This is a genomic window from Nocardioides asiaticus, from assembly GCF_040049175.1.
Classification (GTDB): domain Bacteria; phylum Actinomycetota; class Actinomycetes; order Propionibacteriales; family Nocardioidaceae; genus Nocardioides; species Nocardioides cheoyonin.
This window is the reverse complement of record NZ_JBDZDM010000004.1, coordinates 167,710-283,052: the sequence shown is the minus strand read 5'-3', so window position 1 is coordinate 283,052 and position 115,343 is coordinate 167,710. Positions and strand designations below refer to the sequence as shown.

The following is a 115,343-nucleotide window of genomic DNA, read 5'->3' as shown; positions in this document are numbered from 1 at the left end:
CACTCGAGGGCCCGCGGGATGCCGACGATGCGGGGCAGGAACCAGCTCGAGCAGGCCTCGGGAACGATCCCGAGCCGGCCGAAGACGAAGCCGATCCGGGCCTTCGTCGATGCGAGCCGCAGGTCCATCGCGCAGGTCATCGTGGCGCCGATCCCGACCGCAGGGCCGTTGATCGCCGCGATGACGGGCTTGGGGAGCGCGTGGATCGCGAGGGTGACCTTGCCGCCGGTGTCGCGTACGCCGTCGGCGTACTCCGGATGGACCGACGGGTCCGCCAGGTGGGCGGCGAGTGCCTCCGGCGTCGGGTCGAGGGTCTCGTCGAGGCCGAAGACGTTGCCCTCGGCGGAGAGGTCCATGCCGGCGCAGAACGCGCGCCCGGCGCCCGTCACGACGACCGCCCGCACGTCGTCGTCGGCCGCGTCGGTCGTGAAGACCTCGAGCAGCTCGCGTGCCATGGTGAGGTCGAACGCGTTGAGCGCGTCGGGCCGGTCGAGGGTGAGGGTGGCGATGCCGTCGGCGTCGGTCGCGAAGGTGAGGGTCTCGTAGGTCACGAGGCCCCAGTGTGTCGGACCGCCGCGGCCGGCGGGCTAGCCGGTGATGCTCTTGGGCAGCCCGGACGGCGTGCAGAGCGACTTCGGCATGTCGTCGGTCTTGTCGTCGATGATGTAGCCGAAGAACTTCTTCGAGCGCGCCTCGTCCCAGTGGACGTACAGGTCCGAGATCGGGACGCCGCAGACCAGGGCCGAGCCGCCGGCCACCGACTTGAAGGCCAGGCCGAACTTCGCGACGTCGATCGTGCCCATGCCGTCGCCGACGCTGATGCCGCCGGCGGCGTCCTTCAGGCCGTGCAGCCGGAACGGGTTGAGCAGCGTGGCGGGCGTGGCGATCTTGCTGCCGATCTGACCGATGACCTCCGACTGCGCCTCGCCGCGGCCGAGGTCGCCGAGCTTCTGGGCATGGCGCGAGCGCGAGTAGGCGAGCGCCTTGACGCCGTCGGCGTCCTGGCAGCCCTTCTTGACATGCAGGCCGGCGAGCTTGTCGTCCATGTTGGTCTTCGGGCAGATCGTGATGCCGCCGACGGCGTCGACGAGGTTGACCAGTCCGCCCATCCCGATCTCGACGTACCCGTCGATGCGGATGCCGGTGTCCTGCTCGATCGTCCTGACCAGCAGCTTCGGACCGCCCCAGGCGAAGGCCGCGTTGATCTTCGAGCTGCCGTGACCGGGGATCGGGACGTAGGAGTCACGCGGGATGGTGACCAGCGTGTTGGGGCCGCTGCCGGTGTGGAGCAGCTTGATGGTGTCGGTGCGCTGGCCGCCGGCGTTGCCGGTCGAGAGCTTCTTGCGCTCCTCCTTCGTGAGTCCCTTCCGGGAGTCGGAGGCGACGACGAGGTAGGTCGTCCCGGGCTGGTCGTCGGGGCGTGCGCCCTTGGGCTCCCAGGCGACGTGGTTGAGCCCGTGCGGGATGGAGAGGCCCGTCCACACGATCGCGATGATCCAGATGAGCAGCAGGGCCAGCACGATCTGGACGATCCGCTTCGGGCGTCGCAGCCCACGGCCGATGCGGCCCCAGTCGGGTCCGCGGCCGCCGTACGTCGTGCCCTCGCGGGGGCCGCCCGGGCCGGACGGGCCGCCGGGCGTGGGGGCGATCTCGCCGGGGGAGGGCAGCGCGCGCTCCGGCGCCGCTGCTCGTCCGCGGGGCTCGGTCTGCATCACCCGGGTCGACTCCTCGCCCGCGGTCGGCGCGGGCCGGTCGGCGCGCGGGCGGCGTACCGGCCGGGTGGGGTCGGGCGCCTTCCCCGGGTCAGGGGAGGGGGCCCCCGACCGGCCACGGTTCTTGCCGTACAGCCAGTCGTACTCGGGGGCGTCATCCCCGCCTGGGGGAGTGCTGCCCGGGTTCCGGGGACGGTCTGCCATGCGCGGAACGGTACCGTGCGCGCCTGGCATCACCCGAGTTCCCGGCGCTCGACGCGCGGCCTCGGTGCGCGCGGCGCGTCGTGACCGCTGTGACGGCTGTGACTGGTGATACTGGCGGGGCAGTCCTGACCTTCCCCTCAGGAGATCTCTCGTATGTCTGCCCAGGCGGCCTCACCCGCGACCGTCGTCCGTCGTCCCCGCAGCGCGGCCGAGCGTGCCGCCCGGGTGCGCTTCCGCCGTGCGCTGGCACTGATGCTGATGACGCTCGTGCTCCCCGGCTCCGCCCAGCTCGTCGCCGGCAACCGCCGGCTGGGACGGTGGGCGCTGCGGACCACCGCCGTGATGGCGGTGGGGACGTTCCTCGTCGTGCTGATCTCGTACTTCTGGCACGGCCTGTTCTTCTTCCTGGGTACGACGCCGTGGGTGCTCACCTGGCTGCGGGTCGGTCTCATCGTGCTGGCGATCGCCTGGGCCGGGCTCTTCGTCGACGCCTGGCGCCTCGGCCAGCCGCTCACCCTCACGCTGTCGCAGCGGCGCTGGGCGATCCTCGCCAACGGCGCCCTGGCGATGACCGTGGCGAGCACGCTGCTCTACGGCTCGCACGAGGTCGGGGTGACCCGCAGCGTGCTGGTGTCCATGTTCGGCGGCGGCGCGTCGAGCGCCGCGGTCGACGGCCGCTACAACGTCCTGTTGCTCGGCGCCGACTCCGGCGTGAGCCGGTGGGGCCTGCGCACCGACTCGATGACGGTGGCCTCGATCGACGCCTACACCGGCAAGACAGTCCTGATCGGCCTCCCGCGCAACATGGAGAACTTCCCCTTCCCCGAGGGCTCGGTGATGGCGAAGCAGTTCCCGCACGGCTACGACTGCGAGGGCTGCGAGCTCAACAGCCTGACGACGTACGCCGACGACCACAAGGCGCTCTTCACGGGATACGACCAGCCGGGCGTCGAGGCCACGAAGGAGGGCATCGAGGGCATCACCGGTCTCAAGATCAACTACTGGGCGATGATCAACCTGCAGGGCTTCCGCGACCTCGCCGACGCGGTCGGGGGAGTGACCATCAACGTCCGCCAGCCGATCGCGATCGGGCCCACGGGCAACGTCACCGGCTACATCCAGCCCGGTGTGAAGAAGCTCTCCGGCGACACCCTGCTGTGGTACGCCCGCTCCCGCGCCACCTCGGACGACTACTCCCGGATGGCCCGGCAGAAGTGCGTCATGAACGCGATGCTGCAGCAGCTGAGCCCGGCCGACGTGGTCAAGCACTTCGACTCGATCGCCAGTGCCGGCCGGGCGATGTTCAAGACCTCGATCCCGACCAGCGAGGTGGGAACCTTCGTCGAGCTCGCGCTGAAGGCCCGCAAGCAGAAGGTCGCGACCGTCTCGCTGGTCCCGCCCGCGATCAACACGGGCAACCCTGACATCGACAAGGCCCGTCGGATGGTCTCCGACGCCATCGACAAGGCCGAGGGCGAGGGCGGAGGCGGCGGTGACAAGACCGGCGGTGGCAAGCACAAGCAGAAGAAGCACTCGTCGTCCTCCCAGATGACCGAGGGCTCGTACGGCTCCCTGTCGACCGGCTACACCGCCAACCAGACCAACGACCTCGCCGCCGCCTGCTGACGCCGGCGCGACCGGCACCTCTAGGGTTCTCCCCGTGATCGCCGCCGTCGTCGTTACCTACAACCGCCTGCCGCTGCTGCAGCGGCTGCTCGAGCGGCTCGACGGGGTCAAGGGGCTCGACGAGGTGATCGTCGTCGACAACGCCTCGACCGACGGGACCTCCGACTGGCTGTCCGGCCTCGACGGGGCGCCCTCGGGCGACGACCACCGGTCGGTGCCCGTCATCGCCCGCACGCTCGCCACCAACAGCGGGGGAGCGGGCGGCTTCCACGAGGGCCTGCGGCTCGCGGTCGAGCGCGGCTCCGACCTGGTCTGGCTGATGGACGACGACGGCCTGCCGGAGCCCGACTGCCTCGACCGCCTGCTGGCCCATCGGGACGGCCTCGACTTCTGGGGTCCGCTCGTGGTCGACGAGAGCGACCCCGGCCGGCTGGTCTTCCCGATCCGGCTGCCCGGCGGGACCCGCGTCGTCCACCGCCTCGCCGACGTGCAGGCGGCCGCGACCGGCGGGCTCATCCGCGACATCGTCATCCCGTTCAACGGCGTGCTGGTCACCCGCGAGCTGGTCGAGCGGATCGGCTACCCCCGGGCGGAGTACTTCATCTGGGGCGACGACCACGAGTACCGCCTCCGCGCCGAGGCGGCCGGCGCGCGGATCGCGACAGTCGTCGACGCGCAGGTGCGGCACCCCTCCGTCGGCAGCCTCGGGACCCCGATGCTGCACGGGCGTACGACCTACAACCACTCACCCGACGACCTCAAGCACTACTGCATGGCCCGCAACAACCTGCTCAACCTCCGGGACTACCGCGGGTGGCCGCACGCCCTGGCGTTCGTCGCGAAGACGCTGTGGTTCTACGCGTTCACCAGGCCGGCTCCGGGCCGGATCGCGCTCTCGGCGCGAGCGTGGTGGGCGGCGCTGCGCGGCGACTTCACCGGCCACGAGAGGTACCTGAAGTGACCGAGAGCGTCGCGATCGTCGTCGTCACCTACAACCGCGCGGACCTGCTCGAGAAGATGCTGGCCGGGCTCGGCAGGCTGGACCGCCCCGCCGACGCGGTGATCGTCGTCGACAACGCCAGCACCGACCACACCGCGCAGGTGCTGGCCGAGGCGGGCGTCCCGGGCCTGCAGGTGATCACCACCGAGAGCAACCTCGGCGGGGCCGGCGGCTTCCACCTCGGCCTTCGGGCGGCGTACGACGGCGGCTTCGACCGGATCTGGCTCATGGACGACGACGTGATCCCGGCGCCGGACTGCCTCACCGTGCTGCTCGCCCAGGACGAGGCCTGCCTGCTGACCGTCCGCGAGGACAGCGCGGGCCACCTGATGGAGCTCGCGGCGATCCGCTTCGACCTCCGCAACCCGCTCGCGATCAGGCCGAAGGCCGCCAGCGTGGCCTCGACGTACGGCACCCGGGACGCCATGCCCGGGCGGGTGCCGGTCGAGAACGTCGCCTTCGAGGGCTTCATGGTGCGCCGCGAGGTGGTCGAGCGGATCGGGCTGCCCGACCCGGCGTACTTCATCTTCTACGACGACGCCGACTACGCCTTGAGGGCCCGGCGTGCCGGCTACACAATCTGGGCGGTCCGGGACGCGGTGCTCGTGCGGCAGCTGGACTTCAGCCAGCAGCACGACCTCAGCAGCTGGAAGGGGTTCTACATGTACCGGAACCTCTTCGTCGTCCACTTCAGGTACGGCGAGAACGCCCTCGTCCGCGCCAAGCCGTGGCTCATCACGGCGGCGGTCGTCCTCCTCAGTCCGCTCCGCGGCGGCCGGCGCGAGGCGTCCAATGTGATCCGTGCCCTACGGTCGGCGCGGGGAATGCGGAGCCTTCCCCCTTCCTCCGTAGACTGATCTGCCGTGCCTCACCAAGATCTCCCCGACCTCGTCGTCGTCGGCTCCGGCTTCTTCGGGCTGACGATCGCCGAGCGCGTCGCCGCCGAGCAGGACAAGAGGGTGCTCGTCCTCGAGCGCCGGCCCCATATCGGTGGCAACGCCTACAGCGAGCGCGAGCCCGAGACCGGGGTCGAGGTGCACAAGTACGGCGCCCACCTCTTCCACACCTCCAACGAGAAGGTGTGGCAGTACGTCAACAGGTTCACCGACTTCACCGACTACAAGCACCGGGTCTTCGGGAAGTACCAGGGGCAGGTCTACTCCCTGCCGATGAACCTCGGTCTCATCAACCAGTTCTTCGGCAAGTCGCACAGCCCCGACGAGGCGCGCGCGCTGATCGCCGAGCAGGCCAGCGAGATCCGCACCGAGGACGCGACCAACCTCGAGGAGAAGGCGATCAGCCTGATCGGGCGTCCGCTCTACGAGGCGTTCATCAAGGGCTACACCGCCAAGCAGTGGCAGACCGACCCCACCAAGCTGAGCGCCGACATCATCACCCGGCTGCCGGTCCGCTACACCTTCGACAACCGCTGGTTCAACGACAAGTACGAGGGCCTGCCGGTCGACGGCTACACCGCCTGGCTGGAGCGGATGGCGGACCATCCCAACATCGAGGTGCGGCTGGAGACCGACTTCTTCGACGTCGCTGACGAGTTCAAGGGCCGGGTCCCGATCGTCTACACCGGCCCGGTCGACGAGTACTTCGGCAACTCCGAGGGCAGGCTCTCCTGGCGTACCGTCGACCTGGAGGAGTCGGTCGAGGGCGTCGACGACTTCCAGGGCACCGGCGTGGTCAACTACAACGACCAGGAGGTGCCGTTCACCCGGATCATCGAGTTCAAGCACTTCCACCCCGAGCGCACCCACCTGCCCGGGAAGACGGTCATCGTCCACGAGTACAGCCGCTTCGCCGAGGACGGCGACGAGCCGTACTACCCGATCAACACAGCCGAGGATCGCGAGAAGCTGTTGAAGTACCGTGATCTTGCCAAGAAGGAGCCGATGGTGCTGTTCGGCGGGCGGCTCGGCACGTACAAGTACCTCGACATGCACATGGCCATCGCGTCGGCGCTGTCCATGTACGAGAACAAGCTGCGGCCGCACTTCGACCAGGGCGCGCCGCTGACCAGCGGAGGCGTTGACGACTGATGGCGACCCGACTGCTCCAGCGCCAGATCCTGCCGACCGACGGCGACCTCGAGGTCTTCCCGCTCTACGTCGACCCCGAGCCCGCGATCCTCGACGCCGACAAGTACGAGGTGGGCGCCAACAAGCAGGCGCGTGACCTGAACGCCTTCCAGATGCGGCAGTCGATCGCGTCCGGCAAGACCATCCACCCCGACCAGATCGTGTCGCGGACCACGCTGCGGCTCGAGCCGGGCGGCTCGCTCTCCTTCGGAACCTACTTCAACGCGTTCCCGGCCAGCTACTGGCGTCGCTACACCGTCGTCACGGCGGTGACCCTCACCGTCACGGTCACGGGTCAGGATGCGCGCGTCGTGGTCTACAAGTCGCAGGCGAGCGGCCGCACCCAGCAGGTCGACTCGGCCTCGACCGGTGAGGAGTCGGGACCGACCACCTTCACCTTCGAGCTCACCCTGAAGCCGTTCGTCGACGGTGGCTGGTACTGGTACGACGTGATCGCCTCCGACCACGAGGTCGTGGTCGAGTCGGCGGAGTGGACCGCAGAGGTGCCTGACGACCGGGCCGAGCACGGCACCGTCGACCTGTGCATCACGACCATGAACCGGCCCGACTTCTGCGCGAAGCTCCTCGGCCAGCTCGGTGACGACGACGTGCTCGGTCCCTACCTCGACACCGTCTACGTGATGGAGCAGGGCACCGACCTGGTGAAGGACTCCGAGTACTTCCCGGCGGCCGAGAAGGCGCTGGGCGACGTCCTCCGGGTCGTGGAGCAGGGCAACCTGGGCGGCTCGGGCGGCTACGCCCGGGGTCAGCTGGAGTCCCTGCGCAAGGGCACGGCGACGTACGCCATGATGATGGACGACGACGTGGTCTGCGAGCCCGAGGGCGTCATCCGGGCGGTGACCTTCGGCGACCTGTGCAAGAAGCGGACGCTCGTGGGCGGCCACATGTTCAACATCTACGCCCGCGCGCAGCTCCACAGCTTCGGCGAGGTCGTCCAGCCCTACACGTTCTGGTGGGGCTCGGCCCCGGGCGTCTTCGGTGGCTGGGACTTCTCGGCCCGCAACCTCCGCTCGACGCGCTGGCTCCACAAGCGGGTCGACGTGGACTACAACGGCTGGTTCATGTGTCTGATCCCGCGCGAGGTGCTCGCCGAGATCGGGCTGTCGCTGCCGCTGTTCCTGAAGTGGGACGACTCCGAGTACGGCCTGCGCGCCAAGGAGGCGGGCTATCCGACCGTGTCGCTCCCCGGTGCCGCCGTCTGGCACGTGCCGTGGACGGACAAGAACGACGCGCTGGACTGGCAGTCCTACTTCCACCACCGCAACCGGTTCGTCGCGGCGCTGCTGCACTCGATCTACCCGCGCGGTGGCCGGATGGTCACCGAGAGCTTCAACCACCAGATCAAGCACCTGGTCTCGATGCAGTACTCCACCGTGGCCATCCGCCACCAGGCGCTCCTCGACGTGCTCGCCGGCCCGGAGGGGCTCCACGACCAGCTGCCGACGAAGCTCGCCGAGGTCCGGGAGCGCGTCAAGCAGTTCCAGGACGCGCGCCTCGAGGTCGACCGCGACGCCTTCCCGCCCGTACGCCGGCACAAGCCCCCGCGCAAGGGACGCGGTGACGACGACGTCCTCAAGGGCTGGCAGATCAGGCTGGCCGCCCTGAAGGCTCCGCTGCGGCAGATCCGCAAGCCGCGCGAGCTCTCCCGCACGTTCCCCGAGGCGGAGCTCCCCGCCATGGACTCGCAGTGGTACCGCATCACCAAGTACGACTCGGTCGTCGTCTCCATGAACGACGGCCAGAGCGCCGCGTTCTACCACCGCGACCCCGAGCTCTTCCGGGACCTGCTGAAGAAGACGGTCGAGATCCACACCCGGCTCCGCCGGGAGTGGCCGCGCCTGGCTGAGGAGTACCGCGCCAAACTGGAGGACGTGACCTCGCCCGAGGCGTGGGAGGAGACGTTCCGACCGTGGATGGAGCCCAGCGATGACTGAGACGCAGGCGCCGGCCGAGGCCGAGCACACCGTCCGCGTCGTCGACGCGCCGCTCGCGCCGCCCGCGGCCAACCTCGGCCTGCTCTCGGTCTTCCAGCGCCGCTACCTGCTGCGGCTGCTCGTACGCCGCGAGATCCAGGCGAGGTACGCCGGCTCCGTCATGGGGCTGCTGTGGTCCTACATCAACCCGCTCAGCCAGTTCTTCATCTACTGGTTCGTGATGGGCCGGATCATGGGCGCGCACCACAATGTCGAGAACTACCCGGTCCACGTCTTCTCGGCGATGATCGTCGTGCACTTCTTCACCGAGACGTTCGGCGCCGGCACCCGCTCGATCATGCGCAACAAGGGCCTGGTGCAGAAGATGGCGATGCCGCGGGAGATGTTCCCGGTGGCGGCCATGCTGGTCTCCCTCTACCACGTGCTGCCCGCGTCGCTGATCCTGCTGATCGCCTGTTTCGGCACCGGGTGGATGCCGGACCTCGGCACCCTCTTCGGCGTCCTCCTCGGGCTCGGGATCATCATGGTGCTCGGCACCGCCCTGGCCCTGCTGTTCAGCGTCGCCAACGTGTTCTGGCGCGACTTCGGCAGCGCCGTCCACATCCTCACGAACTTCGTCCGCTTCGGCGTCCCGATGATCTACTCCTACGAGATGATCTACTCGAAGTTCGGCGAGCTGGCGCAGTACTACATGCTCAACCCGATCGCCAACGCCGTGCTGCTGTTCCAGCGGGCGTTCTGGGTGCAGACGACGTCCGACCCCGACCGCACCCTCGCCCAGGGGATGCCGAGCCACCTGTGGCTGGACGGACTCGCCGCTCTCGGCGCCTCGTTCGTCGTCCTCGTGATCGCGCAGCTGGTGTTCAACAAGTTCGAGAACCGCATCCCGGAGTCGATGAATGGCTGAGTCGATCCGCGTGGAGCACGTCTCCAAGGAGTTCACCCTCCGCTACCACCGCACCTTCAAGCAGATGACGGTGGCCATGATGAAGGGCCAGGACGTCAGCGACCGCTTCATGGCCATCGACGACGTGTCCTTCTCGGTCGAGCAGGGCGAGTCCATCGGCCTGATGGGGCTCAACGGCTCCGGCAAGTCGACGCTGCTCAAGATGATCAGCGGCGTGATGCGGCCCGACCGCGGCCAGGTGCTGACCCGCGGCCGGATCGCCGGCCTGATCGCCACCGGCGCCGGGTTCCACCCGCAGCTGAGCGGCAAGGACAACATCTACCTCAACGCCGCGATCTACGGTCTCTCCGAGAAGGAGACCGACCGGATCTTCGACGACATCGTGGAGTTCGCCGACATCGGTCGCTTCCTCTACACCCCGGTCGGCAACTACTCCTCGGGGATGTACTCCCGGCTCGGCTTCTCCGTCGCCGTCCACGTCGACTCCGACATCTTCCTCGCCGACGAGGTGCTCGCCGTCGGGGACAAGCCGTTCAAGCGGAAGTGCCTCGCCCGCATGGAGGAGATCCGCAAGAGCGGCCGGACGATCTTCTACGTCAGCCACGCCGCCGCCTCCGTGAAGCGGATGTGCGACCGCGTCCTCGTCCTCGAGCAGGGCAAGCTCGGCTTCGACGGCGACGTCGACGCGGGCATCAAGTACCTCAAGTACGGCGACGACGACGAGAACGAGCCCGACGAGCTCGACAAGCTCGACCTCGACGACGCCGAGCTCGGCGCGGACATCTAGCCGCCCCGGGGCCTGTCACCTCCCGAGTGGCCTGCGATCGGCTGAGAGGTGTCGCGCGCAGTCGGCCCGGACCGTCGGCCGGGGCGCCGGAGGAGCGTGCGTCGATCCCGCGCCGTACCACAGCACCGTTCGAGTGACGTGACACGCGCGGGTCGTCGCCTGCGACGAGGCGCTCCGTCCGACGGGCCGGGCCGGCCGCCCACCAAGACCTCTCGACCAATCTCAGGTAATCGGCGTGTCGACTGGAAATTACACCTCTGTAGTTACTCACGAACCCTTTCCAACCGGTTGTGACAGGTGTGAAAGTTGAGCCCTCGTGTGACTCTTCCCCGCACACCCGGAGCAACCCATGCACCCCACGAAGGACGACCGGCGGCACGCCGGGCGGACCCGGTTCGTCGCGACCTGCCAGCAGCTGCTGGTGCTCGGCGCCGTCTTCGCCGCGCTGATCCCCGCGGCCAGCGTCGTCAGCCTCGACGTCGTCAAGCAGGCGCCGGGCGGCGCGAGCCAGACCCTCGTGGGACCGGCGGCCGCGATGGCGGCGTACATCAAGGCCTCTGACACTCCGTCCACGGTGCCGGCGGGGCCGGTCTCGGCCGACGTACGCGAGGTCGCGCTCACGCCGCGGACGCTGCCGAAGGCGACGTCGGGTACGACGGGCCGTGCGCTGCTCCCGCGCCTGACGACGGGCGAGGCGACGGCGGCCCGGCCGACCGCGAAGAGGACGGTGATCACGAGTGAGCCGCAGGCGGTGAGCGGCTTCGGCGTCGTCGGGGTGACGTGGTCGCACGGCGACCGGCTCGCGCCGTCGGCGGTGCGCGTGGCCGTCCGCACCGAGAAGGACGGCATCTGGGGCCGCTGGAAGAAGCTCGAGTACGACGACGACGGCCCGGACCCCTCGAGCGCCGAGGGCCGTGCCGCCCGCCCGGGCACCATCGAGGGGCTCGTGGGGCACGTCGACCGGGTCCAGGCGCGGCTGACCGTCACCGGCACCGACGTCCCCGCCGACCTGAAGCTGGCGATCATCGACCCGGGCACGCCGACCGCGACGAAGTCCGAGCGGCCCTCGATCGACACCGGTGACGCGAGCGAGCCTGCCGAGAGCGCAGGATCCGGGTCGACGCACACGACCTCGGCACCCGCGACAGGCGCCGACACCGGCGACGCGGCCGACTCGAGCAGCGAGGACGCGGTCCTCGCGGCCGCGGCGTACACCCCGAAGCCGCAGATCTACAGCCGCGCGCAGTGGGGCGCCAACGAGCGGCTCCGGGAGCAGATCCCGGCGAGCTACTACGAGATCCACGGCGGCTTCGTGCACCACACGGTGAACGCCAACGACTACACCCGCGCGGAGGTCCCCGGGATCATCCGGAGCATCTACGCCTACCACGTGCAGAGCCGCGGCTGGCGCGACATCGGCTACAACTTCCTGCTCGACAAGTTCGGCCGGATCTGGGAAGGCAGGTACGGCGGGGTCGCACGGCCGGTCGTCGGCGCCCACACCGAGAACTACAACGACTACGGGTTCGGCGCTGCGGCGATCGGCAACTTCGAGACCGCGAAGCCCAGCAGCGCCCTCATCCAGGCGTACGGCGCTCTGTTCGCCTGGAAGCTCGCGCTGCACGGCGTGAACGCGAACGCCACCAACGTCCGCATCGGCGGCCGCGTCTTCCCGCACGCCATCGAGGGCCACCGCGACACGAAGGCGACCGCCTGTCCGGGGCGCTACCTCTACGCCCGGATCCCCGACATCCGGCGGATCGCCGCGTCGCTGCAGAAGGGCTGGTCCGGCCGCGAGCTCGACTCCCAGCTGGCCGCCACGAAGTACCCCGACCTCGTCGCCCGCCGCGCGAGCGACAAGCGGATCTTCGTCATCCCGACCGGTGGCATGGCCGGGTACGCCGCGATGAAGGACACCACCACCGGGGTGTCGGACACCGCGCGGTTCGTCCTCTCGCCCGACCTGTCCGGTGACGGCAGGCCGGACCTGCTGGTGATCTACAAGAACGGCACCTCGCTGATCCGCAAGGGGCTCGGCGGCGGGAAGTTCGGCGAGGCGGTGTCCCACCTGCCCAAGGCCTTCGTCGGCCGCGACCTGGCGACCGCCGTCGGCGACCTCAACGGCGACGGCAAGAACGACCTCGTCGGCCGCACCACCACGACCGGCGCGCTGACGTACTTCCTGGGCAACGGCACGGGCGGCTTCCGGACCCACGTCCAGACCGGCCGCTCGCTGGCCGGCTTCGGCCTGCTCGCCGCGTCGGGCGACCTCGACGGCGACGGCAGGGCCGACCTGGTCGGCCGCAAGGACGGCCGGCTCTACCTCTTCCGGGGGGCCGGCAACGGGACCTTCGGCGCCCCGACGGCCATCGCAGCCACCACCAACAGCTGGTCGTCGTACGCCGGCATCACGGGGTACGGCGACATCGACAACGACGGCGACAACGACCTCTTCGCCCGCACGAAGGACGGCCGCGGCTGGACGCTGCCGGGCAACGGGAAGGGCGGGTTCGGCAAGCCGCTCGGCCCGTACGTGGCCATGCGGTCGGCAGGCTCGGTGATCGGCATGGCGCAGATGGCCGGCAACCTGATCCCGGACCTCCTGGTCCGCACCGGCACGAAGCTCGGCATCGTGCCGAGCAACGGCCGCCGCAACCTGGCGCCGCCGATCGACACCGGCCTGACGCTGCCGAACATCACCCGGATCATGGTCGCGGGGGACTGGGACCGCGACGGGCACGGCGACTTCATCACCCGCAACACATCCGGCGTGCTGTACCTCTACCGGGGGACGGGGAACGGCCGGTTCCGGCCCGCGGTGAAGCTCGCCACCGGGTTCGGCAACGTCCGCTGGCCGGTGGTCGCGGGAGACATCACCGGTGACGGCTACCCCGACATCCAGGGCCAGATGGTCAACGGCAAGCTGCGGATCTGGCCGGGCCGCGGGACCAAGGGGCTCGGGGCGTCGTACGTCTCCCACAGCGCGATCAGCGCCTCCGCGCAGATCCCGGCCGGGCGCTGGAACGGGGACGGGGCGCCGGACAGCCTCTTCCGTGCCGACGACAGGCTGACGCTCTACCCGGGCAACGGTCCGGGCGGGCTCATGAACCCGGTGAGCGTGGGGATCGGCGTCAGCCGCTACAACCTGGTCATCGGCGTACGCGACCTGAGGGGCGGCAGCGGGTCCGACCTCGTGGTCCGGGAGAAGAAGACCGGTGACCTCTACGCGCTGCAGCGCCGGTCGGATCTCAAGGTCTCGGACCGCGTCTACCTCGGCCCGGGAGGAAACAGCTACGACCTCATCGACTGACGCGTCGACCGAGGCCCTCTACCCCACAGATCCCTGGTCGCCCGCGCGCGGGAAGCGACCCGTGACCCGCTCGCTGGCGGCGATCGACTCCAGCCGGTCGGGCTCGACGGCGTCGGCGTGGGCGACCAGGACGAGCGAGCCGCCACCCAGGAGCGGCTCTGTGACGGACGCGGTGCCCCGCACCGATGCGGGATCTGCCTCCGTCAGAAGGCGGCTGTCGCCGGGCGCCCCCGAAGCACCGGCGGCAGCCGCCGCCCACAGCTCCGCCTGGGTCGTCTCGGCGTCGGCCCACCTCGTCGCCGGGTCCTCCGGTGCCGGCGGGTCCCAGGGCGTGAACGCGTCCGGCTGGCCCCAGATCTCGACGCCGACGTCGTGGGCGCCGTTGGGCAGCGGATCGGCGAACCGGACGCCGAGGGGGAGCAGCGAGCAGGCGAGGGTGAGGACGCCGGAGGCCGACCAGGAGGCGACGGTCTCGGGTCCGCAGACGACCGCGTCGGGCAGGTCGGCGTCGGTCACGACGAGGCCGGTGTTCCAGGCGGCGCCGAGGAACACCACCGACAGCCAGTGCGGCGGCAGGTCGATGCGCAGCGACTGCCCGCGCTCGAGGCCGTGCTCGTCGACGAGCAGGCCGGACGCCTTCGCCACCCAGTTGGCGTACGTCGTCACGGAGAGCTCGACCCGCTCGCCGGTGGCGAGGTCGTAGAAAGTGACGAACGGGCGTCCGGGGTCGGTGCGCAGGGCGCGGTCGAGGGCCTGGGGGAAGATCGTGGGGTCGCTCACAGACCCTCAGCATTCCTTATCGGCGGTCGCGGTCTTCTCCTAGGCTGAGGCACATGAGCGAGCGTCAGCGAGCGACCATCGGGCGGCTCATGGCGCCGCCCCCGTATCGTCTTTGTCTTCTCACGGAGGTGGCGGCATGAGCTTCTGGGCCGTGATCCCCGCCGGCGGCGCCGGCACCCGCCTGTGGCCGCTGTCGCGCTCGGCCGCCCCGAAGTTCCTCCGGGACCTGACCGGATCGGGACGCACCCTCCTCCAGGAGACCTACGACCGCCTGGTACCGCTCGCCGACCACCGCTTCCTCGTCGTCACCGGCGAGGTGCACCGCGAGGCCGTGGGCGAGCAGCTGCCCGAGCTGGCGCCCGACTGCATCCTGGCCGAGCCGTCCGGCCGTGACTCGATGGCCGCCATCGGCCTCGCCGCCGCGGTACTGGAGCAGCGCGACCCCGACGCGATCATGGGGTCCTTCGCGGCCGACCACGTCATCACCCAGACCGAGGTCTTCACCGCCGCGGTGCGCACCGCCGCCGAGATCGCCGCCGAGGACTGGCTGGTCACGCTCGGCATCCAGCCCACGTTCCCCTCGACCGCGTTCGGCTACATCCGCGAGGGCGAGCCGCTCGCCGGTCACGACGGCGCCTACGTCGTGCAGGAGTTCGTCGAGAAGCCCTCGGTCGAGATCGCGGAGCGGTACCTCGCGAAGGGCGGCTACCGGTGGAACGCCGGCATGTTCGTCGTACGCCCGCGGGTGCTGCTCGACCTGCTCGCCGACAACCACCCGGAGTTCGCCGCCGCGCTGCGCGCCATCGCCGCCGAGCCCGAGCGGCTGGGCGAGCTGTGGGAGACGCTGCCGAAGATCGCGCTCGACAACGCCGTGGCCGAGCCGGCGGCCGATGCCGGCCGTGTCGCGACCGTCCCGGCGGCGTTCGGGTGGGACGACGTCGGAGACTTCGACTCGCTGGCCGCGCTGCTCGAGCACGCCCGCACCGCGCCCGCCGACGGCCCGACCGTGCTCGGCGATCCCAGCCTGGTGAGCGCCATCGACTCCACGGGCCTCGTCGTCACCCGCAGCGGCCGCGCCGTCGCCCTCGTGGGCGTCGAGGACATCGTCGTCGTGGACACCCCCGACGCGGTGCTCGTCACCACCCGGGCGCGTGCGCAGCAGGTCAAGCAGATCGTCGCCGGCCTGCACGAGAAGAACCGCGGCGACCTGACCTGACGGGCCGGCCGGGTCACATCGCGCCGGGCTCGGGGGAGTCGGTGTAGGGGTACTTCTCCATGAAGGTCTTCAGCGCCTGGCCGGAGAGACCGGAGCAGTACTGGAAGACGCCGTACTGGTCGGACGCGTTCCCGCTGCTGTCGACCTTCGCCGTCCAGTGGGTGAAGGCGATGTGGGTGCCCTTCGGCCAGTCGATGGCGGGCTTGCGGTTCTTGGTCGTCTCGGTCTCGTCCGCCTTGGTCCACGGCACCGCGATGAACTTGTAGCGGAAGTCGTCGTCGCCCGGGAACTTCCGGCCGATCGCACGGATCTCGTTGAGCTCCGAGCCGCTGACGGTGTCGTCGTACCAGAGCAGGGTGTAGCCGTGCTCGAGGTTGTGGACCAGGGCCTCGAGCTCGGGGCGGTCGTCGCGGCTGTAGAACTTCCGCGACATGGCGACCGGGGCCACGTTGGCCTCGTTCCAGTGCGGACCGAAGGCGGCCGGCGCGGTCGTGTAGATCTGCTGCGTCCCGGTCGGGATGTGCTGCTGGTTGCCGTCCGCCTTCCTCTTGACGACCTTCTGGCAGCCGGCCGCCGACGGGCTCTCGCCGATCTCCTGCAGCGTCTTGCTGTCGTAGGAGCTGGTCTGGATCGAGTCCTTGATCGGCTTGAACGCCGCGGCGACCACGATGCCGACCGCGATGACGACGCAGACGGCGATGATCGCGAGGCCGCGGGCGCGCTCGGCGCCCTTCTGCTTCTTGCGGATGTCGTCGATCACCGCGCGGCGGTCGGACTTGGCGGACTTCTTGGCCACGGTTCGGCGTTCCTCAGCGTTCTCCGGCCAGGGGAGTGGCCCTGGCAGCGGTCGGGACGCGCAGAGTCTACGTAGTGACTGGTCGCAGCAGCGAAGCGGGAAGATCCCGGGAGCCGGATCGCGGGTCGGAGAGCGTCCATCCGTGTGCGAACGCCAGAGCGGCGAGCACCGCCGGATCGGCGCCGGCGACGCTCACCCCATCGTCTGTGACCTCGACCGGCAGCCCGGTCACGTCGGTGATCGCGGCGGCCATCTCCTCCGGGTCCGCGGGCGTGCCGAAGGGCGCGCGGTCGGCCGGGTCACCCTTGAGCGCGCGTACGACGGCCTCGCGGGCGCCGTACCCGAAGAAGTCCTGCCCCTCGCCGCGGATGAGGACGCCCGCGCCCGGTCCGTCATCGCCGGGCGAGAGGACGAGGTCGGGCCGGCCGCGGACGACGGCGAACGGCCGCGCCGCGAGCTTGCCCTGCGCGAGCTCCGCGACCCCGGCGAGCTCGTCGGCCACGGCCGGGGCCGTGACGACGAGCTCGTTGCCGTGGGCGTCGGCGCGGCCGGCGAAGCTCTCCAGCACGACGAGGCCGGCGGCGCCGACGGCCAGGTCGGTCTGGCCGTCGCGCCAGGCCCGCCCCGCGGTGTCGGTGACGACGACGCCGACGTTGGCGCCGGTCCGCTCGCGCAGGGCCGTCCGCAGCGCGCGGGCGGACGCGTCCGGGTCGAGCGGCAGCAGCACGACGTACCCACTCTCGACGTTGGACGCGTCGATCCCCGCGGCCGCCATCGTCAGCCCGAGCCGGTTGCGGACGATCGCGGTCCGGCCGCGGCGGGCGACCACCCGCCGCGTCTCGCCCGGGAGCTCGTCGTCGCGGGTGCCGGACCGCACCTGTCCCTCGGCCTTGCTCACCACCTTGCTCGTCACCGCGACGACGTCGCCGTCGGCCAGGTCCCAGCCGGCGCCGTCGAGGGCGTCGAGCAGCAGCGCGGCGAGGTCGTCGCCCTTCCTGACCTCGGGGACGCCGTCCGGCGCGACGACCCGGACATCGCCCGTCATCCGGTCACCAGGTCGATCGCCGCGGCCGCCATCGCGGCGGTGGCGGGCTCGTCCGACATCCACAGCGGTACGGCGGCGGCCCGGAGCCCGGCGGCGCGCAGCGCCTCCAGGGCGTCGGCGTCGGCGCTGTCGACGAGCCAGCCGTCGAGGACCCCGCCGTTGCTGCGGGCGCCGTAGTGCAGTCCGACCCCGGCCGCGGTGGCGTCGACCCCGATCGAGGCGAGCATCTGCTCGGCCATGCCGCGGACGTGGTGGCCGCCGATGATAGGGGAGACCCCGACCACCGCCGCCCGGGTGGCGCGGACACCCTCCCGGATGCCGGGGACGCCGAGGATCGTGCCGACCGAGACGACCGGGTTCGACGGGGGCAGCACCACCAGGTCCGCCGTGCTGATCGCGTCCATCACGCCGGGGCCGGGCGTCGCCTCGTCGAGGCCGACGAAGACGAGCTGCTCGGCCGGGACGCCGGCACGCAGGCGCACCCAGTACTCCTGGAAGTGCACCACCCGGAGGCCGCTCGGGGAGTCGGCGTCCTTCACCGCCACGTGGGTCTCGACCCGGTCGTCGGTCATCGGCAGCAGGCGTACGCCGTCGCCGTACACCGGCGTGAGCCAGCGCTTCGACAGCGCCTCGGTGACCTGCGAGAGGGGGAAGCCGGCCTCGAGCATCTGGGTCCGCACGATGTGGGTGGCCATGTCGCGGTCTCCCAGCCCGAACCAGGTGTTCGGGACGGCGTACGCCTCGAGCTCGTCCTTGATGCTCCAGGTCTCCTCGGTCCGCCCCCAGCCGCGCTCGTGGTCGAGGCCCCCACCCAGGGTGTACATGACCGTGTCGAGGTCGGGGCAGACCTTGAGCCCGTGGATCCACAGGTCGTCGGCGGTGTTGGCGACGATCGTCACCTCGGCGTCGGGGGAGACCCCCGGCAGGGAGCCGGCACGGATGCCGTGAAGAAGCCCGGCGAGGAACTTCGCGCCGCCGTGGCCTCCGGAGAGGACCGTGATGTCGTGCATGGGACAACCCTCTCAGGTCGCCCTGGGGTGGCTGTGCTACAGGTCGGCCATACCAGACGCGGGGGTTGACTTGCGGTTGCGACAGGCATGTAATTCCATCAGTGTCGTTTTCCCGAGGAGCTGACCGGTTACCTGCCCGACGATGCGTCAGGTGTTCAGCCGCTCGGACGCCTCACTTCACAACTGCAAGGGTCGAAAGGGCAAAGACGATGAGAGAGCTGTTTCTCCTCGAGCCCGGCACCGACGACGGGGGCTGGCAGGAGCGTGCGCTGTGCGCACAGACCGATCCGGAGGCGTTCTTCCCTGAGAAGGGCGGATCGACCCGGGAGGCGAAGAAGGTGTGTCAGACCTGCGAGGTGCGCGATGAGTGCCTCGAGTCGGCACTCATGAACGACGAACGCTTCGGCATCTGGGGCGGTCTCTCCGAGAGGGAGCGCCGCAAGCTGAAGAAGCGAGCGGTCTGACGCAGCAGGACCCCGGCCCCGGCCGGGGTCTGCTGCATCCGGAGCCGTTTCCGCGCTTTTAGGGGTTCGTTCGGCTCCCCGTTAGGGTTGCCGATCGTGCATTCCACGGTCGCTCTGGTCCTCGTCAGCCACGACGGCGCCCGCTGGCTGCCCACGGTGATCGACGGGATCAGGGCGCAGCAGGCTCCGATCGCGGCCGCTGTCGGCATCGACACCGGAAGCAAGGACGAGTCGCCGGAGCTGCTCGAGGCGGCCTTCGGCGTGGTGACCAGGACCTCGGGCCGGGTCTCCTTCCCGGAGGCCGTCGACCTGGCGCTCGACCAGCTCGGCGACGGCCCCGACGCCCCGGAGTGGGTCTGGCTCCTGCACGACGACTCGACGCCCGACCCGGGTGCGCTGGCCGCGCTGCTCGCCTGCGCCGAGGAGCACCCGGAGGCCGACGTGCTCGGCCCCAAGCTGCGGGAGTGGCCGAGCCTGCGCCGCCTGCTCGAGATGGGCGTGACCATCTCGGGGACCGGGCGCCGCGAGACCGGCCTGGAGCGCGCGGAGTACGACCAGGGCCAGCACGACGAGGTCCGGACCGTGCTCGCGGTGAACACCGCCGGGATGCTCGTACGCCGCCGGGTGCTGCGCGAGCTCGGCGGGTTCGACAAGAGCCTGCCCATGTTCGGCAACGACATCGACTTCGGCTGGCGCGCGGCGTACGCCGGCCACACGACGATCGTGGTGCCGCAGGCGGTCGTGTTCCACGCCGAGGCCGCCCACCGCGGCGTCCGCCGGACGCCGCTGACCGGCCGCCACACGCACTACCAGGAGCGCCGCTCGGCGCTCTACACGCTGCTCGCCAACAGCCGCGCCCGCAGCCTGCCGTTCATGCTGCTGCGGCTCGCGCTCGGGACGCTCTGGCGGATGCTCGGCTTCCTGGTCGTCCGCGAGGTCGGCGCCGCGCTCGACGAGCTCGCCGCCCTCGTCAACGTCTACGGCCGGCTCGGCGGCATCCTCGCCGCCCGCCGGTCCCGGCAGCGCCGCGCGGCCGTCGACCCGGCGAAGGTGAAGGCGCTGCTGCCGCCGCCCTGGCTGCCCTACCGGCACGGGCTGGACTTCGTCAGCGACGTCGCCAGTGCGCTGACCAACCAGGCGGCCGACGTCGCCGAGCGTCGCCGGGCCGCGAAGGCGGAGGCCGACCCGGCCTCGTTCGCCGCCCGCCGGCAGGCCGAGCGCGAGTCCCAGGACGAGGACGACATCCCGGTCGAGAACGGCTGGGTCGTGAGGTTCTTCACCAACCCGGTCGCCGTCCTGCTGACGCTCGTCGGGCTGCTCGGGATCATCGGCGCCCGGTCGGCGTTCGGCACGGTCGCCGGCGGCGGGCTCTCGCCCGTTCCCGCCGGCGCGACCGACTGGTGGGGTCTCCACCTCGAGTCGTGGCACGCGCTCGGCGGCGGGACGGCCGTGCCCGCGCCGCCGTACGTCCTTCCGCTGGCGGTCCTCGCCACCATCCTCGGCGGCCACACCGGGCTAGCCGTCACAGTCGTGATGATCCTCTCCTTCCCGCTCGCGCTCGGCGGCGCGTGGCGCCTGCTCCGCGTCGTCGGCCGGCTGATCAGCCACCGCGGTGCTCCGCGGTGGCTGCTGCTGTGGGGTGCGACCGCGTACGCGCTCGTCCCGGCGGTCAGCGGCGCCTGGGGCGACGGCCGGCTCGGCCCGGTCGTGGCCGGAGCGCTGCTGCCGTGGATGGTCCACGCCGCGCTCGGCTTCGCCGACCCCGAGCCGGACCGGCGCTGGCGTGCCGCCTGGCGGGCCGGGCTGCTGCTGAGCCTGGTCACCGCGTTCGCCCCGACCGGCTGGCTTGCCGCGCTGGTGCTCGGCGGGGTGGTCCTCGCGATCGCCTTCCGCCTGGTCCCGGGCTCGGTCAAGGACCGCGACGTGTGGGGCCCGCCGGCGACCGCGCTGGCGGTGCCGCCGGTGCTCCTGCTGCCGTGGTGGCTGCCCGCCGTCCTGCACGGTGCCTGGCGTGCGGTGCTGCTCGACCCGGGGCGGCTGCCGGCGCCGGTCGCCAGCGGCGGCCACCTGCTCGTCGGCCGCCTCGACGGCCTCGGTGCGCCCTGGTGGCTCGGACTCGCGCTGCCGCTGCTCGCCCTCGTGGCGCTGGTGCCGGTCCGGACCCGGATCCCGGTGCTGGTGTGCTGGATCGCCGGTGCGGTGATCGCCGTCGTCGCTGCGGTGCTGTCGTGGCTGCCGCTCCACCTCCCTGCGGGTACGGCGGCGGCCGGCCAGTCCTTCGCCCTCGTCGCGATCCAGGGAGCCGCCGTCGTGGCCGCCGTTCTCGGCGCGCAGGGGGCGCTCCTCGACGGGATCCGCGGCTGGCGGCGGATCGCCGCCGGTGTCGTCGCCACCGTCGGGATCGTCGCCGCGGTGGGCGGTCTCGGCTGGTTCGTGGTCTCCGGCCACGGCTCGCTCACCGACGACGCCGACCAGCTCGCCCACGAGGGCGTCCCGTCCTACATGCTCGACACCGCGACCCACGACCCGGTCGAGGGCGTGCTGGTGCTGCGCGGGAGCGTCGACGAGGGGCTCCGCTACACCGTGCTGCGGGGTGACGGCGTCACCCTCGGGACCGACGAGATCACCGCCGCCACGCCCGAGGACCAGGACCTCACGGCGCTCGTACGCCGGCTCGCCTCCTCGCCCGACTCCGACGTGATCGAGCAGGTGGCGCGGCAGGGCATCGAGTACGTCGTGATGCCGTCGCCGTCGGACCACTCAGTCGCCGAGGGCATCGACGCGAGCGGCGGCCTGACCCAGGCCAGCACGACCGACCGCTCCACCCGCGCGTGGCAGCTCGACGCCGCACCCACCGACCCCGCCCTCGACGGCCACCGCTCGTGGCTGCGGATCGGCCTGCTGGTGATCCAGCTGGTCGGCGTGGTGGTGGTCGTCGTGCTCTGCGTGCCGACCCTGGAGAGGAGGCGCCGCCGATGAGCGAGCCCGACCAGAACGAGCGGACCGCATCCGCCCAGCGCCACAGCCGGGTGCGCCGCGGCCGCCTCGGCCGCCGCCTCGACGCGACGCTGGTGCTGGCGATCGTGCTGCCGCTGGTGGCAGCGGCCGCGCTGCTGGCGACCAGGCCGGATGCCTGGTCGCAGGAGTCGCGGAGCCCCACGGACGCGCCGCTGCGCAGCCAGACGGTCGTCTGCCCGGCGCCGATGTCCGGCGACGACGGGATCGGCGTGACCTCGTCGTCGGAGCGCGAGTCCGGTCAGGTCGAGGTCGCCGGCTCCGGTGCCTCCGCCGGCACCGCCGACCTCAGCCCGGGCCGGGTCACCGACGTGTCGGCCGGCAAGGGCGAGGTCGTCCTCTCGGCGTCGGGCGCGGTCGCCCCGGGCCTGGTGGCCGGGCGGGCGTCGTCCCGGCCGCTGGCCGCCACCGACTGCACCCCGCCGGTCGCGGACCAGTGGTTCACCGGTGTCGCCGCCGGCCCCGCCCACAACTCCAGCATCGAGCTGACCAACCCCAACGCAGGCTCGGCCGTCATCGACGTGACCGTCCTCGCGCCCAACGGGGTCATGTCGGTGCCCGAGCTGCGCGGCGTCGCCGTACCCGGCCACTCCAGCCGCTCCTTCGAGCTCGGAAAGCTGATCCCGCGGCTCGGCTCGCTCGCGCTGCACACGACCGTCGTACGCGGGCAGGTCGCCGTCGCCGTCCGCGACCGATCCGGCCAGCTCGCCGGCTCCTCGGGCTCCGAGGAGTGGCTCCCCGGCCAGGCCGCGCCGTCGAAGCGGATCCTGCTGCTGGGCTTCCCCGACGAGGGCGAGGCCCACACGCTGACCCTCGCCAACGGCGGCGACAGCCAGGTGACCGCGACCGTCAAGCTCGTCACGCCGACGTCGGTGCTCTCGCCCGCCGACGCGCCCTCGGTCCAGGTGCCGCCCGAGACCGTCAAGAAGGTGGAGCTGCAGCAGCTGCTCGACGACAAGGTCGCCGACGACGCCTACGGGATCGAGGTCGACGCCACCGGTCCGATCACGGCCGGTCTGCGCACGGTCTCCGGCGGGGACCTCGCGGTCACCGCTCCGGGCGCGTCGCTCGCCACCCCCGCGGCCCTGGTGCTGCCGGAGGGGACCGACAAGCGGGTCGCCCTCGCCGGTGCCACCGGCGTCGGCGCGGTGACGGTCGTGAGCCGGTCGGCGGCGGGCCGCGAGCTCGCCTCGAAGCGGGTCGCGGTCAAGCCCCAGCAGGGCGCCGTCGTGGACGTGCCCGCCGGCGCCGCCCTCGTCGAGGTGCGCCCCGAGCGCACCGCGATCACCGCCTCCGTGCTGCTCACCGGCCACGGCGCCGCCGTCGTACCGTTCCGTCAGCTCGTCATGCGCGCGGAGGTGCCGGGCGTCGCTCCCGGTCTCCGGTGAGTCAGACGTCGCGCTGGTAGCGCGGGTCGACCTGCTCGGCGTCGATGCCGAGCAGCTCGGCGACCTGCTCGACCACGACGGTGAGCAGGAGCGTCTCGAGGTCCGTGCGCGTCTCGCAGCGGTTCTCGATCGGGCGCCGGAAGATGACCAGGCGGGTCGGCGTGGCGCCCGACCCGCGTACGAGCGACGCGAGCGGCACGTTGTCCGGCGACCAGTCGTCGGGCACCAGCGGCGTGTCCTCGACGGCGTACTCCACCAGGCCGAGGCGGTCCTGCCAGCGCTCGTCGATCTCCATCACGATCCCGAGCGCGAGGTCGTCGAACCGCTCCCTCCTCGTCCGAAGCACGGGGCGCCCCGGCACCGCCGGAACCACCCCCGGCCCGCGCATCCCCCGCCCGTGCCGATCGCGTCTCCGACTCATGACCGCGAGCCTAATCGGAGGTCGCGCGACGGGGGAGTAGCGTGACGGCGTGACCCCAGCTCGTCGTTGCTCGCGTACTGCCTGCGGCCGGCAGGCGGTCTGCACGCTGACCTACGTGTACGCCGACCAGACAGCCGTGCTGGGGCCGCTCTCGACCTACGCCGAGCCGCATGCGTACGACCTCTGCGAGGAGCACGCCGAGCGACTCTCGGCGCCGCGCGGCTGGGAGGTCGTGCGACTGGCCCGCGAGCCCGTCGAGCCCGGCCCGTCCAACGACGACCTGCTGGCGCTCGCCGACGCCGTGCGCGAAGCGGGGCGTCCAGGGCCGGCGCCGCGTCAGGTCCCGCCCGCCGAGCGCGGCGCGAAGGAGACGCTGCGTCGCGGACACCTTCGGGTCCTCACGACCGAGTAGGCCCTCGCGTGCTCTAAGGTTCGGGGCATGGCCGAACTCCGGATCGACCCTGCCACCGTCAACACGGTCTTCAAGGCGTACGACGTCCGGGGGACCGTCCCGGACCAGATCGACGAGGATCTCGCGCGTGCGACCGGGCGCGCCTTCGTCACCGTCCTGGGCGCCCCGAAGATCGTCATCGGGCACGACATGCGACCCAGCTCGCCCACTCTCGCCGGCGCCTACGCCGAGGGCGCGACCGAGGCCGGCGCCGACGTCGTGCTGATCGGGCTGTGCTCGACCGACGAGATGTACTTCGCGTCCGGCTACCTCGGGCTCCCCGGCGCGATGTTCACCGCGAGCCACAACCCGGCCCAGTACAACGGCATCAAGCAGTGCCGTGCCTACGCCGTCCCCGTGGGGATGGAGAGCGGCCTCGCCGAGATCCGCGACCTGGTCCTGTCCGGCGAGTTCACCCGCGCTCCGACGCCGGGGACGATCGAGCAGAACGACGTCCTGGAGGCGTACGCCGCCCACCTGCTCTCCCTCGCGCCGGTCTCCGGCAGGAAGCTGACGGTGGTCGCGGACGCCGGGAACGGCATGGCCGGCCACACGGCGCCGGGCGTCTTCAACCGGATCGGCGCCGACCAGGTCGAGCTGATCCCGATGTACTTCGAGCTCGACGGCAGCTTCCCCAACCACGAGGCCAACCCGCTCGACGAGTCGACGCTGACCGACCTGAAGGCCCGGGTGCTGGCCGAGGGTGCCGACTGCGGGCTCGCCTTCGACGGCGACGCCGACCGCTGCTTCCTCGTCGACGAGTTGGGGCGGGCCGTCAACAACTCCGCCGTGACCGCGCTCATCGCCGAACGCATGCTCGCCAAGGAGCCCGGCGCGACGATCATCCACAACCTGATCACCTCCCGGGCGGTGCCGGAGATCGTCACCGAGCTCGGCGGCAAGCCGGTCCGGACCCGGGTCGGGCACTCCTTCATCAAGGCCGTCATGGCGGAGACGAACGCGGCGTTCGGCGGGGAGCACAGCGGTCACTTCTACTTCCGCGACTTCTGGCGCGCCGACTCCGGCCTGCTCGCGGCGCTCAACGTGCTCGGGGCGCTCGCGGAGAGCGACGGCACCCTGAGCGAGCTGCTGGCGCCGTACGAGCGCTATCCGATGAGCGGCGAGATCAACTCGACCGTCGCCGACCAGGCCGCCGCGGTGGCCGAGGTCGAGGCGGCGTACGCCGGGGTCGACGGCGCCGAGGTCGACCACCTCGACGGGCTGACCGTGACCCACCCGGACTGGCGGTTCAACGTCCGGGCCTCCAACACCGAGCCCCTGCTGCGTCTCAACGCGGAGGGCAAGGACACCGCGACGATGGAGCGTGTGCGCGACGACGTGCTCGCCCTGATCCGGAAGGACGCGACGGAATGACGACTGGGAACCGTCCCACCCTCGGGCTCCACGAGAAGCTGCTCGAGATCATCGTCTGCCCGCAGTGCCGCGGCGACCTCCTGCCCGTCGAGGGCGGTCCGGGCGGCGAGGGCGAGCTGGTCTGCCAGGGCACGTGCGGGCTGGCCTACCCCGTACGCGGCGGCATCCCGGTGCTCCTCGTCGACGAGGCCCGGCCGGCCGGGGCGATCCCGCAACCGTGACCTGGTTCGACGAGTCCCGGCTCGACGACGAGCAGGCGCTCGCCACCGTCGACCTGCGGCTGCGAGCGCTCGCCGACTCCGGCGCGCGGGTACGCCGCGAGGCCGGCGGCGCGGCCGAGGCGATCGCCGAGGCGGTCGAGCGCGGGCGTGACAGCCGCCCGCGCGCGGTCGTCGCTGCCGGCCCCGACTCGCGGCTGCTGCGCGCCGTCCTCGAGCCGTTCTGTCCCGTGCCGTTCGTGGCCTGGCCCAACCCTGGTCTGCCGGGCTGGGCCGGAAGCCTCGACCTCGTCGTCGTGCTCGCCCCGGACGGCTCCGACCCCGGCGCCGCGAGCGCGGCCGCGGAGGCCGTGCGCCGTGGCTGCCAGCTCGTCGTGGCCTGCCCGCCCGTGTCGTTGGTCGCCGAGCATGCCGCCGGCCGGGACGCCACCGTGCTGCCGACGACGAGCGGCGACCAGCTCGCGGTCGCGGTCGTCATGCTGACCCTGCTCGACCGGCTCGACCTCGGCCCGGAGACCGACGCGGACCTGGTCGCCGAGGCCCTCGACAACGTCGCGATCTCGTGCTCGCCGCACCGCGACATCGCCGTCAACCCCGGCAAGATCCTCGCCATCGCACTCGCCGACGCCGCCCCGCTCGTGTGGGGTGGCTCGGTCCTCGCCGCCCGCGCCGCCCGCCGCGTCGCGGAGTCGCTGCGCCGCGCGAGCGGCCGGACGGCGCTCGCCGGCGACGCCGAGCACCTGCTCCCGGTCATCGAGGCGGCGCGGCCCCGCGACGTCTTCGACGACCCCTTCGCCGAGGGCGGGGGCGGCCCCCGGCCCACCCTCGTCGTGCTCGACGACGGCAACCAGGACCCGATCTGCGTCGAGCAGCGCCAGCGCCTCGTCGCGGCCGCCGACGAGCGCGGCGTACGCGTCGAGATCGTCAGCTCCGAGGCGCCCAGCGACGTCGCCCGCTACGCCTCGCTCCTGCTCCACGGGACGTACGCCGCGGAGTATCTCCGGCTGGGGCTCGTGGAAGACTGAGCGGTTCCCTGCACGGGTGCGGCCGGGCCGAACCTGAGAATCCCTCTCAGGTCGCCTGGGTACACAAGGGCCGATGAGCGCACGGACCCGGGCCGCCCACTCGCCGTCGACCGCACCGCCGGTGCGGAAGGCTCGCGACCCGCTGTTCGACAACGCCAAGATGGCGCTGGTCACGCTCGTGGTGGTGGGCCACAGCTTGGTGATGCTCAAGGACGCCACGACGTTCGGGTCTCACCTCTACGACTTCCTCTACGCCTGGCACATGCCGGCGTTCGTGCTCGTCACGGGCTACCTCTCGCGCACCTTCTCCTACAGCCGGGCGCGGCTGTGGTCGCTGGTGCGCAGCGTCGCGGTGCCCTACATCGTGATGGAGGCGGCGCTCGCGATCTTCCGCGAGCTCGTGGGTGGCGAGCACCTCCACACGCTGTGGATCGAGCCGCACTGGCCGATGTGGTTCCTCCCCGCCCTGTTCTTCTGGCGCCTGATGACGCCGCTGCTGCGTCGGATCGGGCCGGCCGTGATCGTGATCGCGATCGGGCTGAGCATCGTCGGAGGGTACGTCGACATCGACGTCCTCCAGCTCCGCCGGGTGCTGGGCTTCCTGCCGTTCTTCGCGATCGGGCTCTGCCTCACCCCGCAGCTGCTCGACCGGCTGCGCACGCTGCCGGTGCGGGTCGCCGCGGTGGCCTCGTTCGTGGGTCTGTGGATCCTGACCGGCTACACCGAGCAGTTCGCGCAGCCCCAGTGGTTCTTCTACTCCTACGCCTACGAGAACCTCACAGACACCGCGCTTCCGGCCCTCGTCGTACGCTCCGTCGTGCTGGTCATGGGCATCGTCGGCGCCTTCTCCGCGCTGGCCCTGATCCCACGCTCGCGCGGCTGGTTCACCCGGATGGGCGCCGCGAGCCTGGTGGTCTACCTGTGCCACGGCTTCGTCGTGAAGGCGGTCGAGTACTCGCCGTACGACATCTGGGGGCGGGCGCACATCGACGTCGCACTTCCGCTGACGATCGCGGGCGCCGTCGTCCTGGCGCTGCTGCTCGCCTCTCCGTGGGTCTCGCATCGCCTCGAGCGAGCCGTCGACCCGCTGTCGTACGCCGAGGTCCAGCTCCGCCAGGCCGTCGAGCTGCACGTCATCGCCGCCGACCTCGACCGCCAGCGGCGCGCCGAGCCCGAGCTCGCCGGCGCGACCACCTGAGCCGGTCGAGCGGGGCCGGGGGTCGGCTACTGTTCGGGCCATGACGAGCGCCCGCCCCGCCCGCCGTACGCCTGCCCGTCCGAGGGGCGCGCTGTGAGCGCGGGGCTGTTCGGCCTGCTCGACGACGTCGCCGCGATCGCGAAGATGGCGGCCGCCTCGGTCGACGACGTGAGCGCCGCGGCGAGCCGCGCGACCGTCAAGGCGGCCGGGGTGGTGGTGGACGACACCGCCGTCACGCCGCAGTACGTCACCGGGGTGACCCCCGACCGAGAGCTGCCGATCGTCCGGAAGATCGCCAGCGGCTCGGTGCGGAACAAGCTCTTCATCATCCTGCCGGTGGCACTGGTCCTCAGCCAGTTCCTGCCCTGGCTGCTCACCCCGATCCTCATGCTCGGCGGCTGCTACCTGTCGTACGAGGGCGCGGAGAAGGTCTGGCACCGGCTGCGCCACCAGGACGAGCACGACGTCCCGGTCGCCGAGGAGGGCGCGGGCGCCGAGAGGACGCTGGTCTCCGAGGCCATCCGCACCGACCTGATCCTCTCGGCGGAGATCATGGTGATCGCGCTCAACGAGGTGGCCGACCAGGGCTTCTGGGCCCGGTTGGCGATCCTCGTGGTGGTCGGGATCGTCATCACGATCCTGGTGTACGGCGTGGTCGGGCTGATCGTGAAGATGGATGACGTCGGCCTCCACCTGGCCGGCCGCTCCTCCAGGACTCTGCAGACCGTGGGCCGCGGGCTGGTCAAGGGCATGCCGATCCTGCTCGAGATCATCTCCGTGGTCGGCACCGCCGCCATGCTCTGGGTCGGTGGCCACATCCTGCTGGTCGGCGTCCACGACCTCAACGGCGCGGTCAGCTCCGGCGAGCCGGGCTGGCACTGGCTCTACGACCGGATCCACCACGCCGAGCACGACGTCAGCCATGGCGTCCCGGTCGTGGGCGGCATCCTCGGGTGGCTGGTCAACACCCTCGCCTCCGCCGTCATCGGGCTCGTGGTCGGCCTGCTGATCATGGGGCTCCTCCATCTGCTGCCCTTCGGCACGAAGGACGGCGGCCACGGGGGCTCCTCGCCCGACGTGCCGGGGCCCGCATCCGAGGAGGCGGCCGGCGGCCAGGCCTGATTTCACCGCCCTTGCCGACAGCGGTTACGCGCCGGAAACACCGCGCTCCTAGCGTGGCGAAATGTTCCTCCCATCAACATCCGGGAGGGTCGAGATGCCAGACGAGGGGAGCTCTCGGTGACGGTCGGCACCGCAGTGGGACGTCCGTGGGACAGGGCCTCCCTGGTCGGGCGGACCGTCGCGGAGGTCCGCGGCGTACGCCTCGTCGACGGGTCGCTCGCCGACATCACGATCCTCGACGCGACGATCGCCGGCGTACGACCGCACGAGCGTGACGCGCCGGCTTCGGCGCGAGGCTCCGGGGAGAGCCTCGACGCCTCCGGCTGGCGCTTCGTCCCGGCGGCCACGGAGTCGCACGCCCACCTCGACAAGGCGCTCTCCGGACCGCGGGTCGACCCCGGTGCCGGCAACGACCTGGTCACCGCGATCGCGCAGTGGCGGGACATCGTGGCCGACGTCGACGCGGCCGACCTGCGCGACCGGGCGCTGACCGCCGTCGGTCGCTACCTGGCCCACGGCATCACCACGATCCGCACCCACGTCGACGTCCTCGCGACCGGTGGCGACCCCCTCCGTGGTGTGGACACCCTGGTGACGCTGCGCGACGAGCTCGCCGGGACCGTGACGATCCAGGTGTGCCTCCTGGCGGGCCACCTCAGCCCGACGCCGGTGATCCGCGAGGCGGTCGCCCGAGGGATCGACGTTATGGGGGGCTGCCCGCACCTCGCCGACGACCCGGCCGCCGAGACGGGCCGCCTGCTCGACCTCGCGGAGGAGTACGCGCTCCCGGTCGACCTGCACACCGACGAGCAGACGACGACCGACCACGTCGACCTGGTCGACCTCGCCGAGCAGGTGATCGCGCGCGGGATGCAGCAGCAGGTCACGGCGAGCCACTGCGTCAGGCTCGGGATGCTCGACGGTGCCCGGCTCGCCGAGGTCCTCGACCTCACCAAGCGCGCCGGCATCGGGATCGTCACCCTGCCGATCACAAACCTCTACCTGCAGGGCCGCGACGCGACCGTCGTCCCGCGCGGGCTGCCGCCGCTGCGCGCGATCCTCGACGCCGGCATCCCCCTCGCCGCTGGCGCCGACAACCTGCGCGACCCGTTCAACCCGGTCGGGCGCGCCGACCCGTTCGAGACCACCTCGCTGCTGGTGACCGCCGGTCATCTGCGCCCCCGCGAGGCGCTGGCCGCCGTCACCTCCGGTGGCCGGGAGGTGCTCGGCCTGCCCCCGGTCGGGGCGGCGCCGGGCTGCGCGGCCGACTTCCTGCTCGTCCCCGACGTACCCCTCGACGACGTCCTGGCCGGCGGCCAGCCGGCGCGCGTCGTCGTCCACGGCGGCCGGGTGGTTGCCGACACCCGGGTCAGCACCGCCCTCAACCTCCCCGTTGCGAAGTGAGGACACCGATGAGTACGACGGCACCGACTCTCGCGCCGACGCTGGACCTGCACGGCGTCACGAAGCGGTTCCCGACCGGGACGACGGCGCTCACCGGCATCGACCTCTCTGTCGCCCCGGGCGAGTTCGTCGCCGTGGTCGGCCCGTCAGGCTGCGGCAAGTCCACGCTGCTGCGCCTCGCGTCCGGTCTCGAGGAGGCCACCGACGGCACTCTGCGGGTGTCGGCCACGACGACCAGCTACGTGTTCCAGGACGCCACGCTGCTGGAGTGGCGCTCGGCGCTGAAGAACGTCGAGCTGGTCGGGGAGCTGCGCGGACTGTCGCGCAAGGAGCGTCGTACGGCAGCGCTGGAGGCGCTCGAGCTCGTCGGCCTCTCCGGCTTCGAGCGCCAGCACCCGCGCCAGCTGTCGGGCGGCATGCAGATGCGGGTGTCGATCGCCCGGGCACTGGTCGCCGAGCCCGACCTGGCGCTGTTCGACGAGCCGTTCGGGGCGCTCGACGAGATCACCCGGCTGAAGATGCAGACCGAGCTGCAGCGGATCTTCCAGCTCAAGAGGTTCGCCGGCCTCTTCATCACCCACTCCGTCTCCGAGGCCGTCTACCTCTCGACCAAGGTGATCGTGATGAGCGGCCGGCCGGGCCGGGTGGTCGCCGAGATCGACATGCCCTGGGACTACCCGCGGCCGCCGGAGCTGCGCTACTCCGCGGAGTTCGCCGAGATCACCGGCCGGGTCTCGGCCGCGTTGGGGGAGCACGCATGACTGATGTGAATCAGACCCTGCCGACGGACGCGGCGGTCGAGACCGCCGCCCGCGACGTCCGGGAGGAGGCCGCCGCCCAGGACGTCGCGCGTCCCGACTCGCGGCGGCCGCTGGCCGTCGCGATCCTGCGGGCCGCCGCGCTCAGGGCGCTGCCGATCCTGGCCGCGATCGTCGGCCTGCTCGCGATCTGGTACCTCGTCAGCTACGCGGTCCTCACCCCCGAGCGGCGCTTCCTGCTCCCGCCGCCGCACCAGGTCGTCGGCGAGACCCTGACCGACCCGGTGATCATGGACCCGATGCTGACCGCGCTGTGGCAGACCGTGAAGGTCGCGCTCGCCGGCCTGCTGATCGCCGTCGTCATCGGGATGCTGTGGGCGGTCGTGATGTCCCTGTCGCCGATCTCGGAGAAGATCCTCTATCCGTACGCCGTCATCCTGCAGACGATCCCGATCCTCGCGCTGACGCCGCTCATCGGGATCTGGATGAACTACGGGTTCAGCGCCCGCATCGTCGTGGCCGTGATCATCTCGGTCTTCCCGATGATCTCCAACACCTTCTTCGGGCTGCAGTCCGCGTCGGCCGCCGCCCACGACCTGTTCACGCTCAACCGCGCCACGTGGTGGCACCGGCTGCTGAAGCTGAAGTTCCCCGCCGCCGTACCCGCCATCTTCACCGGGCTGCGCAACGCCGCGGGGCTCTCGGTGATCGGCGCCATCGTCGGCGACTTCTACTTCCAGCAGGGCAAGCCGGGCATCGGCGGCCTGCTCCGTACCTACACCCTGCGGCTCTCCATGGAGCCGCTCTTCATGGCGATCATCCTCACCGCCCTCTTCGGCGTCGTCGTCTTCTCGATCTTCGCTGCCCTCGACCGGGCCGTCATCGGCCGCTGGTACGGCAGCAGCCGGCGATGAGGCCGGCGTACCCGTCCCGCTCCCACCCGAGTCACCGATCGGACACACCATGAACCGAAGGACCCGCTCCGTCGCCCTCGCCTCGCTGGCGGCGCTCTCCCTGGTCACCCTCGCCGCCTGCGGCGGCTCGGACACCACCTCCAGCGGCGCGGACGCACCGTCGGCGAGCGCGCCCGCCGACGCCGCGATGGACCTCTCCGACGTCTGCCCGTCGACCATCGTCATGCAGCAGGACTGGCAGCCCGAGGCCGAGCACGGCGCGTGGTACGCCCTGGTGGGGAAGGGCTACACCGTCGACACCAACAAGAAGTCGGTCACCGGCGAGCTCGTCGCCCATGGTGTCGACACCGGCGTCAAGATCGAGATCCGGTCGGGCGGGCCGGCGATCGGGTACAGCCCGGTCCCGGCCCAGATGTACCTCGATAAGGACATCCTCATCGGCGCCGTCAACACCGACGAGGCGATCGCCGCCTCCGCCAAGCAGCCGACGGTCGCGGTGACGAGCCAGCTCACCGTCAGCCCGCAGATCATCATGTGGGACCCCGACTCCCATCCCGGCGCCACCACGATCAAGGAGGCGGCCGCCGACGGTGACCCGGTCGTCACCTCGGGCGACACCCTGCCCGCGCTCTTGGAGAGCAAGGGCATCATCGCGAAGTCGCAGTCCGACACGTCGTACGAGGGCACCCCGCAGCGGTTCGTGTCCGACCCGACGATCCTGCAGCAGGGCTTCGCCACCGCCGAGCCGTACATCTACGAGCACGAGGTCCCGCAGTGGGACAAGCCGGTGAGCTACCAGCTGATGTCCGACATCGGCTACTCGATCTACCCGGAGCCGGCCGCGGTCCGTGCCGAGGACGTCACGAAGCAGGCGCCCTGCCTGAAGAAGCTGGTCCCGATCCTGCAGCAGGCGCAGATCGACTACCTCGACGACCCGGCGTGGGCGAACTCTGTCATCGTCGACATCGTCAACCAGTACCAGACCGGCTGGACCTACTCCGAGGGCGTCGCCGACTTCGCCGTCCAGCAGATGAAGAAGCTCCACCTGGTCACCAACGACCCCCAGTCGGGGGTCTTCGGGAAGTTCGACCCCGACCGGGTGAAGAAGACGGTCGACACCTTCGCGCCGATCATGAAGGCCGCCGGCACGCTCAAGGACGACGTCGACCCGTCGTCGCTCTATACCAACCAGTTCATCGACGACTCCATCAAGCTGCCGTGACCACCACCCGCGAACGCACGCTCCGGGTCGCTGCCGCGGTCGTCGACTCCCTCGGCTCGGACCGGGTCGTCGACGACCCGGCGGCCCTGGTGAAGATGTCCTCGGACTGGTCGAAGATGTCACCGGTCCTGCAGGAGAAGATCCCGGCCGGGAGGTACGTCGCGGACGTCGTGGTCTGCCCGCGGACGGCCGAGGAGGTCGCGACGGTCCTCCGGCTGGCGTACGACGCCGACGTCCCGGTCACGCCGCGCGGCGCCGGCACCGGCAACTACGGGCAGGCGACCCCGTTCGACGGCGGGATCGTCCTCGACCTGCGCGCGCTCGACCGGATCCGGGTGAACGCCGACGGGTCCGTGACGGCCGGGGCGGGGGCGAGGCTCACCGAGATCGACAAGGTCGCGCGGGCGGCCGGCCGCGACATCTGGATCTTCCCCTCGACCAAGGGCTCGACGATCGGCGGGTTCGTGGGCGGCGGCAGCGCCGGCACCGGCACGATCGAGCACGGCACGACCAGCGACGGCTTCGTCCGCGCGCTCATCGTCGCCCCGATGGACGGCAGCGGCGACGTGCTCACCTTCCGGGGGGACGAGGCCGCGCCGTACATCCATGCGTACGGCGTCACCGGGATCGTGGTCGAGGTCGAGATCGCGACCGACCCCGCGCGGGACTGGACCGCGGTGTACGCCGGGTTCGACTCCTGGGACCAGCTGATCGCCGTGCACAGCACGCTGCTCGACCTTCCGGTGCTGCCCCGGCTGGCGTCCGGCGACGAGCCCGCGCTGGTGCCGACGCTGCCCGCCCGGGTGCGGCTCGACCCCGCGCAGCACAGCCTGCGGGTGATCGCGGAGTCCTCGACCGTCGCGGAGATCGCGCGCCGGGTCGAGGCGGCCGGCGGCACCGTCGTGGCGACGCTGGACGACTACGCCGCCACCGACCGGCTCTCCGGGATGTCCTACAACCACCCCGTCTACTTCCTCCAGCAGGGCCATCCGGAGCGCACCTGGTTCCACATGGAGACCGGGTCGCCGCTCTACTGGACCGACGCCGCGAAGGTCCGCGAGGTCTACCCCGGCGAGGTCTACCTCCACCTGGAGCTGATGGGCACGGCGCCGCTGGCGATGCTCGTCGCCGACTACGTCGGCGAGGACGAGGTGCTCGCCGGGATCCCGCGCCTCGACGCGCTCGGGGTCGGGGTGCACAGCCCGCACCAGTGGTACGTCGACCGCAACGTCGACCTGGTCCGGGAGGTCGCCGCACGGCGCGACCCGAAGGGCCTGCTCAACCCTGGCAAGCTCGTCGCCGACGCCCCGCTCGACACCCGCGTCAACATCGGAGTCCGCTGATGACCACATCCGCCCCGCGCTTCATCGACCTGACCGGGCCGCAGGTGGCCGCGCTGCCGCCGGACACCGTGGCGGTGCTGCCGCTCGGGGCCGTCGAGCAGCACGGACCGCACCTGCCGGTCTCGACCGACTACGTGATCGCGACCGAGGCCGCCGAGGCGGCGGTCGCGACGGTGGCCGCCTCGGGCGAGGCACCCGTCGTACTCCTCGAGGGGCTGACCTACACGAAGTCCGACGAGCACTCCCGCTATCCCGGCACGATCTGGCTGTCGTGGGACACCCTGATGCGGGTCCTCGTCGACATCGGGCGGTCGCTGCAGACCTCGGGGATCACCCGGCTGCTGTTCATCAACGGCCACGGCGGGAACTCCGCCCTCGGCCAGGTCGCCAACCGCGAGCTGCGCAAGCGGTTCGGGCTGCAGACCTTCTTCGCCCACCTCTCGGTCCCGCCCGACCAGGGCGGGCGCTCCGCCTCAGAGAACGAGCTCGGCATGGGCATCCACGGCGGCTTCGGCGAGACGTCGATGATGCTCCATCTGCGCCCCGGGCTGGTGCACGCCGAGCTGGCCGAGCGGCGCGTGCCCGAGCACCTCACCGGGTTCACCCACATCGGCTTCGGCAAGCCGGTCTCCTTCGGCTGGCTCTCGGACGATTTCGGACCCGACGGCTACCTCGGCGACCCGACCGGCGCCTCGGCCGAGGCGGGCAAGGAGCGGTTCGAGGCGGGTGTCGCGGCGCTGGCCGAGGTGATCGTCGAGGCGCACCGGTTCTCGCCTCTGCCGCCGTCGTGACGGTCGCCGTCCGCGGCGCCCTCGCGGTCGTGGTCGACGGCTCGACGGTCGTCTCCGGGGACGTGTACGCCGGCGCCGACGGTCTCCTCAGGAGCGACCCGGGCCCCGCCGCCGACACGCTCGACGCCACCGGATGCGTCGTGACACCCGGACTGGTCAACGCGCACCACCACCTGCTCCAGTCGGCCTTCCGCACCCTGCCCGGCACCCGCGGCGTGCCGATGTCGGTCTGGCTGCCGAGGATGGCGGCGGCGTACGAGCAGGCCGGGGTGGACGAGGAGCTCGTCGGACTCGCTGCCCGGGTCGGGATCGCCGAGGGGCTGCTGAGCGGGGTCACGACCGTCGCCGACCACCACCTCACCTGGCCGGCCGAGCTCTCGCCCGAGGAGACCGTGCCGCTCGCGCGGGCCACGGCCGCCGCGGCCGACGAGCTGGGGAGCCGACTCGTCTTCGTCCGCGGCTCGGCACGCGACGACCCCGAGACCGCCGCCCACAGTGCCGACCTGGTCGCCGACGCCCTCGCGGGCGACGCCCCCGGCGGCGTACGCCCCGACGGGCGGGTGCAGGTCGCGGTCGGCCCGGCCGGCGTGCACTCGGACCCCGAGGCGACCTTCAGGCTGATGGGCGAGGTCGCCGAGCGGCGAGGCCTGCGGCGGCGTACGCAGGCGGGGGAGCAGGTGGACGTCGAGGTGGCGCGGGAGCGCTACGGACGGCGGCCCCTCGAGCTGCTGGAGGAGTGGGGCTGGCTGACCGACGACGTGACGCTCGCCCACCTGTGCGGGGTGACCGACGCGGAGATCGCGCGGCTCGCGGCCGCCGGGGTCACCGCCACCCACGCACCCGGCTGCGACCTGCCGATGGGGTGGGGAGTCGCGCCGGTCGCCGCGCTCCGCGACGCCGGGGTCGTCGTCGGGCTCGGCACCAGCGGCGGCGGCAGCAACGACGCCGGCCACCTGCTCGCCGACGCCCGGCTGGCGATGCAGGTCGCGCCGCTGGCGGGACGCCCGCTCACCGCCGCCGAGGCGCTCGAGGCGGCCACGGAGGGCTCGGCGGTCGGGCTCGGCCGTCCCGAGCTCGGCCACCTGCGGCCCGGCTCGGCGGGCGACCTGTGCGTCTGGGACGTCAACGGCGTGGCCGATGCCGGTGTTGCCGACCCGGTCGCCGGGCTCCTCTGGGCCTCGCCCGGCCGCAGGCCGCGGCACGTCGTCGTGGCCGGGCGGGTCGTCGTCCGTGACTACCGGCTGCCCACCGCCGACGAGCGGCAGCTGGTCGGCGCGCTCCGGGCACGGGTCGGCCGCTGACCGGCAGGCGCCGCCCGCCGGTCGTGCGCCTCAGCCGGGCCGGAAGCGCTCCTTGACCACGACCAGCCGGAACAGCTCGCCGTCCGCCGAGGCCCAGCGGTGGGCGACGCCGCCCGGGACGTAGACCGAGTCGCCGACCTCCAGCTCGGACACGGAGCCGTCGAGGTCGATGCGCAGCCGCCCCGACACGACGTACACGAACTCGTCCTCGGCATGCCGCCAGTAGGTGTCCCAGGTGGTCTCGTCGCCGACGAACTCCATCGGGATGAACGGGTGGTCGGAGCCGGGGACGAGCGCCTGGACCGAGCCGTTCGACGCGACCGCGGCGCCGTCACCGGAGCGGCGTACGACGGCGGGCGAGCCGTCCGAGACGGCGACGCTCTCCGCGAGCAGCACGTGCTGGTCGGTGCCGAGCGTCTCGGCGATCCGGAAGAGCGAGGACATGCTCGGCCGGGCGAGCCCGCGCTCGAGCTGGCTGATGAACGGGTGCGACAGCCCGCTCGACTCGGCGAGCTGCACGATGGTCATCCGGCGGTCCTTCCGCAACTGCCGGATCCGCGCGCCTAGCCGCTGCACGGAACGGTCGAGCGCGTGGTCGGCGGCCTGGGATCCCACGCCGTCAATCTAACGTCAATCCCGTGACCGGAGCGGGTACCGCACGGCGCGGGGACACGCCCGCGACGAGTCGTTACACGAGCCATCACCACCAGGAAATACGCGCGCTCGAGGATGGTGCCGTGTCGACCACATCACCAGCCTCGGGCGACAAGGAGGGCCGATGACGCTGAGGGTCGTGCGCGCGGGGGAGGACGGCTACGAGGCCGCGCGCCGGGGACTGTCGGCGTCGGCGGCGGTCCCGCAGGCGCGCCCCGCCCTGGTGGCGTACGCCGCGAGTGCCGGTGACGTCGCCGAGGCGCTCTCGCTGGCGGCGGCGGAAGGCGTCCAGGTCGCGGTGCGCAGCGGCGGGCACTCGCTCGCCTTCAGCGCGCTGCGTGACGGTGTCCTCGCCCTGGACTTGTCCGGGCTGGACGCGATCGAGGTCGACGCGGCCGCGCGGACGGCGATGGTGGGGCCTGGGGCGACGTCGCTGTCGGCGGCGCGCTCGCTCGCCGGCAGCGGGCTGGCGTTCCCGGTCGGGCACAAGTCCGGCGTCGGTCTCGGCGGCTTCCTGCTCGCCGGCGGCAACGGCTGGAACCAGGGCCGCTGGGGGAGCGCCGTCGAGAGCGTCCTGGCGGCCGACGTCGTGCTCGCCGACGCCACGACCGCACGCCTCTGCGCCGACTCCGACCCGGAGGCCTTCGCCCTGCTCCGCGGCGCGGGGCCGGGGTTCCCGGCGGTCGTGACGGCGTTCCACGTGAGGCTGTGGGACGAGCCGGCGGTCCACCGCCGGGCCGTGACCTTCCGGGCCGCCCACGTCCACGAGGCGTCGGCGTGGGCGGATGACCTGCGGGCGGCCATCGGCCCGGACGTCGAGCTCACCGTCTTCGTCACCGCCCGCGGCTCGGTCGAGGGGCTCGACGACGTGGCGGTGACGGTCTCCGCGACGGCGTACGGGCGCGATCCCGACGATGCCCGCGCGCTCCTCGGGGCCGCGGTCCCGGCGGCGGCCCTCGACCTCGCCCACAGTGTCGAGGACGGCCCGAGCACGATCTGCGCGATGCTCGAGTCGCAGACGCTGCCGACCGACCTCGGCCAGGCGTCGCAGCAGGCGTGGTGCCGTGCGGCGTACGCCGACCTCGTGCCGCCGCTGGTCGAGGTGATGGAGAAGGCGCCCACGACGTACGCCAGCGTGCTGGTCAGCTCCTCCTCCTTCCGCCGCGCCGAGCCGCCCGTCGCCGGCTGCGCCTACCTGCCGCTCGGCACGATGACGGTCGCGCCCTACGCCTCCTGGGAGCCGGGCGCGCCCGGTGACGGTGCCGAGCGGGCCAACCGCGCCTGGACCGAGGAGATGGTCCTCGCCGTCCGCGACCACTGGACCGGCCACTACGTGGGCGAGGTCGACCTGCGCGCCACGCCCGAGCGGCTCGCCGGCTGCTTCCGGCCCGGTGTGCTCGACCGCGTCGAGGCGCTGCGCGACCGCCTCGACCCGCGCCGGCTCCTCGCCGGTTATCCGGTCGAGGGATCGCGTGACCCGGACTAGCCTCGGCTCCGTGCACCCGATCTAAGTCCCGCCCCGCGGGTTCACCGTGCGCGTGCTCGCCTACCACGCGAGCCGCGACCTGGTCCCGCTCTACGGCGCCTACGCGCTCCTGTTCGCCGACCACGGCCTGTCCGCCGGCGAGATCTCGTCGCTGCTCGTGCTGTGGTCGCTGACCTCGTTCGCCTGCGAGGTGCCCTCCGGAGCCTGGGCCGACACGATCGACCGCCGCCGGCTGCTGGTGCTCTCGTCCGTGGTCCTCGCGGCTGCCTTCGCGAGCTGGACGCTCCGGCCGACGTACGCCGGCTTCGCGCTCGGGTTCGTGCTGTGGGGCGTCTCGAGTGCGCTCGAGTCGGGCACCTTCGAGTCGCTGCTCTACGACGAGCTGCGGCTGCGCGGCCGCACGCCGGCGTACCCTCGGCTGATCGGGCGGGCCCGGGCGCTCGCGCTGGTCGCCGTGCTCGTCGCCGACGGGCTCGCCGTACCCCTGCTCCACGTCGGCGGCTACGGCCTCCTCGGCCTCGCCTCGGTGGTGGCGGCGCTTCTGCACGGCGTCCTTGCCGCGATCCTGCCGGTCCGCCCCGAAGCACGCCGTCCGACGCACACCGACGAGCCGCGCGGCGGCCGCTACCTCGCGATGCTCGGCACGGGCCTGCGCGAGTCCGCCCGGGTGCCCGCCGTACGACGGGCGCTGCTGGTCGCGTCGGTGCTGGTCGGGCTGACGGCGTACGACGAGTACTTCCCGCTGGTCGCCCGCGACCACGGCGTCCCCACGGCAAGCGTGCCGGTGCTCATCGCGGTCACGACGCTCGCGCAGGCGGTCGGCACCGCGCTGGCCGGGCGTACCCCGATGTCGGGGCGGGCGCTCGGCCTGACCGTCGCGGCCGGCGCCGTGCTGGTCTCGCTCGGGGCGGCCGGCGGACCGGCGATCCCCGCGGCGTACGCCGGCTTCGTGCCGATCGCGCTGGGCTACGGGCTGCTCAACAACGCGATGATCGTCGCCGAGACGAGGCTGCAGGACCGGATCTCGGGCCCGGCCCGCGCGACGGTCACCTCGGTGCTCGGGGTGGGCGAGGAGGCGACCGCGCTGGTCGTGTACGCGTCGGTCGGGCTCGGCTCGACGCTCGTCCCGGTCACCGTCGCGGTCGCGCTGGTCGGGGTCCCGGTGGCCGCGGGTGCGCTGGTCGCCGCAGCGGCCTACCGAACCCGGGGTGTCCGGGCCGGGATTTCAGCGACAGGCGAGCGCCGCTTGTAGGCTGACCGGGTCCGCGTGGGAGATCCCGACGAGGCGCAGATGCGCGACGCAGACACGCCCCATTCCCGACGGCTGAGTCCGACCGGGAAAAGCGCAGAAGGAACCAACCTGATGGACTTCAAGGTCAAGGACCTGAGCCTGGCCGACTTCGGCCGCACCGAGATCCAGCTCGCCGAGGTCGAGATGCCCGGCCTGATGGCGATGCGCGAGCGCTACGGCGCCTCGCAGCCGCTCAAGGGAGCGCGGATCGCCGGCTCGCTGCACATGACCATCCAGACCGCCGTGCTCATCGAGACCCTCGTGGCGCTCGGTGCCGAGGTCCGCTGGGCCTCGTGCAACATCTTCTCCACCCAGGACCACGCCGCCGCGGCCGTCGTCGTCGGCCCCGACGGCACCCCCGAGGACCCGCAGGGCGTCCCGGTCTTCGCCTGGAAGGGCGAGACCCTCGAGGAGTACTGGTGGTGCACCCAGCAGATCCTCAACTGGCCCGACGGCACCTACGCCAACATGATCCTCGACGACGGCGGCGACGCCACCCTCTTCGTCCACCTCGGCGTCGAGGCGGAGAAGAAGGGCGAGGCGCCCGACCCGGCCACGGCGACCTCCGCCGAGCAGAAGGTCATCTTCACCGAGCTCCAGAAGTCGCTCGCCGAGAGCAGCGACCGCTGGACCAAGATCGCCGCCGAGATCAAGGGCGTCACCGAGGAGACCACCACCGGCGTCCACCGCCTCTACGACATGATGAAGGAGGGCTCCCTCCTCTTCCCGGCGATCAACGTCAACGACTCGGTCACCAAGTCGAAGTTCGACAACAAGTACGGCTGCCGCCACAGCCTCGTCGACGGCATCAACCGCGCCACCGACGTCCTCATCGGCGGCAAGGTCGCGGTCGTCTGCGGCTACGGCGACGTCGGCAAGGGCTGCGCCGAGTCGCTGCGCGGCCAGGGCGCCCGCGTCATCGTCACCGAGATCGACCCGATCTGCGCGCTGCAGGCCGCCATGGACGGCTACCAGGTCGACACCCTGGAGAACACCCTCCCGTACGCCGACATCGTCATCACCGCGACCGGCAACAAGGACGTCGTCTCCGTCGACCAGATGAGCCGGATGAAGCACAACGCGATCGTCGGCAACATCGGCCACTTCGACAACGAGATCGACATGGCCGGGCTCGAGTCCTACCCGGGCGTCGTACGCAAGAACGTCAAGCCGCAGGTCGACGTCTGGACCTTCCCGAGCGGGAACGCCGTCATCATCCTCTCGGAGGGCCGCCTGCTGAACCTCGGCAACGCGACCGGCCACCCGAGCTTCGTGATGTCGAACTCCTTCACCAACCAGACGCTCGCGCAGATCGAGCTGTTCACCAAGCCGGAGGAGTACCCCGTCGGCGTCTACGTGCTGCCCAAGCACCTCGACGAGGAGGTCGCCCGCCTCCACCTCGCCAGCCTCGGCGTCAACCTCACCGAGCTGACCGAGGACCAGGCGAGCTACATCGGCGTCGACCAGGCCGGCCCCTTCAAACCCGACACCTACCGGTACTGACTGACACACGCGTACGCCGGGCGGCGGACGTGGTGCCGGCAGGAGCGTCCGGCGATTCCCGCACCGTGTGACCTCCGGTCGTCCTGGAGGGGTCGCGCGCGGATCGTCGGCTGCGACGGAGGCCGCCGACCGTAGCCCGGCGTACGCACGTGCCGGCTGGCACACTTGACCCATGAGCCACACGGCTGAGCCGACCACCAGAGGGCGCGTGCTGGTCGTCGACGACGACGCGTCGCTGGGGGAGATGCTGGCGATCGTCCTGCGCCAGGAGAGCTTCGAGTCCTACGTCGTCACCCGCGGCGACGAGGCGCTCGACGCGTTCCACGACTACCGCCCGGACGTGGTGCTGCTCGACCTGATGCTCCCCGGCATGGACGGCATCGAGGTCTGCAAGCAGATCCGCCACGAGTCCGGCGTACCCATCGTGATGCTCACGGCGAAGGGCGACACGGTGGACGTCGTCGTGGGGCTGGAGTCGGGCGCCGACGACTACGTCGTCAAGCCGTTCAAGCCGAAGGAGCTCGTCGCCCGCATCCGGGCGCGCGTCCGCCGCTACGACGCCGTCCCCTCCGAGCAGCTGACCATCGGCGACCTCACGATCGACGTCGCCGGACACCAGGTGACCCGCGGCGGGCAGCCGATCGCGCTGACGCCGCTGGAGTTCGACCTGCTCGTCTGCCTGGCCCGCAAGCCCCACCAGGTGTTCTCCCGCGAGGTGCTGCTCGAGCAGGTCTGGGGCTACCGACACGCCGCCGACACCCGGCTGGTCAACGTCCATGTCCAGCGGCTGCGGTCCAAGGTGGAGCACGACCCGGAGAACCCCGAGATCGTGGTGACGGTCCGCGGCGTGGGCTACAAGGCCGGCCCGGCCTGACGGGCACGTGATGACCGTCACCGGGCGCGCCGGCCGCCCCGGTCCCGCGCAGGGGACCGGAGGCACGTGGCGCACACTGCGCCCGCTGCGGCGGATGCTGACGTTCTGGCGCCGCTCGCTGCAGGCCCGGGTCGTCGTCAGCACCGTGATCCTGACCGCCGTCGCCTCAGGGCTGGTCGGCTGGCTGGTCCTGCAGCAGACCCGCTCCGGCCTGCTCGAGCACCACGCCGACGCCGTCGTCGCCGAGGTGGCCGACGAGCTGTCCGACGCCGAGACCAGGCTCAGCGCCGCGTCCGGCATCGACGTGGACTCCTCCGGCCAGCGTCGCGACCTGGTCGAGCCGATCATCCAGCGCGGGATGACGCGGGGCTACTACGTCGTCATGGCCGGCCCCGTCGGCGACCTCGGCGGGCGACTCACCGACGGTGGCGCCGAGTACACCCCCGGCCTCGACGTCACCAGCGTGCCGACCTCGCTCGAGAGGCACTTCGACCGCGAGGACGCGAAGCCGGCGTGGACCTACACCTCCATCCACACCCGCGGCGGCACCGCCACGCCCGGCATCGCGGTCGGCTCCCAGGTCACCCTGCCGGCCGACGGCCGCGCGTACACCCTCTACTTCCTCTTCCCCCTCGACGAGCAGGAGGAGACCCTCGCCCTGGTGACCCGCGGGCTGCTCGTCGCCGCCGGCGTGCTCCTCGTCCTCATCGCGCTCGCCGCCTGGCTGGTCGCGCGCCAGGTCGTCACGCCGGTCCGGCTGGCCCGCCAGGTCGCGGAGCGGCTCGCGGCCGGCCAGCTGCAGCAGCGGATGCGGGTCAGCGGCGAGGACGACCTCGCGAGGCTCGCGGTCTCCTTCAACCAGATGGCCAGCAACCTGCAGAACCAGATCCGGCAGCTCGAGGAGCTCTCCCGCGTCCAGCGCCGCTTCACCTCCGACGTGTCCCACGAGCTCCGCACCCCGCTGACGACGGTGCGGATGGCCGGCGAGGTGCTGTACGACGCCCGCGACCGCTTCGACCCGCCCACCGCCCGCGCCGCCGAGCTGCTCCACACCGAGCTCGACCGGTTCGAGAACCTCCTGGTCGACCTGCTCGAGATCAGCCGTTTCGACGCCGGCGCGGCGGTGCTCGACCTCGAGGACGTCGACCTCGCCGGGGTCGCCCACCGCGTCGCCGACCAGCACCGGCCCCTCACCGAGCCGAGATCGCTGGAGCTCGTCGTGATCGCCCCCGACCACCCCTGTGTCGCCGAGGTCGACGTACGCCGCGTCGAGCGGATCCTGCGCAACCTGGTCACCAACGCGATCGACCACGCCGGCGAGTCCGACCGGATCGAGATCCGGGTCGACAGCGACGACCACGCCGCGGCGGTCGCCGTACGCGACCACGGCGTCGGCCTCGCGCCGGGGGAGACGGCGATGGTCTTCAACCGGTTCTGGCGCGCCGACCCGGCCCGGGACCGCTCCAGCGGCGGCACCGGCCTCGGGCTGGCGATCTCGCTCGAGGACGCCCACCTCCACGGCGGCTGGCTGCAGGCGTGGGGCCGGCCGGGCCAGGGCGCGCAGTTCCGCCTCACCCTGCCGAGGTACGCCGGCGCGCGGCTGCGCCACAGCCCGCTGCCGCTCGTCCCGGAGGACGCGAAGGAGCAGGTCTCGTGAACCGCCCCCGGATCCTGGTCGCCGTCCTCGCGTCGCTTGCGGCGCTGGTGGCGCTGGCCGGGTGCGGCCTGTCGATGCCGACCTCCGGCTCCGTCCACGACGCCGGCCGGATCACCGCTGCGCAGCCCGACGAGGGCTTCGAGCTCGACCCGCGGCCGCCGCAGCAGGGGGCGACCCCCTCCGAGATCGTCGACGGCTTCCTCGAGGCGATGCTGGCGACGCCGCTGCAGACGACGACCGCGCGGAAGTACCTCAGCAAGGAGCTCGCCACCTCCTGGAACCCGCAGCAGGAGACGATCACCTACTCCGACAAGGCACCCGCCCGCGGCACCGGCCCCGTCACCGTCGACCTGGTCGGCGCCAACCATCTCGACGAGCAGGGCTCGTGGCTCGGACCGGTGCCGGCATCGCAGCGGCGGCTGCACTTCTCGGTCGTCCGCGAGGACGGGCAGTGGCGGATCTCCGCCGCCCCGGACGCGCTGGTCGTCTCCGAGTCGTGGTTCGAGTCCCGCTTCGTCCAGGAGTCGCTCTACTACTTCGACCCGACCGGCCGGATCCTGGTGCCGACACCGGTGTTCGTGCCGCGCGGCAGCCAGCTCGCCACCGCCCTCGTCCGGGGGCTGCTCCGCGGCCCGGGCCCGAGCGTCGAGGGCGTCGTACGCACCCTCCTTCCGACCGGCGTCAGCGAGGGGCTCTCGGTGCCGGTGTCGCAGAACGGCGTGGCCGAGGTCGACCTCAGCGGCGACGTCGGTCAGCAGAGCCAGCACGCCATCCAGCTGATGTCCGCCCAGCTGGCCTGGACGCTGCGCCAGGAGCGGTCGATCAGCCGGATCCGGCTGACGATCGACGGCCGGCCCGTGGAGTTCAGCGACGGCGGCGACGACTTCCCGGTCAACGGGTTCGCGCAGTTCGACCCCACGGGGTATGCCTCCAACGACAACCTCTGGGGCCTCCGCGACGGGCGCCTGGTGACCTACGACGGGGACCGGTTCGTCGCCGCCGGCGGGCCCTGGGGGAGCACCGCGCACGACGTACGCGCCGTGTCGCTCAGCCTCCAGGCCAAGTCGGTCGCCGGCGTCACCTCCGACGGCCGGTCGGTGCTCGTCGGCCCGGTGGACGAGCGCGGCGCCGTACGCCGGGCGCCGGTGAGCGGCACCGACCTGCTGCGGCCTCAGTGGGACTACGCCAACCGGCTCTGGCTGGTCGACCGCACCCGGGACGGCGCGCGGGTCTCCTTCCTCGAGCACGGGGTCGTCACACCGGTCCGCGTCCCGGGCATCACCGGCCAGGACGTCCGGACCTTCCTGGTCTCCCGCGACGGCTCGCGGCTCGTCGCTGTCATCCACGGCCAGGTCGGCGACCGGGTCGTGGCGAGCCGGCTGCGCTCCGACGCCCACGCCCAGGTCACCGGCGGCACCCGGGCCAGGGTCATCTCCGACCCCGCCGAGGGCGCGATCCGGATCCAGGCGCTCGCCTGGCACTCGGCGACCGCCGTCGTCGCGCTCCAGCAGCTCCCCGAGACCGCGCTCATCAGGATCCTCTCCGTCGACGGCGCCGCGGCCGGCTTCGCCTCGGTGACGCTCACCGTCGGCACCCCGCTGCGCACCCTGGTCGGCTCGCCGGTGACCGAGGACGGCCTCTACGCCACCGCCGTCGACGGCCGGGTCGTCGACCTGTCCGGGCAGGCGATGGACATCGCCACCGGCGGCACGGTCCGAGCCGTCACGTACCCCGGCTGACCGCCCTCTCCACAGATCCCGCGGCGCCGGTTGTCCCGCCGCGTGCCGGGTGGTCCTATCGGTGCGGTGAGCCTCCGCGACGCGTACGTCGACCTGGTCCTCGGCGGCAGCTGCGTGGGCTGCGGCCGACCGGGGCGGCTGCTCTGTGTCGGCTGCCGGGCGGAGCTGCCGGACCGCGCCCGGCTCGCCTGGCCGACGCCGACGCCGTCGGGCCTGGCGCGGCCGTACGCCGCAGCGCCGTACGCCGGCACCGTCAAGCAGATGGTGCTCGGGCTCAAGGAGCGCCGCATGCTCGGCCTCGCGAGGCCGCTCGGGGAGCTTCTCGCGCTCTCGGTCGCGGAGGCGGTCCTCGGCGCACCCACGGACGTGCCGCTCCTACTCGTCCCGGTCCCGTCCCGGCCGGCCAGCCTGCGGGAGCGCGGCCACGACAGCACGTACGCCGTGACCGCCCGCGCCGCGAGGGTGCTCCGCAGGGCGGGGTGGCCGGCCGCCGGCGTACGCCTCCTGCGGACACGGCCCGGCGTCGTGGACCAGGCCGGGCTCGACGCCGCCGGGCGCGCCGCCAACCTGGCCGGCTCGATGACCTGCCCGTCGCCCGGGCTGCGCCGGCTCGCCCGGCGCTGGCCGCGCGCGCTGCTGGTCGTCTGCGACGACGTGCTCACCACCGGCTCCACGGCCCGGGAGGCGCAGCGGGCTCTGGAGGCGGTCGGTCTCCGTGTGGCCGCTGTGGCGACGGTCGCAGCGACGGCACGGCGGACTTTGCCGACCTCACAGCGCCCGGGTATTTCGTCCCGGACCCCGTTGACCTAACGTCTGTGTATGGAGTCCGTCCGGGTCCGTGGTTGCGTCGCTTCGGCGCCCGGACTCCGGGTGCGCGAGCGGCTAGCCGATGCCAGTCGCAGGCGAAACGGTCCACGTAACCCAGGCACTGCCTGGGGATCACGGTGCGGCTTAGACATAAGCCCTGCCCCGTTCCCGCCGTACGGATGCGGCGGCGCGCGGGAGAAGGCCGGTAGTGGCAGAGAAGCTGCGGAAGCCTCAGCAGGCGATTGTGGGGTAGAAGACCAGGTCGGCCGGACGGACTCCCCTCTCCACCCACCACGGTCGTCGTCCGTTCGGGGGACGCGACCGGTCAGAGGGCTCAACTGGAGGTACTCATGGAAGTTGTCGTCACGGCTCGCAACTGCGAGGTCTCGGATCGCTACCGCGACCATGTCGCGGAGAAGCTGAGTCGGCTCGAGAAGCACGACCACCGCATCATCCGGATCAACGTCGAGGTCGACTGCGAACCCAACCCGCGCCAGCACAAGGGCGCCGTGCACGTCGAGCTCACCGCCTTCTCGAAGGGCCCGGTCGTCCGCGCCGAGGCCTGTGCTGAGGACAAGATGGGCGCGCTCGACCTCGCGGTCGACAAGATGGCCGCCCAGATGCGGCGTGCGGCCGACCGGCGCCGCGTGCACCGCGGCCGGCGTACGCCGCTGTCGGTGGGGCAGGCGCTCGCCGACGTACCCGCCGAGGACGACGGCATCCGGACCGAGACGATCGACGAGAGCCCGGTCGAGCACCAGGTCGGGCCGATCACCGTGACGGGGGAGGGGCCGCTCGTCGTACGCGAGAAGATCCACAGCGCCGCTCCCATGACGCTCGACCAGGCGCTCTACGAGATGGAGCTGGTCGGGCACGACTTCTACCTGTACGTCGACAAGGAGTCCGCGCGGCCGTCCGTCGTCTACCGTCGGCGCGGCTACGACTACGGCGTCATCGCCCTCGAGCGCACCGACGCCGCTTACTAGCCCGGGCCAGGGTCACGACGGGGCTGGCCCGGACGGGCCAGCCCCGTCGGGCCAGCGGGGATTCCCGCAACTGGGCCGTTCGGGCCGTTTCTGCGTGACATGATGCGACTGTGACCTCTCAGATCACCGACCCGGAGCCGATCCGCGTCCTCGTCGTCGACGACCAGGAGCTCTTCCGCCGCGGCCTCGTCATGCTGCTCACGGCGGAGGAGAGCATCGAGGTCGTCGGCGAGGCGGCCGACGGCGACGAGGGCACCGCCCTCGCGGCCGGCTCCGCCCCCGACGTCGTCCTCCTCGACATCCGGATGCCGCGGCGCACCGGACTCGAGGCCTGCCAGGCGATCAAGCAGGCGGTCCCCTCGGCCAAGATCATCATGCTCACCGTCTCCGACGAGGAGGCCGACCTCTACGAGGCGGTCAAGAGCGGCGCCTCCGGCTACCTGCTCAAGGACTCCTCCATCGACGAGGTCGCCCAGGCGGTCCGCGTCGTCGCCGACGGCCAGTCGCTCATCAGCCCGTCGATGGCGGTCAAGCTGATCGACGAGTTCAAGCAGATGTCGCGCCCCGAGCGCGGCCACGTCCCCGGCCTCCGCCTCACCGAGCGCGAGCTCGAGGTGCTCCGCCTCGTCGCCAAGGGCCTCAACAACCGCGAGATCGCCAAGCAGCTCTTCATCTCCGAGAACACCGTCAAGAACCACGTCCGCAACATCCTCGAGAAGCTCCAGCTGCACTCCCGTATGGAGGCCGTCATGTACGCCGTCAAGGAGAAGCTGCTCGACCTCCCGTGACGGAGCCCCCTGAGCGGCGCGTCGCGCTCCTGTTCCGGTCCGGAACCGTCCGGATCCGCCCGTAGGGTGCTCGCGTGGACTCCCTCTCGCTCGCCCAGGCCCGCCGGATCGCGCTGGCGGCGCAGGGCTTCATCGACAAGCCGCACGCCGCCCCGACGATGCGCACCCTCCAGCGCACGCTCGAGCGCACCGGCGTGCTGCAGGTCGACAGCGTCAACGTGCTGCAGCGGGCCCACTACATGCCGCTCTACTCCCGGATGGGGCCGTACGACGTCGACCTGCTCCGCCGGGCGAGCAGCGGGCGCGAGCAGCGCCGGATGGTGGAGTACTGGGCACACGTCCAGGCCCTCATGCCCGTCGAGCTGTGGCCGGTGATGGAGTTCCGCCGGGAGCACTACCGCCGCCTCGAGGGCAAGTGGTGGAAGAAGGTCGACCCCGAGGTCCGCCGGACCGTGCTGAAGGAGGTCGTCGTCCGCGGAGGAGCGACGGCGCGCGACATCGACGACGGGGCGCCGCGCGTGAGGGAGCACTGGGGCTGGAACTGGTCCGAGGCGCGCAAGGCGCTCGACGTCCTCTACATGGAGGGCGAGCTGGCGATCGCCGGTCGCAACGGCCAGTTCGAGGTCGTCTACGACCTGCCCGAGAGGGTGATCCCGAGGGCGGTCCTCGACCAGCCGCCCGTCGACACGGAGGAGGCCCACCTCGAGCTCGTACGCCGCGCCGTCCGCAGCCACGGCGTCGGCACCGCCAAGGACATCGCCGACTACTTCCGGCTCAAGGTCGCCGACACGACCCGCGCTCTCAACACCCTGATCGAGACCGGCGAGGTGACGCCGGTCAGGGTGGAGGGGATCCGCAAGCCGGCGTACCTCCACACCGCCGCCCGGATCCCCCGCAAGGTGGCGGCCCGCGCGCTGCTCAGCCCGTTCGACCCGATCGTGTGGGAGCGGGAGCGGACCGAGGCGCTCTTCGACTTCTTCTACCGGATCGAGATCTACACGCCCGCCCACAAGCGGATCCACGGCTACTACGTGCTGCCGTTCCTGCTCGGCGAGCGGATCGTCGGCCGGGTCGACCTCAAGGCCGACCGGAAGGCCGGGGTCCTCGTCGTCAAGGGCGCCTACGCCGAGGAGCACGCGCCGCCCGAGAGCCCTGCCGAGCTGGCGGCCGAGCTGGTCCGGCTGGCCGGCTGGCTCGGCCTCGACTCGATCGCGGTCGAGCCGCGGGGAGACCTGGCGCCCGCCCTGCTGGCCGAGATGGCCGCCGTCAGCTGAGCGCCAGCTCGACCGCGTCCGCGCCGCCGGCAGCGCCCGGCATCCCGCGGATCGCCGCGCCCAGTCGGGCCGCCGCGGCGCGGTGCGCGCCCTCCTCGAGCAGCGCCGCCGCGGCCGCAGCGATCGCCGCCGGCGGCGAGTCCCGGGGCAGCGACCTGCCTGCGCCGGCCCGCTCGACCGCACGGGCGACCCACGGCTGGTCCGAGCGCGCGTAGAGCGGGAGCAGCAGCACCGGCAGGTCGTGCGCGAGCGCCTGCATCGTCGTCCCGTGGCCGCCGTGCCCGACGACGAGCGACATCTCGGGCATCAGCTCGGTGTGCGGCACGTGCCGATGCACCTCCACGCCGTCGTACGCCGTGATCCGCGCCGGGTCGAGCAGCGGACCGGTCGTCACCACCACCCGGACGCCGAGTCCCGCCGTGCCGTCGACGATCCGCTGCAGGACCTCGGCCATCCCGCGGTAGCCGAAGGTGCTGAGGCTGACGAGCACGGCCGGTCCGTATCCGTCCCGGCGCGCGCCGCCGACGACCGGGTCGACGACCGGGCCGACGACCGGGCCGACGTGGGTGAGCCCGCGGGCGCCGTGCCTCGTGTCGAGCTCGGGCAGGGCGGTGACGATCCGGGCGCGGGCGCCGCGGACGGCCGTGCGCGGTGCGAGGCCACGGAACCTCAGGAGCATGGCGAGCGGACTGCCGAGGCAGCCCTCCTCGTAGTAGCTGTCGAGGAAGTGCTCCAGGACGACGTACGCGACGCCGGCCCTGCGTACGGCGTCGAGGGCGGAGAACATCAGCGCGTCGACGACCACGAGGTCGGCGGGACGGCGGGCCAGCTCGGCGGTCAGGTCACGGGCCAGGCCACGGTCGGCGAAGGCCGCGAGCATCCCGGCCGCGGAAGGCTCGGAAGCCCGGGTGAACGGACGGGCGTGCGGCGCCGGTACGACCTCGGTCCCCGCCGCGGCGAGCTCCTCGGACTGCACCGCGTGGCCGAGGAACCGCACCCGGTGACCGCGCGCCTGCAGCTCGCGGGCGACGGCCAGTGCCGGCGCGACGTTGCCGCCGCCGTCCCAGGTCACGAAGAGAAGCTCGGCCATGGCTGCATTCATCCCGGGGCGCCTACGCGTGTCAACGCCAGATTGGGGTAAGAGGCCTCCGGCGCCGTCGAAGTGGGGCGCTGCCCACCGCGTAGGTAGAGTGAGGCGCGCTACCCGGCGAACGACCAGCAGCAAGTAGGAGCCCATTCTCGTGGCCATTCTCGACAAGATCCTCCGCATCGGCGAGGGCAAGATCCTTCGGCAGCTCGAAGCGATCGCCAAGGCCGTCAACGCCATCGAGGACGACTTCGTCGCGATGTCGGACGCGGAGCTGCAGGGCATGACCGCCGAGTTCAAGAAGCGGCTCGCCGACGGCGAGGACCTCGACGACCTGATGCCCGAGGCCTTCGCGACCGTCCGCGAGGCGGCCAAGCGGGTCATCGGCCAGCGCCACTACGACGTGCAGATCATGGGCGGCGCGGCACTCCACCTCGGCAACATCGCCGAGATGAAGACCGGTGAGGGCAAGACCCTGGTGTCGACCCTGCCGGCCTACCTCAACGCGCTGGCCGGCAAGGGCGTCCACATCGTCACCGTCAACGACTACCTGGCCAAGTTCCAGTCCGAGATGATGGGGCGCATCCACCACTTCCTCGGCCTCTCGGTCGGCGTGATCCTGCCGGAGATGACGCCCGCGGAGCGGCGCGCGGCGTACGCCTGCGACATCACCTACGGCACCAACAACGAGCTCGGCTTCGACTACCTGCGCGACAACATGGCCGGCTCGGTCGACGACCTCGTCCAGCGCAGCCACTTCTACGCCATCGTCGACGAGGTCGACTCGATCCTCATCGACGAGGCCCGCACCCCGCTCATCATCAGCGGCCCCACCGAGGATGACGTGAAGTGGTACGACGAGTTCGCCTCGATCGCCGCCACGCTGGAGCGCGACGTCGACTACGAGGTCGACGAGAAGAAGCGCACCATCGCCGTGCTCGAGCCGGGGATCACGAAGGTCGAGGACCACCTCGGCATCGACAACCTCTACGACTCGGTCAACACCCCGCTCATCTCCTTCATGAACAACTCCATCAAGGCCAAGGAGCTGTTCCACCGCGACAAGGAGTACGTCGTCCAGAACGGCGAGGTGCTGATCGTCGACGAGCACACCGGCCGCATGCTGGCCGGCCGCCGCTACAACGAGGGCCTCCACCAGGCGATCGAGGCCAAGGAGGGCGTGCAGGTCCGCGAGGAGTACCAGACGCTCGCGACGATCACGCTGCAGAACTACTTCCGCATGTACGACAAGCTCTCGGGCATGACCGGCACGGCCATGACCGAGGCCAGCGAGTTCGACAAGATCTACAACCTCGGCGTCGTCCCGATCCCGACCAACAAGCCGATGATCCGCAAGGACCAGGCCGACCTCGTCTACCGCACCGAGGAGGCGAAGTACGCCGCGGTCGTCGACGACATCGCCGAGCGGCACGAGAAGGGCCAGCCGATCCTGGTCGGCACGGTGTCGGTCGAGAAGTCCGAGTACCTCAGCACCCAGCTCAAGCGGAAGGGCATCCCGCACACCGTCCTCAACGCGAAGTACCACGCCGACGAGGCGAAGATCGTCGCGCTGGCCGGCCACAAGGGCGCCGTCACCGTCGCCACCAACATGGCCGGCCGAGGCACCGACATCATGCTCGGCGGGTCGGTCGAGTTCCTCGCCGACCAGGAGCTCCGCAAGAGCGGCCTGCTCCCGACCGGCGACACCGCCGCCGAGTACGAGGCGGCCTGGGCCGGTACCGTCGAGCGGATCCAGGAGCAGGTCGCTGCCGAGCACGACGAGGTCACCGAGCTCGGCGGTCTCTACGTCATCGGCACCGAGCGCCACGAGTCCCGCCGCATCGACAACCAGCTCCGCGGCCGCTCCGGCCGTCAGGGTGACCCGGGCGAGTCCCGCTTCTACCTCTCCCTGCAGGACGAGCTCATGCGGCTGTTCAAGGCCGACTGGGTCGACCGGATCCTGCAGATCATGAAGATCCCGGACGACGTGCCGATCGAGCACAAGCGGGTCACCAACGCCATCGCCAACGCGCAGACGCAGGTCGAGGCGCAGAACTTCGAGTCCCGCAAGAACGTCCTGAAGTACGACGACGTCATGGACCGCCAGCGCAAGGTCATCTACGCCGAGCGTCGCGAGGTCCTCGAGGGCGCCGACCTCGAGCAGCAGGTCCGCACCTTCATCGACGATGTCGTCGTCGGCGTCGTCACCGGCGCCACCCAGGAGTACGCCGAGGAGTGGGACCTCGAGCAGCTGTGGACCGACCTCAAGCAGATCTGGCCGGTCTCGGTCTCCTACGACAAGCTCATCGACGACGTCGGCGGCGAGAAGGCGAACCTCGAGCGCGACGAGCTCATCGAGGCGCTCAGGGAGGACGCCCAGGCGGCCTACGACCGGCGTGAGGAGGAGGTCGGCGAGGAGGTCATGCGCGAGCTCGAGCGCCAGGTCGTCCTCTCAGTCCTCGACCGGAAGTGGCGCGAGCACCTCTACGAGATGGACTACCTCCGCGAGGGCATCGGGCTGCGGGCCTACAGCCAGCGCGACCCGCTGGTGGAGTACCAGCGCGAGGGCTTCGACATGTTCAACGCCATGATGGACGGGATCAAGGAGGAGTCGGTCGGCTTCCTCTTCAACCTCGAGGTCCAGGTGGAGCAGCAGGAGGAGGAGTTCCACTACCACGCCGACGGGTCGAAGCACGCCGGCCCGATGCACCCCGGTGCGCTCGCCGAGCCGCCGGTCGGCGTGGGCGCCGACGGCGCCGGGCTCCAGGACATCTCCGAGGCCCTTCACGCCGCCTCGCCGCAGGTCCACGCCAAGGGCCTCGACCGCCCGGCGGTGCCGCAGCAGCTGTCGTACTCCGGTCCCGACGAGCAGGGCGGCTCCGAGGCCCGCGGCACGACGGTCACCAACGCCGACGACCCGTACGCCGGCGTCGGCCGCAACCAGCTGTGCCCCTGCGGCTCGGGCAAGAAGTTCAAGCAGTGCCACGGGCGCCCCGGCGGTCCCACCGGCCAGACTGCCCGCGTCAACGGCTGACGGAGCCAGAGGGCGCGAAGTACGAGCGCACTCCGGGGCCTCCGGCGAGCCGAGACCCGGTCACGCCCACTCGAGAGCGGTGCAGACCCAGCGGTCGTCGGTCCACTCGAAGCGTGCGGCGAGGGCGCGTGAGCGGGCGCCGTACCTCACCCGCAGGGCGGTCTCGACCACGTCCGGCGCCAGCGCGAAGGTGTGGACGCCGACGACCTTCGGACGTACCGGCTGGACCCTGCTCTGGCCCGGCCGGTGGTGCCCCGCGCGGGCGACGAGCTGGGCACGTCGGGTGAGGTCGTCGTAGACCTCCGCCGACGCCCAGCGCAGCAGCTGCGACACCGGCCGGTCTCCGCCGACGATCTCGACCGCCGCCTGCGCGAAGCGGCTCGCCCAGGCGGCGACGTCGTCGCGTCCGCCCCGTGCCAGCGGGACGACGTCGGCGGCCGTCGCCGCCTGCGGCGGGTCCTGCCGCGGCTGGAGATCGAGTGCGAGCGTGCCCTGGACCTCGGCCAGCGGTGCACGCGGCGACGGGAAGCGGACGACGTCGGGCTCGGGCTGCTCGGTCACGAGGATGCTCCTTCACTGGGTCGCTCACGGGACGGTTCACGGGGGTGGTCGAGCGAGGAGGGCACCGCCAGCCGCTGTCCCGGCTCGATGAGGTCGGGGTCGGCGCCGACGACGTGGCGGTTGGCGGCGTAGAGCTCCTGCCACGCCGTCGCAACCTCCGCGTCGCTCGCGCCGGCGGGGAGGCAGGACTCGGCGATGGACCACAGCGAGTCCCCGGGGCGTACGACGACGTGGCGCTGCGTCGACGCCGACGGACGCACCGCGGGCGGCTGGGCGTGCTCGGCGGCCGGGCCGTGGCCGGCACGCGGCGCCTGCCCCGCGACGGCCCGGTCGGGGTAGGGGAGCCCGGTGAGGACGACCCGGCCGCTGTGGTCGCGCGCGTCGACCGGGACCGGGCCGGGCGTCGCGAGGGCGGGTGCGGCGACGCTGCTCGTGAGCGCCACGCCGCAGGCGGCCAGGACCAGCCGCCGCACCGGAGCCGGCACCCCGCGGACGGAGCGGACCCTCCCATCGCGCGAGCGCAGCGCAGCCGCGACGACCAGCGTCGTGACCGTCCAGAACCACCCGGCACACCCGAGCAGCGCCCACGAGCACAGCCGGACGAGCAGGTCGTCGAACTCCCCGGCCGGGCTCGCCGGCACCGGCAGGAGGACCGCCGCGACGCCGACCGCTAGCGCCGTCGCCGCCAGCCACACCGCCAGACAGCGGAGCGGACTCGGGTGGTCGGTGTCGTTCATCCCTGGATCCTTGCGTTTGCCTTTGTTTGATTATAAGAACGCGTGGATGACGGCGAAGTCAAGTGGTCGTCTGTTGAATTGTGCGGACATTGCACGGTGAGGTTGCGTCGGCTCAATCCGTCGCAGGAGTTGCAGCGGCCTACGGCCGGAAGGCATCGCAGGGCAAGCTGCCCGCCCCACGGCTTACCTCGTCGGGCGCCTCAGCGACCCAGCCCCTCCAGCCAAGGGCCGGACCGGGAGCAGGCGAACATTGCGGCGCGTCGGAGATGTCGGCGCGGTTGGAGCCGGGCCGGGCCTGCACGGCCGCGATCACGGCACTCGCATTGCGGGTGCGCACCGAACCCTGGGCGACCGTCTCCATGCGCTACGCTCCAATGTGAGCGACGTCACATCGGCTGGTCCCGCAGGGCGTCGCGACCCCCCACGTCGCGCGCCCTCCACGGTGTGCCTCTCTCTCGGAGATCACATGACCAGCAGTCCACGTCGACGGCTTCTTGCCGTGCTCGCCCTCTCCCTCTCCGCGGCCGCCATGCTCACCGCGCCTGGAGCGCTCAGCGGCAGCGCCACCGCCTCACCGCCGGGCGCGGCGAGGTCCGCCGCCACCGGCCACCCCGTCTACCTCGACCGCTCCTACAGCCCGTCCGAGCGTGCGGCGGACCTGGTGTCGCGCATGACGCTCGCCGAGAAGGCCCAGGAGATGAACAGCAGCAGGGCGCCGGCCATCCCGCGCCTGGGCATCGAGGCCTGGGGCTGGTGGAACGAGTCCAACCACGGCGTGAACGCCTCGACGATCACGCCGACCGGCAACGCCACGACGCTGACCAACACGACGTCGTACCCCTCCGACCTGTCGATGGGCAGCACGTGGGACCCAGAGCTGGTTTACCGCGAAGCCTCGCTGATCGGCGACGAGGCGCGCGACACCGCCCCGGCCAACCGGCTCAACCTCGACTTCTACGCTCCCACGGTCAACCTGGCGCGCGACCCGCGCTGGGGCCGCAACGACGAGGCGTGGAGCGAGGACCCCACGCTGACCGCGGCGCTGGCCGGGCAGTACGTCGACGGCCTGCAGGGGCAGACGCGGGACGGCAAGCTGCCGGCCTCGGCCCACGGCTACTACAAGGCCATCGCGACGCTGAAGCACTACGCCGCGAACAACAGCGAATTCAACCGCCGCAACGGCTCCTCCGACATGGATCAGCGCACGCTGCGGGAGTACTACACCAAGCAGTTCGCTGACATCGTCAAGGCGGCGCACCCGGGCTCGATCATGAGCTCCTACAACAGCGTCAACGGCGTCCCGGCAGCCGCCAGCGTGCAGCTGATGAGCGACCTCGCCCGCGACACCTACGGGTTCGACGGGTACTTCACCTCCGACTGCGACGCCGTCTACGAGATCCAGGCCGGCCACCACTGGCAGCCGCCGACGGCCAGCGCCCCGCTCGACCAGTACGGCCGGACGGCGTACGCCATCTCCGCCGGCGAGGACCTCGATTGCAACTGGGGCTATCACGACCAGTACAGCTACGGGAACACCGTGCCGACCGCGATCGCCCAGAAGATCAAGACCGAGGTCGACACCTTCAACGTCGGCGACGTGGACACCTCGCTCGTGCGCCTGTTCACCGCGCGCATGGCGACCGGCGAGTTCGACGACGAGAACCTCGTCCCGTGGGTCCGCGAGGCCCGCGAGCGCCTGGGCGGCACGACCTGGACGAGCTCTCCGAGCAACAACGCGATCACCGAGACGCCCGAGCGCCTCGCGCAGGCCCAGAAGAGTGCCGAGAAGGCGCTGGTCCTGCTGAAGAACGACAAGGTCGGCCACCGGCCGCTGCTCCCGTTGTCGGTGCCGCGATCCGGCGCCCCCACGATCGCGGTGGTCGGCTACTTCGCCCACCCGCAGCGGCTCTTCACTGGCGGCTACTCCAGCATCCAGTCAGGCGCGGGAGCTGCTCACAACATCGACGCCTACGCTGGCATCAAGAACGCGATCCTGGCCCGCAATCCCCGTGCGCAGGTCGACTTCCTGCCTGGGGTCACCGGGGGTACGACGGCCTCGCAGCTCACCACCGTCGACGCGGCCAGCATCGCGGCCGTGCCCGACTACGACGCCGTCGTGGTCGTGGCGGGCACCGACAACACGACCGCGTCGGAGGACCACGACCGCTCCACCACGGCGCTCCCGGGCGCCCAGGCCGAGATGATCCGCCAGGTCGAGGCGGCCAACCCGCACACGGTGGTCTACCTGCAGACCGTCGGCTCGGTCGACGTACGGCCGTTCCTCGCGACCACGCCGGCGCTACTGTGGAGCTCTTACCTCGGGCAGCGGCAGGGCCCCGCGATCGCCAACGTGCTCCTCGGCACCGTCAACCCGAGCGGCCACCTGCCCTTCACGTGGTACCAAGGCGACGACCAGCTCCCCCCGATCGCCGACTACGCCATCCGGCCCACGGCGACCAGCCCCGGGCGCACCTACATGTACTTCACCGGGACGCCCACCTTCGCGTTCGGGCACGGCCTCGGCTACACGACCTTCTCCTACTCCAGGCTGAAGGTCGCCCGGGCCGCCGTGACCGCCAGCGGCAGCATCGAGGCGACCGCCGTGGTCACCAACACCGGAGACACCACGGGTACGGCGACCCCACAGCTCTACGCGACCACGCCGTTCGCGCCGGCCTCGGCGGAGCGTCCCGCCAAGCGGCTCGCCGCCTTCGACCGGGTCGAGCTACGCCCCGGCCAGTCGAAGACGGTCCACTTCACCGTGCCGGTGTCGTCGTTGGCGTTCTTTGACGAGGGGACGCAGACGATGAAGGTCGACAACGGCGCCTACGGTCTGGAGCTCGGCGAGTCGGCCGACTCCGTCGCGGCCTGCACGTGGGTCAGGGTGGTCGGCCGGCTCGGCCACCTCCCGACGACGGTGACGGTCCGACCTGTGCAGGCCGGCGACCAGGCGGCGGACGTGGCCCAGCGGGTAGCCTTCGACATCGGCACCACCATCGACCCGCAGGTCACGATCGCGACCGACGACGAGGCGCTGCACGGCTACATCGCGAAGGGCCGCAGCACCCCGCTGCCCGCCGGCGTCAAGCTGCGCTACCGCTCGAACCGGCCCGACGTGGTCGCGGTCGACAACGGCGTCCTGCGCACCGTCGGCTCCGGCATCGCGACGGTGACGGTCGCGGCGAGCAACCACGGCACCACCGTGCGCACGTCGTTCGTCGTCGATGTGGCGCCGCTGCAGATCACCTCGAACCCGGCGGCGAACGTCACTCGTGGCAGCGCGGTCTCCTTCACCGTCACCACGGCGACCACCCAGTCGCCGACCCCGGCTGAGGTGCCCAGCCTGTCGGTCGAGGGCGCGCTGCCCGCGGGCCTGACCTTCACCGACAACGGCGACGGCACGGGCACGCTGTCCGGCACGCCCACCGACAGCGGCACCGTCACGGTGCAGATCAGGGCTACGAACGAGGTCAGCCCCGCGGCCACCCAGGAGCTCACCATCACGGTGCAGTGAGCCGGTTCCACCACTGACGGGGCACGGTCGCCGGGGCACCACTCGGCGGCCGTGCCACGTCCCCGGCGATCAGCGCCCAGTCGGTGCTGCCCCATGCTCGTCTCATGGCACTGCGCTCACGCCGCAAGGCTGCTACTCGCGCCGCCACTGCCCCGGAATGAGTTGACGCGCTGCCGCACCCCGGCGGACGGCACTTGAGCCCGCCCCCGGCGGCTGGCAGGGTGCGGCCATGTCGTGGGAAGAGGACCTCTTCGCGCTCTTCGACGACCTCGAGAGCCAGGCCGAGGCCGCCTACGCCCGTGACCGGGAGGCGGAGCTCGAGGACCGCAGCAGGGCGGAGTATGCCGAGGTGGCGTTCGCCGCTCGGCTGATGGCCTCGGTCGGGCGCGACGTCGCCGTCGACGTCCGCGGCGTCGGCACGCTGCAGGGGACGCTCGAGCGGGTGGCGAAGGGCTGGTTCCTGGTCTCCGCGGGGGCGGTGGACTGGGTCGTGCGCCAGGACGCCGTCGGCAGCATCGCCGGCGCCGCCGACCGGGCCGTCCCCGACGTGGCGTGGCCGGCTGTCGCCCGGCTCGGGCTGGGGTCGGCGCTGCGCCGGCTCGCCGAGGCGGGAGAGCGGTGCCTGGTGCATCGCACTGACGGCGTACGCCACGAGGGTGTCGTACGCCGCGTGGGCGCGGACTTCGTCGAGCTGCTCAGCGGAGAGGCCGGCCGGGTCGTGCTCGTGCCGTTCGGCTCGCTCGCCGCCGTCCAGAGCCGGCCGGTCTGACCTCGGCGACCCGGCGGCGGTGACCTGGCAACCGAAGCGGGCCGGGGAACGGTTGCTCACTCACCGCCGGACGGGGCGAGACTCAGGTCGCCTCGTCGTCGTACGGCGGCCGCTCGCCGGCCATGAGGGGCTTCGGCGCCTTGGCGACGGCCTCCTCGGCCTCGACCTCGGCGAGCGCCTCCTGGATCTGTTTGGTGATGATCCGGCGCGGGTCGAGGTCGCGCAGCTCGAGGTCGGAGAACTCCGGGCCGAGCTCGTTGCGGAGCTCGTCGCGGGCGTTGTTGGCGAGGTTGCGCAGCTGGTGCAGCAGGCGTGCCGCCTGGCGCGCCACCTCCGGCAGCTTGTCCGGGCCGAGGACCAGGACGGCGACGAAGGCGATGACCGCGAGCTCCGCGAACCCGATCCCGAACACGGCGATGAACCTACAAGACGATCTCTAGAGCCGGTTGCTGGGTGTCAGCCCGAGCTGCATGCCGGCCAGGCCACGGCCGCGGCCGGAGATCGTGCGGGCGACGTCGGTCAGCACCTGGGCAGCGGCCGAGGTGGGGTCGGACTCCACGATCGGCTTGCCGGCGTCGCCGCCCTCGCGCAGGGACGGGTCGAGCGGGACCTGCCCGAGGAGGGGTACGTCGGTGCCGAACCGCTTCGACAGCGTGTCGGCCACGCGGGCGCCGCCGCCGCTCCCGAAGACCTCGAGTCGGTGCTCCTTGCCCTCCGCGGCGCAGTGCGGGCAGGGCAGCCAGGACATGTTCTCGATGACGCCGACCACCCGCTGGTGCATCATCTCGGCCATCGTGCCCGCCCGCTCGGCGACCTCGGCGGCCGCCTCCTGCGGCGTCGTGACCACGACGATCTCGGCGTTGGGCAGGTGCTGGCCGAGGGAGATGGCGATGTCGCCGGTGCCCGGCGGCAGGTCGAGCAGCAGCGCGTCGAGGTCCCCCCAGTAGACGTCGGAGAGCATCTGCACGAGCGCGCGGTCGAGCATCGGGCCGCGCCACGCGACGACCTGGTCGCGTCGCGGCTTCAGCATGCCGATCGAGATGACGGAGACGCCCGACGACGTCGGGACCGGCATGATCAGGTCGTCGACCTGGGTCGGCCGGGCGTCGGCCACGCCGAGCATGGCCGGGACGGAGTGGCCGTAGATGTCGGCGTCCACCAGGCCCACCTTGAGCCCCTGCTCCGCCAGCGCGAGCGCGAGGTTGACCGTGACCGAGGACTTGCCGACGCCGCCCTTGCCCGAGGCGACGGCGTACACCTTCGTGAGTGAGCCGGGCTGGGCGAACGGGATCTCCCGCTGCGCCGCGCCGCCGGTCAGGCCGTTGCGCATCTCCTGGCGCTGCTCGGGTGTCATCACGCCGAGCTGGAGGTCGATGCCCGTCACGCCGTCGACCTGCTCGAGCGCGGCCGTCACGTCGCGGTTGATGGTGTCCTTGAGCGGACAGCCCGCGACCGTCAGCAGGACCTTGGTGTGCACGACGCCGGTGTCGTCGACGTCGACCGACTCGACCATCCCGAGGTCGGTGATGGGCCGCTTGATCTCCGGGTCGTTGACGGTCGCCAGGGCGGCGTTGACGCGGTCGAGGAGGGTACTACTCACAAGAGGCAAGCGTACGTGGTAGGTGGAGCCTCACCGCTCCCTGGCCTCCTCCTCGACCACGCCCCGTTCCTCGAGGTCCTCGAGCAGCTGCCGCAGCTCGGAGCGCAGGTAGTCGCGGGTGGCGACCTCGCCGAGCGCCATCCGCAGCGACGCCATCTCCCGGGCGAGGAACTCCATGTCCGCCTGCGCCTGGGCGTTGACCCGCCTGTCCTGCTCGGCGATCACCCGGTCGCGGTCCTCCTGGCGGTTCTGCGCGAGCAGGATCAGGGGAGCGGCGTACGACGCCTGCAGGCTGAGCGCCAGCGTCAGGAAGATGAACGGGAAGTCGTCGAACCGGAGGTCCTTGGGCGCGAAGACGTTCCACAGGATCCAGACGAGGACCACCCCGGTCATCCAGGCGAGGAACCGCGCGGTGCCCATGTAGCGGGCGAACGCCTCGGCGAAGACGCCGAAGGCGTCCGAGCTGATCGTCGGCCGGCGCACCAGCTGGCGGCGGGTCTCGCGCGGGGTGTCCAGCCGCGCCCGCGTCGTACGCGTCTCAGCCATGCGCCGCCTCCCCGCGGACCGGCTCCGTGCGGACCTTCTCCCGCCAGTTCTCCGGGAGGAGGTGGTCGAGGAGGTCGTCGACGGTCACCGCGCCGACGAGGTGGCCCGCGTCGTCGACCACGGGCGCCGCGACCAGGTTGTACGTCGCCAGGTGGGCCGCCACCTGGTCGAGCGAGTCCTCGGGCTTGAGGTGCTCCATCGACTCGTCGAGCGCGCCGGCGACCAGCGACGACGGCGGCTCGCGGAGCAGCCGCTGGATGTGGGCGATGCCGAGGAACTTCCCGGTCGGCACCTCCAGCGGCGGCCGGCAGACGTAGACCACGGCCGCCTGCGCGGCGGTCAGGTCGGGATTGCGCACGTGCGCGAGCGCGTCGGCCACGGTGGCGTCCGGGCCGAGGATCACCGGCTCGGCGGTCATCATGGCGCCGGCGGTGTTCTCCTCGTACGACATGAGCCGGCGGACGTCCTCGGCCTCCTCGGGCTCCATCAGCTCGAGCAGCATCGCGGCGGTGTCGGTCGGCAGCTCGGCGATCAGGTCGGCGGCGTCCTCGGGGGACATCTCCTCCAGCACGTCGGCCGCGCGCTCGCGGTCGAGCGCCCCGACGATCTCGACCTGGTCGTCCTCGGGCAGCTCCTCGAGCACCTCCGCCAGCCGCTCGTCGTCGAGCGCGGCGACCACCTGGCGCCGACGCTCGGGGGGCAGCTCGTGGAGCATGGTGGCCGCGTCGGCCGGGCGCATCTCCTGGATCGCGTGGAGGAGATGGGTGGCGCCCTGGGTGGGGGAGCGGCGGGTGAGCCCCTGGACGTCGTTCCACTCCACGACGTGGGTCTGGCCCCGCCTGCGCAGCCCCCGGCTGAACTTCTTGGGGGGCTCCTGGACGGCGACCCGGGAGAGCACCCAGTCCCGGTTGCGCGCCTGCTCCATGGCGACGTCGTACACGACGCCGCTGACGCCGGTGGAGCGGATCGTGACCTGCCGGTCGAGCATCTGTCCGATCACCAGCGTCTCGGTCGAGCGCTGCTGGAAGCGCCGCATGTTGAGCAGACCGGTCGTGTAGACCTGCCCGCTGTCGATGCTCGTCACCCGGGTCATCGGCACGAAGATCCGGCGCCTGCCGAAGACCTCCGCGACCAGGCCGAGGACACGCGGCTGGCTGCTCTCCGTCCGGATCGTGACGACGACGTCGCGGACCTTTCCGACCTGCTCCCCCTGGGGATCGAAGATCGGCAGGCCGACCAGGCGGGCGGCGTACACGCGGACGGGAGTGGTGCTCACGAGGAAACCGTAGCGGGGCCCGGCCGCGGCGACCGCGCCTCCCGTCCGGCAGTGTCGTGGACGCGTATGCTCGCGAACATGGGTGCCCAGCGGATGTTGCCTGCGTTGGCGTTCCTCCTCGTCCCCCTGGCGCTCGTCGCCGGCTGCGGGTCCTCGGGGGACGACACCGCCTCCGACGACAGCGCCTCGAGCAGCACGCCCTCGATGACCGGCTCGCCGAGCGAGACTCCGTCGTCCTCGCCCTCCGCGAGCACCAGCCCGGCCCCGGCCGGCTGGTCGGCGTGCGGGACGCTCTGGAAGGACGGTGCCACGCTGCCGAAGCGCTACCCGGGCTGCTCCGAGGACGGCGCCGCCGTCCCGGCGCACCGGATCGGCTGCTCCTCGGGGCAGGTGATCGTCGTCTACGGCGACCACTACTTCGCGGTCCCGGGCGGCCTGATCCGACACACCGAGCGGGTCCTGTGGAACAGCGCCGTCTACGAGTCGGCCATTGCCACGTGCCGGGGCTGAGGGTCAGGTACAGTCGCCGCGTCGCCGCGAGGGCGATCCGACCCGGGGGGACCAGGTCGTGCGAAGGTCGAGGACACGGTCGCATCGGACGACCAGGCTGGAGTATGAGCAGATGCAGAAGGCAGGGCGGGTCGTCGCCGCGTGCGCGGTGATCATGGCAACCGCAGTCGCTCTCGGGGTCGCCTGGTCAGGGCCGTCCGAGAAGGCCGATGCAGCGACGAAGGGCTACCACGTCCCGCGCGGACCGGTCTTCAACAGCGCGACCGGGCCGGACCGGGTCAAGTACGCCATCAACGACCACATCAAGAGGGCGATCAACCACGCCCCCCGCGGCAGCACGATCCGCATCATGTCGTGGAACATCCACAGCGCCGCGATGACCGACCGGCTCCTGCGCGCCCAGAAGCGCGGCGTACGCGTGCAGGTCCTGATGGACTCGAGCAACTGGAGCACCGAGGTCCCGAACCGCAACTTCGCGCGGCTCAAGGCCGGGCTGGCCAAGGGCAACAAGGGTCGCAAGCCGGGCCGCTGGAGCGCCGCGAAGGTCTGCCAGGGCTCGTGCCGCGGCAAGTCCGGCTCCGCCCACGCGAAGTACTACATCTTCTCCTGGAGCGGCAAGAGCTCCCGGATCGTGATGGAGGGCTCCGCCAACATCACCAGCGCGGCGGCGACCAACCAGTGGAACGACATGTACACCTGGGTCGGCAACCGGAAGATCTACGACTTCGCGGTCACGATCTTCAAGCAGGCGTGGCAGGACAAGAGGGTCACCAACCCGTGGCGGTCCGTCAGCTCGCCCCCGTTCACCCTCGCCTTCGCCCCGCAGATGGGGAAGTACTACACCGGTGACCCGGCGACGAAGGTGCTGAGCAAGGTCTCGTGCAAGGGCGCGACGAACGGCAACGCCCAGCACCGCACGATCATCCGGTTCTTCCCCGACGTGATGCGCGGGAACCGCGGGCTGAAGAACGCCCAGCAGCTCAAGGCGCTGTGGAACCACGGCTGCGACGTCGAGGTCGGCTACACCGTGATGAGCTACAAGGCCTACAAGGTGCTCACCAGCGCCGGCACGCGCGGCAAGGTGCCGGTCCACCACATGGCCGTCGACAACGACGGCGACGGCGAGTTCGACAAGTACTTCCACCTCAAGGTCCTCACCGTCAACGGTGTGGTCGGCAACGACAAGGCGGCCTACAGCGTCGTCAACGGGTCATCGAACGCGTCCGGGCTCTCGGCGATCTCCGACGAGAACATCGCGGTCATCACGAAGCCGCGGGCCGTGCTCCGCTACCAGAAGCACCTCACCTACTGGTTCGCCCACGCGCCCGGTGGCAGTGCGTCGACGCTCGGCGGCGGCGACGGCGCGCGGCTGACCGTCGGCGACGGCTCCTCGGTCGGCCGGCTCGTCACGCCGTCCGGCACCAAGGCGGCGACATCGGACGGCTACATCCGCCCGGGGACCAAGGTCGTCAGCCCGTTGACCGGCAAGGTCGTCGACCCGTACGCCAACATCGACATGGACTGACACGGACGGCAGCACATGACGACGAAGACGGACGTCGTCCGCTCGGTCGACGGCAGGGGCATCCACCTCGTCGTCGCCGACGACGAGGTCGTCGACGTCCTCTTCGACGGCCGCAGGATCTGGTCCTTCTGGACCCTGCGCGACACCAAGGAGGACGACGCGGCCGACCCCACCGGCCCGTCCGCGCGTCTGGCGGCGTGGCCGGGGCCGCTCCGCCAGTTCCTGGACGGTCAGGCCCGGGTCACCGTCCGCGAGACCGTGACCGGCAGGATCCTGTTCGACCAGGCCGTCCGGTTCGGCGCGGGCACCGGGGCGATCGCGATCGTCGGGCGCCACGGCGAGCAGCTCAGCCTCGACAAGGACCGCCGGCTCAGCGCGACCTTCGACGTACGCGACGCGGGACAGACCGAACCGCTCCTCGACGCCGTCGAGGAGGTGATCGCCGTCCTGCACGACCTGGGCGTGGACGCCTTCCCGGCGTACGGCACGCTGCTCGGCGCGGTCCGCGAGGGGCGGCTCCTCGGCCACGACTCCGATGCCGACCTCGGCTACGTCTCGAAGGAGACCACCCCGGTCGACGTGGTCCGCGAGTCGTTCCGGCTCCAGCGCGAGATCATCGACCGTGGCTATCCCACCCACCGCTACAGCGGGGCGGCGTTCAAGGTCGACGTCGCCGAGGCCGACGGGTTCGTGCGTGGCCTGGACGTGTTCGGCGGCTTCTTCGACGACGGGCGTCTCTACCTGATGGGGGAGGTCGGCCAGGACTTCCGCCGCGAGTGGATCTTCCCGCTCGGCACCTGCACCCTCCACGACCGCGTCCTGCCCGCGCCTGCTGCCCCCGAGCGACTGCTCGAGGCGATCTACGGCCCGGGCTGGCGCGTTCCGGACCCGGCGTTCCAGTTCGAGAAGGACCCGCACACGCAGGCCCAGCTCAACGGATGGTTCCGCGGCACCCAGGTCGGCCTGCGCCAGTGGGACAGGCTCTACAGCACCCGCCGCCGGAAGATGCCCCGCGGAGGCCCCTCGGCCCTGGCGCGGCTCGCCCACAAGGAGCTCGCGCCGGACGTCCATGTGCTCGATGTCGGCGCGGGCCGTGGACGGGACGCGCGGTTCCTCACCCGCCACGGCCGGACCGTCACCGCCTACGACTATCTTCCGGCGGCGTCGACCGCCGTGAGCCGCGAGGCGAGGCAGAACGGCCTCCCGCTCGACGTACGCCGGCTGAACCTGCTGGAGCTCCGCTCGGTGCTGGGTGAGGGCGCGAGGGTCGCCCACCAGCCGGGGCCCCGCGCCATCCTCGCCTCCCACATGCTCGACGCGACCTACGAGATCGGGAGGGACGGCTTCATGCGCTTCGCCCAGATGGCCCTGCGCGGCGGCGGACGACTCTATGCCAGCTTCTGGACCACCAGCCGGGGCGACCTCCTGCAGGTGTGGCCGCTCTCGGTGGACGAGGCCTGCGACCTCGTCCGGGATCACGGCGGGAGTATCCTGCACGCGTCGGAGTCGAAGGTGCCGCGACGGGACCGCGACGAGATTGGTGTCGGACGAGTGGTGGCGCGGTGGGCGTGAAGGCATGGCTGGGCCGGCCGATGCGGGTGCAGGCCCGGGTCGACGAGCTCGAGGAGAAGGTGCGCGAGCTCGAGCAGGACGTCATCCAGCTGCGGCGGCACAACCTCCGGCTCGCCGAGCTCACCGACGTCGTCCAGGAGCTGCTCGTGCCGCTCGCCTCCCGTGACGAGGAGCGCGTCGCCGCGGCGATCGAGAAGTTCACCAAGAGCCTCTAGCACCGTGGCCGACGAGGTCTACGTCCACCTGGGGCTGCCCAAGACCGGGACGACCTATCTCCAGACCATCCTCTGGGGCACGCGCGACCGGCTGCGTGCCGAGGGCCTGCTGCTCCCCGGCCGGGAGCGGCGCGACCACCTGTGGGCGAGCCGGGAGGTCCGCGACGACCCGCACATGCACCGCCTGCCGGCCCGGGCCACCGGCGCCTGGGAGCGGCTGTGCGACGAGATCGCGTCCTGGCCCGGCCGGGCCCTCGTCAGCCACGAGTTCTTCGCCGCGGCCGCCGAGGACCAGGCGCGTCGCATGGTCGAGCGCCTCGCGCCGGCACGCGTCCACGTGGTCGCGACGGCGAGGGAGCCGCTCGGGCTCTTCACCGCGAGCTGGCAGGAGAGCCTGAAGAACAGGGGTACGACGCCGATCGGCGGCTACTCCCGGACGGTCTCCGACAACCCCCTCGAGGTCTGGAACTGGCGCGCCCTCGACCTGCGGCTCGTGCTCGAGCGCTGGGCGCCGGCCGTCTCGCCCGACCGGGTCCACGTCCTGCCGCTCGACACCGGGGCGCCGCGCGACGACCTCTGGCGCAGGTTCGGCGGGCTGCTCGGTCTCGAGACCGCCGCCTACGACCTGTCCGGCTCCTTCCCCAACGAGTCGATGGGCGTCGTCGAGGCCGAGACGATGCGACGGGTCAACCTGCAGCTCGACGACGCCGGCATGCCCCACCCCTTCAAGCGCGCCTTCGACCGGGGGGTCTACCTGCGGACCTTCCTCGCCGACGAGCGGCTGGTGCCGCGACAGGGGGAGCGGTTCTGGCCACCGGAGGACCGGGTCGCCGAGTGCCGCGAGCGGGGCCGGGCGGCGGTCGAATTCGTCCGCGAGCGGGGGTACGACGTCGTCGGCGACCTGGACCGGCTGCTGGTCCCCGACGAGCTAGCACCCCGGCGTACGCCCGACTCCGTGACCGACGCCGAGGTCGCGGACGTGGCCACCTGGCTGGTCGCCCGCATGCTCGGGGACGTCAAGGAGCTGCGCGACGGCGTACGCCGCCCGCAGGCCGAGCCGACGGGGAAGGTCAGGCGCCGGGGATGGTGGCGTGGGCGGTGATGAAGTAGTGGTCGCTGATCTTGCGCTTCTGCAGGATGTCGACCCAGTAGTCGCTCCAGGTGACGTTGCCGGTTCCGGCGATCCAGTCGACCGCCAGCCACCCCGGACCGTAGATCCGTGAGTGCCAGGGGCCGAAGATCGGCGCGGTCATGCCGGTCGGCGCGAGCACTCGGCTCTTGAACGGCTCACGGTCGTTCATGTCGCCGGTGAGGAAGATCGGCAGGCCCTCGCTCTTCAGGTTGTTGATGTAGCTGACCGCGGTGGCCATGCCGGCGTGCCGGGTGGCGGTGTCGTGCGCGTCATGGCCGGCGGAGGTGTGCATGTTGATGAAGTACATCTCCCGGCCGGTGTCCCGGTCGCGCAGCTTCAGCACCGTCTGCGGGCGGCGGCCATTCATGAACGTGATCGTGAACGAGGTGCCGGAGACGAACTCGAACTTGTCAGGGTCGTAGAGGATCGAGTTGTCGGTGTTCTTGGACCCGAACGCGTAGCCCGGGTAGGCCTTGAACCCGGTGCCGGCGATCAGGCCGTTGAGCTGGTCGGGCTTGAGCTCCTGGGTGCCGACCACGTCGACGTCGTGGCCGCGGATGTAGGCCGCCTGCTGCGGCGTACGCCAGGAGGCGGCCGGCCAGCCGTGGTGGTCGTTGCCGTGCGGCCCGGTGTGCTGGGAGCCGAGCACGTTGAGCGTGCCGATCGTGAAGCTCACCTCGTGGGAGGCGATCTCCGCCGCACGCGCCGCAGCCTTGCGGGCCTCGATCTCCTCCGGCGTCAGGTGGACGAGCTGCAGGCCGGGCACCACCCGCGCGGGCCGCTTGTCGCGGCTCGGCTTCTGGTGGCGGTCGGTCGCCTTGGTGGCCGGAGCCTTCGTCGGGGTGGTGGTCGGCGACGGCGTCGGGGTCTGGAGCGCGCTGTCGGTCGTGTCGATGGCCGTGTCGTCGCGACTCGCCAGAAGACGGCCCGCTCCGACCCCGAGGGCGGCTACGATGGCCAGCGTTCCGAGAACGGCGGTGGCGACCCGGGCGCCGCTCCGTCCACGCTTGACGGGGCCCCGATGACTTCCCGTTGCTCTGACCATGCCCAGAGGTTACAGTCACCGCCGCCAGGCTGCCGGATCGCCAAAGATGGGGGACTCGATCATCGCGACGACTCAGACCGGGTCCGCAGCGGCGGTCCAGAACGGGTCGGTCGCGAGCTCGCCCGCCCCCGCGGGAGCCTCCCGCCGACTCTTCCGCGGTGACATCCAGGGCATGCGGGCGCTCGCCGTCCTGCTGGTGATCGTGTCCCATGCCGGCTTCTCCTCCGTGGCCGGCGGTTACGTCGGAGTCGACGTCTTCTTCGTCATCTCCGGGTTCCTGATCACCGGCCTCCTCGTGCGCGAGGTCGACACCTCGGGCAGGCTCTCCCTGCTCGGGTTCTACGCCCGCCGGGCACGCCGCATCCTGCCGGCGGCGGTCCTCGTCCTGGCCGCGACGGCCGTGGCCGCGACGCTCCTCCTCCCGCTCGTGCGCGCCGTCGAGATCTTCAAGGACGCCTGGTGGGCCGCCTGCTTCGGCGCCAACCTCAGGTTCGCAGACATCGGCACCGACTACTTCGCCCAGGACCAGCCGACCTCGCCGCTGCAGCACTACTGGTCGCTGTCGGTCGAGGAGCAGTACTACGTCGTGTGGCCGCTGGTGATCCTCGCCCTGCTCGGGCTGTGGCGGCGGCGGGGACGGCGCCCCTCGCGTCGGTCGCTCGCCCTCGTGCTCGGGGGCGCGGTCGCGGCGTCGCTCGCCTGGTCGGTCCACGCGACCTGGGTGTCGCCGACGTCGGCGTACTTCTCGACGCTGGCGCGCGGCTGGGAGCTGGGGCTGGGCAGCCTGGCCGCCGTGCTCCTCACCGGCCGTGAGTGGCGGGCGCCGCGGTGGCTCGCCGAGCTGCTCGCCTGGGTGGGGCTCGCCGCGATCGCCCTCGCCGCGGTGACGTTCGACGCGCGCACGCACGTGCCCGGCTGGATCGTCGCGGTGCCGGTCGTCGGCGCGGCTCTCGTCCTGGTTGCCGGAAGCGCCGAGGCAGGGTCGCGCACGACGCCCTTCCGGTTACTCTCCCTCCGGCCGGCCCGGGTCCTCGGCGACTGGTCCTACTCGCTCTACCTCTGGCACTTCCCGATCCTGCGCATCGCCGAGGACCACTACGACGAGCGCACGCTGTCCCACGCCCACCTCGCCGCTGCGCTCGTCCTGATCTTCGGTCTCAGCGCGCTGTCGTACCACCTCGTCGAGGAGCCGTTCCGGCGCCGGGGCCGGCTCCTGCGGAGGCCGCGGAACGCCGTCGCGCTCTACCCGGCCGGGCTCGTCGTCGTCCTCGTCGTGACGCTGGCGGGCCGCGGGTACGTCGACCACCAGCTCGGCGTCGGCGGCCACCACGCGGCCATCAGCACCGCCGACTTCGGGCAGCAGCGGTTCAGCAAGGACCCGCAGGTGGCCCTGGTCGAGGCCTCGGTGCTCGCCGCCCGCCAGAGCCGAGCGGTGCCGAGCGACCTGCACCCCTCGCTGCTCGGCCTCAACAAGGACACCGCGTCGCTGGGCGACTGCGACTACCGCACCGGGACCCACAGGCTCTGCCCGGGCGGCGACCCCGACGCCGACCGGACGATCGTCCTCATCGGCGACTCGCACGCCCGTGCCTGGAGCCCCGCGATCCAGGAGATCGGGAAGGCGCACGGCTATGCGACCTACAGCCTCGTCTACAGCGGCTGCCCGGCCCTGCAGGTCGACCAGGTGGACACCGACACCGACCGGGTGTGGGACGCGTGCAACGAGTTCAAGAGCTGGGCGCTCGACACGGTCCGCGACCTCCACCCGGACCTCGTCGTCGTGGTCAGCGCCGCGCTCGCCCCGGTGCTCGATCCCGACGGCGACCAGGTCGGCTACACCGAGGACCGGCCCGAGTTCGTCCGGACCGTCACCGACGGCATGCGGGCCGAGCTCGAGCGGCTCGAGCCGCTGGCCGACCGCGTCGCGGTGGTCGCCAACACCCCGAAGCTGGAGCGTGAGCCGGGTGTCTGCCTCACCTCGGGCCACGCCGACCTCGGCGACTGCGCCTTCCGGCCGGCGGCGGTCCGGGCCAACATCCAGCGCGGCTACCTCCGCGAGGCCCGCGAGACCGGCGCCGCCGCCGTGGACGTCTCGAAGTGGTTCTGCGCCGACGGGCTGTGCCCCTCGGTCGTCGGCGACACGGTGACGATGCGCGACAAGGAGCACGTCACCCCCGAGTACGCCCGCGAGCTCGCCGAGCCGCTCGCCGCGGCGCTCGGGGTGACCGGCTGAGCCGGTCCCGGCGGCCCCCGCGGCGCACCCGTACGGACCGCCTCGCGAATTACAGATCTGTAGTTGCTCGGTTCCGGTTGCACGGGGCTGGTGTGACTGCTGGGATCCCTGGTGACGGATGTAGTTCGCGTGACGAATCGAAAGGCCCGACCGTGAGAATGCCCCGCCTCGCTGCGCCGCTCGGGCGGCCTGTGGGCCGCGCCGCCCTTCCCTCCGCGCTCGCAGTGCTGGCGCTGCTGTCGGCGGGCGTGCCCGGGGCCGCGCGCGCCGCGACCTCGTCCACCACCGCGGCCACACCGCCGGCGACCACCGAGATCAAGGTCGTCCAGGGCAACATGCGCTCGCCCCAGTCCGTGCAGCACTTCCAGGCCGACGTACGGACGGTGATGGCGCAGAAGCCGGACTTCATCACCTACAACGAAGTCGCCTACCGCGACGACGCCGTGCTCGCGCCCGGCTCCTACGACCTGTTCCGTACGCCGGGGAAGTACACCGGCGAGACCGCCGTGGCCTGGAACGGCGCCACGTGGACGGCGCTCGACGAGGGCACCTTCATGGTCAGCGACAAGCGCGGGAAGACCGCCCGGCAGAAGGTCGAGCTCGGCCGCCGCTACGCGAGCTGGGCGACGCTGCAGAACGCCGCCGGCACGGTCGTCTCGGTCGTCTCGGTCCACACCGCGCCGGACGAGAAGCCGGTGAAGGGCCTGCTGCGGCCCTCGGTCACGCGGCTCGGGAAGCTCGTGGCCGAGCTCGCGAAGTCGGGGCCGCTCATCGTCGGCGGCGACTTCAACGTCCAGTACGACAGCAAGGCCTACAAGGCGGCCGGCTTCGACGCCGCCGGGCTGACCCCGACGTACGACATCACCGGTCGGGCGCCCGCGACCGGCGACCACCGAGGCGCGACGATCGACTACCTCTTCCTGCACCGGGCCTCGCAGTTCGCCGTGCAGAGCCAGTACGTCCGCGAGATCAACTCCGACCACGACCTCCTCGTCGGCGCGTTCGGCCTCGCCACCGGCCAGGCGCCGACGTTCGTGCCCGGGACGATCGCCAACGACCCGAGGCGCGACCCGGGCGCCGCCGTGCGCCAGGTCATCGCCGTCCTCGACAAGGCGCCCGAGGGTGCCTCGGTCCACCTCGTCAGCCGGCACCTCTACGGCCCCGCGGTCCGCCGGGCCATCGAGAGCGCCCACGCCCGCGGCGTGCACGTGCAGCTGATCACCGGCGACAGGAGGCAGACCGCCCTCGAGAAGCGGTACGCCGTGATGCTCGGCGGCAACGTCCACAAGAAGAGCTTCGCGGTCAACCGGCCGCAGGCGTGGAAGACCGCGAGGCTCCCGAACGCCGGCGTCCTGGCCAGCGTCAGCGGCGGCACCCCGGCCGTCCGCGTCGACCTCAACCGGGCGCTCATCCCGAAGAACCAGCGGCTTCCCACGACGGCCCACGTCTGGACGACCAAGGCGCCGTACGACGACCTCTTCGTCCGGTTCTTCAAGGCCGTCGGCCGCACGGTCTGACCCGCTCCACCGCCGGGGGCGCCGCCCGCTATATCGTCGGGGCCTGCACGTCGGCGGGAGGAGACGGGGTTTGAGCAGCGCGCTGCCGCGGGTGGCCGCCGTGACGATGGTCCGCAACGAGGGCCGGATGCTGCGCAAGTGGCTCGACCACTACGGCGGCCAGCTCGGCATGGACAGCGTCGTGGTCGTCGACGACAGCTCCGACGACGGCTCGACCGAGGGCCTCGACTGCCGGGTCGAGCGGATCAGGCCGATCAAGGGCGAGTTCGAGCCGGCCCGGATGCGGATCGTGAGCAAGGTGGCCGCGAAGCTGCTGCGACGGCACGACGCCGTCGTCTTCGCCGACGCGGACGAGTTCATCGTCCCCGACCCGGCGAAGTACGCCGGGCTGCGCGAGTTCGCCGCCGCCCGCCGCGGCTCCCAGGCCGTCGGCGTCATGTGCCTCAACGTCGTCCACCACGTCCCGACCGAGCCGCCCCTCGACTACGGGCGGCCGTTCCTCGACCAGCGCCACCTGGTGAAGTTCGTCCCGCTGTTCTGCAAGCCCGCGCTCAAGTTCGTCAGGAACGAGTGGACGACGGCCTCCCACGGCATCCGGGGGGCGTCGTACGCCGTCGACCCCGAGCTGTTCATGTTCCACATGAAGTTCGCCGACCGCGACCACCTCGCCCGGGTCGCCGCCCACCGCCGCTCGATGGTCGATCTCGACGGCCGCGCGGCTGCGACGAGCTGGCAGTTCACCAGCGACGAGATGCTCGACCTGCTGGACCGGCTCAACGCCGAGGTGGGGGCCGACCTCGGCCCCGACCTCGACAAGGTCGCCGACTTCGTGCCGAACCCGGCGCGGCTCGCCGAGATCGTCACGACCCTCGACAACGGCATCACCCGCTCGACCGGCGCCCGGATGGTGCCGGCGATGGAGCGGCGGCCGTTCCGTCGGATCCCGGCGCGCTTCCGCGGCGTCGTCTGAGGGCTCCCGCGGCCCACGGAGTCCGAGCCTGAACTACAGATATGTAGTTCCCCCGATGTCCTTGCGCTGGGACTGGTGTGACTGGTGTTATCAATGGGCCCTTAGTGACGAATCCTCGGAGTGGCCATGCGTTTCCAGTGTCGATCCCGGTTCCAGCGACTCCCGCTCGCCCTGCTCCTGGGGGCAGCGCTGGTGGCGCCCGCCGCACTCCACGCGGGCTCCGCGTCGACCGGGCCGGTCCTGCGTGAGGCAGCGGCGAAGACCTACTCCCCGCCGAAGTACCGCTTCGTGCAGGCGAACCTGAAGGCGGGCACCCCGGTCAGGAAGTTCCAGGCCGACGTCCGCACCGTGCTGGGAACCAACCCCGACTTCGTCACCTACAACGAGGTCCCGAGGCGGCACGACAGCGTGCTCGCGCCCGGCAAGTACGCCATCTGGCGCACCCCGGGGCAGTACAAGGGCGCGACCCCGGTCGTGTGGAACTCCAAGCGGTGGAAGCTCCTGCGCAAGGGCACCTTCATGGTCAGCAACAAGCACGGCAAGACCAAGAAGCAGCGCGCGCAGCTCGGGATCAGGTACGCCAACTGGGTGACGCTCCGCAACCGCACCGGCGGACGGGTGCTGTCGGTGGTCTCCGCCCACATCGCGCCGTACGAGAAGCCGGTCAAGGGCCTGCTGCGGCCCTCGCTGCGCCGGCTCGACAAGCTCGCCGACAAGCTCGACGACAGCGGCCCCGTGCTCATCGGCGGCGACTTCAACGTCCCGTACAACGGGGGGCTGTACCCGCGCGGGCAGCTGTACGACGAGCGGTTCGTGCCGACGTACGACGTCCTGCAGAGGCGCGAGGTCACCGGTGACCACCACGGCGCGACGATCGACTACCTCTTCCTCCGGGGCGCCGCGAAGTTCTCGGTCTCGAGCCAGTCCACCCGGACGCTGAACTCCGACCACAACGCGCTGGTCGTCGACCTCTGCAACGTGCCCACCGGGGGCACGGCGGACTCGTCGTACCGCTTCGGCAACGGGACGGTCCAGAGCGAGCCGAACGGGCCGCGCAGCGGCCAGCGGGTGCTGCTCCGGGTCGTGCAGAAGGCGGTCAACAGCGCGCCGAAGGGCGCCGCGATCCACCTCGCGACCCACCACCTCGAGTCGCGCGGCATCGTGACGGCGCTGAGGAAGGCCTACGCCCGCGGCGTCCACGTCCAGCTGATCACCGGCGACTCGCCGCGCACCGGCACGGAGGAGTCCCTCGCCCGACTGCTCGGATCGAACGTCAACAAGAAGAGCTGGGCGGTCAACCGGCCCAACGTCTGGCCGTCGCACAAGGAGAAGCTGCCGCCGTCGGTCCTGCTCGTCAGCCGGACCGGGAAGACGCCGGCGTTCCGGCTCGACGCGCCGTACTCGATGATCCCGGAGACCGCCGACGTGGTGGTGCGGTTGCAGCTGCGCACCAGCCGGACGTCGTACGACCGGCTCTTCCGGCCGTTCTTCGCCGTCGTCGGCCGGAAGGTCTGAGGCGAGCGCGGCCGGGTCCGCCGAACCGTCCCGGCGTAGGATCCGCCGCGTGGGCCTGTGGCAGGCGTCACGCGGCGGACTGCGTTAACGGACGATAACCTCCGAGGGTCCCGACCACCACTCATCGAGGAGCACGCATGGGTCGCCTAGCCGAGACCGACGGCCTGACCGACATCCAGGAGGAGATCCTGAAGACGGTCCGCCAGTTCGTGGACGAGAAGATCATCCCGGTGGCCCAGGACCTCGAGCACAAGGACGAGTACCCGACCGAGATCGTCGAGGGGCTCAAGGAGCTGGGGATCTTCGGGATCATGATCCCGGAGGAGTACGGCGGGCTCGGGGAGTCGCTGCTGACCTACGCGCTGTGCGTCGAGGAGATCGCGCGCGGCTGGATGAGCGTCAGCGGCGTGATCAACACCCACTTCATCGTGGCCTACATGCTGATGCAGCACGGCACCGAGGCGCAGAAGCAGAAGTACCTCCCCCGGATGGCGACCGGCGAGGTCCGCGGCGCGTTCTCGATGTCGGAGCCCTCGCTGGGCTCGGACGTGTCGGCGGTGTCGACGAAGGCGACGGTTTCGACACGCTCAACCACCGGAGCTCCGGAGTCGTACTCCATCACCGGCCAGAAGATGTGGCTGACCAACGGCGGCTCGTCCAACCTGGTGGCGGTGCTGACACGGACAGACCATTTGGCGGACGAGGACGCGGCCTCGGTCTACAAGAAGATGACGACCTTCCTGGTCGAGAAGGAGCCCGGCTTCGGCGAGGTGGCTCCCGGGATCACGGTGCCGGGCAAGATCGACAAGATGGGCTACAAGGGCATCGACACCACCGAGATGGTGTTCGAGGGCCACCAGATCCCGGCCGACCAGATCCTCGGCGGGGAGCCGGGCAAGGGCTTCTACCAGATGATGGACGGGGTCGAGGTGGGCCGGGTCAACGTGGCCGCGCGGGCCTGCGGGCTCGCCATCCGGGGCTTCGAGCTCGGCATCGCCTACGCCCAGCAGCGGCAGACCTTCGGCAAGCCGATCGCGCAGCACCAGGCGATCCTGTTCCGGCTCGCGGAGATGGCGACCAAGGTGGAGACCTCCCACGCGATGATGGTCCGCGCCGCCCGGCTCAAGGACGCCGGCAAGCGTAGCGACGTGGACGCGGGGATGGCGAAGATGCTCGCGAGCGAGTACGCCAACGAGGTCGTCGAGGACTCCTTCCGGATCCACGGCGGCTACGGCTACTCCAAGGAGTACGAGATCGAGCGGCTGATGCGCGAGGTCAAGTTCATGCTCATCGGCGAGGGCACCTCCGACATCCAGAAGATGATCATCGGCCGCCAGATGCTGAAGGCGTACGCCGCCAAGGGCTGAGCTTTTCGGGTCGATTTGTGACGGCCGAGGTGTCAGGGTGGAGACCCAGGCACCTCGGCCGTTTGCACAACCGGTCGGTCACCAGTGGAGGACGCGATGACGAACGACGACCTGAAGGCGAAGATGCGGGAGGCACTGGAGAAGAAGAAGTCCTCCTCGCACGCCCACGCCGAGGCCGCCGACGCGAAGGAGAAGGCGCACGGCTCCGAGGTCGTGGGTGGGGCACCGAAGATGCACCGCCGCAAGGCCGGCGGCGGAGGCTCCTGACGACGTCGGGCACGTTGTCCACGTGTCGTTCACCAGCCTGGCGCCGAGAGGACCCCTGTAGTCCTTACACTGGGCCCGATCTCGACGACGGGCAAGAAGGAACGCGGTGGCCAAGAGAGTAGTGCTCCACATCGGGGCGATGAAGTCCGGAACGACCTATCTCCAAGCCGCTCTCTACGCCAACCGGGACCACCTGGCCGACCGTGGCGTCCTGCTGCCCGGGAAGCGCTGGGGCAGACAGGTCGACGGCGTCCTGGACGTCCTCGGTCTCGAGCACCACCCGACCGGCCGCAGCGTCGCCGGCAACTGGGCCAAGCTGGCCGACCAGGTGCGCGACTGGAGCGGGACGGCGGTGATCTCGGTGGAGCTGCTGGCGCCCGCCGGGCCGCGGCAGATCAAGCGGATCGCCGAGAGCCTCGGCCGGACGAAGATCGACGTCGTCGTGACCCTCCGCGACCTCAACCGCACGATCCCCGCGATGTGGCAGGAGTCGATCCAGAACGGCCGCAGCTGGCTGTGGGACGACTACATCGCCGACGTCGAGCGCGGTCGCCCGCGGCGGGGGCGTACGCCCGCGGACGTCTCGCAGGCGAGCCAGACCTTCTGGCGCCAGCAGAACGCCGTACGCCTCGCGAACCTGTGGTCGAAGGTCGGGCGGGTCCACCTGGTCACTGTGCCGCATCCGGGCGCCCCCGCCGACCTGCTCATGAGCCGGTTCGCCGATGTCGTCGGCTTCGACCACACCACACTGGAGGCTGCTGCCAGGGCCAACACCTCCCTCGGTGCCGCCTCCACCGAGGCGCTGCGGCTGATGAACCTCGCCCTCGACGAGCGTGACATGCGGTTCCCGGCCGGCATCGGGGTCCGGAAGCGGCACCTCGCCAAGTCGGTTCTGCCCGAGCGGGCAGGGCAGGAGCCGCGGATCGGTGCCCCGCTGCTGCCGTGGGTGGCGCCGTACGCCCGCTTCATGGTCCGCAGCCTGAAGCGACAGCGCATCAGGCTCCACGGCGACTGGGCCGACCTCGAGCCCACCCAGGTCGACGGGATCCACCCGTCGGAGGTGACGCCGGACCAGGTCGCGGCGGCCGCCGTCGACGGCTACCGCGGCCTCTCGAGGATCCTCGCCGCCCTCACGACCGACGCCGTACCCGAGTGGGCGCCGGAGGCGACCGACCCGGCCGCGCTCGTCACCGAGTCGACCAACGCGCTGGCCCACCTCGTCGAGTGGTACGTGCGCAGGCCCTCGCGCAGGCCCGCATCCACCCCGGCGCCGGAGCGGGCGCAGGTCCATGCCTGACCAGCTGCGCGAGACGCTCCGCCCGATGCTCCGACCGGTGGTGAGGCGGCTGCGCGGGCGTCGGCCGGCCCCGGCCCGGGGCCCGCGTGTCGCCGTGCTGACGGTCGCGCGCGACGAGGGCGACATGCTGCACCGCTGGGTCGGCTACTACGGCGGCCAGGTCGGCGTGGAGAACCTCATCGTCTTCGACGACAACAGCTCCGACGGCAGCACGGACCGGCTGCCCTGCACGGTGCAGCGGATCCCGGGCTTCCGGCCCGGGCGGTTCGAGGCCAGCCGGATCAAGCTGGTCAGCGGCGTCGCCCAGGGGCTCCTGCAGACCTACGACGTCGTGGTGTTCACCGACGTCGACGAGTTCATCATCCCCGACCCGAAGCTCCACGACGGCCTCCGGCCCTACCTCCGGGCACGCCGCGAGGTCCCGGTCCTCGCCCCGCTGGCGCTCAACGTCGTGCACCACCCGGGCCTGGAGGGACCGCTCCACCCGAGCCGTCCGATCCTCGGCCAGCGCTCCTTCGCGAAGTTCGCCCCGGTCATGTGCAAGCCCGCGCTCAAGCGGGTGAGCAGCCCGTGGGCGGCCGCCTCCCACGGCGTCATGGCGCCGTACCAGCCGGACCCCGAGCTCTTCATGGTGCACTTCAAGTTCGCCGACCAGGACGCGCTCCGGCGCCAGGCCGACCGCCGCAACGCGATGGCCATGTCGGAGGGCCGCGGCAAGAACAGCTCCTGGTCGGAGACGGGCCAGGACCTCGTCGACCTGGTCGCGCAGGCGACCGCCGGCGTACGCCGCGAGGACGTGCCCGAGTTCGATCCCACCACGGTGGACCTCTCGACGCTGGTGATCCAGGAGGGCGACCTCTACCGGGCGCCACGGCAGGGGCAGGTCCGCGTGCTCAAGCGGAGTCCGCTCGTGCGGGTCCCCGAGCGGCTGCACGGCATCGTCTGACGCGACCGCCGGCGGCGTACCGCCCGCCGCTTACACTGTCCGGCGGTCGGGGGAGACGAGACGACGAGAAGGGGACCGGTGGCCGAGCGGGTCGTGCTCCACGTCGGGGCGATGAAGTCCGGGACGACGTACCTCCAGGACACGCTTCGGGTCAACCGCACCCGGCTGGCCGACCAGGGGGTGCTGCTGCCGGCGGGCGAGCGGGCCGGTGCCCACCAGGCCGCCGCGCTCAACGCGCTCGGACGCGAGACCGACGGGGCGGCCCGCGACCTGCGCGGCACCTGGGACCGCCTCGTCCGGGAGAGCCGCGAGTGGCCGGGCACGGTGGTGATCTCCTCGGAGATGCTCGCCCCCGCCGGCCCGCGCCAGATCGACCGGATCGCGGAGGATCTCGGGCCCGTCGAGGTCGTCCTCACGCTGCGCGACCTCAACCGCAGCATCGTCGCCATGTGGCAGGAGACCGTGCAGAACGGCCGTGCCTGGACCTGGGGCGAGTACCTCCGCGGCGTCGAGCTCGGCCGGCCGGGGACCTGGGACGGGCCGCGGGAGGAGCTGCCGGCCGCGGCGAGGACGTTCTGGCGGCAGCAGGGCGCGGCCCGGCTCGGCCGGCGCTGGTCCCGGGCCGGACGCGTGCACGTCGTCACCGTCCCCCATCCGGGCGCCGCGCCGACGCTCCTGCTCGAGCGCTTCGCCGAGGTGGCCGCATTCGACCCCGGCGGGTTCGAGGCCGCCCGCCGTGGGAACGCGTCACTCGGGGCGGCCTCCACGGAGGTGCTGCGCCGGATGAACGCGCTCCTCGACGAGCGCGGGATGAGGTTCCCGCTCGGTCAGAGGCTCCGCAAGAGGGTGCTCGCGAAGTCGATCATGCCGAGGCTCGGCGTCGAGGACCCGCGTCTCGGCCTGCCCGTGCACGACTGGGTCCGGGAGCACGCCGAAGGCATGACGACGATCCTGCGCGGGCAGGACCCGGTGCTCCACGGCGACTGGTCCGACCTCGAGCCGGTGCCGGTGAAGGGCGTCGACGCCTCGGCCGTGGACGTGGACCTCGTCGCCGCCGCGGCGGTCATGGCGTACCGCCGGTTCCGGCGGAAGGTCGGCGAGGTCGGCGGCCCGGACGAGCTCGCCGGGCTCGAGGACCCGGAGGAGGCCGCGACGGCCGCAGTACGCGGCCTCGCGGACCTCGTCGAGCGCTCCTACCGACAGGCCACGCCCGCCCGACGAGTCGACCGCTACGGTTACTGACCGGTATCAGCGCCATCGAGAGGACGTCATGAGCAAGACCGCTGTCTCCAAGACGGATCCGGGCAACTTCTTCGAGGACTTCACCGTCGGCCAGGTGATCAGGCACGCGACCCCGCGGACCGTCACCGAGGGCGACCGGGCGCTCTACGGCGCCATCTACCCGACCCGGTTCGCGATCCACTCCTCAGCCGCCTTCGCGGCGTCCGTCGGCCTCGCCGCGCACCCGGTGGAGGAGCTGATCGCGTTCCACATCGCCTTCGGCAAGACCGTCCCAGACGTCTCGCTCAACGCCGTCGCCAACCTCGGCTACGCCGAGTGCCGGTTCCACCGGCCGGTCGTCCCGGGCGACACGCTGTCCACCGAGTCCGAGGTCATCGGGCTCAAGCAGAACTCCAACGGGAGGACCGGCGTGGTCTACGTCCGGTCCACGGCGACCAACCAGCGCGGCGAGGTCGCCATCGACTGGGCCCGCTGGGTGATGGTGCACAAGCGCGACCAGTCGGCGCCGGCGCCCGAGACCGTCATACCCGACCTGGCGGCGTCCGTCCCCGCGAGCGACCTCGTCGTCCCCGAGGGGCTCGACTTCACGGCGTACGACGTCGCCGCGGCCGGGGAGCCGCACCGGTTCGACGACTACGAGGTCGGCGAGCGGATCGACCACGTCGACGGGGTGACGCTCACCGACGCCGAGCACATGATGGCGACCCGGCTGTGGCAGAACACCGCGAAGGTGCACTTCAACACCGACGCCCGCCCCGACGGGAGGCGGCTGGTGTACGGCGGGCACGTCATCTCGCTCGCCCGCGCTCTGTCGTTCAACGGCCTCGCCAACGCCCAGCTGATCGCCGCCATCAACGCCGGCGCCCACACCGCCCCGGCCTTCGCCGGCGACACCGTCTACGCGTGGTCGGAGGTCCTCGACAAGGCCGAGACGCCTGCGCCCGGCGTGGGGGCGCTCCGGCTCCGTCTGGTCGCCACGAAGGGCCGCGACGAGTCGATGACACTGCGGGGCGAGGACGGCACGTACGCCGCCGGCGTACTCCTCGACCTCGACTACTGGGCGCTTGTCCCGCGCTGACCCGCGCTGACCTGCGCGGCCGCCGATTTGAGGTGGTCCAGACCGCCATGGCAGCCTCGAACGAGTGACTGAACAGCGGATCTCCGATCGGGAGACGCCTGCGAGCACGAGCCCGGCCACCTCGACCGGGCGCACGTTCTTCGGCCAGCCCTGGACCCTCGCCAACCTCTTCGGCGTCGAGATGTGGGAGCGGTTCAGCTTCTACGGGATGCAGGGCATCCTCCTGATCTACCTCTACTACTCCGCCGCCCGCGGCGGCCTCGGCATCGACGAGGGCGTCGCCGCCGGCATCGTCGGGGCGTACGGCGGCGCGGTCTATCTCGCGACGATCCTCGGCGCCTGGTTCGCCGACCGGCTGATCGGCGCGGAGCGGACCCTCTTCGCCTCGGCAACGGTCGTCATGCTCGGCCACATCGCGTTGGCCGTCGTGCCGGGCCTGGCCGGTGTCGGTGTCGGGTTGGTGCTGATCGCGCTCGGCAGCGGCGGGGTGAAGGCCAACGCGACCTCGCTCGTCGGCTCGCTGTACGCCGCCGACGACGAGCGGCGCGACGCCGGCTTCTCGCTGTTCTACATGGGCATCAACCTCGGCGCCCTGGTGGGCCCGCTGCTCACCGGGCTGCTCCAGAAGGACTGGGGCTTCCACGCAGGCTTCGGCCTGGCCGCGGTCGGGATGGCCGCCGGCCTGGCGCAGTACGCCGTCGGCCGCCGCGGCCTCCCCGCGGAGACCCACCGCGTCCCCGACCCGCTCCCGGCCTCAGGCCGGGCGGCGTACGCCGGCGGGGCCGTGCTGGCGGCCGCCGTGGTCGTCGTGCTGTGCCTCGCGCACGTCATCACCGCCGAGCGGCTCTCCGACATCGTCATCTGGGTGAGCGGGGTCGCCGCGGTGGCCTACTTCGCCGTCATCCTCGCCAGCAGGCACATCACGGGCGTCGAGCGGCGCCGCGTGTGGGCGATGGTGCCGATGTTCGTGGCGAGCGCGGTCTTCTGGTCGCTCTACCAGCAGCAGTTCACGGTCGTGACGATCTACGCCGACCAGCGGCTGGACCGCAACCTCTTCGGCTGGGAGATGCCGGTGTCGTGGGTCCAGTCGATCAACCCGGTCTACATCATCGTCCTCGCCGGCGTCTTCGCGGCGCTGTGGACGAAGCTGGGCGAGCGGCAGCCGTCGACGCCGGTGAAGTTCGGCCTCGGGACGCTGGTGATGGGGCTCGCCTTCTGGGTGTTCCTGGCGATGCCGACCGGACCGCACTCGGTGCCGCTGCTGGGCCTGGCCGGGATCCTGCTGGTCTTCACGGTGGCCGAGCTGCTGCTCTCGCCGGTCGGGCTCTCGCTCGCGACCAAGCTCGCGCCGGAGCGGTTCAGGACCCAGATGGTGGCCCTGTTCTTCCTCTCCGTCGCGCTCGGTACGGCGATGTCCGGCCGGCTGGCGTCGGCCTACGACCCCGCGAACGAGGAGCCGTTCTTCCTCTGGGTCGGGCTGGTGGCGGTCGTCGCCGGCGGCGTACTGATCGCCTGCACGCGGCCGATCCGCGCCCTCATGTCGGGCGTGCACTGAGGGGCGCCCACGGAGGGTCGCCGGGTGCCTCCTGCCACACTCGACCCATGGGTCTGTATCTCGTGCGGCACGGCACCACCGAGTGGAGCCTGTCGGGACGCCACACCTCGACCACCGACCTACCGCTGCTCCCGGAGGGCGAGACGGCCGCGAAGGACCTCGCGCCACGGCTCGCCGGCCGCGAGTTCACAGCCGTCCTGACCTCGCCGCGGTTGCGCGCCCGGCGTACGGCCGAGCTGGCCGGCTTCCCCGACGCGGTGGTCGACGAGGACCTCGCCGAGTGGGACTACGGCGAGTACGAGGGCATCACGACCGACGAGATCCACGAGCGTGACCCGGGCTGGTCGATCTGGGACGGCTACACCCCCGGCGGGGAGACCCCCGGGCAGGTGGCGGAGCGGCTGGACCGGGTGGTCGCCGCGGCGCGGGCGCGCGGGGGTGACACGCTCGTCTTCGCCCATGGCCACAGCCTGCGCGCCCTCGCGGCCCGTTGGCTGGGCGAGCCCGTCAGCGCGGGCCGCAACTTCTGGCTCGGCACCGCGACGCTGTCGGTGCTGGGCGAGGACCGTGGCCAGCCGGTCGTCGTGCACTGGAACTCTTGACCCGCGGCGGCGCTCACGCCACGGTGGGGGACGTGTCTCTCGCGGCCGGATGCCCGCGCTGTCCGACACCGGTCGCGCGGACCGGCACGGACGGGGTCTGGTCCTGCCCCGAGCACGGCCTGGTGAGGCCGGTGTGGCGGAGCGACGAGCCGTCGTACGACGACTTCGTCGACCACCTCACGATGGCCGGGTCGTTCCCGACGTATCTCCCGTGGCCGCTCGGGCCGGGCTGGGAGGTCACCGACTTCGCCGTCGTCGGCGGTGCCCAGGACGCCACAGCGACGCTGACGACGGTGGCCGGCACCAGCGACCTCGACGGCCCGGTCGAGGCGATCATCGTCGCCGAGGAGGCCGGGGTCGGCCTCGGGGCGAGGGTCGCGGGGACGATCGGCGACGACCCGGGACCGGAGTTCGGGGACGGACCCGCGACCGCCAAGCTGCGGATCGGCAGCCAGCAGGTCTCGCTCTGGCCGGTCTCCACCAGTGGCGAGGGGGAGTGGGACCGCTCGGTCGTCGTCGGCGAGGCCGGCGGCCGCTGGCTGTGGCTCATCCTGCGCCCGGCCTCGGCGATGCTGCTGCTGCGCGACGAGTGGATCCTCCGGGACGTCTCGGGCATGGGTGTCTCGCTCGTGGAGCTGCCGTTCGGCGGCCGCAGCGGCAGCTGGTGATGCCAGGTGGTCACGACTCGGTCACGGGCAGGGTCCGTCGTTAGCCTGTGACGCGTGCGCATCGACCTCCACACCCACTCCCGTGTGAGTGACGGGACCGACTCGCCCGCCGAGCTGGTGCGGAAGGCGCACGCGGCCGGTCTCGACGTCGTGGCGCTCACCGACCACGACACCTCCGACGGCTGGGACGAGGCGGTCGCCGCCGCCCGGGAGACCGGCCTCGAGCTCGTCCGCGGCATGGAGATCAGCACCAAGCACGACGGCCACGGCGTCCACCTGCTCGCCTACCTCCCCGACCCGGCGTACCCGCCGCTGGTCGAGGAGCTCGGCCGCATCCTCGGCGGACGCGACGGGCGGCTGCCGAGGATGGTGGAGAGGCTGCAGGAGCTCGGGATCGACATCACCGTCGCCGACGTGCTCGCCGGCTCCGCCGAGGCCGCGGCGTCCGGGCGGCCGCACGTCGCCGACGCGCTGGTGCGCAAGGGCGTCGTACGCAACCGCGACGAGGCGTTCGAGCGCTACCTGAGCGCCGGCCGGCCGGCGTACGTCGGCAGGTACGCCACCCCGCTCGAGACGATGATCCGCATCGTGGCCGAGGCAGGCGGCGTCACCGTCATCGCCCACCCGTGGGGCCGCAGCGGCCGCGAGCGCCCCGACGCCGAGGAGCTCGCCAGGCTCGTCGACGTCGGGCTGACCGGCATCGAGGTCGACCACCAGGACCACACCCCCGAGACCCGCGAGAAGCTGCGCGCGATCGCCCACGAGCTCGACCTGGTCGCGACCGGGTCCAGCGACTACCACGGCGCGGGGAAGCTCGACCACGACCTCGGCGTCAACACGACCCACCCCGACGAGTACGCCCGCCTCCGCGAGCGCGCCTCCGCTGCCGCCGCGGCCTCCGGCCGGCGTACGCCCGAGGTCGTGAGGTGACCTCTCTGGCCGTCTCGGCGTTCGTGACGCTGTTCGTGATCATGGACCCGGTCGGGACGATCCCGATCTTCCTCTCGCTCACCGCCGGCCGGTCGGCCGAGTCCTCCCGCAAGGCGGCCTGGCAGGCGGTGCTGGTCTCCTTCTTCGTGATCGCGGTCTTCGCGCTGTTCGGGCAGGGGATCCTGCACTACCTCGGGATCTCGCTGCCGGCGCTGCAGTGCGCCGGTGGCCTGCTGCTCCTGCTGGTGGCCCTCGAGCTGCTGACCGACAACGAGGAGGTCCCGACCGCGCAGACCGGCACCAACGTCGCCCTCGTCCCGCTCGGCACGCCGCTGCTGGCGGGACCCGGCGCGATCGTCGCGACGATGGTCTTCGCGCGCCAGGCCGACGGGTTCAGCGACGGCCTCGCGCTGGTGCTGGCGTTCGTCGCCGTCCACGTCGTCCTCTGGGCGGCGATGCGGTTCTCGCTGCCGATCCTGCGGCTCATCCGCGAGTCCGGGGTCCTGCTCGTGACCCGCATTGCCGGCCTGCTGCTGTCGGCCATCGCCGTGCAGATGGTCGCCGACGCCGTACGCGCGTTCATCACGGGCGACGCCTGAGCTGCTACTTCCGCCCCAGCGACTGGAACCGCTGCAGCACCCGGCCCGGGACGAGACGGGCCGTCGCGGCGATCGCCTTGTACTGCGGTGACGGCACCGAGCGCGCCCTGCCCTTGTCGTAGTCGTCGAGCGCGTCGCGCACGAGCCGGTCCACGTCGAGCCAGAGGAAGCCCGGCGCGGAGCCGCGCCCCACGCCCATCCGCTCGTGGAACTCGGTCCTGGTGAAGCCCGGCAGCAGCGCCATCACCCTCACGCCGGCGGGGCGGTACTCGTGGTGGGCCCACTCGGAGAAGCTGTTGACCCAGGCCTTGGCGGCGGCGTACGTCCCGCGGGGGAGGTAGGAGGCCACGCTGGAGACGTTGATGATGCCGCCGCGCCCGCGGGTCGTCATCGAGCGGAGCGCTGCGTGGGAGAGCCGCAGCACGGCGACGACGAGGACGTCGAGCATGGCGTTCTCCTCGTCGATCGTGTTGGTGAGGAAGCGGTGCTTCAGCCCGAAGCCGGCGTTGTTGACCAGCAGGTCGACCGGACGGGAGTCGTCGGCGAGCCGCTGCTCGACGCGGGCGAGCTCGGCCCGGTCGGCGAGATCGGACGGCAGGACCTCCGCCCGGACGTCGTACGACGAGCGGAGCTCCTCGGCCACCGACTCGAGCCGCTTCTCGTCGCGGGCGACCAGGACCAGGTCGTAGCCGCGCTCGGCGAGCTGCCGGGCGAAGGCGAGGCCGATGCCGGCGGTCGCGCCGGTGACCAGGGCGGTGGGGCGGCCGTCGGCCGCGGTGTCGTCGGTGGGGGAGGGCTGCTGCGACATGCGACCGAGTGTGGCACCACCTTCCCAGGTACCCGCGGTAGGTCGGGCATGATGGGCCTCGATGACCACCACGCTCGCGGTCGCCAACCAGAAGGGCGGCGTCGCCAAGACCACGTCCGTCGCGTCCATCGGCGCGGCGATCGCCGAGCTCGGTCATTCGGTGCTGCTCGTCGACCTCGACCCCCAGGCGTGCCTGACGTTCTCCCTCGGGATCGACCCCGAGGACCTCGAGGTCTCCGTCCACCAGGTGCTCACCAAGGGGGTCGACCCCGAGGACGTCATCCTCGAGACCGACGAGGGCGTCGACCTGCTGCCCGCCACCATCGAGCTCGCGCGTGCGGAGGCCGACCTGCTGACCCGCACGGGGCGCGAGCACGCCGTGAAGTCGTCGCTGGAGATGCTCCAGGAGTCCGGCGACGGCTACGACTGGATCCTGCTCGACTGCCCGCCGTCGCTCGGCGTGCTGACGGTCGCGGCGCTGACGGCCGCCGACGGCGTACTCGTCCCGCTACAGTGCGAGACGCTCTCCCACCGCGGTGTCGGGCAGCTGCTCGACACCGTCCACGACGTACGCCGGTTCACCAACCGCGGGCTGGAGGTGTGGGGTGTCCTGCCGACGCTGTACGACGGCCGGACCAACCACTCCCGCACCGTGCTCGAGACCATCTCGGACACCTACGACCTCGAGGTGGTGGAGCCGCCGATCCCGAAGACGATCAAGTTCGCGGAGGCGCCCGCCGCCGGCCGTTCGATCCTGGCCACGTCCCGGTCCAGCAAGGGGGCCAAGGCCTACCGCGAGGTGGCGGCCAACCTCGTGGAGCGCGCGGCGCGGCCCAAGCAGAGGTCGGGCCAGAAGCGGGTGAAGTCGAGCCGGTGAGCAAGCATCGCGCCGACGTGAAGCCCCGCTGGGGGCGGATCGGGCTGACGGGCCTGGCCGGGCTGGTCGTCCTCGTGGCGCTGTTGGGCGCCGTCGGCGTCATCCACCGCAGCCCGGAGGACCCCTCAGCGTACGACCCGGCCTCGAACGTCGCGGCCGACCCCGCGCCGGCACCCACGGCCGAGCCGTCGTCGAGCCCGACGCCGACGTACGCCGACAGCGACGACTCCGCCGCGACTCCGACCGACACCACGGAGTCCACCCCGACCGAGCCGACCCGCCGGCAGGACCGGTCGGCACAGGCGGACCCGGGCGACACCGACACGGCCCTGCCGGCCGACTCGGGCTACGGCCGGCGGGCGGTCTTCTCGCTCAGCCGTCAGCGGGTGTGGATCGTCGACGACGGCAACCACGTCCAGCGCACCTACCCGGTGTCGGGCAGCGTCACCGACAACCTCCAGCCGGGCACCTACTCGGTCTACTCGCGCTCCGAGAACGCGGTCGGCATCGACGACTCCGGGACGATGAAGTGGTTCGTACGCTTCGCCCACGGCGTCAACGCGGCCATCGGCTTCCACGACATCCCGGTCAAGGACGGCCTGCCGCTGCAGACCGTGGCGCAGCTCGGCACGCCACAGTCGCACGGCTGCATCCGCCAGAAGGAGGCGGACGCGAAGGCGATGTGGGACTTCGCCCAGCTGGGCACGACGGTGGTCGTCACCGCCTGACCGCCTGGTCGGGGTCAGGCGTCGGCGCTCACCGGGGCGGACTCGCCGGACCCACCGGAGCGGCGGCGACGGCGGCGGTTGCGGGAGGGCTTCTTCTCGCCCTCGGTCGCGGTGCCGCCCTCGGCGGGCTGCTCGGCGGGGGTCGCGGACCCGCTGGCCTCGGCGACGACCTGGCCGCCGCGGGAGCGGGTGCGCGTACGGGGGCGGCTGCTCTTGCGAGCCGGCCGGTCGCCGGATCCCTCGCCCCGGTCGGGCCGGCCGGAGCGCTCCGAGCGCTGCGACTCGGCGGGGCGGGCGGCCTTGATGCGGCCCTTCGTGCCCTTCGGGATGCCCATGTCGTGGAAGAAGTGCTCCGAGGAGGAGTAGGTCTCCGGCGGGTCGTCGAAGGGCAGGTCGAGCGCCTTGTTGATCATCTTCCACTTGTGGAGGTCGGCCCAGTCGACCAGCGTGACCGCGACGCCGGAGGCGCCGGCCCGGCCGGTGCGGCCGATGCGGTGGACGTAGGTCTTCTCGTCGTCCGGCGTCGTGTAGTTGACGACGTGGGAGACGCTGGTCACGTCGATGCCACGGGCAGCGACGTCGGTGGCGACGAGGACCTGCACCTTGCCCTCGCGGAAGCGGCTCATCACCTTCTCGCGGGCGACCTGCTGCATGTCACCGTGGAGCGGCGCGGCGTTGAAGCCGCGGTCCGCGAGGTCGTCGGCGACCCGCTGGGCCTGCCGCTTGGTGCGCGCAAACACGATGACCTTGTCGACGTCCTCGGCCTGCAGCAGCCGACCGATCATCTCCGGCTTGTCGAGGTCGTGGGCCTGGTAGACGAACTGCGCGGTGGCCGGCACGGTCGCGTTCTCGTACGACGACTCGGCCCGGATGTTCATCGGGTGGCGCATGTAGGTGCGCGCCATCGCCACGATCGGGCCGGGCATGGTCGCCGAGAACAGCATCGTCTGCCGCGTCTCCGGGGTGAGCCGGAGCAGCTTCTCCACGTCGGGCAGGAAGCCGAGGTCGAGCATCTCGTCGGCCTCGTCGAGCACGAGCGCGTGCACGTGGGAGAGGTCGAGCGCCCGGCGGTTGGCCAGATCGATGAGGCGGCCCGGCGTGCCGACGACGATGTCGACGCCCGACTCGAGGGTGTCGAGCTGGGTGTCGTAGCCGACCCCGCCGTACACCGTCAGCACGCGCAGCCCGCGCAGCGAGCCGGCCAGCTCGACGTCGGCGGAGACCTGCAGCGCGAGCTCGCGCGTCGGCGCCACGATGAGCGCCTGCGGCTTGCCCTGCGGCAGCTCGGAGTAGTCGGGGTCCTTCGGGGCCACGCTGCGCTGCACGACGGGGATACCGAAGGCGAGCGTCTTACCGGTGCCGGTGCGGGCCTGGCCGATCAGGTCGGTGCCCATGAGGGCGATGGAGAGGGTCATCTCCTGGATGGCGAAGGGGGTGGTGATCCCCTTGGACTCCAGGGCGTCGCAGATCTCGGGGAGGACCCCGAGCTCACGGAAGGTGGGCCCAGTGTTGGACATAGTTTCGCTTTCCTCGTGCGGCGAGCTGCTCACTACGGGAAAGGAAGCGCCACGCCGCGCACATACGGTCGTGCCCTGGCGGCGGCTTCGTCGCACAGCCGCTCGGGCGGAATCTTCGAGACCGAGTCTATCGGTAGGGTGCTCCCGTGGTTGCATCGCAGGGACCTGACGCCGCCGTGCCCCCGTCGTCCGAGCCGTCCTCGGCCTCCTTCGAGGATCCCGTCTACCGCGCCGCGGTCATCGATCTGCTCGGCGCGGTGGGGTACGGCGAGATCTCGGCGTTCGAGCGGCTCAGCGCCGACGGCCGGATGGCGCCGACGCTCCCGGACAAGGTGGCGCTGCACGGCATGGCGAGCGCGCAGTACGCCAAGGTGCCGCCCCTGGTGGCCCGGCTGAAGGAGCTCGGCGTCGACCCGTACGCCGCCATGGAGCCCTTCCGCGAGGCGTTCGACGTCTTCCACGCCCACACCGCGCCGTCGGACTGGTGGGAGTCCCTGGTGAAGGCGTACGTCGGTGACGGGCTCGCCAACGACTTCTACCGCGAGATCGCGGCCTACCTCGACGGCGACACCAAGGGCCTCGTCCTCGACACCCTCGAGGACACCGGGCGCAGCGAGTTCGCCGTCGAGCGGATCCGGGCCGGCATCGAGGCCGACCCGAAGATCGCCGGCCGGCTCGCGCTGTGGGGGCGACGGCTGATGGGGGAGGCGTTCACCCAGGCCCAGCACGTCGCCGCCGAGCGCGACGCCCTCTCCGACCTGCTCGCCGGCGGCCACATCGACGGTCTCGACCTCACCACCGTCGCCGACATGTTCACCCGGATCACCCACCGCCACGTCGAGCGGATGGGTCGCCTGGGCCTCGCCCACTGAGCGTGCGATCCAGGACCGGCGCCGAGACGGTTGCCGCCGGGACGGTGACACGGGGCCCCGGGGTGGATAGCGTGCGGAAGGTTCAGTCTCGTCAGCCGCTCCTGCGGCGCGATCTTCTCGTGGGAGACCCCGATGCTCCGAAAACTTGCGGCCTCGGCCGCGCTCGTCCTCGCCCTGCCGCTCGCCGGAGGCGCCATGTCCGTCGCGGCTGAGGCGGCCCCGGCGCCGGCGTACGACACCCATGTCACCTACCACCAGTGGAAGGGGACCCCCGGCTTCAAGCACGGCACGTCCGACGGCACCGTGGTCGACCACGGCGCCCTGCGGATCGCCCGCCCCGTCGGCACGCTCGACTACACCGACCCGTTCGGCGACGGCTCCGCGGTGACCTACGACTACGCCACCTGGCTCTCGCCGACTGTGAGCACCGCCTTCGGCCTCACCGAGCTGGTCTCGTCGTGGAACGCCACCACCCCGGCCGGCACCTGGATCCAGGTGGAGGTCAGCGGTACGACGGAGACCGGCGCGCAGACCAAGTGGTATGTCCTCGGCCGCTGGGCGTCCTACGACGAGGGGTTCCACCGCACCTCCGTCGACGGCCAGAAGGACGACGACGGCACGGTCTACACCGACACGTTCGCCACCCGCAACGACCACACCCTGGAGGACTACCGGCTCCGGCTGACGCTCTACCGCAAGGCCGGGACCACCGCGACCCCGAAGGTCACGATGCTCGGCGCGATGGCCTCCGCGGTGCCCGACGACACGCCGACCGACACCCCGCTCGGCGGCGCCGAGGGGATCGTGCTCGACGTGCCGACGTACTCCCAGGAGATCCACAAGGGCCAGTACCCGCAGTACGACAACGGCGGCGAGGCGTGGTGCAGCCCCACCTCGACGGCGATGGTCCTCGACTACTGGGGCGCCGGGCCGACGCCGGAGGAGACCTCCTGGGTCGACCCGTCGTACGCCGACCCGCAGGTCGACCACGCGGCGCGGTCGGTCTTCGACTACACCTACGACGGCGCCGGCAACTGGCCGTTCAACGCGGCGTACGCCGGCAGCCGCGGGCTCGAGGGGTTCGTGACCCGGCTGCGCTCGCTCACCGAGGCCGAGCAGTTCATCAAGAAGGGGATCCCGCTCGTCACCTCCCTCTCGTTCGAGAAGGGCGAGCTCGACGGGGCCGGCTACGGCACGAACGGCCACCTGATGGTGCTCGTCGGCTTCGACGCCGACGGCAACCCGGTGATGAACGACCCCGCCTCCCACCTCATCGCGAGCGACGACCAGGTGCGGGTCACCTACGACCGCGCGCAGTTCGAGCAGGCCTGGTCGCACTCGGGCCGGATCGTCTACGTCATCCACCCGGCGAGCGTGAAGCTCCCGAAGCCGCCCAAGGGCGAGGCCAACTGGTGAGCTGACGGCTCATCGAGCGTACGACGACAGCGGCCCCCGTCCGGATCGGACGGGGGCCGCTGTCGATGTCGGGTCCTGCCTCTCAGGACCGCTTGTCGCGGCCTGTGACGAACGAGGCCCCCATGACCGCGAGGGCCGCGACCACGATCTGCCAGATGTGCCTCCACCAGTCGATGCCCTTGGTGGTGTTGTCCCAGCCATAGCCGGACCGGCCCTCCACGTTGGACGCGGTGCCGAAGATGGCGTAGTAGATCAGGCTGCCCACGATCATGCCGATGATGCCGCAGACGATGGTGAGCCAGAACGGGATGTTGTCGCGGTTCCCCGGAGCGAAGAACTTCCCGAGGGACCCGATGATCACGCCCCCGATGATGGTGACGATGATCGTCCACAAGATGTCCATGGCGCTTCCCTTTCAGGTGGTCCGAGGGAAAGGCCTCGACCCCTCCCGATCCTGATCATGCACCTGTGGGGACGAAATATCACGGACCTCGTGGCGCGGCACCGTCACGCCGAACCGAACAGACTGACGAGTAACCTCGACGTCGTCGCCTGTGACGGATGGTGCAGGGGTGATCGGAGCGGGCCGCGTGCCCGCGGCGTACGCCCCGGTCAGCCGTGGAAGCCGACCTGGCCGATCGTGCGCGGGCCGATCTCGACGTAGGTGATCTTCTCGGCCGGGACGACGATCTTGCGGCCCTTCTGGTCCGCGAGCGTGAACAGGGTCGAGCCGCTGATCGCCTCGGCAACCAGCTTCTCGACCGACTCGGCGGTCTCGTCGGTCTCGACGACCAGCTCGCGGGTGGCGTACTGCACGCCGATCTTGACCTCCACGGGTCCTCCTCTTTCAGGCAGATTGATGATCAGTGCTCGTCGGCCGGGGTCATTCGGCTCGGGGGTAGCCCCGGATGCCCCGCCAGGCGAGCCCGGCGACGAGCGCGGCGGCGTCGGCCTGCGACAGGTCGCCGTCCTCCTCGAGCCAGAACCGCGAGCTGACCTGGGCCATTCCGACGAGGGAGACGGCCAGCAGCCGCGAGGCCGGGTCGGGCAGGCCGGTGTCCTCGCGGATGACCTCCGCGATCATGTCGGCGCACTCGCTGGTGACCCGGTCGATCTGCTCGCTCACCGCCGGCTCGCTGGTCAGGTCGGACTCGAAGACCAGCCGGAAGGCCCCCGACTCGCTCGCGACGTAGTCGTAGAACGCCTCGACCGTGCGGGCCACCCGCTCCTTGTTGTCGTCCGTGGAGGACAGCGCGGCGCGGCACTTGTCGATGATCTGGTCGCAGGAGTTGGCCAGCAGCGCGAGGTAGAGCTCCAGCTTGCCGGGGAAGTGCTGGTAGAGCACGGGCTTCGAGACGCCGGCGCGCTCGGCGATGTCGTCCATCGCCGCCGCGTGGTAGCCCTGGGCCACGAAGACCTCCAGGGCTGAGTCCAGAAGCTGCGCACGACGCTCCACGCGGGGCATGCGCGCGCCGCGGGGGCGGGCGGTGTCGACGTCGTACTGGTCGGTGCTCACGGGGTCACATTACTGTGAGGTCACGACCTTCCGGATCGCGGGACGCGTTCAAGGGTCCCGGAGGGCGAGGGAACAATGGAGCCGTGGCCCCGCGTTCGTACGGGAGTCACCTTGAGCCAGACCCGAGGAGCAGTTGTGTCCCTTCCACCGCTCGTGGAGCCCGCTGACGAGCTCAGCATCGACGAGGTACGCCGCTACAGCCGGCACCTGATCATCCCCGACGTGGGCATGGCCGGGCAGAAGCGGCTGAAGAACGCGAAGGTGCTGGTCATCGGCGCCGGCGGTCTCGGCAGTCCCGCCCTGCTCTACCTGGCCGCGGCCGGGGTCGGCACGATCGGGATCGTGGAGTTCGACGAGGTCGACGAGTCGAACCTCCAGCGCCAGATCATCCACGGCCAGTCCGACATCGGCCGCCCGAAGGCGGAGTCGGCCCGTGACGCGATCAAGGAGACCAACCCGTACGTCGAGGTCGTGCTGCACAACGAGCGGCTCGACAACGACAACGTGGAGCGGATCTTCACCGGCTACGACCTGATCGTGGACGGCACCGACAACTTCGCGACCCGCTACATGGTCAACGACGCGGCGTACTTCCTCGGGATCCCCTATGTCTGGGGCTCGATCTACCGCTTCGACGGCCAGGCGTCGGTCTTCGCGGCCGGACTGCGCAACTCCGACAACGAGGAGCTGAAGGCGGCCGCCGCCGACGCGCCGTGCTACCGCTGCCTCTACCCGGAGCCGCCCCCGCCGGGCATGGTGCCCTCCTGCGCCGAGGGCGGCGTGCTGGGCGTGCTGTGCGCCTCGATCGGCTCGATCCAGGTCACCGAGGCGATCAAGCTGCTCACCGGCATCGGCGAGCCGCTGGTCGGCCAGCTGACCATCTACGACGCCCTCGAGATGGAGTACCGCAAGCTGAAGGTCCGCAAGGACCCCAACTGCGCGCTGTGCGGCGACAACCCGACGGTGACCTCGCTGATCGACTACGACGACTTCTGCGGCGCCGTGTCGGTCGAGGCCGCCGACGCCGCAGCCGGTGCGACGATCTCGGTCGTCCAGCTCGAGCACATGCTCAAGGAGCGCGAGGAGGGCAGCCGCGAGTTCGTCCTCGTGGACGTGCGCGAGCCCAACGAGTTCGAGATCAACAAGATCCCCGGCTCGGTGCTGATCCCTAAGGGCGAGTTCCTCAACGGCAACGCCTTCGACCAGCTCGGCGACCTCACCGGCAACGGCTCGAAGCAGCTCGTCCTGCACTGCAAGAGCGGCGTCCGCTCCGCCGAGGCGCTCGCGATCGCGAAGGGCGCGGGCTACTCCGACGCCGTCCACGTCGGCGGCGGCGTCGTCGCCTGGGTCAACCAGATCGACCCGTCCCAGCCGTCGTACTGATCCGGCGTACGCACGAGCGAACCGCCCGTCCGGCATAACGCCGGGCGGGCGGTCGTCGTTGAGCCCTCTGTCCTCCTCCCGAGACGAAGGGCCCAGCAATGAAGCTCCCCACCTCCGTGCGTGTCTCCGCCGTCGCGTTTGCCGCAGCGCTCCTGGCTGCCCTCACGCTCACCGCACAGCCCGCGTCGGCATGGGCGCCCGCCGACACCGCCAAGATCCACCCGGGCGTGATGATGTACACCGCCGGGGCGCAGTGCACGGCGAACTTCGTCTTCAAGGACTCCGCCGGCAACGTCTACGTCGGGTACGCCGCCCACTGCGCGGGCACCGGCTCCTCGACCGACACCGACGGCTGCACGACCAAGTCGCTCCCGCTCGGCACCGCGGTGACGTTCAACGAGGGCGGCAGCGTGCTCGACGAGGGCACGGTCGTCGGCCGCGGCACGCTGGCGTACTCCTCCTGGCTCGCCATGCAGAAGGCCGGCACGACCAACGCCAACACCTGCGCCTACAACGACCTGGCGCTGGTGAAGGTCGCCAAGGCCGACAAGGGCAAGGTCAACCCGTCCGTGCCGTTCTGGGGTGGCCCCACCGGCATCGACACCAACGGCACCGCGACCGGCGACCGGGTCTACACCTACGGCAACTCCAGCCTCCGGGCCGGTGTCTCCGCGCTCTCGCCGCACACCGGTGTCAGCCTCGGTGACGACGCGGCCGACGGCGGCTGGTCGCACCCGCTCTACACCGTGACCCCGGGCATCCCCGGCGACTCCGGCTCCGGCTTCATGAGCGCCGACGGGAAGGCGATCGGCGTGCTCTCCACTCTCGGCCTCGCACCGCTCCCGGCGTCCAACAACATCGGCGACCTGAGCAAGGAGCTGGCTTGGGCCAAGACCCACTCCGGCATCAAGGGGCTCTCGCTCGTCAAGGGCACGAAGGCGTTCAGCCCGGTCCTCTGAGCGCGCTCGTCCGACGAGGCGTCGCCGGGCGGCGGTAGGTTGCCCGCGTGGCCCGTCACAGCGAGGAGTACGTCGAGGCCGTGCTCGCCATCGTGGAGCGGATCCCCCGCGGGCGGGTGACGACGTACGGCGCCATCGCCGACGCGCTCCTCGACGACCACGGCGGCGGGCCGCGCCTCGTCGGGAACGTGATGGCGACCCACGGCGGCCCGGTGCCGTGGTGGCGGGTCGTCCGCGCCGACGGCTCGCTCCCGCCGTCCCACCAGGGCGAGGCCCGGCGGGCCTACCTCGAGGAGGGCACGCCGCTACGGCCGTCGGGCTCGGTGGACCTGCGCGCCGCGCTGTGGCTTCCGGCGTCGGATCGACCGCTGCCGAGACTGCACGGACGCGTGGACTAGGCGGTCCCCAGCCAGCGGTACTCGTGCTCGGGCCGCCCGGTGGTGCCATAGCGCATCCGCAGCTCGACCCGGCCCGCGCGGGCGAGGTCGGAGAGGTAGCGCTGTGCGGTCGCCCGCGAGATCCCGACCGCGTCGGCGACGCCGACTGCGGTCAGGGCCGTCGCCGACTCGCGCAGGGCGGCCATGACCGCCTCGGTCGTGACGGACGAGCGGCCCTTCGGCAGGGGAGCGGTGGGGGCGTCGCCCTCGTGCAGGACCGCCAGCGAGCGGTCGACCGCCTCCTGGTCGAGCGTCCCGGCGCCGCCGAGCTGTCCCCAGAACCGGCCGAAGGCGGAGAGCCGGTCGGCGAGGACGGGGAAGCCGAACGGCTTGAGGATGACGTTGAGGGCGCCCCGGGCGACGGCGCGGCGGACGGAGAGGCCGTCGCTGTCTGCGGTGATGACCATGACGGCGGCGTCGAGGTCGCGCAGGATCGAGGTGCCGCGGCGGTCGGGGAGGTACTCGTCGAGCAGCACCAGGTCCGGGCGCAGCTCCGCCGCCGAGGCGAGCGCGTCCGCGGCGGAGTGGGCCAGCCCGAGCACCTCGAACCCGGGCACCCTCTCGACCATCGCGGCGTGCAGCCGGGCGACCCTGAAGTCGTCGTCGACGACGAGTACGCCGATCACGACGGCACCTCCCCGGTGGGGACGGCGCCGACGGGGGGCCGGACGACGCCGGCCATCCGGGCCTCGAAGACCGCGCCGCCGGCATCGGCCCCGGTGCCACCGGCGTCGAGCAGCCTGATGTCGCCGCCGTGGATCCGGGCGGTGTGGAGCGCCAGCGACAGGCCGATGCCGTGCTCGGAGGCGGCCACCTCGCGCGTCGTCACGCCGTGGCCGAAGACCGCGTCGACGAGGTCGGGCCGGATCCCGTCGCCGCTGTCGGCGACGTGCATGACGAGGTCGCCGCCGTCGCACAGCAGCGTCACCTCGACGGTCGCCGGCCGGCGTACGCCGGTGGCCGCGGCACGGATCGCGTTGTCGAGCAGGTTGGCCAGCACCGTGACGACGTCGAGAGGGGCCGTCAGCGTCCCGCCGACGTACGACGTCGGGCTGATCTCGAGGCGTACGCCAGCCTCGGAGGCGACCGCCGACTTCGCGGCGAGCAGGCCGGCGAGATAGGGATCCTCGACGCCCGGAACCCAGGTGGCGGCGTACTGGAGCTCCTCGAGGTAGTCCTTGGCGCGGTCGACCCGGCCGAGGTGGAGCATCCCGCCGAGCGCGTGCAGCCGGTTGCGGTGCTCGTGGGCCTGGGCCCGCAGCGCATCGGTGAGGGCCCTGGTCGCCTCGAGCTCCCTGGCCGCCTCGTCGAGGTCGGAGCGGTCGCGCAGCGTCAGCACGCTGCCGAGGTTGCGGCCGTCGCGCTCGACCTCGAGGCGGTGGGCGACGACCACGTGGTCGCCCAGGACGAGGGCGGAGCCCGCGGGCGCCGCCTCCTGCTCCAGCAGCGTGCGTACGACGGCCGGGATGCCCGCCTCCTCCGGGGTCTGCCCGCGCCGCGGGCGTACGCCGAGGAGCCGGGCGGCCTCGTCGTTGACGACGGTGACCCGTCCGCCGGCGTCCACGGCGAGGACACCGTCGCGCACCCCGCCGAGGACGGCGGCGTGCTCGCGCAGCAGGTCGGCCATCTCCTCCGGCTGGAGCCCGAGGGTGGAGCGCCGCAGCCGCCGGCCGAGCGTGAACGCGCCGGCGACGCCGACCGCCAGGGCGCCCAGGGCGATGAGGCCGAGCACCATCACGAGGGTCCAGGTGCGGGCGTTGACCGCGCCCATCGAGATCCCGACGCTCACCTCGCCCACGACCCGGCCGTCGGCGGCGCGGAGCGGGACCTTGCCGCGCGCGGAGAGGCCGAGCGTCCCGCGCTCCACGACGACCACCTCGTGCCCGGCCAGCGCTCGGTCGGGGCTGGTGCTCACGCGCCTGCCGATGTTGTCCGGGTTGCTGTGGCTGAACCGGACGCCGCGGTCGTCGGTCACCACGACGTACAGCGCCCCGGTGGCGCGGCGGACGGCCTCCGCGGCGCGCTGCACCGGCCCGTCCGGCGAGGGACGGCCATCCGTCACCTCGGCGGCGAGCCCCGGCTGCTGGGCGACGCTGCGGGCGATCGCGAGGGCGCGCTGCTCGTACTGCTGCTGCAGGTCGCGGTGGACCAGCTCGGCTGCGCCGCCGAGCAGGAGCAGCACCACGGCCAGCAGCAGCGCGACGAGGAGGGCGATCCCCTGGGTGCTGAGCGCCCACCGGCGGCCGTGTGACGTCCGTAACACGATCCGAAGTCTAGGTGCGCGGACGCGACGAGCAGAACGCGCAGAACGCCACTTGCGCGACGAACGAGTCGATCGATCACAAGACTGTGGCGGTCGTCACATAAGAGCCTAGCGTCGCCGCCCATGACCAGCCCAAGCACCGGTCCAGCGTCCGCCACGGGCGGCGCGGACCTCGCCATCAGCCTGCGGGAGGCGACCAAGCGGTTCGCCACCAAGAGCGGCACGCCCTTCACCGCCATCCGCGACGTCACGCTCGACGTCGCCAAGGGCGAGTTCGTCACCGTCGTCGGCCCGACCGGCTGCGGGAAGTCCACGACGCTCTCGCTCGTGTCCGGCCTCGAGCCGGCGACCCTCGGCACCGTGACCGTGGACGGCACGCCGGTGTCGGGCATCCCGGACGGCGTCGGCTACATGTTCCAGACCGACGCGATCCTCCCGTGGAAGACGGTGCTCGACAACGTCGCCCTGGGGCTCCGCTACCGCAAGGTGCCGGGGAAGGAGGCCGAGCGCCGTGCCCGCGACTGGATCGACCGGGTCGGCCTGGGCGGGTTCGAGGACCGCTACCCGCACCAGCTCTCCGGCGGCATGCGCAAGCGCGTCGCCATGGCCCAGACCCTCATCACCGAGCCGACCGTCCTGCTGCTCGACGAGCCGTTCGGGGCGCTCGACGTCCAGACCCGCGAGCTGATGCAGGACGAGCTGCTCCGGCTCTGGTCCGGCTCCGGCGCCGCGGTCGTCTTCGTCACCCACGACCTCACCGAGGCGATCGCCCTCGCCGACCGGGTCGTGGTGATGACGGCCGGCCCGGCGACCGTCAAGGACGTCGTACCCATCGACCTGCCTCGTCCGCGGAAGGTCGAGGAGATCCGCCTGACCGACGACTTCACCGCGCTCTACCGCCGCGTGTGGGACAGCCTCCGCGAGGAAGTCGAGATCACCCGAGCCCGAGGAGCCGGCAATGTCGCTTGAGCACGCCACCCCGACCCCCGCCCCGACCGTCACCGATCCCGCCGACACCGGCACCGCCGGCAAGCGGCCGTCCGGCCCCGTCGCGTTCCTGCGCGGCCGGACCGGTCACTCCCTCCTCGCCGTCAACGCCGTCCGGCTCCTGATCGTGATCGTCTGGCTGGGCTCCTGGGAGCTCGCTGCCCGGACGATCATGGACCCCTTCTACTACTCCATGCCGAGCGACATCTGGGACAAGCTCGTCACCTGGTTCACCGACGGGACGTCGCAGGGCTCGATCTGGTCCAACATCGCCGTCACGCTCGAGGAGGCGGTGTACGGCTTCGTGCTCGGCACCGTGCTCGGCATCGTCCTCGGCGTCCTGCTCGGGCGGGCGCGCTTCCTGGCCGAGGTGCTGGCGCCGTTCATCAAGGGCGCCAACGCCATCCCGCGCATCGTGCTCGCCTCGCTGTTCGTGATCTGGTTCGGCCTCGGCATGAGCTCGAAGGTGGCGACGGCTCTCGTGCTCGTCTTCTTCGCGGTCTTCTTCAACGCCTTCCAGGGGGCCCGCGAGGTCGACAAGACCCTGATCGACAACGCGCGCATCCTCGGGGCCGGACGTTGGGCGCTGCTGCGGACGATCGTCCTGCCGAGCGCCACGTCCTGGATCCTCGCGAGCATGCACGTCGCCTTCGGGTTCGCGCTGATCGGCGCGGTCGTCGGCGAGTTCACCGGCGCCGACCGCGGCATGGGTCTCCTCATCGCCCACGCGCAGGGCAACTTCGATGCCGCCGGGGTGTACGCCGGGATGTTGGTCATCACCGTCGTCGCCCTGGCCGCGGAGTGGCTCATCACCCGCCTCGAGCGGCGCCTCACCTCCTGGCGACCCCAGACGACGGCCGCGGCAGCCGGCGCCTGAGGCGCCCCGGCGTACTCCTCGAAACGAACCGAAAGAAGGACGACATGAACCGGAAGACCCGGGCCGCGGCCGCTGCCGCCGGCCTCCTGCTCGCCGCCTCCGCCGTCACCGCCTGCGGACGGACCAGCACCGGCGACGCCTCCGACGGCGGCCAGATCAAGATCATGGTCGGCGGGATCGACAAGGTGATCTACCTCCCCGCGATGCTCACCGAGCGCCTCGGCTACTTCGACGACCAGGGCCTCGACGTCAAGCTGATGACCGAGCCGTCGGGGGCGACCGCGGAGACCGAGCTCGTCGCCCACCAGGTCGAGGGCGTGGTCGGGTTCTACGACCACACCGTGACGCTGCAGGCGCAGGGCAAGTGCATCGAGAGCGTGGTCCAGCTCGCGAAGGTGCCGGGCGAGGTGGAGATGGTCTCCTCCGACGCCGCCGACTCGGTGCGCTCGCCGGCCGACTTCGCCGGCAAGAAGCTCGGCGTCACCTCGGCGGGCTCCTCCACCGACTACCTGACGCAGTACCTCGCCACAAAGAACGGCGTCGACACCGAGGACTACGCGACCGTGCAGGCGGGCGCCGGGTCGACGTTCCTCTCCTCGATGCAGAACGGCGGGATCGACGCCGGGATGACCACCGACCCCACGGTCGAGCAGGTCCTCCAGAAGGGCGCCGGCAAGATCCTCCTCGACATGCGCACCGTGAAGGGCACCCAGCAGGCGCTCGGCGGTCTCTACCCGGCGTCGTCGCTCTACATGGACTGCGACTACGTCGAGCACAACCCGAAGACCGTCCAGAAGATCGCCAACGCCTTCGTCAAGACGCTCGGCTGGATCGCCTCGCACTCGGCCGCCGACGTCGCCGCGAAGATGCCGGCCGACTACTCCGGCGGCGACATGGACCTCTACACGAAGTCCATCGCAGCCTCGAAGGGGATGTTCACCTCCGACGGCGTGATGCCGGACAGCGGGCCGAAGACGGTGCTCGACGTCCTCGGCACCTTCAGCGAGGACGTGAAGTCGCACAAGGACGACATCGATCTGTCCAAGACCTACACGACGAAGTTCGCCCAGGCGGCGAACGGCGCCTGACCGCAGCCGGCCACCCCGTCACCCCGGCGTGACGGGGTGCGCCGGACGCGGGATGATCAGCCGCGTGATGTACCGCGTCCTCCACACGATCCTGCCGCCCGTCCTCACCGGGATCTGGCGGCCCACGGTCACCGGGCGCGAGAACGTCCCGCGCGAGGGCGGCGTGATCCTCGCCAGCAACCACCTCAGCTTCGTCGACTCGGTGGTCATCCCGTGCACCAGCCCGCGGCCGGTGCACTTCCTCGCGAAGTCGGACTACTTCACGGGCACCGGGGTCAAGGGCTTCGCCCAGCGGCTGTGGTTCGAGGGCCTCGGGATGCTGCCCGTCGACCGGGACGACGCGCAGGCCGCGATCAAGTCGCTCGACACCGCGCTGGAGGTGCTGCGCCGGGGCGAGGCGTTCGGCATCTACCCCGAGGGCACCCGGTCGCGCGACGGCCGGCTCTACCGCGGTCGTACGGGGGTCGCCCATCTCGCGCTCACGGCCGGCGTGCCCGTCGTACCCGTCGGGCTGAAGGGCACCGAGAAGGTCCAGCCGGTCGGCAGCAACGGCTTCCGGCTGGCGCCGATCTCGGTGGAGTTCGGCGCCCCGATCCAGGTCGCCGGCCAGTACGACGGCGTACCTCTCGGGAAGGCCCGTCGCGTGCTGACCGACGAGATCATGGCGGCCATCCAGAAGCTCACCGGCCAGGAGGCCGCCCGGGTCTACAACGAGCGCTCCGCGCCGGCCTGACCCGCTGAACCAGCCGCGTCCCTTGCTCGTGAACCCTGCACAGGCGCACGATGGCAGAGCCCGACAAGGGCACGCCACGCACGACGAGGTGAGGCGACATGGGTACGACTGTCCTGCAGGAGGCCCTGCAGCAGAAGCACGACGAGCTCAACGAGCGGCTCAACGCGGCCCGCTCCACGATCGACCGGCGCGAGGCACATCGTGAGGCCTTCGGACGCCAGATCTCCCAACGCGGCTGTCCGCCGATCGACCTCTTCCTGTCCGGCACCAGCAAGCACCTGCACGCGGTCGACCAGGTGGTGCTGCCGTCGGTGCGGGTCAACTGCAAGTACGGCGGCTATCTCGTGCACGACTACCTCAGGCCTGCCCGCGAGCTCGAGGTCGTGCTGGCCCACGTGAAGGCCCACGAGTACGGCTCGACCTACGAGACCTCGTTCGACTGGGCCAAGGTCTGGGGCGACGTCGAGCGTGCCTTCGCCGGCCAGTGGGGCCAGGAGCGGAAGCTCGCCGACCGGCTCGGCAAGGAGCTGCCCGACGAGCTCCTCGAGAAGATCACGGCCGACCTGCGGGCCGCGGAGGAGCGGGCGCCGACGCGGCCGCACCCCTACCTCCCGCACACCGGCCACGCCGGCTCGTTCACCCGCCGGATCATGCGGGTCGCCGACTCGTTCTGGGACGCGGTCGAGGGCAGGTTCGTGCCCGAGCAGCGGCACAAGGAGCACAAGCGGCCGGGGCTGATCGGGCAGTACCTCATGGCCGACCCGCGCTTCGACGAGGAGACCGAGGCCGAGGCGGGGGCCGAGGAGGGCGAGGCGGCGCCGCGCTAACCTCCGCGCATGACCTCCCTCGCGGACGCGCTCGACCTGCAGCCCCATCCCGAGGGCGGGCTCTACCGCCAGACCTGGGTGTCGCCGGAGACGGTCACGCTTCCGGACGGCCGGGTCCGGCCGACCGCAACGCTGATCTACTTCCTGCTGCCCAAGGGCGCCTCGTCCGCCTGGCACCGGGTGGCCTCCGACGAGACCTGGCTGGCCCACACCGGCGTCGTACGTCTCCAGTACGGCGGCCCGGGCGACGTCCCGGCCGACGGCGACACCGTCCTCGTGGGGACCGATGTCGCCGCCGGCCAGGCGCCGCAGGCGGTCGTGCCAGCCGGTGTCTGGCAGCGGACGCTTCCGGGCGATGAGGAGGCCCTCGTCAGCTGCCTCGTCTCGCCGGGCTTCGACTTCGCCGACTTCGAGCTGGCCTGACTCGGAGGGTCAGCTGGCCGAGCGCCAGGGCAGCCGGTAGGCGCGGTAGCTGATCAGCCCGTCGGGGTAGGTCGCGTCGAAGACGACCCGGCCGGACCGGTCGGTCTCGGAGAGCTCCGGAAGCGACCCCCACCCGGTGAAGAGATGGCCGTTCGGGAGCAGCTGGGTGTTGCCCTGCGAGGACGCCAGGTCGCCGTTCGGCTGGTCGTCGGCGTCGACGAGGGTCGCCGTGTGACGCCGGGTGTCGAGCCGGACGGTCACCGCACGGCTGTAGGAGAGCTCGGAGGAGACGCCGGTGCCGGTGTTGCCGCTCCCGGCGGCCTCGTTGTCGAAGACGGTGTAGACCCCGTGCCCGTGCGACTCGGCGTCGTGCTGCCAGGCGAAGATCTTGCCGTCGTCGTTGAGCACCTGCCCGTCCGCCGCCTTCAGGGCGAAGCTGCTGTCCTTGCCCCCGAGCTTCCACAGGATCCGGCCGGTGTGGCGCTGGATCTTGTACGTCGTCCAGGTGTCACGGGCGTCGACCAGCAGGTTGCCGTCGGTGTCGAGCTTGACGGCGTTGACGTGGAACCAGTCCCACGGGGTGTCGGCGCTGGAGGGCAGCGGCTGCTCGCTCTCGGCGTACGGCACGTGGTCGGCGCTGTTCCACTCGAAGAGGACCTTGCCGGTGCGGATGTCGATCTCCTGGACGACGCCGTTGATCACGGCCTGGTTCGCGGGCCCGCCGATGTCGGTGAGGTCGGCGGTCGACCGCGTGTAGCTGAGGATCAGCGCCGTGTCCTGCGGGGTGATGAGGAACTCGTGGCCGTCCGCGGAGTAGCCGTTGCCCGCGTGGATCGCCGCGATCTTCCGGTAGTGGTCGTCGTAGATGTAGTCGGTGCCGGTCGCCAGGCCGCCGAGGCCCGTGCCCTGCCAGAAGGTCAGCACGGGCTTGCCGCGATAGGTCTGGGTCCGGAAGTCGGCGATCTGCTTCCCCTCCTCGGCCGGGTGGAACCAGACGACCTTCCCGCCGTCCGGACTGAGGATCTCGGCGCCGCTCGCATAGGTGTCGGAGTCGCCGTACGGCGCGACGAAGATGTCGCCGCCCCGATGCCCGTGCGCGCCCGAGAGGCGGTCGGTCGTGACGGTGAGCGGCGGTGCGTCGGAGGCCGTCTGCGAGGCCGGCTGCGGGGCGCCGGTCGAGGTCGGCCCGGTGGCCGTGGCGGCGCCGGGCACCGCCACGGCGAGGGCGGCGATGCCGGCGAGGACGCCGGTGGCCCCAATGGTGAAGCGCGTAGTGAAGCGCATGGAAGCTCCTTTGTTTCCGAGATATGTCTAGCAAGTCACTAGACATAGAGAATCTAGCGACCGGCCGACGCCGGCGCGAGGGACGTCGCCGTACGGCGGGTCGTCCCGGCCGGCTTGTCGGTGCGCCATGATGGAGTGGCGCCATGACCACGACGTACCGACTCGAGCAGCCGCACCCTGCCGCGGCCGTGCCCGTGCTCGACGAGCACCAGCGGCGCGTGGTCGACCATCCCGGCGGCCCGCTCCTCGTGCTGGCCGGGCCCGGCACGGGCAAGACGACGACGCTGGTCGAGGCGATCGTCGACCGCATCGACCACCGTGGGGTAGGCCCCGACCAGGTCCTCGCGCTGACGTTCTCGCGCAAGGCCGCCGAGCAGCTCCGCGACCGTGTGACGAGCCGGCTCGGCCGCACGATGTCGGGGTCGCTCGCCTCGACGTTCCACTCCTTCGCCTACGCGCTCGTGCGGCGCTACGCGCCGGCGGAGCTGTACGCCGCACCACTGCGGCTGCTGTCGGCCCCGGAGCAGGACGTCGTGCTCCAGGAGCTGCTCACCGACCACCCGGAGTCGGTGCGCTGGCCCGACGCGCTCAAGGCGGCGGTCGGCACCCGCGGCTTCGCGCGCGAGGTGCAGGCCGTGATCGCGCGGGCGCGCGAGCGCGGTCTGGACCCCGACCAGCTGACCGAGCTCGGCCGCATCGAGGGCGCCCCGGAGTTCGAGGCGGCCGGGATCTTCCTGGGGCAGTACCTCGACGTGCTCGGCAGCCAGTCGGCGATCGACTACCCCGACCTCATCGCCCGCGGCGTGATCGAGGCCGAGCGCCACCGCGACGAGCTCCGGGCGGCGTACTCCTGTGTCTTCGTGGACGAGTATCAGGACACCGACCCGAGCCAGGTCGCCCTGCTGCGGGCGATCGCCGGCGACGGGCGCGACCTGGTGGTCGTCGGCGACCCGGACCAGTCGATCTACGGCTTCCGCGGCGCCGACGTGCGCGGAATCCTCGACTTTCCGAGCGACTTCCCGACCCGCGACGGCCGGCCGGCACCGGTCGTGCCGCTCGGCCGGACCCGGCGCTTCGGGTCCCGCCTGCTGCGCGCGTCGCGGTCGATCGCCGCCGGGATCGCCGTGCGCGGGGCCATCCCCGCGGAGGCGTACGCCGTGTTCCGCGACCCCGAGCCGGTCACGACGGAGTTCGGTCCCGGCTCGGTCGACGTGCTCACCTTCGACACCGCCCGGGCCGAGACCGAGCACGTCGCCGACCTGCTGCGCCGCGCCCACCTCGAGGACGGCATCGCCTGGTCCGACATGGCCGTCCTCGTCCGCTCCGGGCGCACCTCGATCCCGACGCTGCGGCGCTCCCTGACCGCGGCGGGCGTGCCCGTCGAGGTGGCGAGCGACGAGACGCCCCTGGTGCGCGAGCCCGCCGTCGTCGTGCTGCTGTCCGCGCTGTCGCTGGTCGTCGACGCCGGGGTCGAGGATCCGACCGACGACCGCTACGTCGCGGCCGACCGGGTCGAGGAGCTCCTGGTCTCGCCGCTGGGCGGGCTCGACGCGACCGACGTGCGCGCGCTGGTCCGGGAGCTGCGGGCCCGCGAGCCGGAGGCGGCTCCCTCCGAGCTGCTCCGCCGGGCGGTGCTCGATGCCGGGCTGCTGCGCGGCGTCGACGGGACCGCGGCCGCCCGTGCCCGGCGGCTCGCCGACCTGGTCTCCCGGGCGCGCGTCCAGCTGCTCGACGGCGGCACCGCCGAGGAGGTGCTCTGGACGCTCTGGGACGGCACCGACTGGGGGCGCCGGCTGCGCGCCGGCACTGAGTCCGGCGGCCAGCAGGCCCGGCTCGCCCACCGCGACCTCGACGCGCTCTGCGCGCTGTTCGAGACCGCCGCGAAGGCCGAGGAGCAGCAGGAGTTCACCTCCGTCGCCTCGTTCCTGGCGACGCTGCAGGCCCAGGAGATCCCGGCCGACACGCTCGCCGACCGCGGCGTGCGCGGCGAGACCGTGAGGCTGATGACGGCCCACCGGTCCAAGGGGCTGGAGTGGCGCCTCGTCGTGGTCGCCCATGTGCAGGAGGGCGCCTGGCCGGACCTGCGGCGGCGTGACTCCCTGCTGGGCGCCGACCGGATCGCGCCTGTCACCCAGGGCGGACTGCTGCCGCCGCTGAGCCGGTCGGCGATGCTCGCCGAGGAGCGCCGGCTGTTCTACGTCGCCGCCACGCGGGCGCGGCAGCGGCTGGTCGTCACGGCGGTGAGGTCGCCGGACGACGACGGCGAGCAGCCCTCGCGCTTCCTGCTCGAGCTCGGCCTGCCCTCCGACCGCGTCCGCCACCGCATCGGCCGGCCGGCCCGTCCGCTCTCGATGGCGGGGCTGGTGGCCGACCTCCGGCGTACGCTCGCCGACCCGGCGCAGCCCGAGCCACTTCGCCAGGCGGCCGCCGCCCGGCTCCGGCTGCTCGCGACCACCGACATCCACGGCCGGCCGGTCGCGCCCGCCGCCGATCCGTCGACGTGGTGGGGGCTCCGGGCGCCCTCCCGGTCCCGCACGCCGGTGCGTCCCGACGACGAGCCGATCACGCTCTCCGCGTCCGCGCTCGAGGGGCTGCTGCGCTGCCCGGCGCAGTGGTTCCTCGGCCGGGAGGCGGGCGGTGCCGAGATCAGCACCGCCAGCCAGGGGTTCGGCAAGGTGGTGCACGCGATCGCCGAGCGGATCGCCCGGGGCGAGCTCGACGTCGACGACGTGGACGACCTGATGCCGCTGGTAGACGAGGTGTGGGGCAGGCTCGAGTTCCGGACCCCGTGGTCGGCCTCGCGGGAGCGGGAGGCGGTGCGCGAGGCGCTGGGGCGCTTCCTCGCCTGGCAGCGCAGGCCGGGCGCCCGCGCGGTGGTCGCGTTCGAGCAGCGGCTCCGTGCCGAGGTGACGCTGCCCAGCGGTGAGCGGGTGACGCTGCACGGCTACGCCGACCGGCTCGAGCTCGACGAGGACGGCCGCATGGTCGTGGTCGATCTGAAGACCGGGAAGTACCCACCGACGAAGGACGAGGTCCGCGAGCACGCCCAGCTCGGTCTCTACCAGCTCGCGGTCGACCACGGCGCCGCCGACGACCTCGTCGGGCGCAAGGTCTCCGCGGGCGGCGCGGAGCTGGTCCAGCTGCGCCACGGTGACGAGATGCCGAAGGTGCAGGCCCAGGAGCCCGGCGGCGACCTCGTCGTCGGCCAGCTCGAGGAGGCGGTCGCCGCGATCCGCTCCGAGACCTTCGTCGCGCGGCCGGGGAGCTACTGCGACCGGTGCGCGTTCCTCGCCGTCTGTCCCGCCAAGGCCTCCGGATCGGTGCTCTCGTGACCCAGACCGTCCCGTCCCCGATGACCGTCGACACCCCCGAGCAGCTCGCCGCGCTCATGGGGCACGACTGGCTCTACAGCGACGAGCAGTTCGCCGCGATCACGGCGCCGCTCGAGCCGGCCGTCGTCATCGCCGGCGCCGGCTCCGGCAAGACCGCCGTCATGGCGGCCCGCGTCGTCTGGCTGGTCGCGACCGGCCGGGTCCGGCCCTCGGAGGTCCTCGGCCTGACGTTCACGACCAAGGCCACCGCCGAGCTCCAGGGCCGCATCCGCGACAGCCTCCGAGCGGCGGGGCTGCTGCCCGAGCACACCGCTCGTCCGCTCGACGACGACGAGGAGGAGCCCGAGGAGCCGACGGTCGCGACCTACCACTCCTACGCCTCCTCGCTCCTCTCCGAGCACGGCCTGCGGATCGGCCACGAGCCCGACACCCGGCTGATCGCGGCCGCCAGCCGCTATCAGCTGGCGGCTCGCGCCGTGCAGCGCCACACCGCGCCGGTCGTCGCGCTGACCGACGCTCCCAGCCTCGCGGTGCAGTACCTCCTCGCCCTCGACGGCGAGCTGAGCGAGCACCTCGTCGAGCCGGCCCGGCTGCGCGCCTACGACCGCGACGAGCGGGCGCTCTTCGAGGTCGAGCTCGCCGAGCTGCGACACCAGCTCGCCGACGGCAAGCGCGTGAAGGGTCGCGTCGACAAGCTGCAGGACGCCGTCGACGCGACGGTCAAGCGGGCCGAGCTGCTCGACCTCGTCGAGGGCTACCGCCGGCTCAAGGCCCACCTCGGCCTGATGGACTTCTCCGACCAGATCGCTCTGGCCGCCCGCCTGGCGCAGGAGTGCCCGGAGGTCGGCGGGATCGAACGTGGGAAGTTCAAGGTGGTGCTCCTCGACGAGTATCAGGACACCTCGGTCGCCCAGGCCCAGATGCTCTCCCGGCTCTTCGGCGATGGCCACCCGGTCACCGCGGTCGGCGACCCCAACCAGGCCATCTACGGCTGGCGGGGGGCCTCGGTCAGCAACATCCTCGAGTTCGGACGCGACTTCCCGACCAGCGCGGGTCGTACGCCGTCGTACTCCCTCACGGTCAACCGACGCTCCGACGAGCGCATCCTCGCGGTCGCCAACCACCTCGCGGCCGACCTCTACGAGGGCCGGGAGGAGGAGCGGCTCCGCCCCACGGAGGGCGCTGCGCCCGGCGAGGTCCGGGCGATCGTCCACGAGACCTACGACGACGAGCTGGCCTGGCTCGCCGACAAGGTGATCGCCGCCCACGGCGAGGCCGCGTGGAAGGACATCGGGGTGCTCACCCGCGACAACACCCAGGCCGCCGCGGTGTTCGACGCGCTGACCGACCGGGAGATCCCGGTCGAGATCGTCGGGCTGAAGGGGCTGCTGCGGCTGCCCGAGGTCGCGGAGGTGGTCGCGACGCTCCAGCTCGTCCAGGACGTCACCGCCAACGCCGCGCTCCTCACCGTCCTCTCCGGGCCGCGCTGGGCGATCGGGCCGCGCGACCTCGCGCTCCTCGGCCGGCGCAGCCGCGAGCTCGCGGGGGTGCAGGGCGGCGGCCAGGAGTTCGGCGACATCGAGGAGCAGCTCGAGGCAGCCGTGGCGGGCGCCGACGCGACCGACCTGCCGTCGCTCTGCGACGCGCTCGACGACCCGGGCGACCTCGACTACTCGCCCGAGGCGCGCGAGCGGTTCGGGCTGCTCGCCGGGGAGCTGCGCTCGCTGCGCCGCGCGGTGGGGGAGCCGATCCTCGACCTCGTCCGGCGGATCGTGGACGTCACCGGGATCGACGTCGAGCTCGCCTCCTCGGTCAGCCCGGCGGCCGCGGCGCGGCGCGACAACCTCGACCTCTTCCTGCAGGCGGTCGCGGAGTTCCAGGCGATCGACGGCCAGGTCACCCTCGCGGCGCTGCTGGCCTGGCTGGAGGCCGAGGACGAGTTCGGCCAGGGCCTCGACGTCGCCACCCCGAGCGAGGCCGACTCCGTCAAGCTGCTGACCGTCCACCGCTCCAAGGGGCTGGAGTGGGACGTCGTCTTCGTCGTCGGCGTCGTCCACAACAAGTTCCCGACCAACCAGGGTCGGTCGACCTGGCTCAAGTCCCCCCACGTGATGCCCGCCGCGCTGCGGGGCGACGCGCGGGACCTGCCGCAGCTCGAGGGCCACGACTACGACTCGATCCTCGACCTCGCCGCCCGTCGCAAGGAGCACGACCAGCTCGAGGAACTCCGGCTCGCCTACGTCGCCTGGACCCGGGCCCGCCACCGGCTGCTCGTCTCCTGCTGGCGGTGGGCGCCCCATCTCAAGGGCGGGCTCGGCCCGTCGCGCTACCTCGAGCGCACCAAGGAGGCGATGGCCGCCTGGGGCGGCCGGCCCGACCGGTGGGCGGGCATCGTCGACAAGACCACCGAGACCAACCCGTACGCCGAGCGTGTCGTCGACCTGCCGTGGCCGATCGACCACCGCACGGCCGAGGTGGAGCGCCGCGTCGAGGCAGCCCGCCGAGTGGCCGAGACGACGGCCGATCCCGTCATCGAGGACGTCATGCTGCTCGACCGGGTGCAGCAGTGGGACGAGGAGATTGCCCGGCTACTCGAAGAGGCGGCCCTCGAGCAGGCGCCCGAGATCGCCGTACCTCTGCCGACCTCGCTGTCGGCCACCGCGATGGCGAGGCTGCGCGACGACCCGGAGGAGTTCGCCCGCGACCTGGCGCGGCCGATGCCGCGGCCGCCGTCCTCGGCGGCGCGCTTCGGGACCCGCTTCCACGCCTGGGTCGAGGCGAGGTTCGGCCAGCAGGACCTCTTCGACCCCGACGAGCTACCGGGCCGCGCCGACGCCGGCGTCGACGACGAGTCCGACCTGCAGGAGGTCATCAAGGCGTTCGAGCACGGTCCCTTCGCCCACCGTCCCCCGCACCGGGTCGAGGCTCCGTTCGCGCTCGTCCTCGCCGGCCAGGTCGTGCGCGGCCGGATCGACGCGGTCTATGCCGAGCCCGACGGCGGCTACCTCGTCGTCGACTGGAAGACCAACGCGCGCGCCACCGCCGACCCGCTGCAGCTGGCGATCTACCGGGTCGCCTGGGCCGAGGTGGCCGGCGTACCCCTCGAGCGCGTGAGGGCGGCGTTCTTCTACGTCCGCACGGGCGAGACCGTCGAGCCGGAGGATCTGCCCGGGCGCGCGGAGCTGGAGCGGCTGGTCAGCCCTTCCGGATGACCGTGACGGTCGGCGGGGTCGCCAGCGACTGCCCGACGACGCAGTAGCGCTCGATCGCGGTGGCCAGCCGCGCTAGGGCGGCGTCGTCGGCGTCGGTGTCCAGCGTGAAGGTGAGGCGTACGCCGGTCACCCCCACGGGCGCCTCGCGCGAGACCCCGAGCGTGCCGCGGGCGTCGAAGAGGCCGTCGGCGGCCAGCTCGGCCGACCTGATCTCCACGCCCATCGAGGTGGCGACCGCCCGCAGGGTGACGCCGGCGCAGGCCAGCAGCGCCTCCATCAGCAGGTCGCCCGAGCAGGCGTCCGAGCCGTCGCCGCCGGTGGCCCGGTGCAGCCCGGCGCGCACCGGCCCGGCGAACCCGTCGACCGTCGCCGTGACACCGCCGTCGCGGTAGTCGCCGCGTGCGGAGACCGGCGTCAGCGCCGCCGACGGGTCCTCCCGGTAGCGCGCCTTCAGCGGCGCCTGTGCGTCTCGCAGGGTGCTGGCGTCCATCCGCTCAGCATGGCGCGACGCGGCCGGGCGCACCAGGGTCAGGCGGACGCCTCGTCGCCGACCTCGTCGGCGTCGTCGGCGCCGCCCAGGTCCACGGACGCCGCGTTGACCGAGGGCGCCGGGTGCCCGGCCAGCCAGGCGGCGACGCCGCGCGCGGCTGCCCGGCCGGCCCGGTTGGCGCCGATGGTGGAGGCCGACGGCCCGTAGCCGACCAGCTGCACCCGCGGGTCGACGACGACGGTGGTGCCGTGCCGGTCGAGCTGGATGCCGCCGGCCGGGCCGCGCAGGCGCAGGGGAGCGAGGTGCCCGATCGCCGGCCGGAAGCCGGTCGCCCACAGGATCACGTCGACCGGATCGAAGCGGCCGTCGGGCCAGCGCACGCCGTCGGGCTCGATCGAGGCGAACATCGGCAGCCGTCGGTCGTACACCCCGAGCCGGCGCGCCGCCTCCTCCTGCGGCCGCAGCATCAGCCCGGTGACGGAGACGACCGACTGCGGCGGGAGCCCGCGGCGTACGCGGTCCTCGACCAGGGCCACCGCTGCGGAGCCGGCCTCCGGACTGAACTCCGTCGTACGCCAGACCGGCGGCCGCCGGGTCACCCAGAGCACGTCGGTGACCAGCGCGATCTCGCCGAGCAGCTGGACCGCCGAGGCACCGGCGCCGACGACGACGGTGCGCCTCCCGCGGAAGTGCTCGGGGCCCGGGTAGTCGTGGGTGTGCAGCTGCTCCCCACGGAACGACCCGATGCCGGGGTAGTAGGGCACGTAGGGGTGCGACCAGGTGCCGGTCGCGTTGACGAGCGTCCGCGAGACCCAGTTGCGGTCGCCGGCGTACGTCACCAGCAGGCCGTCGCGCCGGGGCTCCCCGTCGCTCGGGCCCGTCGACTCCACCCGGTCGACCGCGACCGGCCGGACCACGGGCAGGTCGTGGAGCCGCTCGTACGCCGTGAAGTACGCCGGCACGGCGAGGTTCGCCCGCTCGTCGCTGAGCGGGAGCCGCTCGGCTCCGGGCAGCTCGGCGATCCCGTGGACGTCGTGCATCGTCAGCGAGTCCCAACGGTGCTGCCAGGCGCCGCCTGGGGACCTGTCGGCGTCGAGGACGACGTGGTCGATCCCGCGGCGGGTGAGGTGGTAGGAGGCGGAGAGCCCGGCCTGTCCGGCGCCGATCACCAGCGAGTCGAGAACCTCCACGCACCGCTCAACGCAGGTGCCGGGCTCTTTTATTGCAGGCCCTTGACGGGCGCCGATCCTCTGCTCACTATTGTCCTATGACATTAGATAAACAGAACGGATCGGTGGACGGCGCCGGCAGCGCGACCGGTTCCCCTATCGCGTTCCGGCTCGACCCGGCGTCGGGCGTGCCGACCTATCTGCAGCTCGTCCAGCAGGTCGAGCACGCTCTCCGGCTCGGATACCTCGCCCCGGGCGACCAGCTGCCCAAGGTGCGCGACGTGGTTGCCTCGCTGGCGATCAACCCCAACACCGTCCTGAAGGCCTACCGCGACCTCGAGGCGAAGGGGCTCGCAGGCGGACGACCCGGGGTCGGCACCTTCGTCGAGGCGACGCTGAGCCAGGTCGCGCTGCCCGAGCTCGCCGAGCTGCGCCGGACGCTGCTCGGCTGGCTGGCCGAGGCCGACAAGGCCGGTCTCGACGAGGACGACGTGGTCGCCCTCGTCACCAACACACTGCGGGATTTTCATGAGGCGCGGCGGGCACCTAGCGAGGCGGAGGGCGTCGCATGAACGTCATCGAGGCACGCGAGCTCGGCCGGAGGTACGGCGCCACGTGGGCGCTGAGCGGGTGCACCCTCGATGTCCCGGCCGGCCGGCTCTCCGCGCTCGTCGGTCCCAACGGCGCGGGCAAGACCACGCTGCTCAACCTCTGCGTCGGCCTGACCCGGCCCACGACCGGCTCGGTCGCCGTGCTTGACGGACTGCCGGCCGGCTCCGCCGCGGCACTGGAGGAGATCGCGTACGTCGCCCAGGACACTCCGGTCTACGCCCACCTCTCTGTTGCCGACATGCTCCACCTCACCCGCAACCTCAACCGCCGCTTCGACCAGGCGTATGCCCGCGGCCGGCTCGACGAGCTCGGCATCGAGCTCGGGCATCGTGCCGGTGCGCTCTCCGGCGGCCAGCGGGCCCAGCTCGCCCTGACCCTCGCGCTGGCGCGACGACCGCGAATGCTCGTGCTCGACGAGCCGACGGCGATGCTCGACCCGCTCGCGCGCCACGACTTCATGGCGGCCGTGGTGGCGGCGATGGCCGACGACGGGCTCTCGGTCGTGCTGTCCTCCCACGTGCTCGCCGAGGTGGAGCGCGTTGCCGATCACCTCGTCCTGCTCGCCGGCGGCAGCGTCCAGCTGGCCGGGGAGGTCGACGACCTGCTCGCCTGCCATCACCTGCTCAGCGGCCCGGCCGCGCAGGCGGCGGAGGTCGCGCAGCGGCTCGACGTCGTGCACCTGACTCGGGGGACCACGCAGGCGCACCTCCTGGTCCGGGCCGACCTGGCGCGTGAGCCGATCGCGGCGGGCTGGGAGGCGAGGCCCGTCGGCCTGGAGGAGCTCGCCCTCGCCTACCTCCGCGAATCGGGTGCCTCGGCCGGCGCTCTCCCGGCGAACCAGCACTTGGAGGTGACCCGATGACCGCGACGCTCATGCCCGGTCTCGGCTCGGCCGCGCTGCGTCCGGTCGGATGGCAGCGCCTGCTCTGGGTCGCCTGGCGCCGCCATCGGTCGGCCGTTGCGGCCGTCGTCGCCCTGCTCGCCGGCATCACCGTCTATGTCGTCATCGTCGGCCTCCGGACCCGGGACGCCTACGACGCCGCGCAGTCGTGCCACCCCGCGAGCTCGGCCGCATGCACGTTCGGGATGCAGGAGTTCCAGCAGGCCAACGCCCACCACGTGCTCGCCACGCTGCTCATGTTCGTTCCCGGTCTCATCGGGACCTTCTGCGGTGCGCCGATCCTGGCGAGGGAGCTCGAGGCGGGGACGTTCCGCTACGCCTGGACCCAGGGTGTCGGCCGGGTGCGCTGGACGGTCGCGATGCTGGTCCCACCCGCGGTGGTGCTGGTCGCCCTCGGCTGGGCCTTCAGCGTCCTCGTCGGCTGGACGTATCAGCCGCTCTTCGACAGTGCCGGCGCGTCCCGGCTCGACCCGCCGATGTTCGTCCTGCTCGGCGTCGCGTTCGCGGCCTGGACCCTGCTCGCCTTCGCTCTCGGTGCGCTGGCCGGGATCCTGCTGCGTCGGGTCGTCCCTGCGGTGGTCGCCGCGCTCGCGGTCTGGGCCGGGCTGATGGCACTCACCGCGACCAAGCTCCGCCCGCACTACGAGGCGCCGGTCGTCACCAGCAGCATGACCGGCGACCTGCGGGACTGGACACTGAGCCAGCACTGGGCGAAGGGCGGCTCGCCGGTCGGCGACGCCGAGCTCAACCGGGTCCTCTCGGCGATCGGGGTCCACGTGACCAACGGCGGGTACGCCGCACACGTCGAAGCCGGCCAGAA

102 protein-coding genes (2 of these 102 only partly in view) are annotated in these 115,343 nt (G+C 71.9%); 76 read left to right on the top strand and 26 right to left on the bottom strand.

Annotated elements, in window-relative coordinates:
• Window positions 1-551: the 5' portion of a crotonase/enoyl-CoA hydratase family protein gene (locus ABLE53_RS16325; protein ID WP_348860093.1), read on the bottom strand. Its footprint begins 334 nt before the window's first position; 551 of the gene's 885 nt are visible here — the first part of the coding sequence; the start codon lies at window positions 549-551; its stop codon lies off the left edge, out of view.
• A 36-nt stretch (window positions 552-587) separates the two neighbouring features.
• Complete coding sequence (locus ABLE53_RS16320; protein WP_348860092.1) at window positions 588-1,916, bottom strand: LCP family protein; 1,329 nt, start codon at window positions 1,914-1,916, stop codon at window positions 588-590.
• 153 nt (window positions 1,917-2,069) lie between these two features.
• Between ABLE53_RS16320 and ABLE53_RS16315 the strand changes: the two genes are divergently transcribed.
• The 8 genes from ABLE53_RS16315 to ABLE53_RS16280 all read left to right on the top strand — a co-directional run bounded on the left by ABLE53_RS16315 (window position 2,070) and on the right by ABLE53_RS16280 (window position 13,588).
• Window positions 2,070-3,542, top strand: a complete 1,473-nt coding sequence (locus ABLE53_RS16315) for an LCP family protein (RefSeq protein WP_348860090.1) — start codon at window positions 2,070-2,072, stop codon at window positions 3,540-3,542.
• A 34-nt stretch (window positions 3,543-3,576) separates the two neighbouring features.
• Window positions 3,577-4,503: a glycosyltransferase family 2 protein gene (locus tag ABLE53_RS16310; protein WP_348860089.1), complete on the top strand. Its 927-nt coding sequence runs from the start codon at window positions 3,577-3,579 to the stop codon at window positions 4,501-4,503.
• Entirely contained in the window at window positions 4,500-5,399 is a 900-nt protein-coding gene (locus ABLE53_RS16305; protein WP_348860088.1) for a glycosyltransferase family 2 protein, read from the top strand. Before ABLE53_RS16310 ends, ABLE53_RS16305 begins: the two co-directional genes overlap by 4 nt.
• Window positions 5,400-5,405: 6 nt before the next feature.
• The gene (gene glf, locus ABLE53_RS16300) at window positions 5,406-6,590 is read left to right on the top strand and encodes a UDP-galactopyranose mutase (protein WP_348860087.1); all 1,185 of its coding nucleotides are present in this window, start codon (window positions 5,406-5,408) and stop codon (window positions 6,588-6,590) included.
• On the top strand, window positions 6,590-8,584 hold the full coding sequence (locus ABLE53_RS16295; protein WP_348860085.1) for a glycosyltransferase: 1,995 nt from the start codon (window positions 6,590-6,592) through the stop codon (window positions 8,582-8,584). The genes glf and ABLE53_RS16295 overlap by 1 nt, the downstream gene beginning before the upstream one ends.
• Window positions 8,577-9,491 carry an ABC transporter permease gene (locus ABLE53_RS16290; protein ID WP_348860084.1) on the top strand — a complete coding sequence of 305 codons (915 nt, stop codon included), beginning with the start codon at window positions 8,577-8,579 and terminating at the stop codon, window positions 9,489-9,491. The genes ABLE53_RS16295 and ABLE53_RS16290 overlap by 8 nt, the downstream gene beginning before the upstream one ends.
• Complete coding sequence (locus tag ABLE53_RS16285) at window positions 9,484-10,278, top strand: ABC transporter ATP-binding protein (protein ID WP_348860083.1); 795 nt, start codon at window positions 9,484-9,486, stop codon at window positions 10,276-10,278. The genes ABLE53_RS16290 and ABLE53_RS16285 overlap by 8 nt, the downstream gene beginning before the upstream one ends.
• A 349-nt stretch (window positions 10,279-10,627) precedes the next feature.
• Window positions 10,628-13,588 carry an FG-GAP-like repeat-containing protein gene (locus tag ABLE53_RS16280; RefSeq protein ID WP_348860081.1) on the top strand — a complete coding sequence of 987 codons (2,961 nt, stop codon included), beginning with the start codon at window positions 10,628-10,630 and terminating at the stop codon, window positions 13,586-13,588.
• Window positions 13,589-13,606: 18 nt separating this feature from the next.
• On the opposite strand, the gene ABLE53_RS16275 is transcribed toward ABLE53_RS16280, so the two are convergent.
• Window positions 13,607-14,368 carry a TIGR03089 family protein gene (locus ABLE53_RS16275; protein ID WP_348860080.1) on the bottom strand — a complete coding sequence of 254 codons (762 nt, stop codon included), beginning with the start codon at window positions 14,366-14,368 and terminating at the stop codon, window positions 13,607-13,609.
• 136 nt (window positions 14,369-14,504) lie between these two features.
• Here ABLE53_RS16275 and ABLE53_RS16270 point away from each other — a divergent pair, with 136 nt between their 5' ends.
• Window positions 14,505-15,584, top strand: coding sequence for a mannose-1-phosphate guanylyltransferase (locus ABLE53_RS16270; protein WP_348860079.1), 1,080 nt, complete (start codon window positions 14,505-14,507; stop codon window positions 15,582-15,584).
• A gap of 13 nt (window positions 15,585-15,597) precedes the next feature.
• On the opposite strand, the gene ABLE53_RS16265 is transcribed toward ABLE53_RS16270, so the two are convergent.
• The 3 genes from ABLE53_RS16265 to cofD form a co-directional block, all read right to left on the bottom strand.
• Complete coding sequence (locus tag ABLE53_RS16265) at window positions 15,598-16,380, bottom strand: DUF3105 domain-containing protein (protein WP_348860078.1); 783 nt, start codon at window positions 16,378-16,380, stop codon at window positions 15,598-15,600.
• A 67-nt stretch (window positions 16,381-16,447) separates the two neighbouring features.
• Complete coding sequence (locus ABLE53_RS16260; RefSeq protein ID WP_348860077.1) at window positions 16,448-17,425, bottom strand: coenzyme F420-0:L-glutamate ligase; 978 nt, start codon at window positions 17,423-17,425, stop codon at window positions 16,448-16,450.
• Entirely contained in the window at window positions 17,422-18,435 is a 1,014-nt protein-coding gene (cofD, locus tag ABLE53_RS16255) for a 2-phospho-L-lactate transferase (RefSeq protein ID WP_348860075.1), read from the bottom strand. The genes ABLE53_RS16260 and cofD overlap by 4 nt, the downstream gene beginning before the upstream one ends.
• 209 nt (window positions 18,436-18,644) lie before the next feature.
• Between cofD and ABLE53_RS16250 the strand changes: the two genes are divergently transcribed.
• From ABLE53_RS16250 to ABLE53_RS16240, 3 genes are all read left to right on the top strand, one after another.
• Window positions 18,645-18,899, top strand: coding sequence for a WhiB family transcriptional regulator (locus ABLE53_RS16250; protein ID WP_348860074.1), 255 nt, complete (start codon window positions 18,645-18,647; stop codon window positions 18,897-18,899).
• Between the two features lie 96 nt (window positions 18,900-18,995).
• A complete protein-coding gene (locus tag ABLE53_RS16245; protein WP_348860073.1) occupies window positions 18,996-21,878 on the top strand; it encodes a glycosyltransferase in 2,883 nt (960 codons plus the stop codon).
• Window positions 21,875-23,302: a DUF5719 family protein gene (locus ABLE53_RS16240; protein ID WP_348860072.1), complete on the top strand. Its 1,428-nt coding sequence runs from the start codon at window positions 21,875-21,877 to the stop codon at window positions 23,300-23,302. Before ABLE53_RS16245 ends, ABLE53_RS16240 begins: the two co-directional genes overlap by 4 nt.
• Window position 23,303: 1 nt before the next feature.
• Here the strand turns inward: ABLE53_RS16240 and ABLE53_RS16235 are convergent, their stop codons facing one another.
• Window positions 23,304-23,723 (bottom strand): metallopeptidase family protein, encoded by a 420-nt coding sequence (locus tag ABLE53_RS16235; protein WP_348860071.1) that lies wholly within the window; start codon window positions 23,721-23,723, stop codon window positions 23,304-23,306.
• Between the two features lie 49 nt (window positions 23,724-23,772).
• Here ABLE53_RS16235 and ABLE53_RS16230 point away from each other — a divergent pair, with 49 nt between their 5' ends.
• The 13 genes from ABLE53_RS16230 (at window position 23,773) to ABLE53_RS16170 (ending at window position 36,844) form a co-directional block, all read left to right on the top strand.
• Complete coding sequence (locus ABLE53_RS16230) at window positions 23,773-24,135, top strand: DUF3499 domain-containing protein (RefSeq protein WP_348860070.1); 363 nt, start codon at window positions 23,773-23,775, stop codon at window positions 24,133-24,135.
• A 27-nt stretch (window positions 24,136-24,162) separates the two neighbouring features.
• Window positions 24,163-25,548, top strand: a complete 1,386-nt coding sequence (locus ABLE53_RS16225; RefSeq protein WP_348860069.1) for a phosphomannomutase/phosphoglucomutase — start codon at window positions 24,163-24,165, stop codon at window positions 25,546-25,548.
• The gene (locus ABLE53_RS16220; protein ID WP_348860067.1) at window positions 25,545-25,769 is read left to right on the top strand and encodes a Trm112 family protein; all 225 of its coding nucleotides are present in this window, start codon (window positions 25,545-25,547) and stop codon (window positions 25,767-25,769) included. The genes ABLE53_RS16225 and ABLE53_RS16220 overlap by 4 nt, the downstream gene beginning before the upstream one ends.
• Window positions 25,766-26,791 (top strand): SIS domain-containing protein, encoded by a 1,026-nt coding sequence (locus tag ABLE53_RS16215; RefSeq protein WP_348860066.1) that lies wholly within the window; start codon window positions 25,766-25,768, stop codon window positions 26,789-26,791. Before ABLE53_RS16220 ends, ABLE53_RS16215 begins: the two co-directional genes overlap by 4 nt.
• Window positions 26,792-26,864: 73 nt before the next feature.
• Window positions 26,865-27,989: an acyltransferase family protein gene (locus tag ABLE53_RS16210; RefSeq protein ID WP_348860064.1), complete on the top strand. Its 1,125-nt coding sequence runs from the start codon at window positions 26,865-26,867 to the stop codon at window positions 27,987-27,989.
• 93 nt (window positions 27,990-28,082) lie between these two features.
• Window positions 28,083-29,111 (top strand): DUF808 domain-containing protein, encoded by a 1,029-nt coding sequence (locus ABLE53_RS16205; RefSeq protein WP_348860063.1) that lies wholly within the window; start codon window positions 28,083-28,085, stop codon window positions 29,109-29,111.
• A gap of 117 nt (window positions 29,112-29,228) precedes the next feature.
• Complete coding sequence (locus tag ABLE53_RS16200; RefSeq protein ID WP_348860062.1) at window positions 29,229-30,515, top strand: amidohydrolase family protein; 1,287 nt, start codon at window positions 29,229-29,231, stop codon at window positions 30,513-30,515.
• Between the two features lie 8 nt (window positions 30,516-30,523).
• Window positions 30,524-31,276 carry an ABC transporter ATP-binding protein gene (locus tag ABLE53_RS16195; protein ID WP_348860061.1) on the top strand — a complete coding sequence of 251 codons (753 nt, stop codon included), beginning with the start codon at window positions 30,524-30,526 and terminating at the stop codon, window positions 31,274-31,276.
• Window positions 31,273-32,187: an ABC transporter permease gene (locus ABLE53_RS16190; RefSeq protein ID WP_348860060.1), complete on the top strand. Its 915-nt coding sequence runs from the start codon at window positions 31,273-31,275 to the stop codon at window positions 32,185-32,187. Before ABLE53_RS16195 ends, ABLE53_RS16190 begins: the two co-directional genes overlap by 4 nt.
• 49 nt (window positions 32,188-32,236) lie before the next feature.
• Window positions 32,237-33,409: a substrate-binding domain-containing protein gene (locus tag ABLE53_RS16185; RefSeq protein ID WP_348860059.1), complete on the top strand. Its 1,173-nt coding sequence runs from the start codon at window positions 32,237-32,239 to the stop codon at window positions 33,407-33,409.
• Complete coding sequence (locus ABLE53_RS16180) at window positions 33,406-34,752, top strand: FAD-binding oxidoreductase (RefSeq protein WP_348860058.1); 1,347 nt, start codon at window positions 33,406-33,408, stop codon at window positions 34,750-34,752. The genes ABLE53_RS16185 and ABLE53_RS16180 overlap by 4 nt, the downstream gene beginning before the upstream one ends.
• The gene (locus ABLE53_RS16175) at window positions 34,752-35,543 is read left to right on the top strand and encodes a creatininase family protein (protein WP_348860057.1); all 792 of its coding nucleotides are present in this window, start codon (window positions 34,752-34,754) and stop codon (window positions 35,541-35,543) included. Before ABLE53_RS16180 ends, ABLE53_RS16175 begins: the two co-directional genes overlap by 1 nt.
• On the top strand, window positions 35,540-36,844 hold the full coding sequence (locus ABLE53_RS16170) for an amidohydrolase family protein (RefSeq protein WP_348860056.1): 1,305 nt from the start codon (window positions 35,540-35,542) through the stop codon (window positions 36,842-36,844). The genes ABLE53_RS16175 and ABLE53_RS16170 overlap by 4 nt, the downstream gene beginning before the upstream one ends.
• Before the next feature lie 30 nt (window positions 36,845-36,874).
• Here ABLE53_RS16170 and ABLE53_RS16165 read toward each other — a convergent pair whose 3' ends face one another.
• The gene (locus ABLE53_RS16165) at window positions 36,875-37,459 is read right to left on the bottom strand and encodes a cupin domain-containing protein (RefSeq protein WP_348860055.1); all 585 of its coding nucleotides are present in this window, start codon (window positions 37,457-37,459) and stop codon (window positions 36,875-36,877) included.
• Window positions 37,460-37,622: 163 nt separating this feature from the next.
• Between ABLE53_RS16165 and ABLE53_RS16160 the strand changes: the two genes are divergently transcribed.
• The 10 genes from ABLE53_RS16160 to ABLE53_RS16115 all read left to right on the top strand — a co-directional run bounded on the left by ABLE53_RS16160 (window position 37,623) and on the right by ABLE53_RS16115 (window position 49,903).
• Window positions 37,623-38,984, top strand: coding sequence for an FAD-binding oxidoreductase (locus ABLE53_RS16160; RefSeq protein ID WP_348860054.1), 1,362 nt, complete (start codon window positions 37,623-37,625; stop codon window positions 38,982-38,984).
• Window positions 38,985-39,030: 46 nt separating this feature from the next.
• Window positions 39,031-40,236, top strand: coding sequence for an MFS transporter (locus ABLE53_RS16155; RefSeq protein ID WP_348860053.1), 1,206 nt, complete (start codon window positions 39,031-39,033; stop codon window positions 40,234-40,236).
• Window positions 40,237-40,347: 111 nt separating this feature from the next.
• A complete protein-coding gene (ahcY, locus tag ABLE53_RS16150; protein ID WP_348860052.1) occupies window positions 40,348-41,778 on the top strand; it encodes an adenosylhomocysteinase in 1,431 nt (476 codons plus the stop codon).
• A gap of 172 nt (window positions 41,779-41,950) precedes the next feature.
• Window positions 41,951-42,652 (top strand): MtrAB system response regulator MtrA, encoded by a 702-nt coding sequence (gene mtrA / locus ABLE53_RS16145; protein WP_348860051.1) that lies wholly within the window; start codon window positions 41,951-41,953, stop codon window positions 42,650-42,652.
• Window positions 42,653-42,662: 10 nt separating this feature from the next.
• Window positions 42,663-44,309: an MtrAB system histidine kinase MtrB gene (gene mtrB, locus ABLE53_RS16140; protein ID WP_348860049.1), complete on the top strand. Its 1,647-nt coding sequence runs from the start codon at window positions 42,663-42,665 to the stop codon at window positions 44,307-44,309.
• Window positions 44,306-46,048: an LpqB family beta-propeller domain-containing protein gene (locus ABLE53_RS16135; protein WP_348860048.1), complete on the top strand. Its 1,743-nt coding sequence runs from the start codon at window positions 44,306-44,308 to the stop codon at window positions 46,046-46,048. Before mtrB ends, ABLE53_RS16135 begins: the two co-directional genes overlap by 4 nt.
• Window positions 46,049-46,114: 66 nt before the next feature.
• Window positions 46,115-46,858, top strand: a complete 744-nt coding sequence (locus ABLE53_RS16130) for a ComF family protein (RefSeq protein WP_348860047.1) — start codon at window positions 46,115-46,117, stop codon at window positions 46,856-46,858.
• 347 nt (window positions 46,859-47,205) lie between these two features.
• Window positions 47,206-47,841 carry a ribosome hibernation-promoting factor, HPF/YfiA family gene (hpf, locus tag ABLE53_RS16125; protein ID WP_348860046.1) on the top strand — a complete coding sequence of 212 codons (636 nt, stop codon included), beginning with the start codon at window positions 47,206-47,208 and terminating at the stop codon, window positions 47,839-47,841.
• Between the two features lie 110 nt (window positions 47,842-47,951).
• Window positions 47,952-48,629 (top strand): response regulator, encoded by a 678-nt coding sequence (locus ABLE53_RS16120; protein ID WP_348860045.1) that lies wholly within the window; start codon window positions 47,952-47,954, stop codon window positions 48,627-48,629.
• A gap of 74 nt (window positions 48,630-48,703) precedes the next feature.
• Window positions 48,704-49,903 carry a winged helix-turn-helix domain-containing protein gene (locus ABLE53_RS16115; protein WP_348860044.1) on the top strand — a complete coding sequence of 400 codons (1,200 nt, stop codon included), beginning with the start codon at window positions 48,704-48,706 and terminating at the stop codon, window positions 49,901-49,903.
• Here the strand turns inward: ABLE53_RS16115 and ABLE53_RS16110 are convergent.
• Window positions 49,896-50,993, bottom strand: a complete 1,098-nt coding sequence (locus ABLE53_RS16110) for a glycosyltransferase (RefSeq protein ID WP_348860043.1) — start codon at window positions 50,991-50,993, stop codon at window positions 49,896-49,898. The two genes, ABLE53_RS16115 and ABLE53_RS16110, sit on opposite strands and share 8 nt — an antisense overlap.
• A 151-nt stretch (window positions 50,994-51,144) precedes the next feature.
• Here ABLE53_RS16110 and secA point away from each other — a divergent pair, with 151 nt between their 5' ends.
• Window positions 51,145-54,024 (top strand): preprotein translocase subunit SecA, encoded by a 2,880-nt coding sequence (gene secA / locus ABLE53_RS16105; protein ID WP_348860042.1) that lies wholly within the window; start codon window positions 51,145-51,147, stop codon window positions 54,022-54,024.
• Between the two features lie 60 nt (window positions 54,025-54,084).
• On the opposite strand, the gene ABLE53_RS16100 is transcribed toward secA, so the two are convergent.
• Together ABLE53_RS16100 and ABLE53_RS16095 are read right to left on the bottom strand one after the other, a co-directional pair.
• Window positions 54,085-54,585 carry an Rv3235 family protein gene (locus ABLE53_RS16100; RefSeq protein ID WP_348860040.1) on the bottom strand — a complete coding sequence of 167 codons (501 nt, stop codon included), beginning with the start codon at window positions 54,583-54,585 and terminating at the stop codon, window positions 54,085-54,087.
• Window positions 54,582-55,322 (bottom strand): LysM peptidoglycan-binding domain-containing protein, encoded by a 741-nt coding sequence (locus ABLE53_RS16095; protein ID WP_348860039.1) that lies wholly within the window; start codon window positions 55,320-55,322, stop codon window positions 54,582-54,584. The genes ABLE53_RS16100 and ABLE53_RS16095 overlap by 4 nt, the downstream gene beginning before the upstream one ends.
• Before the next feature lie 466 nt (window positions 55,323-55,788).
• Between ABLE53_RS16095 and ABLE53_RS16090 the strand changes: the two genes are divergently transcribed.
• Together ABLE53_RS16090 and ABLE53_RS16085 are read left to right on the top strand one after the other, a co-directional pair.
• Window positions 55,789-58,836, top strand: coding sequence for a glycoside hydrolase family 3 C-terminal domain-containing protein (locus ABLE53_RS16090; RefSeq protein WP_348860038.1), 3,048 nt, complete (start codon window positions 55,789-55,791; stop codon window positions 58,834-58,836).
• 229 nt (window positions 58,837-59,065) lie between these two features.
• Complete coding sequence (locus tag ABLE53_RS16085) at window positions 59,066-59,605, top strand: hypothetical protein (RefSeq protein WP_348860037.1); 540 nt, start codon at window positions 59,066-59,068, stop codon at window positions 59,603-59,605.
• Window positions 59,606-59,687: 82 nt separating this feature from the next.
• Here ABLE53_RS16085 and ABLE53_RS16080 read toward each other — a convergent pair whose 3' ends face one another.
• Genes ABLE53_RS16080 through ABLE53_RS16065 form a run of 4 tightly spaced genes read right to left on the bottom strand, consistent with a single transcriptional unit; the run spans window position 59,688 to window position 63,027 of the window.
• Window positions 59,688-60,017, bottom strand: a complete 330-nt coding sequence (locus tag ABLE53_RS16080) for a sec-independent translocase (protein ID WP_348860036.1) — start codon at window positions 60,015-60,017, stop codon at window positions 59,688-59,690.
• Between the two features lie 24 nt (window positions 60,018-60,041).
• Window positions 60,042-61,205, bottom strand: coding sequence for an Mrp/NBP35 family ATP-binding protein (locus tag ABLE53_RS16075; RefSeq protein WP_348860034.1), 1,164 nt, complete (start codon window positions 61,203-61,205; stop codon window positions 60,042-60,044).
• 30 nt (window positions 61,206-61,235) lie between these two features.
• Entirely contained in the window at window positions 61,236-61,751 is a 516-nt protein-coding gene (locus ABLE53_RS16070; RefSeq protein ID WP_348860033.1) for a DUF1003 domain-containing protein, read from the bottom strand.
• Window positions 61,744-63,027 (bottom strand): magnesium transporter MgtE N-terminal domain-containing protein, encoded by a 1,284-nt coding sequence (locus tag ABLE53_RS16065; RefSeq protein WP_348860032.1) that lies wholly within the window; start codon window positions 63,025-63,027, stop codon window positions 61,744-61,746. The genes ABLE53_RS16070 and ABLE53_RS16065 overlap by 8 nt, the downstream gene beginning before the upstream one ends.
• 78 nt (window positions 63,028-63,105) lie before the next feature.
• On the opposite strand from ABLE53_RS16065, the gene ABLE53_RS16060 reads away from it, so the two are divergent.
• From ABLE53_RS16060 to ABLE53_RS16040, 5 genes are all read left to right on the top strand, one after another.
• Window positions 63,106-63,537 carry a hypothetical protein gene (locus tag ABLE53_RS16060; protein WP_348860031.1) on the top strand — a complete coding sequence of 144 codons (432 nt, stop codon included), beginning with the start codon at window positions 63,106-63,108 and terminating at the stop codon, window positions 63,535-63,537.
• 112 nt (window positions 63,538-63,649) lie between these two features.
• Entirely contained in the window at window positions 63,650-65,062 is a 1,413-nt protein-coding gene (locus ABLE53_RS16055; RefSeq protein WP_348860030.1) for a phospholipase D-like domain-containing protein, read from the top strand.
• A gap of 15 nt (window positions 65,063-65,077) precedes the next feature.
• Window positions 65,078-66,634, top strand: coding sequence for a class I SAM-dependent methyltransferase (locus ABLE53_RS16050; RefSeq protein ID WP_348860029.1), 1,557 nt, complete (start codon window positions 65,078-65,080; stop codon window positions 66,632-66,634).
• Complete coding sequence (locus ABLE53_RS16045) at window positions 66,631-66,849, top strand: DUF6752 domain-containing protein (protein WP_348860028.1); 219 nt, start codon at window positions 66,631-66,633, stop codon at window positions 66,847-66,849. Before ABLE53_RS16050 ends, ABLE53_RS16045 begins: the two co-directional genes overlap by 4 nt.
• Before the next feature lie 4 nt (window positions 66,850-66,853).
• Window positions 66,854-67,951, top strand: a complete 1,098-nt coding sequence (locus tag ABLE53_RS16040) for a hypothetical protein (protein WP_348860027.1) — start codon at window positions 66,854-66,856, stop codon at window positions 67,949-67,951.
• On the opposite strand, the gene ABLE53_RS16035 is transcribed toward ABLE53_RS16040, so the two are convergent.
• Window positions 67,920-69,026, bottom strand: coding sequence for an endonuclease/exonuclease/phosphatase family protein (locus ABLE53_RS16035; RefSeq protein WP_348860026.1), 1,107 nt, complete (start codon window positions 69,024-69,026; stop codon window positions 67,920-67,922). The two genes, ABLE53_RS16040 and ABLE53_RS16035, sit on opposite strands and share 32 nt — an antisense overlap.
• A gap of 46 nt (window positions 69,027-69,072) precedes the next feature.
• Between ABLE53_RS16035 and ABLE53_RS16030 the strand changes: the two genes are divergently transcribed.
• The 15 genes from ABLE53_RS16030 (at window position 69,073) to ABLE53_RS15960 (ending at window position 85,812) form a co-directional block, all read left to right on the top strand.
• Window positions 69,073-71,259, top strand: a complete 2,187-nt coding sequence (locus tag ABLE53_RS16030; RefSeq protein WP_348860025.1) for an acyltransferase family protein — start codon at window positions 69,073-69,075, stop codon at window positions 71,257-71,259.
• A 152-nt stretch (window positions 71,260-71,411) separates the two neighbouring features.
• Entirely contained in the window at window positions 71,412-72,776 is a 1,365-nt protein-coding gene (locus tag ABLE53_RS16025; RefSeq protein WP_348860024.1) for a hypothetical protein, read from the top strand.
• 70 nt (window positions 72,777-72,846) lie between these two features.
• The gene (locus tag ABLE53_RS16020; RefSeq protein WP_348860022.1) at window positions 72,847-73,746 is read left to right on the top strand and encodes a glycosyltransferase family 2 protein; all 900 of its coding nucleotides are present in this window, start codon (window positions 72,847-72,849) and stop codon (window positions 73,744-73,746) included.
• 126 nt (window positions 73,747-73,872) lie between these two features.
• Window positions 73,873-75,261 carry an endonuclease/exonuclease/phosphatase family protein gene (locus ABLE53_RS16015; protein ID WP_348860021.1) on the top strand — a complete coding sequence of 463 codons (1,389 nt, stop codon included), beginning with the start codon at window positions 73,873-73,875 and terminating at the stop codon, window positions 75,259-75,261.
• A gap of 137 nt (window positions 75,262-75,398) precedes the next feature.
• Window positions 75,399-76,628 carry an acyl-CoA dehydrogenase family protein gene (locus ABLE53_RS16010; protein ID WP_348860020.1) on the top strand — a complete coding sequence of 410 codons (1,230 nt, stop codon included), beginning with the start codon at window positions 75,399-75,401 and terminating at the stop codon, window positions 76,626-76,628.
• Between the two features lie 96 nt (window positions 76,629-76,724).
• Window positions 76,725-76,895: a DUF5302 domain-containing protein gene (locus ABLE53_RS16005; protein WP_348860018.1), complete on the top strand. Its 171-nt coding sequence runs from the start codon at window positions 76,725-76,727 to the stop codon at window positions 76,893-76,895.
• A gap of 106 nt (window positions 76,896-77,001) precedes the next feature.
• Window positions 77,002-78,192, top strand: a complete 1,191-nt coding sequence (locus tag ABLE53_RS16000) for a hypothetical protein (protein WP_348860017.1) — start codon at window positions 77,002-77,004, stop codon at window positions 78,190-78,192.
• Entirely contained in the window at window positions 78,185-79,138 is a 954-nt protein-coding gene (locus tag ABLE53_RS15995; protein ID WP_348860016.1) for a glycosyltransferase family 2 protein, read from the top strand. Before ABLE53_RS16000 ends, ABLE53_RS15995 begins: the two co-directional genes overlap by 8 nt.
• A 78-nt stretch (window positions 79,139-79,216) precedes the next feature.
• A complete protein-coding gene (locus ABLE53_RS15990; protein WP_348860014.1) occupies window positions 79,217-80,380 on the top strand; it encodes a hypothetical protein in 1,164 nt (387 codons plus the stop codon).
• A gap of 28 nt (window positions 80,381-80,408) precedes the next feature.
• On the top strand, window positions 80,409-81,458 hold the full coding sequence (locus tag ABLE53_RS15985) for a MaoC family dehydratase (protein WP_348860013.1): 1,050 nt from the start codon (window positions 80,409-80,411) through the stop codon (window positions 81,456-81,458).
• Window positions 81,459-81,522: 64 nt separating this feature from the next.
• The gene (locus ABLE53_RS15980) at window positions 81,523-83,013 is read left to right on the top strand and encodes a peptide MFS transporter (protein WP_348860012.1); all 1,491 of its coding nucleotides are present in this window, start codon (window positions 81,523-81,525) and stop codon (window positions 83,011-83,013) included.
• Between the two features lie 47 nt (window positions 83,014-83,060).
• Window positions 83,061-83,615 (top strand): histidine phosphatase family protein, encoded by a 555-nt coding sequence (locus tag ABLE53_RS15975; protein ID WP_348860011.1) that lies wholly within the window; start codon window positions 83,061-83,063, stop codon window positions 83,613-83,615.
• A gap of 32 nt (window positions 83,616-83,647) precedes the next feature.
• Window positions 83,648-84,283 (top strand): DUF6758 family protein, encoded by a 636-nt coding sequence (locus ABLE53_RS15970; protein ID WP_348860010.1) that lies wholly within the window; start codon window positions 83,648-83,650, stop codon window positions 84,281-84,283.
• A gap of 54 nt (window positions 84,284-84,337) precedes the next feature.
• Entirely contained in the window at window positions 84,338-85,213 is an 876-nt protein-coding gene (locus ABLE53_RS15965; protein ID WP_348860009.1) for a PHP domain-containing protein, read from the top strand.
• Window positions 85,210-85,812, top strand: coding sequence for a MarC family protein (locus tag ABLE53_RS15960; protein ID WP_348860008.1), 603 nt, complete (start codon window positions 85,210-85,212; stop codon window positions 85,810-85,812). The genes ABLE53_RS15965 and ABLE53_RS15960 overlap by 4 nt, the downstream gene beginning before the upstream one ends.
• A gap of 4 nt (window positions 85,813-85,816) precedes the next feature.
• Here the strand turns inward: ABLE53_RS15960 and ABLE53_RS15955 are convergent, their stop codons facing one another.
• Window positions 85,817-86,620: an SDR family NAD(P)-dependent oxidoreductase gene (locus ABLE53_RS15955; RefSeq protein ID WP_348860007.1), complete on the bottom strand. Its 804-nt coding sequence runs from the start codon at window positions 86,618-86,620 to the stop codon at window positions 85,817-85,819.
• A gap of 61 nt (window positions 86,621-86,681) precedes the next feature.
• On the opposite strand from ABLE53_RS15955, the gene ABLE53_RS15950 reads away from it, so the two are divergent.
• On the top strand, window positions 86,682-87,497 hold the full coding sequence (locus tag ABLE53_RS15950) for a ParA family protein (RefSeq protein ID WP_348860006.1): 816 nt from the start codon (window positions 86,682-86,684) through the stop codon (window positions 87,495-87,497).
• A complete protein-coding gene (locus ABLE53_RS15945; RefSeq protein WP_348860005.1) occupies window positions 87,494-88,225 on the top strand; it encodes a L,D-transpeptidase in 732 nt (243 codons plus the stop codon). The genes ABLE53_RS15950 and ABLE53_RS15945 overlap by 4 nt, the downstream gene beginning before the upstream one ends.
• A 14-nt stretch (window positions 88,226-88,239) precedes the next feature.
• On the opposite strand, the gene ABLE53_RS15940 is transcribed toward ABLE53_RS15945, so the two are convergent.
• Window positions 88,240-89,742, bottom strand: a complete 1,503-nt coding sequence (locus ABLE53_RS15940; protein WP_348860004.1) for a DEAD/DEAH box helicase — start codon at window positions 89,740-89,742, stop codon at window positions 88,240-88,242.
• Between the two features lie 146 nt (window positions 89,743-89,888).
• On the opposite strand from ABLE53_RS15940, the gene ABLE53_RS15935 reads away from it, so the two are divergent.
• Together ABLE53_RS15935 and ABLE53_RS15930 are read left to right on the top strand one after the other, a co-directional pair.
• Window positions 89,889-90,614: a ferritin-like fold-containing protein gene (locus ABLE53_RS15935; protein WP_348860003.1), complete on the top strand. Its 726-nt coding sequence runs from the start codon at window positions 89,889-89,891 to the stop codon at window positions 90,612-90,614.
• A gap of 132 nt (window positions 90,615-90,746) precedes the next feature.
• Window positions 90,747-92,030: a peptidase C39 family protein gene (locus tag ABLE53_RS15930; RefSeq protein ID WP_348860001.1), complete on the top strand. Its 1,284-nt coding sequence runs from the start codon at window positions 90,747-90,749 to the stop codon at window positions 92,028-92,030.
• A gap of 82 nt (window positions 92,031-92,112) precedes the next feature.
• Here the strand turns inward: ABLE53_RS15930 and ABLE53_RS15925 are convergent, their stop codons facing one another.
• The 3 genes from ABLE53_RS15925 to ABLE53_RS15915 form a co-directional block, all read right to left on the bottom strand.
• The gene (locus ABLE53_RS15925) at window positions 92,113-92,433 is read right to left on the bottom strand and encodes a hypothetical protein (protein WP_348860000.1); all 321 of its coding nucleotides are present in this window, start codon (window positions 92,431-92,433) and stop codon (window positions 92,113-92,115) included.
• A 209-nt stretch (window positions 92,434-92,642) separates the two neighbouring features.
• Window positions 92,643-92,864 (bottom strand): DUF3107 domain-containing protein, encoded by a 222-nt coding sequence (locus ABLE53_RS15920; RefSeq protein ID WP_348859999.1) that lies wholly within the window; start codon window positions 92,862-92,864, stop codon window positions 92,643-92,645.
• A gap of 49 nt (window positions 92,865-92,913) precedes the next feature.
• Window positions 92,914-93,495 (bottom strand): TetR/AcrR family transcriptional regulator, encoded by a 582-nt coding sequence (locus ABLE53_RS15915; protein WP_425474890.1) that lies wholly within the window; start codon window positions 93,493-93,495, stop codon window positions 92,914-92,916.
• Window positions 93,496-93,681: 186 nt separating this feature from the next.
• Between ABLE53_RS15915 and moeZ the strand changes: the two genes are divergently transcribed.
• The 3 genes from moeZ (at window position 93,682) to ABLE53_RS15900 (ending at window position 96,286) form a co-directional block, all read left to right on the top strand.
• Window positions 93,682-94,929, top strand: coding sequence for an adenylyltransferase/sulfurtransferase MoeZ (gene moeZ, locus ABLE53_RS15910; RefSeq protein WP_348859997.1), 1,248 nt, complete (start codon window positions 93,682-93,684; stop codon window positions 94,927-94,929).
• Between the two features lie 98 nt (window positions 94,930-95,027).
• Window positions 95,028-95,888 carry a S1 family serine peptidase gene (locus tag ABLE53_RS15905; protein WP_348859996.1) on the top strand — a complete coding sequence of 287 codons (861 nt, stop codon included), beginning with the start codon at window positions 95,028-95,030 and terminating at the stop codon, window positions 95,886-95,888.
• Between the two features lie 47 nt (window positions 95,889-95,935).
• Window positions 95,936-96,286 carry an MGMT family protein gene (locus ABLE53_RS15900; protein ID WP_348859995.1) on the top strand — a complete coding sequence of 117 codons (351 nt, stop codon included), beginning with the start codon at window positions 95,936-95,938 and terminating at the stop codon, window positions 96,284-96,286.
• On the opposite strand, the gene ABLE53_RS15895 is transcribed toward ABLE53_RS15900, so the two are convergent.
• Together ABLE53_RS15895 and ABLE53_RS15890 are read right to left on the bottom strand one after the other, a co-directional pair.
• Window positions 96,283-96,951, bottom strand: a complete 669-nt coding sequence (locus ABLE53_RS15895; RefSeq protein ID WP_348859994.1) for a response regulator — start codon at window positions 96,949-96,951, stop codon at window positions 96,283-96,285. The two genes, ABLE53_RS15900 and ABLE53_RS15895, sit on opposite strands and share 4 nt — an antisense overlap.
• The gene (locus ABLE53_RS15890) at window positions 96,948-98,588 is read right to left on the bottom strand and encodes a sensor histidine kinase (protein WP_348859992.1); all 1,641 of its coding nucleotides are present in this window, start codon (window positions 98,586-98,588) and stop codon (window positions 96,948-96,950) included. Before ABLE53_RS15890 ends, ABLE53_RS15895 begins: the two co-directional genes overlap by 4 nt.
• A gap of 123 nt (window positions 98,589-98,711) precedes the next feature.
• On the opposite strand from ABLE53_RS15890, the gene ABLE53_RS15885 reads away from it, so the two are divergent.
• From ABLE53_RS15885 to ABLE53_RS15860, 6 genes are all read left to right on the top strand, one after another.
• Complete coding sequence (locus ABLE53_RS15885; protein ID WP_348859991.1) at window positions 98,712-99,557, top strand: ABC transporter ATP-binding protein; 846 nt, start codon at window positions 98,712-98,714, stop codon at window positions 99,555-99,557.
• Window positions 99,547-100,452: an ABC transporter permease gene (locus ABLE53_RS15880; protein ID WP_348859990.1), complete on the top strand. Its 906-nt coding sequence runs from the start codon at window positions 99,547-99,549 to the stop codon at window positions 100,450-100,452. Before ABLE53_RS15885 ends, ABLE53_RS15880 begins: the two co-directional genes overlap by 11 nt.
• A 44-nt stretch (window positions 100,453-100,496) precedes the next feature.
• Complete coding sequence (locus ABLE53_RS15875) at window positions 100,497-101,540, top strand: ABC transporter substrate-binding protein (protein WP_348859989.1); 1,044 nt, start codon at window positions 100,497-100,499, stop codon at window positions 101,538-101,540.
• 67 nt (window positions 101,541-101,607) lie between these two features.
• Window positions 101,608-102,273: a lysophospholipid acyltransferase family protein gene (locus ABLE53_RS15870; protein ID WP_348860384.1), complete on the top strand. Its 666-nt coding sequence runs from the start codon at window positions 101,608-101,610 to the stop codon at window positions 102,271-102,273.
• A gap of 98 nt (window positions 102,274-102,371) precedes the next feature.
• Complete coding sequence (locus ABLE53_RS15865) at window positions 102,372-103,100, top strand: hypothetical protein (protein ID WP_348859988.1); 729 nt, start codon at window positions 102,372-102,374, stop codon at window positions 103,098-103,100.
• 9 nt (window positions 103,101-103,109) lie between these two features.
• Complete coding sequence (locus tag ABLE53_RS15860) at window positions 103,110-103,523, top strand: cupin domain-containing protein (protein ID WP_348859987.1); 414 nt, start codon at window positions 103,110-103,112, stop codon at window positions 103,521-103,523.
• Window positions 103,524-103,532: 9 nt separating this feature from the next.
• Here the strand turns inward: ABLE53_RS15860 and ABLE53_RS15855 are convergent, their stop codons facing one another.
• Complete coding sequence (locus tag ABLE53_RS15855; protein ID WP_348859986.1) at window positions 103,533-104,807, bottom strand: arylsulfotransferase family protein; 1,275 nt, start codon at window positions 104,805-104,807, stop codon at window positions 103,533-103,535.
• Between the two features lie 143 nt (window positions 104,808-104,950).
• Between ABLE53_RS15855 and ABLE53_RS15850 the strand changes: the two genes are divergently transcribed.
• Together ABLE53_RS15850 and ABLE53_RS15845 are read left to right on the top strand one after the other, a co-directional pair.
• Entirely contained in the window at window positions 104,951-108,139 is a 3,189-nt protein-coding gene (locus ABLE53_RS15850) for an ATP-dependent helicase (protein WP_348859985.1), read from the top strand.
• Window positions 108,140-108,159: 20 nt separating this feature from the next.
• Window positions 108,160-111,351 (top strand): ATP-dependent helicase, encoded by a 3,192-nt coding sequence (locus ABLE53_RS15845; protein WP_425474889.1) that lies wholly within the window; start codon window positions 108,160-108,162, stop codon window positions 111,349-111,351.
• Here ABLE53_RS15845 and ABLE53_RS15840 read toward each other — a convergent pair.
• Both ABLE53_RS15840 and ABLE53_RS15835 read right to left on the bottom strand, forming a co-directional pair.
• Window positions 111,335-111,841, bottom strand: coding sequence for an OsmC family protein (locus ABLE53_RS15840; protein WP_348859982.1), 507 nt, complete (start codon window positions 111,839-111,841; stop codon window positions 111,335-111,337). The genes ABLE53_RS15845 and ABLE53_RS15840 overlap by 17 nt on opposite strands.
• Window positions 111,842-111,879: 38 nt before the next feature.
• Window positions 111,880-113,031, bottom strand: coding sequence for an FAD-dependent oxidoreductase (locus ABLE53_RS15835; RefSeq protein WP_348859981.1), 1,152 nt, complete (start codon window positions 113,029-113,031; stop codon window positions 111,880-111,882).
• Between the two features lie 77 nt (window positions 113,032-113,108).
• Between ABLE53_RS15835 and ABLE53_RS15830 the strand changes: the two genes are divergently transcribed.
• The 3 genes in view from ABLE53_RS15830 to ABLE53_RS15820 are tightly spaced (each overlapping or abutting the next) and all read left to right on the top strand, a layout consistent with a single transcriptional unit that may run on beyond the window.
• Window positions 113,109-113,582, top strand: coding sequence for a GntR family transcriptional regulator (locus tag ABLE53_RS15830; protein ID WP_348859980.1), 474 nt, complete (start codon window positions 113,109-113,111; stop codon window positions 113,580-113,582).
• The gene (locus ABLE53_RS15825) at window positions 113,579-114,484 is read left to right on the top strand and encodes an ATP-binding cassette domain-containing protein (protein ID WP_348859979.1); all 906 of its coding nucleotides are present in this window, start codon (window positions 113,579-113,581) and stop codon (window positions 114,482-114,484) included. The genes ABLE53_RS15830 and ABLE53_RS15825 overlap by 4 nt, the downstream gene beginning before the upstream one ends.
• Window positions 114,481-115,343: the 5' portion of a hypothetical protein gene (locus ABLE53_RS15820; RefSeq protein ID WP_348859978.1), read on the top strand. It continues 175 nt past the right edge of the window; 863 of the gene's 1,038 nt are visible here — the first part of the coding sequence; it begins with the start codon at window positions 114,481-114,483; its stop codon lies off the right edge, out of view. The genes ABLE53_RS15825 and ABLE53_RS15820 overlap by 4 nt, the downstream gene beginning before the upstream one ends.

What these genes read in the sequence shown, in the direction of transcription:
- ABLE53_RS16225 (WP_348860069.1), top strand. Translation starts at nt 24,163, where the DNA reads ATGGCCGAACTCCGGATCGACCCTGCCACCGTCAACACGGTCTTCAAG.
- ABLE53_RS15880 (WP_348859990.1), top strand. Translation starts at nt 99,547, where the DNA reads ATGTCGCTTGAGCACGCCACCCCGACCCCCGCCCCGACCGTCACCGAT.
- ABLE53_RS16235 (WP_348860071.1), bottom strand. Translation starts at nt 23,723, where the DNA reads ATGAGTCGGAGACGCGATCGGCACGGGCGGGGGATGCGCGGGCCGGGG.
- hpf (WP_348860046.1), top strand. Translation starts at nt 47,206, where the DNA reads ATGGAAGTTGTCGTCACGGCTCGCAACTGCGAGGTCTCGGATCGCTAC.
- ABLE53_RS16175 (WP_348860057.1), top strand. Translation starts at nt 34,752, where the DNA reads ATGACCACATCCGCCCCGCGCTTCATCGACCTGACCGGGCCGCAGGTG.
- ABLE53_RS16195 (WP_348860061.1), top strand. Translation starts at nt 30,524, where the DNA reads ATGAGTACGACGGCACCGACTCTCGCGCCGACGCTGGACCTGCACGGC.
- ABLE53_RS16190 (WP_348860060.1), top strand. Translation starts at nt 31,273, where the DNA reads ATGACTGATGTGAATCAGACCCTGCCGACGGACGCGGCGGTCGAGACC.
- ABLE53_RS15875 (WP_348859989.1), top strand. Translation starts at nt 100,497, where the DNA reads ATGAACCGGAAGACCCGGGCCGCGGCCGCTGCCGCCGGCCTCCTGCTC.
- ABLE53_RS15975 (WP_348860011.1), top strand. Translation starts at nt 83,061, where the DNA reads ATGGGTCTGTATCTCGTGCGGCACGGCACCACCGAGTGGAGCCTGTCG.
- ABLE53_RS16015 (WP_348860021.1), top strand. Translation starts at nt 73,873, where the DNA reads ATGCGTTTCCAGTGTCGATCCCGGTTCCAGCGACTCCCGCTCGCCCTG.
- ABLE53_RS16050 (WP_348860029.1), top strand. Translation starts at nt 65,078, where the DNA reads ATGACGACGAAGACGGACGTCGTCCGCTCGGTCGACGGCAGGGGCATC.
- ABLE53_RS16295 (WP_348860085.1), top strand. Translation starts at nt 6,590, where the DNA reads ATGGCGACCCGACTGCTCCAGCGCCAGATCCTGCCGACCGACGGCGAC.
- ABLE53_RS15950 (WP_348860006.1), top strand. Translation starts at nt 86,682, where the DNA reads ATGACCACCACGCTCGCGGTCGCCAACCAGAAGGGCGGCGTCGCCAAG.
- ABLE53_RS15925 (WP_348860000.1), bottom strand. Translation starts at nt 92,433, where the DNA reads ATGGACATCTTGTGGACGATCATCGTCACCATCATCGGGGGCGTGATC.
- ABLE53_RS15850 (WP_348859985.1), top strand. Translation starts at nt 104,951, where the DNA reads ATGACCACGACGTACCGACTCGAGCAGCCGCACCCTGCCGCGGCCGTG.
- ABLE53_RS15855 (WP_348859986.1), bottom strand. Translation starts at nt 104,807, where the DNA reads ATGCGCTTCACTACGCGCTTCACCATTGGGGCCACCGGCGTCCTCGCC.
- ahcY (WP_348860052.1), top strand. Translation starts at nt 40,348, where the DNA reads ATGGACTTCAAGGTCAAGGACCTGAGCCTGGCCGACTTCGGCCGCACC.
- ABLE53_RS15860 (WP_348859987.1), top strand. Translation starts at nt 103,110, where the DNA reads ATGACCTCCCTCGCGGACGCGCTCGACCTGCAGCCCCATCCCGAGGGC.
- ABLE53_RS15905 (WP_348859996.1), top strand. Translation starts at nt 95,028, where the DNA reads ATGAAGCTCCCCACCTCCGTGCGTGTCTCCGCCGTCGCGTTTGCCGCA.
- ABLE53_RS15985 (WP_348860013.1), top strand. Translation starts at nt 80,409, where the DNA reads ATGAGCAAGACCGCTGTCTCCAAGACGGATCCGGGCAACTTCTTCGAG.
- ABLE53_RS15915 (WP_425474890.1), bottom strand. Translation starts at nt 93,495, where the DNA reads ATGCCCCGCGTGGAGCGTCGTGCGCAGCTTCTGGACTCAGCCCTGGAG.
- ABLE53_RS16070 (WP_348860033.1), bottom strand. Translation starts at nt 61,751, where the DNA reads ATGGCTGAGACGCGTACGACGCGGGCGCGGCTGGACACCCCGCGCGAG.
- ABLE53_RS16280 (WP_348860081.1), top strand. Translation starts at nt 10,628, where the DNA reads ATGCACCCCACGAAGGACGACCGGCGGCACGCCGGGCGGACCCGGTTC.
- ABLE53_RS16270 (WP_348860079.1), top strand. Translation starts at nt 14,505, where the DNA reads ATGAGCTTCTGGGCCGTGATCCCCGCCGGCGGCGCCGGCACCCGCCTG.
- ABLE53_RS15865 (WP_348859988.1), top strand. Translation starts at nt 102,372, where the DNA reads ATGGGTACGACTGTCCTGCAGGAGGCCCTGCAGCAGAAGCACGACGAG.
- ABLE53_RS15830 (WP_348859980.1), top strand. Translation starts at nt 113,109, where the DNA reads ATGACATTAGATAAACAGAACGGATCGGTGGACGGCGCCGGCAGCGCG.
- ABLE53_RS15840 (WP_348859982.1), bottom strand. Translation starts at nt 111,841, where the DNA reads ATGGACGCCAGCACCCTGCGAGACGCACAGGCGCCGCTGAAGGCGCGC.
- ABLE53_RS15995 (WP_348860016.1), top strand. Translation starts at nt 78,185, where the DNA reads ATGCCTGACCAGCTGCGCGAGACGCTCCGCCCGATGCTCCGACCGGTG.
- ABLE53_RS16290 (WP_348860084.1), top strand. Translation starts at nt 8,577, where the DNA reads ATGACTGAGACGCAGGCGCCGGCCGAGGCCGAGCACACCGTCCGCGTC.
- ABLE53_RS16055 (WP_348860030.1), top strand. Translation starts at nt 63,650, where the DNA reads ATGCAGAAGGCAGGGCGGGTCGTCGCCGCGTGCGCGGTGATCATGGCA.
- ABLE53_RS16110 (WP_348860043.1), bottom strand. Translation starts at nt 50,993, where the DNA reads ATGGCCGAGCTTCTCTTCGTGACCTGGGACGGCGGCGGCAACGTCGCG.
- ABLE53_RS15825 (WP_348859979.1), top strand. Translation starts at nt 113,579, where the DNA reads ATGAACGTCATCGAGGCACGCGAGCTCGGCCGGAGGTACGGCGCCACG.
- ABLE53_RS16320 (WP_348860092.1), bottom strand. Translation starts at nt 1,916, where the DNA reads ATGGCAGACCGTCCCCGGAACCCGGGCAGCACTCCCCCAGGCGGGGAT.
- ABLE53_RS15940 (WP_348860004.1), bottom strand. Translation starts at nt 89,742, where the DNA reads ATGTCCAACACTGGGCCCACCTTCCGTGAGCTCGGGGTCCTCCCCGAG.
- ABLE53_RS16210 (WP_348860064.1), top strand. Translation starts at nt 26,865, where the DNA reads ATGAGCGCACGGACCCGGGCCGCCCACTCGCCGTCGACCGCACCGCCG.
- ABLE53_RS16160 (WP_348860054.1), top strand. Translation starts at nt 37,623, where the DNA reads ATGACGCTGAGGGTCGTGCGCGCGGGGGAGGACGGCTACGAGGCCGCG.
- ABLE53_RS16005 (WP_348860018.1), top strand. Translation starts at nt 76,725, where the DNA reads ATGACGAACGACGACCTGAAGGCGAAGATGCGGGAGGCACTGGAGAAG.
- ABLE53_RS16185 (WP_348860059.1), top strand. Translation starts at nt 32,237, where the DNA reads ATGAACCGAAGGACCCGCTCCGTCGCCCTCGCCTCGCTGGCGGCGCTC.
- ABLE53_RS16285 (WP_348860083.1), top strand. Translation starts at nt 9,484, where the DNA reads ATGGCTGAGTCGATCCGCGTGGAGCACGTCTCCAAGGAGTTCACCCTC.
- ABLE53_RS16315 (WP_348860090.1), top strand. Translation starts at nt 2,070, where the DNA reads ATGTCTGCCCAGGCGGCCTCACCCGCGACCGTCGTCCGTCGTCCCCGC.
- ABLE53_RS16095 (WP_348860039.1), bottom strand. Translation starts at nt 55,322, where the DNA reads ATGAACGACACCGACCACCCGAGTCCGCTCCGCTGTCTGGCGGTGTGG.
- ABLE53_RS15870 (WP_348860384.1), top strand. Translation starts at nt 101,608, where the DNA reads ATGTACCGCGTCCTCCACACGATCCTGCCGCCCGTCCTCACCGGGATC.
- mtrB (WP_348860049.1), top strand. Translation starts at nt 42,663, where the DNA reads ATGACCGTCACCGGGCGCGCCGGCCGCCCCGGTCCCGCGCAGGGGACC.
- ABLE53_RS16060 (WP_348860031.1), top strand. Translation starts at nt 63,106, where the DNA reads ATGGGTGCCCAGCGGATGTTGCCTGCGTTGGCGTTCCTCCTCGTCCCC.
- ABLE53_RS16035 (WP_348860026.1), bottom strand. Translation starts at nt 69,026, where the DNA reads ATGGTCAGAGCAACGGGAAGTCATCGGGGCCCCGTCAAGCGTGGACGG.
- ABLE53_RS16250 (WP_348860074.1), top strand. Translation starts at nt 18,645, where the DNA reads ATGAGAGAGCTGTTTCTCCTCGAGCCCGGCACCGACGACGGGGGCTGG.
- ABLE53_RS16240 (WP_348860072.1), top strand. Translation starts at nt 21,875, where the DNA reads ATGAGCGAGCCCGACCAGAACGAGCGGACCGCATCCGCCCAGCGCCAC.
- ABLE53_RS15955 (WP_348860007.1), bottom strand. Translation starts at nt 86,620, where the DNA reads ATGTCGCAGCAGCCCTCCCCCACCGACGACACCGCGGCCGACGGCCGC.
- ABLE53_RS16220 (WP_348860067.1), top strand. Translation starts at nt 25,545, where the DNA reads ATGACGACTGGGAACCGTCCCACCCTCGGGCTCCACGAGAAGCTGCTC.
- ABLE53_RS16010 (WP_348860020.1), top strand. Translation starts at nt 75,399, where the DNA reads ATGGGTCGCCTAGCCGAGACCGACGGCCTGACCGACATCCAGGAGGAG.
- ABLE53_RS15930 (WP_348860001.1), top strand. Translation starts at nt 90,747, where the DNA reads ATGCTCCGAAAACTTGCGGCCTCGGCCGCGCTCGTCCTCGCCCTGCCG.
- mtrA (WP_348860051.1), top strand. Translation starts at nt 41,951, where the DNA reads ATGAGCCACACGGCTGAGCCGACCACCAGAGGGCGCGTGCTGGTCGTC.
- ABLE53_RS16030 (WP_348860025.1), top strand. Translation starts at nt 69,073, where the DNA reads ATGGGGGACTCGATCATCGCGACGACTCAGACCGGGTCCGCAGCGGCG.
- ABLE53_RS15845 (WP_425474889.1), top strand. Translation starts at nt 108,160, where the DNA reads ATGACCGTCGACACCCCCGAGCAGCTCGCCGCGCTCATGGGGCACGAC.
- cofD (WP_348860075.1), bottom strand. Translation starts at nt 18,435, where the DNA reads ATGCACGACATCACGGTCCTCTCCGGAGGCCACGGCGGCGCGAAGTTC.
- ABLE53_RS16085 (WP_348860037.1), top strand. Translation starts at nt 59,066, where the DNA reads ATGTCGTGGGAAGAGGACCTCTTCGCGCTCTTCGACGACCTCGAGAGC.
- ABLE53_RS15885 (WP_348859991.1), top strand. Translation starts at nt 98,712, where the DNA reads ATGACCAGCCCAAGCACCGGTCCAGCGTCCGCCACGGGCGGCGCGGAC.
- ABLE53_RS16260 (WP_348860077.1), bottom strand. Translation starts at nt 17,425, where the DNA reads ATGACGGGCGATGTCCGGGTCGTCGCGCCGGACGGCGTCCCCGAGGTC.
- ABLE53_RS16090 (WP_348860038.1), top strand. Translation starts at nt 55,789, where the DNA reads ATGACCAGCAGTCCACGTCGACGGCTTCTTGCCGTGCTCGCCCTCTCC.